Annotated in this window: 108 protein-coding genes, 1 tRNA gene, 1 other RNA gene and 1 pseudogene (2 of these 111 cut by a window edge); 70 read left to right on the forward strand and 41 right to left on the reverse strand. The window is 63.1% G+C overall.

The features are described 5' to 3' along the window. Window positions 1–2,786, forward strand: partial view of an NAD-glutamate dehydrogenase gene (locus tag NKJ12_RS03895; protein WP_352701302.1) — the 3' portion only. Its footprint begins 2,011 nt before the window's first position; only the last 2,786 of its 4,797 coding nucleotides appear in the window; its start codon lies beyond the left edge, outside the window; the stop codon is at window positions 2,784–2,786. A gap of 188 nt (window positions 2,787–2,974) precedes the next feature. After that, window positions 2,975–4,351, forward strand: coding sequence for an MFS transporter (locus tag NKJ12_RS03900; protein ID WP_254820428.1), 1,377 nt, complete (start codon window positions 2,975–2,977; stop codon window positions 4,349–4,351). 39 nt (window positions 4,352–4,390) lie between these two features. On the opposite strand, the gene purH is transcribed toward NKJ12_RS03900, so the two are convergent. From purH to htpX, 4 genes are all read right to left on the reverse strand, one after another. Then, a complete protein-coding gene (gene purH, locus NKJ12_RS03905) occupies window positions 4,391–6,007 on the reverse strand; it encodes a bifunctional phosphoribosylaminoimidazolecarboxamide formyltransferase/IMP cyclohydrolase (protein WP_352701303.1) in 1,617 nt (538 codons plus the stop codon). A gap of 84 nt (window positions 6,008–6,091) precedes the next feature. After that, window positions 6,092–7,840 (reverse strand): heparinase II/III family protein, encoded by a 1,749-nt coding sequence (locus NKJ12_RS03910; RefSeq protein WP_352701304.1) that lies wholly within the window; start codon window positions 7,838–7,840, stop codon window positions 6,092–6,094. 145 nt (window positions 7,841–7,985) lie between these two features. Further along, complete coding sequence (locus NKJ12_RS03915; RefSeq protein ID WP_352701305.1) at window positions 7,986–9,374, reverse strand: RsmB/NOP family class I SAM-dependent RNA methyltransferase; 1,389 nt, start codon at window positions 9,372–9,374, stop codon at window positions 7,986–7,988. Next, entirely contained in the window at window positions 9,365–10,381 is a 1,017-nt protein-coding gene (gene htpX, locus NKJ12_RS03920) for a zinc metalloprotease HtpX (RefSeq protein ID WP_352504870.1), read from the reverse strand. The genes NKJ12_RS03915 and htpX overlap by 10 nt, the downstream gene beginning before the upstream one ends. 117 nt (window positions 10,382–10,498) lie before the next feature. Here htpX and NKJ12_RS03925 point away from each other — a divergent pair, with 117 nt between their 5' ends. Beyond that, a complete protein-coding gene (locus NKJ12_RS03925; protein WP_352504871.1) occupies window positions 10,499–10,711 on the forward strand; it encodes a DUF1674 domain-containing protein in 213 nt (70 codons plus the stop codon). An 18-nt stretch (window positions 10,712–10,729) separates the two neighbouring features. On the opposite strand, the gene NKJ12_RS03930 is transcribed toward NKJ12_RS03925, so the two are convergent. Beyond that, on the reverse strand, window positions 10,730–11,401 hold the full coding sequence (locus tag NKJ12_RS03930; protein ID WP_352687068.1) for an HAD-IA family hydrolase: 672 nt from the start codon (window positions 11,399–11,401) through the stop codon (window positions 10,730–10,732). Between the two features lie 179 nt (window positions 11,402–11,580). On the opposite strand from NKJ12_RS03930, the gene NKJ12_RS03935 reads away from it, so the two are divergent. From NKJ12_RS03935 to NKJ12_RS03945, 3 genes are all read left to right on the forward strand, one after another. Then, window positions 11,581–12,450, forward strand: a complete 870-nt coding sequence (locus NKJ12_RS03935; protein ID WP_352504873.1) for a transglutaminase-like domain-containing protein — start codon at window positions 11,581–11,583, stop codon at window positions 12,448–12,450. A 328-nt stretch (window positions 12,451–12,778) separates the two neighbouring features. Next, window positions 12,779–14,140, forward strand: a complete 1,362-nt coding sequence (locus tag NKJ12_RS03940) for a pilus assembly protein TadG-related protein (RefSeq protein WP_352701306.1) — start codon at window positions 12,779–12,781, stop codon at window positions 14,138–14,140. Window positions 14,141–14,528: 388 nt separating this feature from the next. Then, window positions 14,529–15,797: a class I SAM-dependent methyltransferase gene (locus NKJ12_RS03945; protein ID WP_352701307.1), complete on the forward strand. Its 1,269-nt coding sequence runs from the start codon at window positions 14,529–14,531 to the stop codon at window positions 15,795–15,797. Here NKJ12_RS03945 and NKJ12_RS03950 read toward each other — a convergent pair whose 3' ends face one another. Continuing rightward, complete coding sequence (locus NKJ12_RS03950) at window positions 15,798–16,541, reverse strand: MOSC domain-containing protein (protein ID WP_352701308.1); 744 nt, start codon at window positions 16,539–16,541, stop codon at window positions 15,798–15,800. Further along, entirely contained in the window at window positions 16,541–18,496 is a 1,956-nt protein-coding gene (acs, locus tag NKJ12_RS03955) for an acetate--CoA ligase (RefSeq protein WP_352701309.1), read from the reverse strand. The genes NKJ12_RS03950 and acs overlap by 1 nt, the downstream gene beginning before the upstream one ends. 306 nt (window positions 18,497–18,802) lie before the next feature. On the opposite strand from acs, the gene NKJ12_RS03960 reads away from it, so the two are divergent. Continuing rightward, the gene (locus NKJ12_RS03960) at window positions 18,803–19,075 is read left to right on the forward strand and encodes an usg protein (RefSeq protein WP_254820441.1); all 273 of its coding nucleotides are present in this window, start codon (window positions 18,803–18,805) and stop codon (window positions 19,073–19,075) included. Window positions 19,076–19,117: 42 nt separating this feature from the next. On the opposite strand, the gene NKJ12_RS03965 is transcribed toward NKJ12_RS03960, so the two are convergent. Together NKJ12_RS03965 and NKJ12_RS03970 are read right to left on the reverse strand one after the other, a co-directional pair. After that, window positions 19,118–20,152 (reverse strand): aldo/keto reductase, encoded by a 1,035-nt coding sequence (locus NKJ12_RS03965; RefSeq protein ID WP_352701310.1) that lies wholly within the window; start codon window positions 20,150–20,152, stop codon window positions 19,118–19,120. Window positions 20,153–20,208: 56 nt separating this feature from the next. Further along, a complete protein-coding gene (locus NKJ12_RS03970; RefSeq protein ID WP_352701311.1) occupies window positions 20,209–21,390 on the reverse strand; it encodes an MFS transporter in 1,182 nt (393 codons plus the stop codon). A gap of 138 nt (window positions 21,391–21,528) precedes the next feature. Between NKJ12_RS03970 and NKJ12_RS03975 the strand changes: the two genes are divergently transcribed. Next, complete coding sequence (locus NKJ12_RS03975; protein WP_352648907.1) at window positions 21,529–22,437, forward strand: LysR family transcriptional regulator; 909 nt, start codon at window positions 21,529–21,531, stop codon at window positions 22,435–22,437. A 62-nt stretch (window positions 22,438–22,499) separates the two neighbouring features. Here the strand turns inward: NKJ12_RS03975 and NKJ12_RS03980 are convergent, their stop codons facing one another. Both NKJ12_RS03980 and NKJ12_RS03985 read right to left on the reverse strand, forming a co-directional pair. Beyond that, a complete protein-coding gene (locus NKJ12_RS03980; RefSeq protein ID WP_352701312.1) occupies window positions 22,500–23,549 on the reverse strand; it encodes an aldo/keto reductase in 1,050 nt (349 codons plus the stop codon). Window positions 23,550–23,658: 109 nt separating this feature from the next. Further along, the gene (locus NKJ12_RS03985; protein WP_352701313.1) at window positions 23,659–24,321 is read right to left on the reverse strand and encodes a YggS family pyridoxal phosphate-dependent enzyme; all 663 of its coding nucleotides are present in this window, start codon (window positions 24,319–24,321) and stop codon (window positions 23,659–23,661) included. Between the two features lie 146 nt (window positions 24,322–24,467). On the opposite strand from NKJ12_RS03985, the gene leuS reads away from it, so the two are divergent. Both leuS and NKJ12_RS03995 read left to right on the forward strand, forming a co-directional pair. After that, window positions 24,468–27,092, forward strand: a complete 2,625-nt coding sequence (leuS, locus tag NKJ12_RS03990; protein ID WP_352701314.1) for a leucine--tRNA ligase — start codon at window positions 24,468–24,470, stop codon at window positions 27,090–27,092. Beyond that, window positions 27,079–27,660 (forward strand): LPS assembly lipoprotein LptE, encoded by a 582-nt coding sequence (locus NKJ12_RS03995; RefSeq protein ID WP_352701315.1) that lies wholly within the window; start codon window positions 27,079–27,081, stop codon window positions 27,658–27,660. Before leuS ends, NKJ12_RS03995 begins: the two co-directional genes overlap by 14 nt. Window positions 27,661–27,730: 70 nt before the next feature. On the opposite strand, the gene fsa is transcribed toward NKJ12_RS03995, so the two are convergent. Further along, window positions 27,731–28,384, reverse strand: a complete 654-nt coding sequence (gene fsa / locus NKJ12_RS04000) for a fructose-6-phosphate aldolase (protein WP_023678103.1) — start codon at window positions 28,382–28,384, stop codon at window positions 27,731–27,733. A 90-nt stretch (window positions 28,385–28,474) separates the two neighbouring features. Here fsa and NKJ12_RS04005 point away from each other — a divergent pair, with 90 nt between their 5' ends. Continuing rightward, a complete protein-coding gene (locus NKJ12_RS04005) occupies window positions 28,475–30,658 on the forward strand; it encodes a primosomal protein N' (protein WP_352701316.1) in 2,184 nt (727 codons plus the stop codon). A gap of 9 nt (window positions 30,659–30,667) precedes the next feature. Here the strand turns inward: NKJ12_RS04005 and NKJ12_RS04010 are convergent, their stop codons facing one another. Both NKJ12_RS04010 and NKJ12_RS04015 read right to left on the reverse strand, forming a co-directional pair. Next, on the reverse strand, window positions 30,668–30,994 hold the full coding sequence (locus NKJ12_RS04010; RefSeq protein ID WP_352701318.1) for a PIN domain-containing protein: 327 nt from the start codon (window positions 30,992–30,994) through the stop codon (window positions 30,668–30,670). Window positions 30,995–31,112: 118 nt separating this feature from the next. Then, window positions 31,113–31,346, reverse strand: a complete 234-nt coding sequence (locus NKJ12_RS04015; protein ID WP_254820451.1) for a type II toxin-antitoxin system Phd/YefM family antitoxin — start codon at window positions 31,344–31,346, stop codon at window positions 31,113–31,115. 209 nt (window positions 31,347–31,555) lie between these two features. Here NKJ12_RS04015 and NKJ12_RS04020 point away from each other — a divergent pair, with 209 nt between their 5' ends. The 6 genes from NKJ12_RS04020 to NKJ12_RS04045 all read left to right on the forward strand — a co-directional run bounded on the left by NKJ12_RS04020 (window position 31,556) and on the right by NKJ12_RS04045 (window position 37,355). Then, window positions 31,556–31,951: an AGROH133_08824 family phage infection protein gene (locus NKJ12_RS04020; protein ID WP_352701319.1), complete on the forward strand. Its 396-nt coding sequence runs from the start codon at window positions 31,556–31,558 to the stop codon at window positions 31,949–31,951. Between the two features lie 246 nt (window positions 31,952–32,197). After that, complete coding sequence (locus NKJ12_RS04025) at window positions 32,198–32,758, forward strand: F0F1 ATP synthase subunit delta (RefSeq protein ID WP_352648921.1); 561 nt, start codon at window positions 32,198–32,200, stop codon at window positions 32,756–32,758. Further along, on the forward strand, window positions 32,758–34,287 hold the full coding sequence (atpA, locus tag NKJ12_RS04030; RefSeq protein WP_352648923.1) for a F0F1 ATP synthase subunit alpha: 1,530 nt from the start codon (window positions 32,758–32,760) through the stop codon (window positions 34,285–34,287). The genes NKJ12_RS04025 and atpA overlap by 1 nt, the downstream gene beginning before the upstream one ends. Before the next feature lie 28 nt (window positions 34,288–34,315). Further along, window positions 34,316–35,200, forward strand: coding sequence for a F0F1 ATP synthase subunit gamma (locus tag NKJ12_RS04035; RefSeq protein ID WP_352701321.1), 885 nt, complete (start codon window positions 34,316–34,318; stop codon window positions 35,198–35,200). 67 nt (window positions 35,201–35,267) lie between these two features. Then, window positions 35,268–36,833 carry a F0F1 ATP synthase subunit beta gene (gene atpD, locus NKJ12_RS04040; protein ID WP_352479582.1) on the forward strand — a complete coding sequence of 522 codons (1,566 nt, stop codon included), beginning with the start codon at window positions 35,268–35,270 and terminating at the stop codon, window positions 36,831–36,833. A gap of 114 nt (window positions 36,834–36,947) precedes the next feature. After that, entirely contained in the window at window positions 36,948–37,355 is a 408-nt protein-coding gene (locus NKJ12_RS04045; RefSeq protein ID WP_352701322.1) for a F0F1 ATP synthase subunit epsilon, read from the forward strand. A gap of 60 nt (window positions 37,356–37,415) precedes the next feature. Here NKJ12_RS04045 and uxuA read toward each other — a convergent pair whose 3' ends face one another. Together uxuA and NKJ12_RS04055 are read right to left on the reverse strand one after the other, a co-directional pair. Then, window positions 37,416–38,591, reverse strand: coding sequence for a mannonate dehydratase (uxuA, locus tag NKJ12_RS04050; RefSeq protein ID WP_352701323.1), 1,176 nt, complete (start codon window positions 38,589–38,591; stop codon window positions 37,416–37,418). Next, window positions 38,588–40,066: a mannitol dehydrogenase family protein gene (locus NKJ12_RS04055; protein WP_352701324.1), complete on the reverse strand. Its 1,479-nt coding sequence runs from the start codon at window positions 40,064–40,066 to the stop codon at window positions 38,588–38,590. The genes uxuA and NKJ12_RS04055 overlap by 4 nt, the downstream gene beginning before the upstream one ends. 175 nt (window positions 40,067–40,241) lie before the next feature. On the opposite strand from NKJ12_RS04055, the gene uxaC reads away from it, so the two are divergent. The 9 genes from uxaC to recQ all read left to right on the forward strand — a co-directional run bounded on the left by uxaC (window position 40,242) and on the right by recQ (window position 49,581). Further along, entirely contained in the window at window positions 40,242–41,651 is a 1,410-nt protein-coding gene (gene uxaC, locus NKJ12_RS04060) for a glucuronate isomerase (RefSeq protein ID WP_352504893.1), read from the forward strand. A gap of 40 nt (window positions 41,652–41,691) precedes the next feature. Next, a complete protein-coding gene (locus NKJ12_RS04065; RefSeq protein WP_352479586.1) occupies window positions 41,692–42,669 on the forward strand; it encodes a TRAP transporter substrate-binding protein in 978 nt (325 codons plus the stop codon). Window positions 42,670–42,772: 103 nt separating this feature from the next. Beyond that, on the forward strand, window positions 42,773–43,300 hold the full coding sequence (locus tag NKJ12_RS04070) for a TRAP transporter small permease (protein ID WP_352505148.1): 528 nt from the start codon (window positions 42,773–42,775) through the stop codon (window positions 43,298–43,300). A 4-nt stretch (window positions 43,301–43,304) separates the two neighbouring features. Continuing rightward, complete coding sequence (locus tag NKJ12_RS04075; RefSeq protein ID WP_254820461.1) at window positions 43,305–44,585, forward strand: TRAP transporter large permease; 1,281 nt, start codon at window positions 43,305–43,307, stop codon at window positions 44,583–44,585. A gap of 10 nt (window positions 44,586–44,595) precedes the next feature. Then, window positions 44,596–45,372: a FadR/GntR family transcriptional regulator gene (locus NKJ12_RS04080; RefSeq protein WP_254820462.1), complete on the forward strand. Its 777-nt coding sequence runs from the start codon at window positions 44,596–44,598 to the stop codon at window positions 45,370–45,372. Window positions 45,373–45,400: 28 nt separating this feature from the next. Further along, window positions 45,401–46,258: a 5-dehydro-4-deoxy-D-glucuronate isomerase gene (gene kduI / locus NKJ12_RS04085; RefSeq protein WP_352504894.1), complete on the forward strand. Its 858-nt coding sequence runs from the start codon at window positions 45,401–45,403 to the stop codon at window positions 46,256–46,258. Further along, window positions 46,255–47,022 carry a 2-dehydro-3-deoxy-D-gluconate 5-dehydrogenase KduD gene (gene kduD, locus NKJ12_RS04090; RefSeq protein ID WP_352504895.1) on the forward strand — a complete coding sequence of 256 codons (768 nt, stop codon included), beginning with the start codon at window positions 46,255–46,257 and terminating at the stop codon, window positions 47,020–47,022. The genes kduI and kduD overlap by 4 nt, the downstream gene beginning before the upstream one ends. Before the next feature lie 24 nt (window positions 47,023–47,046). Further along, window positions 47,047–47,385, forward strand: a complete 339-nt coding sequence (locus NKJ12_RS04095; RefSeq protein WP_254820465.1) for a cupin domain-containing protein — start codon at window positions 47,047–47,049, stop codon at window positions 47,383–47,385. 363 nt (window positions 47,386–47,748) lie between these two features. Then, window positions 47,749–49,581 (forward strand): DNA helicase RecQ, encoded by a 1,833-nt coding sequence (gene recQ, locus NKJ12_RS04100; protein WP_352701325.1) that lies wholly within the window; start codon window positions 47,749–47,751, stop codon window positions 49,579–49,581. A 21-nt stretch (window positions 49,582–49,602) separates the two neighbouring features. Here recQ and NKJ12_RS04105 read toward each other — a convergent pair whose 3' ends face one another. Together NKJ12_RS04105 and NKJ12_RS04110 are read right to left on the reverse strand one after the other, a co-directional pair. Continuing rightward, window positions 49,603–49,926, reverse strand: a complete 324-nt coding sequence (locus tag NKJ12_RS04105; protein ID WP_352701326.1) for a hypothetical protein — start codon at window positions 49,924–49,926, stop codon at window positions 49,603–49,605. A gap of 104 nt (window positions 49,927–50,030) precedes the next feature. Further along, window positions 50,031–50,948, reverse strand: coding sequence for an alpha/beta fold hydrolase (locus tag NKJ12_RS04110; protein ID WP_352701327.1), 918 nt, complete (start codon window positions 50,946–50,948; stop codon window positions 50,031–50,033). Between the two features lie 723 nt (window positions 50,949–51,671). Here NKJ12_RS04110 and NKJ12_RS04115 point away from each other — a divergent pair. Together NKJ12_RS04115 and NKJ12_RS04120 are read left to right on the forward strand one after the other, a co-directional pair. Next, window positions 51,672–52,271 (forward strand): TetR/AcrR family transcriptional regulator, encoded by a 600-nt coding sequence (locus NKJ12_RS04115; protein ID WP_352701328.1) that lies wholly within the window; start codon window positions 51,672–51,674, stop codon window positions 52,269–52,271. Between the two features lie 77 nt (window positions 52,272–52,348). Further along, window positions 52,349–52,924: a DUF308 domain-containing protein gene (locus tag NKJ12_RS04120; RefSeq protein WP_352701330.1), complete on the forward strand. Its 576-nt coding sequence runs from the start codon at window positions 52,349–52,351 to the stop codon at window positions 52,922–52,924. Window positions 52,925–52,997: 73 nt separating this feature from the next. Here NKJ12_RS04120 and NKJ12_RS04125 read toward each other — a convergent pair. After that, window positions 52,998–53,087, reverse strand: a tRNA-Ser gene (locus NKJ12_RS04125). 337 nt (window positions 53,088–53,424) lie between these two features. Between NKJ12_RS04125 and NKJ12_RS04130 the strand changes: the two genes are divergently transcribed. The 3 genes from NKJ12_RS04130 (at window position 53,425) to NKJ12_RS04140 (ending at window position 55,149) form a co-directional block, all read left to right on the forward strand. Then, the gene (locus NKJ12_RS04130) at window positions 53,425–54,078 is read left to right on the forward strand and encodes a 50S ribosomal protein L21 (protein WP_352701331.1); all 654 of its coding nucleotides are present in this window, start codon (window positions 53,425–53,427) and stop codon (window positions 54,076–54,078) included. A gap of 98 nt (window positions 54,079–54,176) precedes the next feature. Then, window positions 54,177–54,446, forward strand: a complete 270-nt coding sequence (rpmA, locus tag NKJ12_RS04135; RefSeq protein WP_023678077.1) for a 50S ribosomal protein L27 — start codon at window positions 54,177–54,179, stop codon at window positions 54,444–54,446. Between the two features lie 115 nt (window positions 54,447–54,561). After that, complete coding sequence (locus NKJ12_RS04140; RefSeq protein ID WP_254820471.1) at window positions 54,562–55,149, forward strand: GNAT family N-acetyltransferase; 588 nt, start codon at window positions 54,562–54,564, stop codon at window positions 55,147–55,149. A gap of 172 nt (window positions 55,150–55,321) precedes the next feature. Here the strand turns inward: NKJ12_RS04140 and NKJ12_RS04145 are convergent. Next, a pseudogene (locus NKJ12_RS04145) lies at window positions 55,322–56,190 on the reverse strand (endonuclease/exonuclease/phosphatase family protein). A 171-nt stretch (window positions 56,191–56,361) separates the two neighbouring features. Between NKJ12_RS04145 and obgE the strand changes: the two are divergent. Then, window positions 56,362–57,393 carry a GTPase ObgE gene (obgE, locus tag NKJ12_RS04150; RefSeq protein ID WP_352701332.1) on the forward strand — a complete coding sequence of 344 codons (1,032 nt, stop codon included), beginning with the start codon at window positions 56,362–56,364 and terminating at the stop codon, window positions 57,391–57,393. 2 nt (window positions 57,394–57,395) lie between these two features. After that, window positions 57,396–58,541 carry a glutamate 5-kinase gene (proB, locus tag NKJ12_RS04155; protein WP_352701333.1) on the forward strand — a complete coding sequence of 382 codons (1,146 nt, stop codon included), beginning with the start codon at window positions 57,396–57,398 and terminating at the stop codon, window positions 58,539–58,541. Window positions 58,542–58,548: 7 nt separating this feature from the next. On the opposite strand, the gene NKJ12_RS04160 is transcribed toward proB, so the two are convergent. Beyond that, on the reverse strand, window positions 58,549–59,034 hold the full coding sequence (locus NKJ12_RS04160) for a hypothetical protein (protein WP_352648958.1): 486 nt from the start codon (window positions 59,032–59,034) through the stop codon (window positions 58,549–58,551). 77 nt (window positions 59,035–59,111) lie between these two features. Between NKJ12_RS04160 and NKJ12_RS04165 the strand changes: the two genes are divergently transcribed. The 3 genes from NKJ12_RS04165 (at window position 59,112) to NKJ12_RS04175 (ending at window position 62,479) form a co-directional block, all read left to right on the forward strand. Continuing rightward, window positions 59,112–60,392, forward strand: coding sequence for a glutamate-5-semialdehyde dehydrogenase (locus NKJ12_RS04165; RefSeq protein WP_352701334.1), 1,281 nt, complete (start codon window positions 59,112–59,114; stop codon window positions 60,390–60,392). Window positions 60,393–60,527: 135 nt separating this feature from the next. Further along, window positions 60,528–61,115, forward strand: coding sequence for a nicotinate-nucleotide adenylyltransferase (locus NKJ12_RS04170; RefSeq protein ID WP_352701428.1), 588 nt, complete (start codon window positions 60,528–60,530; stop codon window positions 61,113–61,115). Window positions 61,116–61,189: 74 nt separating this feature from the next. Further along, on the forward strand, window positions 61,190–62,479 hold the full coding sequence (locus NKJ12_RS04175) for an MFS transporter (RefSeq protein WP_352701335.1): 1,290 nt from the start codon (window positions 61,190–61,192) through the stop codon (window positions 62,477–62,479). Window positions 62,480–62,506: 27 nt separating this feature from the next. Here the strand turns inward: NKJ12_RS04175 and NKJ12_RS04180 are convergent, their stop codons facing one another. Beyond that, the gene (locus NKJ12_RS04180; RefSeq protein ID WP_352701336.1) at window positions 62,507–63,364 is read right to left on the reverse strand and encodes a mechanosensitive ion channel family protein; all 858 of its coding nucleotides are present in this window, start codon (window positions 63,362–63,364) and stop codon (window positions 62,507–62,509) included. 238 nt (window positions 63,365–63,602) lie between these two features. On the opposite strand from NKJ12_RS04180, the gene rsfS reads away from it, so the two are divergent. From rsfS to NKJ12_RS04220, 8 genes are all read left to right on the forward strand, one after another. Further along, window positions 63,603–63,980 (forward strand): ribosome silencing factor, encoded by a 378-nt coding sequence (rsfS, locus tag NKJ12_RS04185; protein ID WP_352701337.1) that lies wholly within the window; start codon window positions 63,603–63,605, stop codon window positions 63,978–63,980. A gap of 61 nt (window positions 63,981–64,041) precedes the next feature. Beyond that, a complete protein-coding gene (gene rlmH / locus NKJ12_RS04190) occupies window positions 64,042–64,524 on the forward strand; it encodes a 23S rRNA (pseudouridine(1915)-N(3))-methyltransferase RlmH (RefSeq protein ID WP_352701338.1) in 483 nt (160 codons plus the stop codon). A gap of 150 nt (window positions 64,525–64,674) precedes the next feature. Continuing rightward, the gene (locus NKJ12_RS04195; RefSeq protein WP_352701339.1) at window positions 64,675–66,018 is read left to right on the forward strand and encodes a murein hydrolase activator EnvC family protein; all 1,344 of its coding nucleotides are present in this window, start codon (window positions 64,675–64,677) and stop codon (window positions 66,016–66,018) included. Next, window positions 66,019–67,344 (forward strand): S41 family peptidase, encoded by a 1,326-nt coding sequence (locus NKJ12_RS04200; protein WP_023719673.1) that lies wholly within the window; start codon window positions 66,019–66,021, stop codon window positions 67,342–67,344. A gap of 202 nt (window positions 67,345–67,546) precedes the next feature. Then, window positions 67,547–68,746, forward strand: coding sequence for a divergent polysaccharide deacetylase family protein (locus NKJ12_RS04205; RefSeq protein ID WP_352701340.1), 1,200 nt, complete (start codon window positions 67,547–67,549; stop codon window positions 68,744–68,746). A 1-nt stretch (window position 68,747) separates the two neighbouring features. Continuing rightward, window positions 68,748–69,269: an RNA pyrophosphohydrolase gene (locus NKJ12_RS04210; protein WP_352701341.1), complete on the forward strand. Its 522-nt coding sequence runs from the start codon at window positions 68,748–68,750 to the stop codon at window positions 69,267–69,269. 29 nt (window positions 69,270–69,298) lie between these two features. Further along, window positions 69,299–70,468, forward strand: coding sequence for an alanine racemase (alr, locus tag NKJ12_RS04215; RefSeq protein WP_352701342.1), 1,170 nt, complete (start codon window positions 69,299–69,301; stop codon window positions 70,466–70,468). A 66-nt stretch (window positions 70,469–70,534) separates the two neighbouring features. Next, a complete protein-coding gene (locus tag NKJ12_RS04220; protein WP_352701429.1) occupies window positions 70,535–71,863 on the forward strand; it encodes a D-amino acid dehydrogenase in 1,329 nt (442 codons plus the stop codon). Window positions 71,864–71,902: 39 nt separating this feature from the next. On the opposite strand, the gene NKJ12_RS04225 is transcribed toward NKJ12_RS04220, so the two are convergent. Continuing rightward, complete coding sequence (locus tag NKJ12_RS04225; protein ID WP_352701430.1) at window positions 71,903–72,784, reverse strand: LysR family transcriptional regulator; 882 nt, start codon at window positions 72,782–72,784, stop codon at window positions 71,903–71,905. A gap of 375 nt (window positions 72,785–73,159) precedes the next feature. Between NKJ12_RS04225 and NKJ12_RS04230 the strand changes: the two genes are divergently transcribed. From NKJ12_RS04230 to NKJ12_RS04240, 3 genes are all read left to right on the forward strand, one after another. Continuing rightward, window positions 73,160–74,656, forward strand: a complete 1,497-nt coding sequence (locus tag NKJ12_RS04230) for a CoA-acylating methylmalonate-semialdehyde dehydrogenase (protein ID WP_352701343.1) — start codon at window positions 73,160–73,162, stop codon at window positions 74,654–74,656. Window positions 74,657–75,155: 499 nt separating this feature from the next. Then, window positions 75,156–75,452, forward strand: coding sequence for a hypothetical protein (locus tag NKJ12_RS04235; protein ID WP_352701345.1), 297 nt, complete (start codon window positions 75,156–75,158; stop codon window positions 75,450–75,452). A gap of 309 nt (window positions 75,453–75,761) precedes the next feature. Beyond that, complete coding sequence (locus NKJ12_RS04240) at window positions 75,762–76,076, forward strand: hypothetical protein (RefSeq protein WP_352701346.1); 315 nt, start codon at window positions 75,762–75,764, stop codon at window positions 76,074–76,076. Between the two features lie 13 nt (window positions 76,077–76,089). Here the strand turns inward: NKJ12_RS04240 and NKJ12_RS04245 are convergent, their stop codons facing one another. Then, window positions 76,090–76,680, reverse strand: a complete 591-nt coding sequence (locus NKJ12_RS04245) for a GntR family transcriptional regulator (protein ID WP_502895519.1) — start codon at window positions 76,678–76,680, stop codon at window positions 76,090–76,092. A 166-nt stretch (window positions 76,681–76,846) separates the two neighbouring features. On the opposite strand from NKJ12_RS04245, the gene NKJ12_RS04250 reads away from it, so the two are divergent. The 13 genes from NKJ12_RS04250 (at window position 76,847) to NKJ12_RS04310 (ending at window position 91,685) form a co-directional block, all read left to right on the forward strand. Beyond that, the gene (locus tag NKJ12_RS04250; protein ID WP_352701347.1) at window positions 76,847–77,740 is read left to right on the forward strand and encodes a dihydrodipicolinate synthase family protein; all 894 of its coding nucleotides are present in this window, start codon (window positions 76,847–76,849) and stop codon (window positions 77,738–77,740) included. A 48-nt stretch (window positions 77,741–77,788) separates the two neighbouring features. Further along, window positions 77,789–79,039: an NAD(P)/FAD-dependent oxidoreductase gene (locus NKJ12_RS04255; RefSeq protein ID WP_352687137.1), complete on the forward strand. Its 1,251-nt coding sequence runs from the start codon at window positions 77,789–77,791 to the stop codon at window positions 79,037–79,039. Between the two features lie 28 nt (window positions 79,040–79,067). Beyond that, window positions 79,068–80,069, forward strand: a complete 1,002-nt coding sequence (locus NKJ12_RS04260) for a 4-hydroxyproline epimerase (RefSeq protein ID WP_352701348.1) — start codon at window positions 79,068–79,070, stop codon at window positions 80,067–80,069. A 335-nt stretch (window positions 80,070–80,404) separates the two neighbouring features. Then, window positions 80,405–81,307, forward strand: a complete 903-nt coding sequence (locus NKJ12_RS04265; RefSeq protein ID WP_254816418.1) for a branched-chain amino acid ABC transporter permease — start codon at window positions 80,405–80,407, stop codon at window positions 81,305–81,307. A 4-nt stretch (window positions 81,308–81,311) separates the two neighbouring features. Beyond that, on the forward strand, window positions 81,312–82,940 hold the full coding sequence (gene livM, locus NKJ12_RS04270; RefSeq protein ID WP_352504918.1) for a high-affinity branched-chain amino acid ABC transporter permease LivM: 1,629 nt from the start codon (window positions 81,312–81,314) through the stop codon (window positions 82,938–82,940). After that, window positions 82,940–84,091, forward strand: coding sequence for an ABC transporter ATP-binding protein (locus tag NKJ12_RS04275; protein ID WP_352504919.1), 1,152 nt, complete (start codon window positions 82,940–82,942; stop codon window positions 84,089–84,091). The genes livM and NKJ12_RS04275 overlap by 1 nt, the downstream gene beginning before the upstream one ends. After that, a complete protein-coding gene (locus tag NKJ12_RS04280) occupies window positions 84,091–84,819 on the forward strand; it encodes an ABC transporter ATP-binding protein (RefSeq protein WP_352504920.1) in 729 nt (242 codons plus the stop codon). Before NKJ12_RS04275 ends, NKJ12_RS04280 begins: the two co-directional genes overlap by 1 nt. A gap of 18 nt (window positions 84,820–84,837) precedes the next feature. Continuing rightward, complete coding sequence (locus NKJ12_RS04285; RefSeq protein WP_254816421.1) at window positions 84,838–85,185, forward strand: DUF6867 family protein; 348 nt, start codon at window positions 84,838–84,840, stop codon at window positions 85,183–85,185. 138 nt (window positions 85,186–85,323) lie between these two features. Further along, the gene (locus NKJ12_RS04290; RefSeq protein WP_254816422.1) at window positions 85,324–86,454 is read left to right on the forward strand and encodes a branched-chain amino acid ABC transporter substrate-binding protein; all 1,131 of its coding nucleotides are present in this window, start codon (window positions 85,324–85,326) and stop codon (window positions 86,452–86,454) included. A 232-nt stretch (window positions 86,455–86,686) separates the two neighbouring features. Continuing rightward, window positions 86,687–90,145, forward strand: coding sequence for a pyruvate carboxylase (gene pyc / locus NKJ12_RS04295; RefSeq protein ID WP_352504921.1), 3,459 nt, complete (start codon window positions 86,687–86,689; stop codon window positions 90,143–90,145). A gap of 274 nt (window positions 90,146–90,419) precedes the next feature. Next, window positions 90,420–90,680 (forward strand): DUF2312 domain-containing protein, encoded by a 261-nt coding sequence (locus NKJ12_RS04300; protein WP_023719653.1) that lies wholly within the window; start codon window positions 90,420–90,422, stop codon window positions 90,678–90,680. Between the two features lie 183 nt (window positions 90,681–90,863). Next, window positions 90,864–91,304: a DUF4268 domain-containing protein gene (locus NKJ12_RS04305; protein WP_254816424.1), complete on the forward strand. Its 441-nt coding sequence runs from the start codon at window positions 90,864–90,866 to the stop codon at window positions 91,302–91,304. 66 nt (window positions 91,305–91,370) lie between these two features. Further along, window positions 91,371–91,685 (forward strand): hypothetical protein, encoded by a 315-nt coding sequence (locus tag NKJ12_RS04310; RefSeq protein ID WP_254816425.1) that lies wholly within the window; start codon window positions 91,371–91,373, stop codon window positions 91,683–91,685. A gap of 3 nt (window positions 91,686–91,688) precedes the next feature. Here NKJ12_RS04310 and msrB read toward each other — a convergent pair whose 3' ends face one another. The 7 genes from msrB to NKJ12_RS04345 form a co-directional block, all read right to left on the reverse strand. Continuing rightward, window positions 91,689–92,093: a peptide-methionine (R)-S-oxide reductase MsrB gene (gene msrB / locus NKJ12_RS04315; protein WP_352504922.1), complete on the reverse strand. Its 405-nt coding sequence runs from the start codon at window positions 92,091–92,093 to the stop codon at window positions 91,689–91,691. 109 nt (window positions 92,094–92,202) lie between these two features. Beyond that, window positions 92,203–93,024, reverse strand: coding sequence for an MBL fold metallo-hydrolase (locus tag NKJ12_RS04320; RefSeq protein WP_352687150.1), 822 nt, complete (start codon window positions 93,022–93,024; stop codon window positions 92,203–92,205). Then, window positions 93,025–94,215 carry a vWA domain-containing protein gene (locus NKJ12_RS04325; protein ID WP_352701349.1) on the reverse strand — a complete coding sequence of 397 codons (1,191 nt, stop codon included), beginning with the start codon at window positions 94,213–94,215 and terminating at the stop codon, window positions 93,025–93,027. Window positions 94,216–94,224: 9 nt separating this feature from the next. Continuing rightward, on the reverse strand, window positions 94,225–94,629 hold the full coding sequence (locus NKJ12_RS04330; RefSeq protein WP_254816428.1) for a type II toxin-antitoxin system HicB family antitoxin: 405 nt from the start codon (window positions 94,627–94,629) through the stop codon (window positions 94,225–94,227). A gap of 9 nt (window positions 94,630–94,638) precedes the next feature. Then, the gene (locus NKJ12_RS04335; RefSeq protein WP_126104508.1) at window positions 94,639–94,833 is read right to left on the reverse strand and encodes a type II toxin-antitoxin system HicA family toxin; all 195 of its coding nucleotides are present in this window, start codon (window positions 94,831–94,833) and stop codon (window positions 94,639–94,641) included. A gap of 61 nt (window positions 94,834–94,894) precedes the next feature. Continuing rightward, entirely contained in the window at window positions 94,895–95,341 is a 447-nt protein-coding gene (locus NKJ12_RS04340; protein ID WP_352504924.1) for a GNAT family N-acetyltransferase, read from the reverse strand. 105 nt (window positions 95,342–95,446) lie between these two features. Further along, complete coding sequence (locus NKJ12_RS04345; protein WP_352504925.1) at window positions 95,447–96,286, reverse strand: AAA family ATPase; 840 nt, start codon at window positions 96,284–96,286, stop codon at window positions 95,447–95,449. A gap of 176 nt (window positions 96,287–96,462) precedes the next feature. Here NKJ12_RS04345 and ssrS point away from each other — a divergent pair. The 4 genes from ssrS to NKJ12_RS04365 all read left to right on the forward strand — a co-directional run bounded on the left by ssrS (window position 96,463) and on the right by NKJ12_RS04365 (window position 99,084). After that, window positions 96,463–96,618: non-coding RNA, 6S RNA (gene ssrS / locus NKJ12_RS04350), on the forward strand. A gap of 137 nt (window positions 96,619–96,755) precedes the next feature. Continuing rightward, entirely contained in the window at window positions 96,756–97,343 is a 588-nt protein-coding gene (locus NKJ12_RS04355; protein WP_352701350.1) for a 5-formyltetrahydrofolate cyclo-ligase, read from the forward strand. A gap of 81 nt (window positions 97,344–97,424) precedes the next feature. Next, window positions 97,425–98,249 carry a TIGR00282 family metallophosphoesterase gene (locus NKJ12_RS04360; RefSeq protein WP_023678036.1) on the forward strand — a complete coding sequence of 275 codons (825 nt, stop codon included), beginning with the start codon at window positions 97,425–97,427 and terminating at the stop codon, window positions 98,247–98,249. 70 nt (window positions 98,250–98,319) lie between these two features. Continuing rightward, on the forward strand, window positions 98,320–99,084 hold the full coding sequence (locus NKJ12_RS04365; protein WP_254816433.1) for a TerC family protein: 765 nt from the start codon (window positions 98,320–98,322) through the stop codon (window positions 99,082–99,084). A 21-nt stretch (window positions 99,085–99,105) separates the two neighbouring features. On the opposite strand, the gene NKJ12_RS04370 is transcribed toward NKJ12_RS04365, so the two are convergent. The 3 genes from NKJ12_RS04370 to NKJ12_RS04380 are packed head-to-tail and all read right to left on the reverse strand — an operon-like array spanning window position 99,106 to window position 100,465. After that, on the reverse strand, window positions 99,106–99,573 hold the full coding sequence (locus tag NKJ12_RS04370) for an SRPBCC family protein (RefSeq protein ID WP_352479625.1): 468 nt from the start codon (window positions 99,571–99,573) through the stop codon (window positions 99,106–99,108). A 29-nt stretch (window positions 99,574–99,602) separates the two neighbouring features. Further along, entirely contained in the window at window positions 99,603–99,965 is a 363-nt protein-coding gene (locus tag NKJ12_RS04375) for a VOC family protein (protein ID WP_352479626.1), read from the reverse strand. 17 nt (window positions 99,966–99,982) lie between these two features. Beyond that, the gene (locus NKJ12_RS04380) at window positions 99,983–100,465 is read right to left on the reverse strand and encodes an SRPBCC domain-containing protein (protein WP_254816435.1); all 483 of its coding nucleotides are present in this window, start codon (window positions 100,463–100,465) and stop codon (window positions 99,983–99,985) included. A gap of 51 nt (window positions 100,466–100,516) precedes the next feature. On the opposite strand from NKJ12_RS04380, the gene NKJ12_RS04385 reads away from it, so the two are divergent. The 4 genes from NKJ12_RS04385 to NKJ12_RS04400 all read left to right on the forward strand — a co-directional run bounded on the left by NKJ12_RS04385 (window position 100,517) and on the right by NKJ12_RS04400 (window position 102,993). Then, complete coding sequence (locus tag NKJ12_RS04385) at window positions 100,517–100,840, forward strand: ArsR/SmtB family transcription factor (protein ID WP_352504927.1); 324 nt, start codon at window positions 100,517–100,519, stop codon at window positions 100,838–100,840. Between the two features lie 234 nt (window positions 100,841–101,074). After that, a complete protein-coding gene (locus tag NKJ12_RS04390; protein ID WP_254816437.1) occupies window positions 101,075–101,824 on the forward strand; it encodes a YebC/PmpR family DNA-binding transcriptional regulator in 750 nt (249 codons plus the stop codon). Between the two features lie 66 nt (window positions 101,825–101,890). Further along, a complete protein-coding gene (locus NKJ12_RS04395) occupies window positions 101,891–102,685 on the forward strand; it encodes an RDD family protein (RefSeq protein WP_352504928.1) in 795 nt (264 codons plus the stop codon). Continuing rightward, a complete protein-coding gene (locus NKJ12_RS04400; RefSeq protein WP_352479629.1) occupies window positions 102,682–102,993 on the forward strand; it encodes an Rdx family protein in 312 nt (103 codons plus the stop codon). The genes NKJ12_RS04395 and NKJ12_RS04400 overlap by 4 nt, the downstream gene beginning before the upstream one ends. A 25-nt stretch (window positions 102,994–103,018) precedes the next feature. Here the strand turns inward: NKJ12_RS04400 and NKJ12_RS04405 are convergent, their stop codons facing one another. Together NKJ12_RS04405 and NKJ12_RS04410 are read right to left on the reverse strand one after the other, a co-directional pair. Then, a complete protein-coding gene (locus tag NKJ12_RS04405) occupies window positions 103,019–103,498 on the reverse strand; it encodes an anthrone oxygenase family protein (protein ID WP_254816440.1) in 480 nt (159 codons plus the stop codon). A 1-nt stretch (window position 103,499) separates the two neighbouring features. Then, window positions 103,500–104,333, reverse strand: a complete 834-nt coding sequence (locus NKJ12_RS04410; protein ID WP_352504929.1) for an NAD(P)H-binding protein — start codon at window positions 104,331–104,333, stop codon at window positions 103,500–103,502. Between the two features lie 111 nt (window positions 104,334–104,444). Between NKJ12_RS04410 and NKJ12_RS04415 the strand changes: the two genes are divergently transcribed. Next, complete coding sequence (locus NKJ12_RS04415; protein ID WP_352504930.1) at window positions 104,445–105,086, forward strand: TetR/AcrR family transcriptional regulator; 642 nt, start codon at window positions 104,445–104,447, stop codon at window positions 105,084–105,086. Window positions 105,087–105,353: 267 nt separating this feature from the next. Here NKJ12_RS04415 and rpmE read toward each other — a convergent pair whose 3' ends face one another. Beyond that, window positions 105,354–105,575, reverse strand: coding sequence for a 50S ribosomal protein L31 (rpmE, locus tag NKJ12_RS04420; RefSeq protein ID WP_006327661.1), 222 nt, complete (start codon window positions 105,573–105,575; stop codon window positions 105,354–105,356). A 205-nt stretch (window positions 105,576–105,780) separates the two neighbouring features. On the opposite strand from rpmE, the gene NKJ12_RS04425 reads away from it, so the two are divergent. Continuing rightward, window positions 105,781–107,583 carry an ABC transporter transmembrane domain-containing protein gene (locus tag NKJ12_RS04425; protein ID WP_352504931.1) on the forward strand — a complete coding sequence of 601 codons (1,803 nt, stop codon included), beginning with the start codon at window positions 105,781–105,783 and terminating at the stop codon, window positions 107,581–107,583. 25 nt (window positions 107,584–107,608) lie between these two features. Here NKJ12_RS04425 and NKJ12_RS04430 read toward each other — a convergent pair whose 3' ends face one another. The 4 genes from NKJ12_RS04430 to NKJ12_RS04445 form a co-directional block, all read right to left on the reverse strand. Further along, entirely contained in the window at window positions 107,609–109,636 is a 2,028-nt protein-coding gene (locus NKJ12_RS04430; protein ID WP_352701351.1) for a DUF3857 domain-containing protein, read from the reverse strand. 206 nt (window positions 109,637–109,842) lie between these two features. Continuing rightward, a complete protein-coding gene (locus tag NKJ12_RS04435; RefSeq protein WP_352504934.1) occupies window positions 109,843–111,327 on the reverse strand; it encodes a carboxypeptidase M32 in 1,485 nt (494 codons plus the stop codon). Window positions 111,328–111,533: 206 nt separating this feature from the next. Then, window positions 111,534–111,929: a hypothetical protein gene (locus tag NKJ12_RS04440; RefSeq protein ID WP_352504935.1), complete on the reverse strand. Its 396-nt coding sequence runs from the start codon at window positions 111,927–111,929 to the stop codon at window positions 111,534–111,536. Between the two features lie 264 nt (window positions 111,930–112,193). Beyond that, window positions 112,194–112,477: the 3' end of a peptidoglycan -binding protein gene (locus NKJ12_RS04445; protein WP_352465687.1), read on the reverse strand. It continues 748 nt past the right edge of the window; only the last 284 of its 1,032 coding nucleotides appear in the window; its start codon lies off the right edge, out of view; it ends in the stop codon at window positions 112,194–112,196.

Consider the following 112,477-nt stretch of genomic DNA (forward strand, 5'->3'; position numbering starts at 1 on the left):
CCGGTATCCCGCAGAGCCAGGATTTCATCGCCGCCGCGCTCAATCGCTATCCCGAGATCGCCCGCGGCCTGCATGCGCTGTTCGTCGCCCGCCTCGGCCCGACGGCGGAAACGGAAGGTGTCGTCCAGGCCAAACATTTGAAGGCCAAGATCACGGATGCGCTGGAAGACGTTCCCAACATCGATGACGACACCATCATCCGCCGTTATCTGAATCTGATCGAGGCCTCGCTGCGCACCAATCATTTCGTTGCCGATACGAAAGAGAAAGGCCAATCGCTGGCCATCAAGCTCGATTCGCAATCGGTCGACGGGCTGCCGGCGCCGCGGCCATGGCGGGAGATCTTCGTCTACGGCTCCGAGGTCGAGGGTGTGCATCTGCGCTTCGGCCCGGTCGCGCGCGGCGGCCTGCGCTGGTCGGACCGTGCGCAGGACTATCGCACCGAGGTGCTCGGCCTGGTCAAGGCACAGCAGGTCAAGAATGCGGTGATCGTGCCGGTTGGCGCCAAGGGCGGCTTCTACCCGAAAAAGCTGCCGATGAGCGCCGGGCGCGACGCAATTTTCGAGGCCGGCACGGCCGCCTACAAGAATTACGTTTCCAGCCTGTTGTCGATCACCGACAATATCGGCCTGGACGGCGTCATCCCGCCGGCCGGCGTGGTGCGGCGCGACCAGGACGATCCCTATTTCGTCGTCGCTGCCGACAAGGGCACGGCGACCTTCTCGGACATTGCCAACGCCATCAGTGAAAAGCACGGCTTCTGGCTCGACGACGCTTTCGCCAGCGGCGGTTCGGCCGGTTACGACCACAAGAAGATGGGCATCACCGCCAAGGGCGCCTGGGAAGCGGTCAAGCGGCATTTTCGCGAGATGAACCGCGACATCCAAACCACTCCGTTCACCGTCGTCGGCGTTGGCGACATGTCGGGCGACGTGTTCGGCAACGGCATGCTGCTGTCGGAGCAGACCCGGCTGATCGCCGCCTTCGATCATCGCGACATCTTCATCGATCCCGATCCCGACATGGCGGCTTCGATGGCCGAGCGCCGGCGTATGTTCGCTCTCGCCCGCTCAAGCTGGCAGGATTACGACAAGACGAAGCTGTCCGAAGGTGGCATCATCGTCTCGCGCAGCCAGAAGTCGATCACCTTGCCGGCCGCCGCGGCTGCAGCGATCGGCCTCGGCAAGACAACGGCCACGCCGGTCGAGATCATGAGTGCCATCCTCAAGGCGCCGGCAGATCTTTTGTGGTTCGGCGGCATCGGCACCTATGTCAGGGCATCGGGCGAGACCAACCAGGACGTCGGCGACCGTGCCAATGACGCGATCCGCATCACCGCGCTCGACCTGCGCGCCAAGGTGATCGGCGAGGGCGCCAATCTCGGCGTCACGCAGCGGGCGCGCATCGAATTCGGATTGAATGGCGGACGCTGCAACTCAGATGCGATCGACAATTCGGGCGGCGTGAACTGTTCCGACGTCGAGGTCAACATCAAGATCGCGCTGGCTTCCGCGATGCGCAAGGGATCGTTGACCCGGCCGGCGCGCAACAAATTGCTGGCCGAGATGACCGATGAGGTCAGCGCCCTGGTGCTGTCCAACAATTACCAGCAGACGCTGGCGCTGTCGCTTGCCCGCAAGCGCGGCCTCGCCGACATCGCCCATCAGAGCCGCTTCATGGCGGCGCTGGAGGCGCGCGGACTGCTCGACCGTGCCGTCGAGGCGCTGCCGTCGCCGGCGGCCCTTGTCGAGCGCGAGACCCGCGGCGAGCCGCTGACCAGGGCCGAGCTCGGCGTGCTGCTTGCCTATGCCAAGATCGTGCTGTTTTCCGATATCGTCGCCAGCGACGTCCCGGACGATCCGCATTTCGACCGCGACCTGATGGGTTACTTTCCCGAGCGCATGGCAAAGAAATATGCTGCGGAAATCCACGGCCATCGGCTGCGCCGCGAGATCATCGCCCGTGTCGTCGCCAATGATCTGGTCAATCGCGGCGGTCCGTCCTTCGTCAACCGGCTGCAGGAAACAACCGGCCGCAGTGCCGCCGATGTCGTGCGCACCTTCGCCGTGGTTCGGGATGGATTTGCGCTGCCGGCGCTCTATCGCCAGATCGACGCGCTCGACAACCAGATCGACGGGCAGATCCAGCTCGACCTTTATCAGGCGGTCAGCCGGCTGATCTATGTGACGAGCGGCTGGTACCTGAAGAACGATGCCGGCACCGCGCCGCTAGGGCAGCGGATCGCCGAGTTGCAGGACGCGCGCAAGGCGCTGGAGCCGAAGCTGGTTTCGCTGCTGCCGGCCTTCTCGCGCGAGCGGATCGAAGAGCGGCGGCACAATCTGTCGAAGGGCGGCGCGCCGGGGAGCCTTGCCGAACAACTGGCGTTGACCGATGTGGCGGAACTCATCCCCGACATTGCCCTGACGGCGCGGACGGCGAATGCTGGCATCGTCGCTGCCGCCAAGGCGTTTTTCGCGGTCAGCGATGTCTTCCGCATCCCGCGCGTCGAAGATGCGGCGCGCTCGATCACCCCGTCGGATTATTACGATCAATTGGCGCTTTCCCGTGCCACCGACACGATCGGCGCGGCCAGGCGCGGTATCGCCGTGGCGGCACTCACCAGCCATGCCGAGGCGGCGGATCCGGTGACGGCATGGCTGGAGGCCGGCGGCGAACGGGTCGGACGCATCCGCGAGCGGCTGCAGGCGCTGACCGAGGGCGGCGACATCACCGTGTCGCGGCTATCGGTGGCGTCCGGCCTGATGAGCGATCTGACGGGGCTGTGAGACGTCTTCCATATCGCGCGGGATTGCCGGGAAGAACTGCGCAATAGAGCGAACGGCGCGCTGCTTTGGGGAGCGCCGGAGCATGATGCCGAACCTAACGATCGGCTTTTGGACAAGATCGTGCTCAACAACAAGACGGAGCGTCATTCCGATTCGATCGGCATTGAGCAAGCTCCAGCGGAGGGGACATGGCTGAGATGGCAGTGCAGCGGGCGTCGGGACGCGGCATCTGGGGATGGATGCTGTTCGACTGGGCGGCACAGCCGTTTTTCACGGTCGTCACTACCTTCATCTTTGGTCCGTATTTCGTTTCGCGCATGGCCAGCAATCCCGAGACCGGGCAAGCGGCCTGGGGCTACGGCATTGCCGCCGCCGGCCTCGTCATCGCTGTTTTGTCGCCGGTCCTCGGTTCGATCGCCGACCAGACAGGACCGCGAAAGCCGTGGATAGCCTTCTTCGCCGCGGTCAAGATCACCTGCCTCACCCTGCTGTGGTTCGCCGCGCCCGGCTCTGATCTTTTTCTGGTCGTGGCGTTGTTCTCGCTGGCGTCGGTCGCGGCGGAATTCTCGACCGTGTTCAATGATTCGATGATGCCCCGCCTGGTGCCGAAGAGCGACATCGGCAGGATCTCGAACATGGCCTGGGGGCTCGGCTATCTCGGCGGCATGATCGCACTGATCTTCGTCGTTACCGTTATGGCCGGCTCGCCTGAAACCGGCAAGACCGTTGTTGGGCTGGACCCGATCTTCGGCCTCGATCCCAGGCTCGGCGAGGACGCGCGCGCCACCGGACCGTTGTCGGCGGCCTGGTATTTCCTGTTCATCCTGCCGATGTTCTTCTTCACGCCGGATGCAATCAAAGGCATTCCAATCGGGCCGGCGGTGCGCGAGGGACTGTCGGAACTGAAGTCGACGCTGGCCGAGGTGCGCAAGCGCAGCGGCATTTTTCGCTTTCTCGTCGCCCGCATGATCTATCAGGACGGCGTCAACGCGCTGCTGGCGTTGGGCGGAACGTTTGCGGCGGCAATGTTCCATTGGTCGATTACCGAGATCGGCCTGTTCGGCATCATCCTCAACGTCGTCGCCATAGTCGGATGCCTGGTCGCCGCACGCCTCGACACGGCGCTGGGTTCCAAGTCCATAGTGATGATTTCGCTGGTCATGCTGAGCATCGCCACGCTGGGCATCGTCTCGACCGGCCCGGGCTATACGCTGTTCGGCGCCTGGGTGATGCCCGGACTGGACGGCGGCGGATTGTTCGGCACGGCGGCGGAAAAAGCCTACATTTTCTACGGCCTGCTGATCGGGCTTGCTTTCGGGCCGGTGCAGGCTTCGTCGCGCTCCTACATGGCGCGCAGCGTCTCCGCGGCTGAATCGGGCCGCTATTTCGGCATCTATGCACTGGCCGGCCGAGCAACCAGTTTTGCCGCACCCTTCATGGTGGCCACGATCACCCTGGCCAGCGGCTCGGCGCGGCTCGGCATGGCGGCGATCGTGCTGTTCCTCGGAGCGGGCATGGCGATCCTGATCGGCACGCCCTATCCGGCGGATCGGCCGGCGGAGTGATCTGCTCGTCCCTTCTCCCACAGAGGGAAGGGAGGGAGTTCAATGCCTGAAATGCCTCACGCCGGTAAACACCATGGCGATGCCGTGAGCATCGGCGGCGGCGATGACATCGTCGTCGCGCATCGAGCCGCCGGGCTGAATGACGGCGGTGGCGCCGGCTTCGATTGCCGACAAAAGCCCATCCGCGAACGGGAAAAAGGCATCCGAGGCGACGACCGAGCCCTTGGTCAAAGGCTCCGTCAGACCGGCAGCCTCGGCCGCGTCGAGCGCCTTGTGCGCGGCGATGCGCGAGGAATCGACCCGGCTCATCTGGCCGGCGCCGATGCCGACTGTAGCGCCATCCCTGGCATAGACTATGGCGTTCGACTTGACGTGCTTTGCCACGCGAAAGGCGAATTTCAGATCGGCCAATTCGGCCGGCGTCGGAGCGCGGCTGGTCACCACTTTCAGGTCGAGGTCATCAATCACCGCATTGTCGCGGCCCTGGACCAGCAAGCCGCCGGCAACCGATTTCAAGCCAAAGCCCGCCGCGCGCGGGTCGGGCAGGCCGCCGGTAACCAGCAGGCGTAGATTCTTCTTGGCGGCAATGATGCGGACTGCTTCCTCGGACGCCTCCGGTGCGATGATCACTTCGGTAAAGGTCTTGACGATCTCTTCGGCGGTTCCGGCGTCGAGGATGCGGTTCATGGCGACGATGCCGCCGAAGGCAGAGACCGGATCGCAGGCCAGCGCCTTGGCATAGGCCGCGTGCAGCGAAGCGGCTTCGGCGACGCCGCACGGGTTGGCGTGCTTGATGATGGCAATTGCGGCGGAGCGGGTCGGATCGAATTCGCCGACCAGCTCGAAGGCGGCGTCGGTGTCGTTGATGTTGTTGTAGGAAAGCTGCTTGCCCTGAAGCTGGCGCGCCGTAGCGACGCCCGGCCGCCTGTCGCCATTGACATAGAAGCCGGCGCCCTGATGTGGGTTTTCGCCATAGCGCATCACCGATTGCAGCTTGCCGCCGAAGGCGCGCCATGTCGGATGCTCGATCTCGAGCGCCTCGGCGAACCATCCCGAGATCGCCGCGTCGTAGGTGGCAGTACGGGCAAAGGCCTTGGCTGCCAGCTTCTTGCGGAAATCCAGCGACAGCGAGCCGAAATTCATCTCCAGCGCGTTGAGCACCGAGGCATAGTCGTCAGGGTCGGTGACGATACCGACATAGGCGTGGTTCTTGGCCGAGGCACGGATCATCGCCGGGCCGCCAATATCGATGTTCTCGACGATCGCCGCGTAGTCGGCGCCGGAGCGGCGCACCTCTTCGAATGGATAGAGATTGGAGACGACGAGATCTATAGGCTCGATGCCGTGGTCGCGCATCGCAGCGGCGTGCTCGGGATCGTCGCGCACGCCGAGCAGTGCGCCATGCACCGACGGGTGCAGCGTCTTGACGCGGCCGTCCATGATCTCGGGAAAGCCGGTGAGCTCGGATACGTCGCGCACGGCCATGCCGGCCTCGGCGATCGCCTTTGCGGTGCCGCCGGTCGAAACCAGCTCGACGCCGGCCGAAGCCAGCGCCTTGGCGAAGTCGATCAGGCCGGTCTTGTCGAAGACGGAGAGCAGCGCGCGACGGATCGGAACAAGGTCGGGCGCGGGAATGTTCTTGGCGGCGACGGCCATGGGCTGGCGGCCTTTCCAGTTCTGGTTGGAGAGCGTCCGCGGGCCGTAGCACATGAGGCCCGGAAATCAAGCAGCAAGGCTTGATCAGTGTTTGCCGTTGCCGCTGGCTTCGGCTTTTTCCGGATGACCACCGATAGTAGTCCGCGTGAATTGCCAGTGGACCTCGAAAATCTCCGAGGCTTTGAACGCAAGCACGATCTGCCGGCTGCGGCGCGGGCCGCCGAGCCCGGCGAAATAGATCGATTCCTCGACCTCGGGTGCCACTTCGGTGGAGGTAAACACCCAGGTGTCGGCATGGTCGGCGGCCAGCACCAGACGGTCATGCTCATCCTGGAGCAGGTTTATGTCGGGATGGACATGGAAACGCACCGTGACGAAATCACGGCCATTGTTGCGGATAGAGGCGCCGCCCGGCCGCAGGAAGCGGTCCTTGCCGGCAAGCACATTGCCTTCGGTCGATAATTTCAGCTCGCGCTCATGCAGGAAGCCGAAGCGCGCGACATAGCCGTCATGGCGGGCGATGAAGCCCTGGCTGCCCTTCTGGTCGGTGCGCTTGCAAGGCACATGCTGCGGTCCGCCGATCAAAGGCGTGCCGAGCAGGTCGTTGACGCGCAGGGAGTGGTTGAAGCGCGCCGACGACGTGTCGTTGATGGTGGCGGTCGAGTGGGCGGCGGTGGCGCGGGCAAGCGGCCGGAACTCGGCGGCGCCATAGGTGTCTATGCCGGCGTTGACGATATAGTGCTGGCGGCCCGACGACAATTCGAAGGCGAGGCACCCGGCGTGAGCGGCATTGGACACGTCGACGGGCGGCGGCGGTCCGGTATCGGCGATCACGGTGACACCCCCCATCGACAGGCGCTCATAACCCGAATGCGGCGCGTGCAGCAATGGTGCGCCGGCGGTGTCGTCGTGATGCAGGATGCTGGCGATACGGTCGTGGATGGTGGCGCCCATGCCGTTGAAGCGGGCAAGGCTGCCATCCTGATGGCGAAAGAAGCGCAGCGCCGGCAGCATCCGGTCGATGGCGCCGATCAGGGCGGCCGGCGGTGTCTCGGCCTGATTGGCGTATGTCTGGCGCAACGGCAGAAGGTCGGCGAGGATTTCAAGCACGGCCATCGGATTGCGCGAGATATGGCCGCCGTCAGGCAGGATCTGGCGGTCGATCTCGTCGGCGAGACTGCGGGTGGCACCGCGCAGCGCCGAGGCCGGCGCCGGCAGCGACAAAGCGGCAAAGGCCAGCGCAATGCGCGCGCGCAGCCTGTCCTTGCCGTCCGGCATCTCGCGCGCCATGGCGCGCAGATAGCGGATCTGGACGGCAAGCGATTTCAGGAAGGCGCGGTAGAACGGAAATTCGGCGCCCTGCAACACGATCGAGGAATGCTGCAGCCAGGCAATGACGCGCTTGGCCGTCGTGCCGGGCTCCCAGGCGACGCCGGAAATATGGCTGCCATGGATTGCAATCCAGTCGGAAACCAACGCCCGCGCGTTGGCGGCGGCGAGCTCGGTACCCGCGGCACGCATGTGGCGCAGCCAGCGAAAGCCATGCAGCGTCTTTTGCCAGCCGGGATTGGGCACGTCGATCTGGAAGGGCGATTTGCCGCCGGTCTCGACCAGATGCCCCGAAAGCGGATAGCGGCCGTAATAGATCTCGAGCGCGATCTGAGGATCGGCGAGGCGCAGGTCCGGCGGGGCGATCAGGACGCGCTCCGGCGTGCGGCCTGAGTAGCGCCAGCGATAGAGTGGTCCGGCACGCAAGCGCCGGCGCGCCTTGCGCCAGAACTCCCTCGCGACAAGCGTCCACAGACGCGTCGTGTTACCGGCAGCGATTGCCAAAATCTCTCCTGATCGTCCTCACCCAGGCACAAGTTTATATGATTCAAGAACTTGTGCGAAGGCGAATTCCGCGGCAGCGTGGCCGTTCAGCCTGTTTTCCGTGCCTCCTCGCTCCAAAAGGCCGGACGCGCTTCGATATCTGCCCTTAGCCGGCTCTGCGCATGCGGGCGGCGAAGAAGCCGTCCAGCCCGGAACGGGCAGGGGAGCCAAGCTCCAGGTCGGCAGGCGTGGTGCGCAACGTGCCTTGCGGCGTCAGGAACGGGTCGATGCCGGCGATCTCACCCGGCCGAAGCGGGTCGTCGATGATTTCCGCATTGCCGGCGAGAAAGCCGCGATAAAGCTCTTCGCCTTCGAGCGAATCGAGCGAACAGTTGGAAAGGACGATGCGTCCGCCAGGCTTGACCAGGGTGACGGCCCGGGCAAGCAGCCGGCGTTGCAGGTCGGCCAGTTTTTCGACGTCGGCCGCCGTCTTCGTCCAGGGAACGTCGGGATGCCGCCGTACCGTGCCTGTCGAAGAGCAAGGTGCGTCGAGGAGCACGCCGTCGAAGAGCTCCTTCGGCTCGTATTTGAGCAGATCGACGTGGGCGATCTCCGCGGACAGGCCGAGCCGTTCGAGATTCTGCGTCAGCCGCGCCAGCCGTGTTCTGGACATGTCGAGTGCGGTGACGTGGGCGCCGGCGAGGATCAGCTGGGCGGTCTTGCCGCCCGGCGCGGCACAGAGGTCGGCGATTCGCAAACCATTGATGTCGCCGAACAGCCGGGCCGGCAGGCTGGCCGCTGCATCCTGAACCCACCAGGCGCCTTCCCCAAAGCCGGGCAGTTCGGTCACGGAAGCGCTGAGCTTTTCCACGCGCACCGTGCCGGTCGGCAGGACGAAGCCGCCGAGCCGTTCGGCCCACAGCGCCGGGTCCGACTTGACGGTGAAATCGACCGGCGCCTCATGGCGATGGGCGAGCAGTATCTGCCTGGTCTTGTCGAGGCCGTAGACGGTTTTCAAACGGTCGGAAAACCATTTTGGCGCCTCGTCGGTGGCCGCAACCGCCGCCGCGAGCTCATCCTGCTTGGCCCGCGCCAACGTACGCAGTACGCCGTTGACGAGGCCGGAAAAGCGCGCCGTGCGCGGATCGGACTTGGCGTGGGTCACGGCGAGGTCGACGGCGGCGCTGTCGGGAACATCGAGGAACAGGATCTGCGCCGCCGCCACATGCAAGATGTGCGAAAGCGCCGTGGCGTTGGGCGGCAGCGGCTTTTCCAGGCGGCGGGCCAACAGGCCTGATATGGTCATGCGGTAGCGCAGGGCGGTGACCAGAATGGCGCGCACCAGGGCGCGGTCGCGCAGGTCGAGCGCCTTGTATTGCGGATGGCCGTTTTCATGGTCGGTCAGCCCGTCGAGCGGCGTTCTCGCGTCGATGACGGCGGCAAGCAGCCGCGCGGCTGCCTTGCGCGCGGCGAGGCCAGCAACGGCCTCGCTGCCCGAATTGTGTTGACGATCGCCTGGAATTGCGTGCCGGCGTTGCCCGACGCTCACGACCACGGACCTTTGGGCCCGGTCGGATTGCGTCCCCAGGGATTGGGTTTCGGCCTGGCCGGCTCGGCCGGCCTTTCGGGCCGGGCGGCCCTTTCCCACGGACCCGACGGCTGCTGCCCGATCCCGTCCGGCGCCGGGCTTGGCGTCGCGGCCGCTTCGGGTGCGCCGGCCATCTGTTGCGCCATCCGCTGCAGGGCGGCGATGCGGTTTTCGGTGCTCGGGTGGGTGGAGAACAAATTGTCCATGCGCTCGCCGGAAAGAGGATTGATGATGAAGAGATGGGCGGTTGCCGGATTGCGCTCGGCATCCGGGTTGCGGATGCGTTCGGCGCCACGGGCGATCTTGTCAAGCGCCGAGGCGAGCCACAGCGGGTGTCCACAGATTTCGGCACCGCGCCGGTCGGCCTCGTATTCGCGAGTGCGGCTCACCGCCATCTGCACGATCATGGCGGCCAAAGGCGCGACGATCATTGCCACCAGCACGCCGACGATGCCGAAGGAATTGTTGTTGTCGCGGTTACCGCCGAAGAAGAAGGCGAAATTGCCGAGCATCGAAATTGCGCCGGCGAAGGTGGCGACGATCGTCATGGTCAGCGTATCGCGGTGCTGCACATGGGCGAGCTCGTGCGCCATCACCGCCGCGACTTCTTCATGCGATAGCCGCTCGAGCAGGCCAGTGCTGGCGGCGACAGCGGCATTTTGCGGATTGCGGCCGGTGGCGAAGGCATTGGGCTGCGGATTGTCGATGAGATAGGTCCTCGGCATCGGCAGACCGGCGCGTCGGGCTAGGCCCTGCACGATGGCGTAATATTCAGGCGCGTTGCTTTCGTCGACCTCGATCGCTCGGTGCATCGCCAGCACCATCTTGTCGGCGTTCCAATAGCTGAACAGATTGGTGCCGGCAGCGATCAGCAAGGCGATCATCATGCCGCCGGATCCGCCGACCAGATAACCGACGCCCATGAACAGGGCCGTCATTGCGGCCAAAAGCATGGCGGTGCGAAGGGTGTTCATTGTCTGCTCCGTTCTGCCCAACAAAGGGGTCGATCCCTTGTGGACCCATCGCTATATGATGGGAAACAGCGGTTCTCGTTTCAATCGGGGGCCCGTTTCAATCTACCGGAAGATCGCATGATCGACGAATCCAACAAAACACAGGCTCACCACGCGCCGCAAAAGGCGCTGACGCCGGCAGCCCGGCGCGCTTTGGCGGAGGCCGAGGCCCGGCGGCAAAAATATCGCGAGACGGAAGCCACGCTGCCGAGGGAGATCGGCGGGCGCGGCGGCAAGGAGCCTGGCCGCTACGGCGACTGGGAGATCAAGGGCCTGACCAGCGACTTTTAGCCCAGGCAGGGCGCCAAACTACGCAGGCTGCGCCGTCCGCTCCGCTTCGATGGCAATCCAGCCGCTGGCATCGACGGCGATGCCGATCGCGTCATAGCCGGCGATAGCGGCATGCGGCGTCTGCAAAGGATGCCGGTGCGTGGCGCTGATCACCACGATTGCGGCGCCCGCGGCTTCGGCTGCCGCTATGCCGGCCGGCGCGTCCTCGAAGACAAGGCAGTCGCGCACATCGACGCCGAGCCGTTCGGCCGCCAGCCGGAAGCAGTCGGGCGCCGGCTTGCCGCGGGCCACGTCCTCCGCCGCAACGATGACGGCGGGAGCCGGAATGCCGGCGGCCTGCAGGCGCAGCAGGGCGAGTTCGCGCGGCGCGGAGGTGGCGATGGCCCAACTCCCAGGCGGCAGCGATGCGAGGAACGCCGCGGCGCCGGCGATCGGGCGAATGCCCTCGACATCGGCTGCCTCGGCCTGCAAAAGCGCATCGGCTTCGCGGGCAGGATCGACGCCTGGCAGCGCCAGCCGGCCGATGGTCTCGATCGCCCGCACGCCGTGGATGGTCGGCAGGAATGCGGCGACGTCAAGACCTTGCCGACGCGCCCAAGCTGCCCAGACCCTTTCCGCCGCGGCAATCGAATTGAGAATCGTGCCGTCCATATCGAACAGGAAGGCCGCAAATTTTCTGCCTGCAAACATCGGTTTTCCCGGGTCATCCTGGAGGGATTATTTTCGAAGGACGCGTGTCGATCGACCGTAACGTTGCCGCGTCCGTATGGGAAGCCGCGAGGCGTCGTTTTCGACGTTCGCAAGGAACCGCCGCGCACTCTCCTGCGTTGACCAGCACTATCTTCCATGACGATCGTAGGGGGACGGCGATGCTGATCAGGCTCGGCTATGAAATTGGCATTGAATGCGCTGCAGCCACGCCGATTGTTTCGCTGCTCGAGATCCACAGGGATCGCCAGGTCGACATCAAGCGGCAGACGCGCGTGCTGACCTCGCCGTCGGTCCCGACCAGGGTCTACCACGATCTTTTCGGCAATAGCTGCCGCCGCTTCACGGCGCCGGCCGGAAGCTTTCGCATCCTCTATGACGCGGTGGTCGAGGACAGCGGTGAGGCGGACGAAGTCAACACGCTGGCCAGGGAAGTTCCGGTCGCCGAATTGCCGGACGAGGTGCTCGGCTATCTGCTCGGCAGCCGTTACTGCGAGACCGACCATCTCGGCGACCTGGCCTGGCAACTGTTCGGCCAGCTTCCGCCGGGCTGGGCGCGGGTGCAGGCGATCGTCGACTATGTCCACAACCGCCTGTCCTTCGGCTACGGTTATGCGCGCTCGACCCGCACGGCGGCGCAGGCGCATGAGGAACGCGTCGGCGTCTGCCGCGACTTTGCCCATCTGGCGATCACGCTCTGCCGCTGCATGAATATCCCGGCCCGCTACGTGAACGGCTATCTCGGCGATATCGGCGTGCCCGCGGATCCGGCGCCGATGGACTTCTCGGCCTGGATGGAAGTGTTCCTCGACGGCAAGTGGTACACGTTCGATCCCCGCCACAACGTGCCGAGAATCGGCCGTGTCGTCATTGCGCGTGGCCGCGACGCCACCGATGTGCCGCTGTTGCACAGTTTCGGCCCGCACCGGCTCAGCCTGTTCAAGGTCTGGACCTACGAGCAGGAAGGCAACCTGTTCAGGCCGCCCTATCGCGGCCTCGACAGGACCGTCACCGCACGGGTGCTGGCCTAATCCTCCCGGAGACATCCACAGCCGTGTTTCCACGTCCCGCCATCGCGGTCGTGCTGATCCGGTTCGAGACATCTCTTCTGTACCGGATCGGGACGCAGTCCGGCCGTTCCGAATTGCGAGCCGGATCGTGGTAAGCGCTTTGTGAACAAAGCTGCGCCGACGCGGCTTTCGTTTACCGGCTGTTTACCTTGTCTCTGCTCGAAACCGTTTGGAAACAATGGCCTGAGCGGGGGGCGCTCGCTTTCCCGCGCCCGGCGGCGCGATCCGGCCGGATTCCTGCAATGCGCGTTCGGACAGCTGCAGGCTGTAGCGAATGGAGGCGGAAGGAATGCGGCGTTTCGGGGGTCTTGTTCAGGCGATCGGCGGGTTTGCCGGGGATCGCAGCGGAAATTTCGCGGTGCTGTTTGGTATACTCGGCTCAGTGCTGGCGCTGAGTGTCGGCTTTGCCGTCAATGTCTCCCAACTCTACAATGTGAAATCGAGCCTGCAAGGCGTCGTCGATGCTGCGGTCACCTCGACGGCCCGCGACCTGACGACCAGCGTCATCAGCGAGGCTGACGCCAGCAAATCGGTGCAGGCCTTTCTCGATGCCAACAGCACGGCGGGTATCCTGCAGGACAATCAGATCGTTCTCGACAAACTGACTGTCGACCGAATCGCCAAGACCGTTCAGGCGGACGTTCATGTCAATGTCAGCTATTATTTCCCGCTTTTCAGCACGGGTAGCATGCAGCGCGTTCCCGCATCGACGACGGCTCTCTATTCGGACAAGCAGATCGAAGTCGCGATGATGCTCGATGTTACCGGCTCGATGGCAGGCCAGAAAATCATCGATCTGCGGACGGCTGCGGCGAATGCTGTCGACAGCTTCCTGGGCGGTCAGGACCCGTCCAAACCGCGCGTGCGGGTTGCCATCGTGCCTTATGCCAATTCGGTGAATGCCGGTACACTTGCCACCAGCAGCGTCTATGTGGAAACCACCGCCAGCCAACGCAAACAGGCGCCGGCCAATGACGGCGTGCAGTATGTCTCGGGCTTCATCCGTCCCGATAATTGCGCCACAGAACGCAAGGGGATCTACCAGTATTCGGACACAGGCCCCGACGCCAGCATGGTCAACCGCGACTACCTGCTGTCGTCCTTCGCCTGGCAAACCGGCACCGCCGCCTGCCCGGCCGCCACGCTGATGCCGCTGACGGCCGATGCGACGGCGCTCAAGACGGTCATCAAGAATTTCGTCGCCTCCGGCGGCACTGCCGGCCATATCGGCGTGCAGTGGACCTGGTACATGCTCTCGGAGAGCTGGGGGAGCATAATGAGGACTTCGCAGCGGCCGGCCAAGATGGATCCAAAAAAGGTCGCCAAAATCGCGATCCTGATGACCGACGGCGAATTCAACCTGTCCTACTTCGATGCGAGCACGGTGAGCGACGTTTACAATGACGCCGGCAAGGAGCCGACCCGCACGGCAGCCAAGAAACTTTGCGCTGCCATGCGCGACAAGGGCATCGAGATCTTCACTATTGGGTTTGACCTAAACGAAACGAATGCCAAGGCGACGCTCCAGGATTGCGCGAGCCCGGACACCGCCAAGATCAAGCACTTCTACCAAGCTGCCAATGGAACCGAACTCAACCAGGCTTTCCAGGACATAGCGCGCAACGTCGAGATGTTGAGCGTAACCAAATAAGGGACAACAGCCCAAAAAAGGAAAAGGCCGCCGCTTCTTGCGAAGTCGGCGGCCTTCCGTGTTTCCGTCCATGGCGCGGCTCCTGGCGGCGACGGTTGGTCGCCAGCCGCGCATCTCGCGCCTTAACGGGAAGACTGCTTCCCGAAAGTGCGATCCGCTGAGGCCACGTTCTGGAAAACGAAATCACTCGACATCGGATCACCTCCTTTCGATTTGTTGAACACTTGCTCATGATGGGGTGTCATCCGGCAAATGGCAAGGCGGGGCACTCGAAAATCCTGAACAAGTATGCTTGTGCACTCGGACGGCTTGCGGCCGGCCGATCGGGCAGGCAAGATCGAGCCGCGATTGTTCCGGGCCGCTATTTGCCGGGTAAGGGAGGACGGGGATGGAGGCAGCCGAGAGAGCGGCCCGGATTGTTCGGACGGTCATCGAAACGCTGAAACCGGGTTTCGCGGTGAGGCTGTGGACAGGCGAGCGGATCGGCCCGGCTACCGGCCCGGTGCTCACTATCAACGACCAGGACATCGTCTGGCAGATCGTACGTCGGCCCTCTTTATCGACGCTGATCGAGATGTGGATTGCCAAGGCGGTCGACGTCGAAGACGGATCTCTGTTCGATTTCTACGCCTTGCCCACGCACGGCAAGCTCAGGACGAAGCTCAAGACATTGCCGAAGCTGGCGATCCTGCGCGACCTGCCGGCCGTGCTGTTTTCGCGAAAACAGATGACGGCGCGAACCGATCTTTCCGGCCGCAATCCTTTCGTCAGCGGTTCGAGCCAGGAGGCAATCCAGCATCACTACGATATTTCCAACGCATTCTACCGGCTCTTCCTCGACGAGCGCATGGTCTATAGCTGCGGCTACTTCAAGGATTTCGCCAACGATATCGATCAGGCCCAAAGAGACAAGCTAGACCATATCTGCCGCAAGCTTCGATTGAAGCCCGGCGAAAAACTGCTCGACATCGGCTGCGGCTGGGGAGCGATGCTCATCCATGCGGTGAAGAATTATGGCGTCGTCGGCCACGGCGTTTCACTGTCGGAGGCACAGACCGAGCTCGCCCGCGAACGCATCCGCGCCGCGGGGCTGGAGGACCGCATCACCATCGAGATCAAGTCCTATGCCGAGCTGTCCGGCTCCTTCGACAAGATCTCGTCGATCGGCATGTTCGAGCATCTGGGGCTTGCCAACCATGCGGCCTATTTCTCGAGGATCCATCGCCTGCTCAAGCCCGGCGGCATCTATCTGCATCACGCCATCACCCGGCGCGACAAGGGCAACATGAAGAAGACGCTGCGCAAGGGGCCGGAATTCAAGGCGCTGATCAAATACATTTTTCCGGGCGGCGAACTCGATACGATCGGTATGACGCTCGGCAATCTCGAGGCGCACGGCTTCCTCGTCTACGACGTCGAAAACTTGCGCGAGCACTATGCGCGCACCTGCAGGCTATGGGCAGAGCGTCTCCACGCACGCTTTGACGAAGCCATCGCTGAGGTCGGCGAAGCCAAGGCGCGGCTCTGGCTGCTTTATCTCACCGGCTGCTCGATTACCTTCGAACGTGCATCGGCCCAGGTTTTCCAGACCGTCGCCACAAGGCGCGCGCGTGGGCCGAGCGGCCTGCCGCCGACGCGGGCGGATTTGTACCGATAGCTACAGGAGGCGCATCGTGGCGCCGATCTCGACGCGGGCCGATCGGTCGACGGTGCAGTAGACGCCGAGGTTATGGGCGTTGTGGCGGACCAGGCTGCGCAGGATTGCCGGGTCGTGGTCGAACCCGTCCTGGCCAATGATGGTGAAGCCGCAGCGGCGGCACGGCTCGGAGATGGTCAGGAGCAGGTCGCCGATTGCCAGCTTGCGCCCGATCCATTCCGTCTCGGGGAACGACCCCTCGACCTCCGGCATATCGACGACGATGTTGGGGCGGAAGCGGCGCGCGTCGGCGGTGCCCTCTGGATGCAGCACTTTCAAACGCGCCAGTGAGGCGGTGGTCAGCAGATGAATAGGGGCTTTGACGTAGCGTTCCGTCAGCAGAGGGCCGGCATAATCCGGAGCCGCATTTTCCCGGCGGAACGGCCGGATGGAAGCCGCAAAGCCGAGATACGCGGAAACCGCGCGATCACTTTGCGCGCCAGGTGCCGAAAGCCAGCGTCCGTCGGGGATGGCGACCTCCAGCCTGCCGGACTGCGACAGCCGGGTGCGGATGCGGGGCACCTTGTGCCATTTCGCTTCGCGGTCGGGCCGTGCGATTTCATCGGTCGAGGTATCGACAAGACCAAACAGGCGGTCGCCTTCGACGGTATACCAGTCGACGGAGATCGCCTCCTGAAACTCGCCGGCGAGCGAGCTCGCGGGATAGCGCCAAAGCTCGGTGACGGCGCCCAATGCGGGTTGCATCAGCCCTTCTTGTTTTGCCGGTTGGCGATCAGGTCGTCGACGACTGCCGGATCGGCGAGCGTCGAGGTGTCGCCAAGCGCGGCAAAATCATCCTCGGCGATCTTGCGCAGGATGCGCCGCATGATCTTGCCGGAACGGGTCTTCGGCAGGCCGGGCGCGAACTGGATCTTGTCGGGCGAAGCGATGGCGCCGATCTCCTTGCGGACATGGACGACGAGCTCCTGGCGCAAGTCCTCGCTTGGCGTCTCGCCGGCCATCAGCGTGACATAGCAGTAGATGCCCTGGCCCTTGATGTCGTGCGGGTAGCCGACGACGGCGGCCTCCGAGACCTTCTCATGCGAAACCAGCGCCGATTCGACCTCGGCGGTGCCCATGCGATGGCCGGAGACGTTGATGACGTCGTCGACGCGGCCGGTGATCCAATAGTAGCCGTCAGCATCGCGGCGGCAGCCGTCGCCGGTGAAGTACCTGCCCTTGTAGGTCGAGAAATAGGTCTGCACGAAGCGGTCGTGATCGCCATAGACGGTGCGCATCTGGCCCGGCCATGAGTCGGCAATGCAAAGATTGCCGCTGGCTTCGCCTTCCAGTACCTTGCCGTCGGCATCGACCAGCTGTGGCTTAATGCCAAAGAAGGGCCGCGTCGCCGAACCCGCCTTGAGGTGGGTGGCGCCCGGAAGCGGCGTGATCATGATGCCGCCGGTCTCGGTCTGCCACCAGGTGTCGACGATCGGCACCTTGCCGTTGCCGACGACCTTGAAATACCACTCCCAGGCTTCCGGATTGATTGGCTCGCCGACGGTGCCGAGCACGCGCAGCGACTTGCGCGACGTTTTGGTGACATGGGCATCGCCGGCGCCCATCAGCGCGCGCAGCGCCGTCGGCGCCGTGTAGAAGATGTTGACCTTGTGCTTGTCGATCACGTCCCAGAAACGCGACTGCGACGGGTAGTTCGGCACGCCTTCGAACATCAGCGTGGTGGCGCCGTTGGCGAGCGGCCCGTAGACGATATAGCTGTGACCGGTGACCCAGCCGACATCGGCGGTGCACCAGTAGATGTCGCCGTCATGATAGTCGAAGACATATTGGTGGGTCATCGAGACATAGACGAGATAGCCGGCGGTGGTGTGCAGCACCCCCTTCGGCTTGCCGGTCGAGCCGGATGTGTAGAGGATGAACAGCGGGTCCTCGGCGTTCATCTTCTCGGGCTTGCATTCGGCCTTAACCGTGGCGACCTCGTCATGGTACCAGACGTCGCGCCCGGCGGCCCAGCCGGTCTTGCCGCCGGTGCGGCGCACGACCAAGACCTTTTCGACTTTCGTTCCGGCCTTGGCGGCGATCTCGATCGCCTTGTCGGTGTTGTCCTTCAGCGGGATAGTCTTGCCGCCGCGCAGGCCTTCGTCGGCGGTGATGACGAAGGTCGACTTGCAGTCGTCGATGCGTCCGGCCAGCGCGTCCGGCGAAAAGCCGCCGAAGACGACCGAATGAATGGCGCCGATGCGCGTGCAGGCGAGCATCGCATAGGCGGCCTCCGGGATCATCGGCATGTAGATGGTGACGCGGTCGCCCTTCTTGACCCCGTGCTTCTTCATCACATTGGCGAGGCGGCAGACATGTGTGTGAAGTTCGTTATAGGTGATCTTCCTGTCGTCGTAGGGATTGTCGCCTTCCCAGATGATGGCGGTCTGTTCGCCGCGCTTCTTCAGATGCCGGTCGATGCAGTTCCAGGAAACGTTTGTCTGGCCATCCTCGAACCATTTGATCGAAACCTTGCCGTCGAAGGACGTGTTCTTGACCTTGCTGTAGGGCTTTAACCAGTCGATGCGCTTGCCGTGCTTGCCCCAGAACTTGTCCGGGTTCTTGACGCTGTCGGCGTACCATTGCAGGTAGGTGTCATTGTCAATCAGCGCGTTCTTCTTCCACGCCGGCTGGACGCGATGGACATGAACATCGGACATTTCTTCGCCTTCCTCCCCAAAACCAAACCGCCGGCTTGACCGCCGGCAGGATCGCAGCGATGCGGCCGCGAATTCGCGCGCATTATTAACAGTTCGGCGGTGACGGCAACATTAGACGTTGGATTCGCGCGGCGGGATGCCGCAGGTACCTTGCCGGGCGGTGTCAGCACTCTCGTGAGGCGGCTGCTAAGCGCATGTTTTTGCGGGAAGAATCTGGTTTGATCGCAGAAATATCAATAGACGAATAAGCAAATGGGGTGCACAATTTCAGGCTGGGAGGAAGGAGAATCAACCAGGGGGACCGCAATGCGCGACCATTCAGAAATGGACCTGATGCTCAAGGGCTATGGCTTGACCACGGCCAAGATTCTTTATCACTTTCCCGATCATCCGCATCTGCTGCAGAGCTTCATCTGGCAGGACTACGACATCGCCCCGAAATTTCCGGTGCTGATCCGCTTCATCGAGTTCTGGAAGGCCGAGCTCGAAGGCCCGCTGCATTCGGTGAGCTACACGCACCAGAAGCTGATCGCGCCGAACGAATGGCGCAAGGTCGACGGCGAGTTCGTGCTGCATTAGCCGGGGGCGGCAGCCCGGGAGCCGCCGCCAGCTTTTGGAGCGTCAGACTGCGGGCGCGTTCAGCCGGGCAAACCCCTCCTGCCGACGATAGGGAAAATACGGATAGGGTGCGGTGACCTCACTTGCCGTGTCGAGCTTTTTCATCTGCTCGGCTGTCAAGGACCAGCCGACGGCGCCGAGATTCTGGCGCAACTGCTCCTCGTTGCGCGCGCCAATGATGACGGAGGCGACGGTCGGCCGCTGCAGCAGCCAATTGATGGCGATCTGCGGTATGGTCTTGCCGGTTTCCTCGGCGACAACATCAAGCGCGTCGACGACCCGATGGAGATGCTCATCCTCGACGGGCGGTCCGAAGCTTGCCGTGTCGTGCAGCCGGCTTTTCTCAGGCAGCTTCTGGCCACGGCGGATTTTGCCGGTCAGGCGGCCCCAGCCGAGTGGGCTCCACACCAGCGCACCGACACCCTGGTCGAGGCCGAGCGGCATCAACTCCCATTCATAATCGCGTCCGACCAGCGAGTAATAGACCTGCTGGGCGACGTATCGGGGATAGCCATATCTATCCGCCAGGCCGAGCGACTTCATCACTTGCCAGCCGGAAAAATTGGAGACGCCGACATAACGCAGCTTGCCGGCGCGCACGAGACCGTCCAGCGTCGACAGCACCTCCTCGATCGGTGTTGCGGCATCAAAGGCGTGCAGTTGCAGCAGGTCGATGTAATCGGTGCCAAGACGCTTCAGCGCGTCTTCGACGGCCCTGATCAGGCGTGAACGTGACGAGCCGGCATCGTTGGGACCGTCGCCCATCGGCAGCGAGGTCTTGGTCGAGATCAGCACGGCGTCGCGGCGGCCCCTGATGGCAGCGCCGAGCACTTGTTCGGAAGCGCCATTCGAATAGACATCGGCGGTGTCGAACAGGTTGACGCCGGCCGCCAGGCAGATGTCGACCAGCCGCCGTGCTTCCGTCGCATCGCTGTTGCCCCAGGCGCCGAACAGCGGGCCTGAACCGCCGAAGGTTCCAGCGCCGAACGAGAGTGCCGGGACCTTCAGGCCTGATGCGCCAAGATTTCGATAATCCATGGGTTTGCTCCGTGTGGAAGGATGGCTGTTTCAAAGATTGGTTGAGGTTTGCCGTTCTATGACGGCGCGATTTCCGGTGTGGCGAGGGCAGGGTCTCGGTCGAGGCGCAGAGCAAACGCCGCCACGGCAAGCGCTGAAAGCGGCAACAGGGCCGCGACCCAGGTGACGGCGCCGAGGCCGGGACCGTGCGCGATGACCACGCCGCCGAGCCAGGCGCCGGCCGCGTTGCCGAGGTTGAAGGCGGCGATGTTGAAGGACGAGGCGAGGCTCTGGCCGGCGCCTTGTGCCTTTTCCAGCACCCACATCTGCAGTGGCGCCACGGTGGCGAAGGCGGCGGCGCCGAGCAGGCCGACATAGATAACGGCCATGACCTTGCTGTGCAGGGCGAAGGTCATGGTGCCGAGCACCAGCGCCAGGACGACGAGACTGCCGAGAACGGAAGGTAGCAGCCGGCGGTCGGCGAACTTGCCGCCGGCGATGTTGCCGGCGATAAGGCCGCCGCCGAAGACCAGCAGGATAGGCGACACCGCTGCTTCCTCAAAACCGGTGATCTCGGTCAGCAACGGGGCGATGTAGGTGAAGACGGCAAAGACGCCGGCATAGCCAAGCACGGTGGTGGCAAAGCCAAGCAGGACGGGCGTGCGGCCGAGCACGGCGAGATCGGCGCGCAAATTGCTCTTCTCAGGTTCTGTTCGGCTGCGCGGCACCACCAGGAGAATGATGGCGAAGGCGGCGATGCCGACCAGGGTCACCGCCCAGAACGTCGCCCGCCAGCCGAAGGCCTGGCCGAGCCATGTGCCGAAGGGCACGCCGAGGATGTTGGCGATGGTCAGGCCGGTGAACATCAGAGCGATCGCCGAAGCTTTCTTGTTGGGCGCCACCAGCCCGGTCGCCACGACCGAGCCAACGCCGAAGAAGGTGCCGTGGGCGAAGGCGGTCAGGACGCGCGCCCCCATCAGCGTCCAGTAGTCTGGGGCAAGCGCACAGGCGAGGTTGCCCAGCGTGAAGATCGCCATCAGCGACAGAAGCACGGTCTTGCGCGGCCAACGGCCGGTTGCGATCGTCAGCAGCGGCGCGCCGATGACAACGCCGAGCGCATAGCCGGAAATAAGCTGGCCGGCGGCTGAGATCGAGACGTCGAGATCGGTGCTGACGTCGAGCAGCAGGCCCATGATGACGAATTCGGTGACGCCGATGCCGAACGCACCGGCGGCAAGAGCGTAAAGAGCAAACGGCATGGCGGTTCCCACTTCGATGACGACCAGTTTTGACGACGGGCGCCGTGTTCCTCCCACGCCCCAATTCGGAAGATCGTGTCGCGATGTGCTGTGAACCAGCCTTGCATCGGGCACATCGTCTGTGAAATAGATTCACCAATGGCCAGACCCGACATCAACCGCTCCGGCGAGATCGAAGTGTTCGTCCGCGTGGTCGAGGCGGGCAGCTTTTCGGCCGCTGCCCGTGCGTTGCGGATGACCCCGTCGGCGGTGAGCAAGCTGATTGCGCGGCTGGAGGCACGGCTCGGCGCGCGGCTGGTCAGCCGTTCGACGCGCAAGCTGCAACTGACGCCGGAGGGGGCGGCCTTCTTCGACAGCGGGGTGCGTATCCTGGCCGATATGGCAGCGGCCGAGCGCGAGGCGGCGGCGGGTGCCGCGCCGCGTGGCCGGCTGCGGATCAACAGCTACGTGCCTTTCGGGCAGCATCGGCTGATCCCGATTTTGCCGCGTTTTCTAGAGCGCTACCCCGAAATCTCGGTCGATCTGGTGTTGACCGACGATGTCATCGACCTGATGGAGGAGCGCGCTGACGTCGCCATCCGGGCCGGGCCGCTCGGCGAATCACGGCTGGTGGCGCGCAAGCTCGGGCAGAGCCGGGTGGTCGTCGTTGCGGCGCCGTCGTATCTCGAAGCGCGTGGCACGCCCATGACGCCCGCCGATCTCGATCGTCACAACCGGATGGGCTTCCGTTTCGTACGCCACCTCGAGGGCTGGCCTTTTATCGATGCGGCCGGCAAGCCGATCACCCTGTCGATCGCCGGAAATACGCTGGTCAGCGACGGCGAGGCGATGCGGCTGATGGCGCTCTCGGGGGCGGGCATCGCCCGGCTGGCAAGCTGGCATGTGGAGGCCGACATTGCCGCCGGTCGGCTCCTGCCGCTGCTGGAAGAGTTCAACCCCGGCGACGAGGAACTCACCCACGCCGTCTATGTCGGCCAAGGCAAGCATCTGCCGGCGCGGGTGCGGGCATTTTTGGACTTTTTGGTCGAGACTGTCCGGCTGAACTGAGCCCAAACGATCGGGAGCCTGCCGGCTCCCGAAGCAACGAAGGTAAGGAAGGCAAGATTGAGTTACTTTTTCGGCACAAAGGGCGCCGGCCGTCGGCCGGCCGCCTGACGCTCCAGCATCCAGCCCGGGTATTCGGCGGGCAGGGCACTGACTTCGTCGAGGCGAACAAGATCATCGGCATCGAGCTGCAACTCGGTGGCTGCAAGGTTCTGTTCCAGCTGCTCCATGCGGCTGGCGCCGATGATGACGCTCATCACGAATGGCTTGGCCAGGACATAGCCTAGCGCCACTGTAGCGACGCTGACGCCGTGCTTGGCGGCGATCTCGCGCATGACGGCGACTGCTGCCCAGGCACGGTCCTCATTGACCGGCGGGAAATCGAAGCTGGCGCGGCGGCCCTCGCCATTGCCGGGGGCGCCCGGTCCGTATTTGCCGGAGAGCAGGCCGCCAGCCATCGGCGACCAGACCATCAGCCCGAGCTTCTCCTCGTTGAGCAGCGGCACGATTTCGCGCTCGAGATCGCGGCCGGCGATCGAATAATACGACTGCACGGTCTCGAAGCGGGCAAAGCCTTTGCGCTCGGCAATACCCAGCGCCTTGGCGATGCGCCAGGCCTGCCAGTTCGAGACGCCGACATAGCGGACCTTGCCGGCGGCAACCAGGTCGTCTAGCGCCCGCAGCGTTTCGTCGATCGGCGTCACCGTGTCGGTGCCGTGCAGCTGGTAGAGATCGATATGATCCAGCTGCAGCCGTTGGAGGCTGCCTTCGACCGAATCCATGATGTGGCCGCGCGAGGAACCACGCTGGTTCGGGCCTCCGCCCATGGCCCCATGAACCTTGGTGGCGATGATCACGTCCTGCCGGTTGACGCCAAGGTTCCTGAGCGACTGGCCGAGAAGCCGTTCCGAGGCACCAAAGGAATAGACATCCGCCGTGTCGAAGAAATTGACGCCGGCGGCGAGCGAGCGGGCAACGATCTCGTCAACGCCCTTCTGGTCGAGGCTGGCGATCAGGCCCCATTGGGCGTTCTCGCCGGCCGCGCCGAACGTCATCGTGCCGAGGCAAAGTTCGGACACGAACATCCCCGTATTTCCAAGTTGATTGTAACGCATGGTGGCTCCAGACGGGTTGAGAATAACTCGACCCATATAGGAACGAAACGTTCCGTTTCTATACCCTGGCTTAGTCGATGTCAGCCTGTGGCCTAAGGCCGGCTGCGCCTCATCTGGCGCCGAAAATCGCCGATCCAACCCTGACACTGGTCGCGCCGAAGGCGATCGCGGTTTCGTAGTCGCCGGACATGCCCATGGAGAACTTGTCGACGCCGGCCTCAAGCCCAAGCTTTTCCAGCAGCGCGAAATGCGGACCGGGGTTCTCGCCGGCCGGCGGAATGCACATCAGCCCTGCGATGGCGAGGCCGTGAACCGAGCGGCAGCGGGCCACGAAGGCGACAGCCCCGCGCGGCTCGATGCCGGCCTTTTGCGGCTCGGAGCCGGTGTTGACCTGGACATACAGCCTTGGTGACCGGCCTTGCCTGGCGATCTCCTTGGCGAGTTCGGCGGCGATCTTTTCACGGTCGACGGTTTCGATGACGTCGAACAGCGCGACAGCTTCCTTCGCCTTATTCGATTGCAGAGGACCGATCAGATGCAGCTCGATGTCGGGGAAGTCATGTTTCAGCACCGGCCATTTGGCTTGTGCTTCCTGGACCCGGTTTTCGCCGAAGACGCGCTGGCCGGCCTCGATGACGGGGCGGATATCGGCGGCGTCGAAGGTTTTCGAGACCGCGACCAGCGTCACCGCACCGGCGTCGCGTCCTGCCTCGCGCTCGGCGGCAGCGATCCTTGCCTTGACCGTGAAAAGCTGTTCGACGGCGCTCGCCATGCCTATATCCTGCCTGTGTTTGGCTTTTCGCCGGATCGCCGCAGTTGACGGGTCCGGCAATCCATGGTGAACACCGCGACGACATTTCCTGAGCCGCCCGGGCATTGTCCGGCGGCTCGCGCATGCTTTTAAGTGAAAAACACCCGATGGCAACCGAACGATACAATCCGCGCGCGTCAGAGCCCAAATGGCAGAAGGCCTGGGACGCCAAGAAGCTGTTCGAAGCCGACAATGACGACCCGCGCCCGAAATATTACGTGCTGGAGATGTTCCCCTATCCGTCGGGGCGCATCCATATCGGCCATACGCGGAACTATACGATGGGCGACGTGGTGGCGCGCTACAAGCGGGCCAAGGGTTTCAACGTGCTGCACCCGATGGGCTGGGACGCCTTTGGCATGCCAGCCGAAAACGCGGCGATGCAGAACAAGGTCCATCCCAAGGACTGGACCTATCAGAACATCGCCGCCATGCGCGAGCAACTCAAGGTCATGGGCCTGTCGCTCGATTGGGCGCGCGAGTTCGCCACCTGCGATGTCGATTACTATCACCGCCAGCAGATGCTGTTCCTCGATTTCGTCGAGAAGGGGCTGGTGACGCGCAAATCCTCCAAGGTCAACTGGGATCCGGAGGACATGACGGTGCTTGCCAACGAGCAGGTCATCGACGGACGCGGCTGGCGCTCGGGGGCCTTGGTGGAGCAGCGCGAGCTGACGCAGTGGTTCTTCAAGATCACCGACTATGCGCAGGACCTGCTGGATTCGCTCGATCAGCTCGACGACTGGCCGGAAAAAGTGAAGCTGATGCAGGCGAACTGGATCGGCCGTTCGGAAGGTCTGCTGATCCGCTGGCCGCTGGCCAAGCCGGCAGCCGGCGAGCATGAGCTCGAAATCTATACGACAAGGCCGGACACCATCTTCGGCGCCTCCTTCATGGCGATTGCCGCCGACCATCCGCTAGCCAAAAAGGCCGCCGAAGACAATCCGGCGCTGGCAAAGTTCATCGACGAGGTCCGCCATATGGGCACCTCGGTGGCGGCCCTGGAGACGGCCGAGAAGAAGGGCTTCGATACCGGCATTCGCGTCGTCCATCCGTTCGACGAGAAGTGGACGCTGCCCGTCTACGTCGCCAATTTCGTGCTGATGGACTACGGCACCGGCGCCATCTTCGGCTGCCCGTCCGGTGACCAGCGCGACCTCGACTTCGCCAACAGATACGGCCTGCCGGTCATTCCGGTGGTGATGCCGGAAGGCGAGAATCAAGGAAGCTTCCAGGTCATCGATGAGGCCTATGTCGGCGACGGCGTGATGATCAATTCGCGCTTCCTCGACGGCATGAAGCCTGATCAGGCGTTCGACGAGGTGGCGAAGCTGCTGGAACAAAAGACTATCGGCAACCGGCCAATGGCCGAGCGCAAGGTGAACTTCCGCCTGCGCGACTGGGGCATTTCGCGCCAGCGATATTGGGGCTGCCCTATCCCGATGATCCATTGCGAGGATTGCGGCGTGGTGCCGGTGCCGAAAGCCGACCTGCCGGTCAGGCTGCCGGATGATATCGAGTTCGACCGGCCGGGCAATCCGCTCGATCGCCATCCGACATGGCGGCACGTCAAATGCCCGCGTTGCGGCAAGGACGCGCGGCGCGAAACCGACACGATGGACACGTTCGTCGATTCTTCGTGGTATTTCGCGCGCTTCACGGCGCCCTGGGCAAACGATCCGACCGATCCCAAGGCCGCGACTGAATGGCTGCCGGTCGACCAGTATATTGGCGGCATTGAGCATGCGATCCTGCATTTGCTCTATTCGCGCTTTTTCACCCGCGCCATGCGCGAGACCGGCCATGTCGATCTGGCCGAGCCGTTCAGGGGCCTGTTCACGCAAGGCATGGTGGTGCACGAGACCTATCGGGTTGGCGGCGCCTCGAACGGCCGCTGGCTTGCGCCCAGCGAGGTCAGGCTGGAAGACGCCGACGGCAAGCGCCGCGCCTTCGAAATCGCCACCGGTGAAGAGGCGGTGATCGGTCCGCTCGAAAAAATGTCGAAGTCGAAGAAGAATACGGTGAGCCCGGAAGAAATCACCGACGGCTACGGCGCCGATACGGCGCGCTGGTTCATGCTGTCGGACTCGCCGCCCGAGCGCGATGTCGAATGGACCGACGAGGGTGCGGCCGGCGCCCATCGCTTCATCCAGCGCATCTGGCGGCTGGTGTCGACGGCTGCCGAATCGCTCGCCGGAGTCCGGCCAGAGGCGGCGAAGGACGGCGAGGCCGGGACAGTGTCCAAGGCCGCGCACAAGATCTTGAAGTCGGTCGGCGAGGACATCGAAAAGCTCGCCTTCAACCGCGCCATCGCCCGCATCTATGAGCTCGCCAATGCCTTGACCGTACCGCTCAATGAGACGGCAGAGGGCAAAGCCGGTCCGGCGCTGCAAGCGGCCTGCCGTGAGGCCGTCGAGATCCTGGTGCACCTGATCGCGCCGGTCATGCCGCATCTGGCAGAGGAGTGCTGGCAGACGCTCGGCGGCACCGACCTTGTCGCCGAACGGCCCTGGCCGGACTACGATCCCTCGCTTGTCGTCGACGCCGAGATCGTGCTGCCGGTGCAGGTCAACGGCAAGAAACGCGGCGATTTGACAATTGCCCGCGACGCGGATCAAGGTGCGGTCGAAAAGGCGGTTCTGGCTCTCGACTTCGTTCAGAAAGCGCTCGAAGGTAAGGCGCCGCGCAAGGTGATCATCGTGCCGCAGAGGATCGTCAATGTCGTTGCCTAAGCCGCGAAAGACAGAGCTGACGGTGCGCCGTATCGTGCTTTGCGGGCTGCTCGCCTCGGTGGCGCTGGTTTCCGCCTGCACGGTGCGGCCGCTCTATTCGAGCGCGCCGCTGGTCGCCGGCTCGCAGGTCGGCGCTGCTGCCGAGCTGGCATCGATCTCGGTCAAGCCGGTCAAGACCCGCTACGCCCAGCAGGTCCGCAACAATTTGATCTTCGCACTCGGCCAGGGCGCCGGCGAGCCAGCTTCGCCGGTCTATTCGCTTGATCTGGGCGTCTCCGAACTCGTCGAATCGGCGGCAATCGAGCAGGTCACGACCGACGAGGACGAGCCGACCGCCGGCACCGTGACGCTGACCGCCAACTATGTGCTCAGCGATGCCAAGACGGGCACGGTCATAGCGAGGGGCAAGCGCTCGATTCCGTCGTCATACGACAGGCCCCGCCAGGAATTCGCGTCATACCGAGCCCAGATCAACGCCGAGAACCGTGCGGCGCGCGAACTGGCGGATGTGCTGCGGCTGTCGATCGCCCAGGATCTGATCAAGCACGGCAAGCCGGCGGCAAGCTAGGTGTTTCCAGAGTGCGCAATCTGCAAAAAAGGCCGATTGCTCGGCCTTTTTTGTTCGCAGGATAGTCGCTTCAGCCGATCTTCTGCCCGGTCTTTGCCCAGTCGGCGAGGAACAGCTCCAGGCCCTTGTCGGTCAGCGGGTGCTTGACCAGTGCCTTGAGCGTTGCCGGCGGCGCAGTGATGACGTCGGCGCCGATCAGCGCCGCCTGCTTGACATGGTTCACGGTGCGCACCGAAGCGGTCAGGATTTCAGTCTGGAAGTCATAATTGTCATAGATGGTGCGAATATCGGCAATCAGCTCCATGCCGTCCCAGCCGCTGTCGTCGATGCGGCCGACGAAGGGCGAGATAAAGGAGGCGCCGGCCTTGGCGGCGAGCAGCGCCTGGGTGGCCGAGAAGCACAGCGTGACGTTGACCATGCGGCCGTCCGACCGGATGTCCTTGCAGGCTCTCAGGCCGTCGAGCGTCAGCGGCACCTTGATGCAGACATTGTCGGCGATCCTGGCCAGGATCTTGGCCTCCGCCATCATGTCCTTGTATTCGGTGGCGACGACTTCGGCCGAGACCGGGCCCTTGACGATCTCGCAGATCTCTCTTGTGACGTCGGCGATCTTGCCGCCGGATTTGAGGATCAGCGACGGATTGGTGGTTACGCCGTCGAGTAGCCCCAGATCGTTCAGCTCGCGGATTTCCTTGACATCGGCGGTGTCGACAAAAAATTTCATGGCGGTCTCCTGAAGATTTTTCATGTGCACGTCATGCACATTTGGGGTCGGACTTTGATCTAGACCAAAGTCGGGGCAAGGTCACGCCTCATGATCGAAGATTCGCCCTTTGTCGCGGCCGCACCGGTGCTGGTGCCGATGCCCGCCGAGCGCCCCTACACCTATGCCGTGCCGGCTGGCATGCGCGTGGTGCCGGGCTCGATCGTGCGCGTTCCGCTTGGGCCCCGCCAGGTCGCCGGCATCGTCTGGGACGGCGCCGTCGAAAAGGTCGACGCGAAGAAATTGCGGCCGATCGAGCAGGTTTTCGACTGCCCGCCGATCGACCGCGCGATGCGGCATTTTGTCGATTGGGTGGCGCAGTACACGCTGTCGCCGCCCGGCATGGTGGCGCGCATGCTGCTCAGGGCGCCAGAAGCGTTCGATCCGGAGCCGTGGATCGAAGGGCTGCAGCGCACCTTCGCCAGACCCGACCGGATGACGGAGGCGAGGACGCGCGTGTTGGAGACAGCCGAAGGCGGACTGGCCTGGACGCGGTCCGGCCTGGCGCATGCGGCAGGCGTGTCGTCGACGGTGGTGGACGGGCTGCGGGCGCAGGGGGTATTCGAGACGGTGATGATCCCGCCGCGGCCGGTAGTCGCAGCACCCGACCCGGGCTACGCCCAGCCTTCACTGATGCCGGACCAGAGCGATGCCGCCGAGACGCTGCGCGCCAATATCGCGACCGGCACATTCGGTGTCACCCTGCTCGACGGTGTAACCGGATCCGGCAAGACGGAGGTCTATTTCGAGGCGGTCGCGGCCGCGCTCGATCGTGGCAAGCAGGTGCTGATCCTGCTGCCGGAAATTGCGCTGACCCACGCTTTTCTCGAACGCTTCCAGGAGCGGTTCGGCGCCAAGCCGGCGGAGTGGCACTCGGACCTGCCGCCAAGAATGCGCGAAAAGGTCTGGCGACAGGTGGCGGAAGGCGGCGTGCGGGTCGTCGCCGGCGCGCGCTCGGCGCTGTTCCTGCCGTTCAGGGAGCTTGGACTGATCGTCGTCGACGAAGAGCACGATCCCGCCTACAAGCAGGAGGATCGCGTCTTCTACAACGCGCGCGACATGGCTGTGGTGCGCGGCCATATCGGCGGCTTTCCAGTCGTGCTCGCTTCGGCGACACCGTCGGTCGAAAGCCGGGTCAATGCCAGCCAGGGCCGCTATAGCAGGGCGGTGCTTTCGGCGCGCTTTGCCGAGGCGGCACTTCCCGATCTCAAGACGGTCGACATGCGCCGCGCGCCGCCGGCACGCGGCGGCTTCCTGTCGCCGGTGCTGCTCGGCCATATGCGGCAGACGCTGGAGAGAAAGGAACAGTCGCTGCTGTTCCTCAACAGGCGCGGCTATGCGCCGCTGACGCTCTGCCGAGTCTGCGGCCACCGCTTTGGCTGTCCGGTCTGCTCGGCCTGGCTGGTCGAGCATCGCTTTCGCGGCCTGCTCGTCTGCCACCACTGCGGGCACAATGAACGCCGGCCCGAAGCCTGCCCGGAATGCGGCACGCTCGACCATCTGGTCGCCTGCGGGCCGGGCGTCGAGCGCATCGCCGAGGAGGTCGTCGCGCATTTCCCCGATGCCCGCACCATCGTCTTGTCGTCCGACCTGATGGGCGGCGTGCGACGGCTGCGACTCGAGCTTGAAGCCATCGCCAATGGCGAGGCCGACATCGTCATCGGCACGCAACTCGTCGCCAAGGGCCATAATTTCCCCAACATGACGCTGGTCGGTGTGGTCGATGCCGATCTCGGCCTTGCCAATGGCGACCCGCGCGCCGCCGAGCGCACCTTCCAGCTGCTCAGCCAGGTGACCGGCCGCGCCGGCCGCACCGGCAAGAAAAGCCTCGGCCTGCTGCAGACCTTCCAACCCGACCACCCGGTGATGCGCGCGATCGTCTCCGGCGACGCCGAGGCCTTCTATGAGCGCGAGATCGCGGAGCGTGAGCGGGCGGGGTTGCCGCCCTTCGGCAGGCTCGCCGGCGTCATCGTCAGCGCGGCGACACGCGCCGAAGCCGAAGGGCACGCCCGTGGCCTGCGTCGCGCCGCGCCGCAAGCCACCGACCTGTTCGTGCTCGGCCCGGCCGAGGCGCCGCTGTCATTGATCGGCGGCCGCCATCGCTTTCGCCTGCTGATCCAGGGCGAGCGGCGCGCCGACATGCAAGGGTTCATTCGCACCATGCTGGCCGAGGGACCGAAGATAAGGGGCTCGGTGCGAGTCCAGGTCGACATCGACCCGCAGAGCTTCTTGTAAGCTGTCGAATTACCCTTTCGAGACGCCTTCGGTGAATGGGTTCAGGTAAGGCACGTCGAGAATCGCAAAATGCCGGGTGTTGGCCGTCAAAACTGACAGGCCGTGCAAACGGGCAGCAGCTGCGATCAGAACGTCCGCCAGACCCGGATTGGCGCCTCTGGCGATCGTGGCATCTTCGAGTTTTCCAGCTTCTCGCGCGATAGCTAAGTCGATGGGAAGGATGCGCTGGTTGAACTCCAGAAGCAACCTTTCGAACCACTCATTGATGCGCTCTGCCTTCATATGTCCGCCCGCCCGCTTCAGTTTCGCAAGATAACTATCGACGAGAGCTGCCAAGAGCCGCGTTCTCTTTGTTCGGCAAGCCAGTTCTGCACGTGTGACGGAAGCAGAGGCCGACCAGGTGCAAATGCCGAGAGAAAAGACTTATCAAGCAGATAGCCGGTCAAAACTCCACTTACCGCGACGGCGATTCGTTTCGCTCAAGCTCGATGCCGCCTGGATACCGAAGCAGGAAATCCACGAAGTCTTTTTGGCTGTTCTGCGGATAAAGTTTCCGTCCCTCACCGATTGACACCACCATGACTGCGGGCTTGCCGTGCTTGGTGATAACCGTGGGCTCACCGTTCTCAGCAGCCTCCACGAGCGCGGAAAGGCTGGCCTTTGCCTCTCGTAGTTGCATCGTCTTCATGCGCGGAACCCCTTGTGGTCTCATGTAGCCACAAATAGGAATTGTGCAGAAAAAAACAGCCGGTCGTGTAACATCCTGTTAGCCCGGTCGAGACAACGGCGCGCGCGTTGGGCTGACGCGCCCTGCATATTGCCGACGGCCATCTGGCGCATGTCAGTTGCTTCGCTAGAATGTCCGAAATTTCGACTATGCATTTACGAGGGGACAAGATGGAATTTGCGTTTCCGTGGCCGATGAGCCAGGGCGAGTGGCTGGCATGGTCGAGCGCGGTCGCGACCTTGTTGCTCGGCCTATTGCTATTCCTGGCGCCACAGCTGGCATTCCGCATCCTGCGGCTGCAGGTCAAGCCGGAGAAGGCGGCGGCGATCGCCGAGGGGCGCGGCAGGATGTCGGGCTTCTATCTCGGCGTCAGCCTATGTTGCATTCTGCTGGCACAACCATGGCTCTACATGGCGCTCGGCTTCTCCTGGCTGTTCACCGCCTTCGGCCGGCTGCTGTCGATGATGTCGGATGGCGCCAACACACCTTTCAACTGGGGTTCCATCGTCGTCGAACTGGTGCTGGCCGCCTTGCCGCTCGCCTTCGTCTTCGGCTTTTTGCCCTGAATCAGGGATCAATCCGGGGTTGGTTGCTGAACTCGGCCAGCGGATGCGACAATAGTGCCTGAAAACCATGCCGGACGACGCATTGCGGTCTGAAAATCCCTGTGCTAGACGGCAATCGACTTTCGACCGGGGATAGCGGAAGCCGCGCCTCCGTGCTTGGAAAAATGCAGTAAGGTCAAAGATTTAGCCAGAGTTTTTGCTCGCGCCAACAATCTGCGGCCTGTCAGACAAGAGAAAAGACGGTCCGTGGCCCAATCGTCATCGCCAATCTCAGGTGTCGCAGAACGCTATGCGGGTTCGCTGTTCGAACTCGCGCTGCAGGCCAATTCGGTCGCGAGCGTCGAGGCCGACCTCAACAGGTTCGAAGCCATGCTCGAAGGCAGCGCTGACCTTTCGCGGCTGATCAGGAGCCCGGTCTTCTCCAGCGAGGACCAGGCCAAGGCGATCGCCGCGATCGCCGACAAAGCAGGGATTGCCGGCCTCACCGGCAATTTCCTGCGCGTCGTTGCCCAGAATCGCCGGCTGTTTGCCGTGCCCGGCATGATCAAGGCGTTCCGCCAGATCGCCGCCGAACACCGTGGCGAGACCGCTGCCGAGGTCACCTCGGCGCATGCGCTGACGCCTGCCCAGGAAACCGAGCTGAAAGCGGCGCTGAAAAGCGTCGCCGGCAAGGACGTGGCGATCACGGTCACCGTCGATCCGTCGCTGCTCGGCGGACTGGTGGTCAAGATCGGGTCGCGCCAGATCGATACGTCGCTCAAAACCAAACTCAATTCGCTCAAGCTTGCACTGAAAGAGGTCGGCTGATGGACATCCGCGCCGCGGAAATTTCCGCAATTCTGAAAGACCAGATCAAGAATTTCGGCAAGGAGGCCGAGGTCTCCGAAGTCGGCCAGGTGCTGTCTGTCGGTGACGGTATCGCCCGCGTCTACGGTCTCGACAATGTCCAGGCCGGCGAGATGGTCGAGTTCCCCGGCGGCATCCGCGGCATGGCGCTCAACCTCGAAGCCGACAATGTCGGCGTCGTCATCTTCGGCGCTGACCGCGACATCAAGGAAGGCGACACCGTCAAGCGCACCGGCGCCATCGTCGATACGCCCGTCGGCATGGGCTTGCTCGGCCGCGTCGTCGACGCGCTCGGCAACCCGATCGACGGCAAAGGCCCGATCCAGGCCACCGAGCGCAAGCGCGTCGACGTCAAGGCGCCCGGCATCATCCCGCGCAAATCGGTGAACGAGCCAATGTCGACCGGCCTCAAGGCCATCGACGCGCTGATCCCGGTCGGCCGCGGCCAGCGCGAACTGGTCATCGGCGACCGCCAGACCGGCAAGACCGCGATCATCCTTGACACCATGCTCAACCAGAAATCGGTGCACGACCACGGCCCTGAGAAGGAAAAGCTGTACTGCGTCTATGTCGCCGTCGGCCAGAAGCGCTCGACGGTGGCGCAGTTCGTCAAGGTCCTGGAAGAGCGCGGCGCGCTCGACTATTCGATCATCATCGCCGCGACTGCCTCCGATCCGGCGCCGATGCAGTTCCTGGCGCCGTTCACCGCCTGCACCATGGGCGAATATTTCCGCGACAACGGCATGCACGCGCTGATCAGCTACGACGATCTGTCGAAGCAAGCCGTCGCCTATCGCCAGATGTCGCTGCTGCTGCGCCGTCCGCCGGGCCGCGAGGCCTATCCGGGTGACGTCTTCTACCTGCACTCGCGCCTGCTTGAGCGCGCCGCCAAGCTCAATGACGAAAATGGCGGCGGTTCGCTGACGGCGCTGCCGATCATCGAGACGCAGGCCAACGACGTTTCGGCCTACATCCCGACCAACGTGATCTCGATCACCGACGGCCAGATCTTCCTGGAAACCAATCTGTTCTTCCAGGGCGTCCGTCCGGCGGTCAATGTCGGCCTGTCGGTGTCGCGGGTCGGCTCCTCGGCGCAAATCAAGGCGATGAAGCAGGTTGCCGGATCGATCAAGGGCGAGCTTGCGCAGTACCGCGAAATGGCTGCTTTCGCGCAGTTCGGCTCCGACCTCGATGCCGCCACGCAACGCCTGCTCAACCGCGGCTCGCGCCTGACCGAGCTGCTGAAGCAGCCGCAATTCTCGCCGCTCAAAGTCGAGGAGCAGGTCGCGGTGATCTTCGCCGGCGTCAACGGCTATCTCGACAAGCTTGCGATCAACCAGGTCGGCAAGTTCGAGCATGGCCTGTTGTCGCATATGCGCTCGGCCGGCAAGGACGTGCTCGACGGCATCCGCAAGGAGAAGGCGCTGTCCGACGATCTGCGCGCCAGGCTGAAGGCAGAAATCGACGCCTTCGCCAAGACCTTTGCTTGAGCAGGACGGACGGGATCAGGTTTGAAGCATGCCTTCGTTAAAAGACCTTCGTAACCGAATCGCCTCGGTCAAGGCGACGCAGAAGATCACCAAGGCGATGCAGATGGTCGCCGCGGCGAAGCTGCGTCGCGCGCAGGAAGCGGCGGAAGCGGCGCGTCCCTATTCGGAGCGCATGGGCGCGGTGCTGGCCAACATCACCCAGGCGATCGGCGACGGCGGCGATGCCCCGGCGCTGATGACCGGCACCGGCAAGGACGACGTGCATCTGCTTGTCGTCTGCACGGCCGAACGCGGTCTGTGCGGCGGTTTCAATTCGCAGATCGCCCGCTTTGCCCGCGACCACATCCGCAAGCTTCTGGCCGACGGCAAGCAGGTCAAGATCATCTGCGTCGGCAAGAAGGGGTTCGACATATTGCGCCGCGACTACGGGGCATTGATCATCGAGCGTGTCGATCTGCGCGAGGTCAAGACGCTGGGCTTCGTCAATGCCGATGCCATCGCCAAGAAGGTGATCCACCTGTTCAACGAAGGCGGCTTCGACATCTGCACGCTGTTCTATTCGCAGTTCAAGTCGGTGATCAGCCAGATCCCGACGGCGCAGCAAATTATCCCGGCGGGCACGCCTTCGGCTGCCGCGGAAGTGAAGGATGGCGGCAGCGCCGTCTATGAATACGAGCCGGAGCCGGGCGAAATCCTCTCCGATCTCATCCCGCGCAACATTTCCGTGCAGGTTTTTCGCGCGCTGCTCGAGAATGCTGCCGGCGAGATGGGCGCCAAGATGAGCGCCATGGACAATGCGACGCGCAACGCCGGCGACATGATCAACAAATTGTCGATCACCTACAACCGCCAGCGGCAGGCGCAGATCACCAAGGAATTGATCGAAATCATTTCGGGCGCCGAGGCGCTCTAGGCACGCTCACAAGGAGGTCATCGACCTCAAGCGTGTGAGAAACAAAGAGACGAAAAGGGTAAAGACGATGGCGAAAGCAGCGACCCCGAAGACGGCAGCCCCTAAGGCCGCGGCACCAGCAAAGGCTGCGGCGGCAACCAAGGCCGCTCCGGCCAAGAAGGCGGCAGCAACCAAGGCCGCCGCTGTGAATACGCCGGCCGCCACCATCAAGAAAACCGGCCTGGCCGGCAAGGTTCGGCAGGTCATCGGCGCCGTTGTCGACGTCCAGTTCGGCGAACATCTGCCGGCGATCCTGAACGCGCTTGAGACGATCAACGTCGGCAATCGCCTGGTGCTCGAGGTTGCCCAGCATCTGGGCGAGAACACCGTGCGCTGCATCGCCATGGACTCGACCGAAGGGCTGGTCCGCGGCCAGGACGTCTATGACACCGGTGCACCGATTACCGTGCCGGTCGGCCCGGGCATGCTCGGCCGCATCATCAACGTCATCGGCGAGCCGGTCGACGAGGCAGGCCCAGTCGACGGCATCGAGATGCGCTCGATCCACCAGCCGGCGCCGACCTATGTCGAGCAGTCGACGGAAGCGCAGATCCTGGTCACCGGCATCAAGGTGCTCGACCTGCTGGCCCCCTATGCCCGCGGCGGCAAGATCGGCCTGTTCGGCGGCGCCGGCGTCGGCAAGACGGTGCTGATCCAGGAACTGATCAACAACGTCGCCAAGGCGCATGGCGGCTTCTCGGTGTTCGCCGGCGTCGGCGAGCGCACCCGCGAAGGCAACGACCTCTATCACGAGTTCATCGAGTCCGGCGTCAACAAGAAGGGCGGCGGCGAAGGATCCAAGGCGGCGCTCGTCTATGGCCAGATGAACGAGCCGCCGGGCGCCCGCGCCCGCGTCGGCCTGACCGGCTTGACGGTTGCCGAATATTTCCGCGACCAGGGCCAGGACGTGCTGTTCTTCGTCGACAACATCTTCCGCTTCACGCAGGCGGGTTCGGAAGTGTCGGCGCTGCTCGGCCGCATTCCTTCGGCCGTGGGCTACCAGCCGACGCTGGCCACCGACATGGGCGCGCTGCAGGAGCGTATTACCACGACGACCAAGGGCTCGATCACCTCGGTGCAGGCGATCTATGTGCCGGCCGACGACCTGACCGACCCGGCACCGGCGACCTCGTTCGCCCACCTCGACGCGACGACCGTGCTCAACCGCGCGATTTCGGAAAAGGGCATCTATCCCGCCGTCGATCCGCTCGATTCGACCTCGCGCATGCTCGACCCGATGGTCGTCGGCGAAGAGCATTACCAGGTCGCCCGCCAGGTGCAGTCGATTCTTCAGCGCTACAAGTCGCTGCAGGATATCATCGCCATCCTGGGCATGGACGAGCTGTCGGAAGAGGACAAGCAGACGGTTGCCCGCGCCCGCAAGATCGAGCGCTTCCTGTCGCAGCCCTTCTTCGTCGCCGAAGTGTTCACCGGCGCACCGGGCAAGCTGGTCGACCTCGCCGACACCATCAAGGGCTTCAAGGGCCTTTGCAACGGCGACTACGACCATCTGCCGGAGGCGGCCTTCTACATGGTCGGCGGCATCGAGGAAGCGGTCGAGAAGGCACAGCGCCTGGCCGCCGAAGCGGCTTAATTTAGGGAATAGGGAGTAGTCAGTAGTGGTTAGGAAATAGCAGTTGCGTGATGTGGGCCGGTTAGGGCCAGTTGCTACTGCCTAGTTTCCTATTCCCTACTCGCTAAATTGATCATGCCTGAAGCTTTCAAATTCGAACTGGTCTCGCCGGAGCGCCTCTTGGTTTCCGAGCAAGTCGAATCCGTCGTCATCCCGGGCGCCGAAGGCGAGATGACTGTCATGGCGCATCACGCCCCGGTCATGACCACAATCAAGCCGGGCGTCGTTACGCTGAAGACCGCGCAAGGCAAGGAAGAGCGCTATGTGGTGTTCGGCGGCTTTGCCGACATCGTTCCGGCCGGCTGCACGCTGCTGGCGGAATCGGCTGTGGCCGTCGGCGACATCGACCGCGCCGACCTTGCCCGCCGCATCCAAGAAGCAAAAGAAGACGCCGCCGACGCCAAGGACGATCAGACCCGCAGCAAGGCCGAGCAGTTCCTTAGCCAACTCACCACGCTCGAAGGCGCGCTGTTGCCGGCGTAAAGCGAACGTCATTCACGGGTTTTTGAAAGCCGGGCCTCGTCCGGCTTTTTGCTTACCTGCTTAGGTCAACATTTCCACTGCGCGCATGACGCCGCGCAGTTCGGCGAGGCCCTTCAGGCGGCCGATGCAGGAATAACCGGGGTTCACCTTCTTGCCGATGTCGTCGACGATGGCGTGGCCATGGTCGGGACGCATCGGGATCTGCCAGTCCGCCCTGCCTGCCGCCTTGCGCCGCCGCTCTTCGCCAATCAGCGCCGACACGACCGCCACCATGTCGGTGTCGCCGTCGAGGTGCTCGGCTTCGTGGAAGGAGCCGTCTGGCTCCTTGGTGACGTTGCGCAGATGGGCGAAATGGATGTTTTCGGCGAAGGCCTTGGCCATTGCCGGCAGATCGTTCTGCGCGCCCGCGCCGTAGGAGCCGGTGCACAGCGTCAACCCGTTGGCCGGCGAAGCGACGGCGTCGAGCAGCGCGCGGGCATCATTGGCATTGGAAACGATGCGCGGCAGGCCGAACAGCGAAAAAGGTGGATCGTCGGGATGGATCGCCATCCTTACGCCGGCCTCTTCGGCCACCGGCACGATCTCGCGCAGGAAGGCAAACAGGTTTTCGCGCAGGCCTTCGGTGGAGACGTCCTTGTAGAGGTCGAGGGCGCGGCGGAAGCTTGCCCGATCGAAGATGAATTCGCGCGCCGGGACCCAGCCGATCAGGTTGCGCTCCAGCCTTGCCTTGTCGCTATCGCTCATCCCTTGCAGTCGCACACGCGCGGCCTCGACGCGGGCCGGCGGGTGATCGGCCTCCGCCCCTTCTCGCTCAAGGATGAAGACGTCATAGGCGCAGAGCTCGACGACATCGAAGCGCAGCGCCGTGCCGCCATGCGGCATGGGATAATCGAGGTCTGTGCGCGTCCAGTCGGTGATCGCCATGAAATTATAGCAGACGGTATTGATCCCGGCGGCGGCGACGGAGCGGACCGACGCTTTGTAATTGTCGATCAGGGTGCGCCAGTTGCCGCTGCGGGTCTTGATGTCCTCATGGACGACGATGCTCTCGACCACATCCCAGGTCAGGCCCGCTGCCTCGATGTCGGCCTTGCGCCTGGCGATCTCGTCCGCCGGCCAGGCGCGGCCGTCATTGAGGTGATGCAGCGCGCTGACGATGCCTACGGCGCCGGCTTGACGGACATGGGCAAGCGTCACCGGATCGTCTGGCCCGAACCAGCGCCAGGTTTGTCTCATGGCTTCTCACTCCGTATGCCAAGCGCCGCGAAGGCAGCGGCAGCTCCGCCCCGCCGCAGGCGCTCGAGATTGGCTGCCGTCAGATCGATCAGTGTCATGCGGTGGGAATGGTCTTTGGCGAAGCCGGCGAGATCGAATATCGCTGTCACCGTTTCATCAGCCGGCCGGCTGCCGAGCGCCGTAAGCGGAGTGTCGATCGGGTCGGTAAAATGGGCTTCCGGCAAGGTTTTGCCGCGCGCCTCGCAAGCGGCGATCCAGGCCGCCACCACCAGCATGAGATGCGCGGGCGGGTCACCGGCGCTCAGTCGATCGAGGGCCGAGGCGACTATGCGCTGCGGCAGCTTCTGGCTGCCGTCATTGGCGATCTGCGCCGTGCGATGGGCGAGCGCGGTGTTCGAATAGCGCTCGGCGAGCTGGGCCGTGTAGCCGGCCGTATCGAGCCCGGCGTCCTGCGGCAGTGTCGGGATGGCCTCGGCCCAAAGTCCGTCGACGAATTGCCGGATCGCCGGATCGGCAAAGGCGCGGTCGACCGTGTCGTAGCCGCTGAGCAGGCCGAGATAGGCGATTGCCGAATGCGAACCGTTGAGCAGCCGCAGCTTCATGTCCTCGAAGGGCCCGACGTCGCCGACCATGGTGACGCCGAACTTTTCCCAGACCGGCCTGCCTGCCGGGAAATCATCCTCGACCACCCATTGGCAGAACGGCTCGGTCATCACCGGCCAGGCATCCTCGACGCCGAGCTCGACGGCGATACGCGCCCGGTCGGCATCGGTGGTCGCCGGCACGATGCGGTCGACCATGCTTGACGGGAAGGCGACGCCGTCGGCGATGTGCCCGGCAAGGCCGGGATCGCGCAGTGCTGCGAATTCGACCAGCAGGCGGTGCAGCGTAGCGCCATTGGCCGGAAGGTTGTCGCAGCAGAGCACGGTGAAGGGCTTGATGCCGGCGAAACGGCGGCGCGACAGCGCTTCGGTGAGAAAACCATGCGCCGTCCGTGGCATTTGCGGGTTAGCCAAATCATGGACGATGTCCGGATGGGTGCTGTCCAGACCGCCGCCGGCTGCTCTCAGATAAGCCTTTTCGGTGATCGTGAGCGTAACGATGCGGGTGCGCTGACCCGTCAGAGCGGCGAGCACCGCAGCCGGATCTTCCGGCGCCACCAGCAGCGACAGGATCGAACCGATGACGCGCAGCTCTTCGCCGATGCTGCTCCTGATCGCCAGCGTGTAGAGACCATCCTGCGGCGCCAGTGCGTCGCGCGTGTCTGGACTGCGCAAGGACACGCCGACAATGCCCCAGTCCGCCTCTCCCGCCGCCAGGCAGTCGTCGACATAGGCCGCCTGATGGGCGCGATGGAACGCACCGACGCCGAGATGGACGATGCCCGGTGCGACGCCGCCGCGGGCGTAGCGCGGAACCGCGACCGAAGCCGGCAGTGCCTTCAGCGTGCTGTTGGAAAGGCGTCTATTGGTCATTGCGCCACGTGTCTGATCGAGATTGTTGGGTCCCTGCTGGCAGGCGGCGTAACACCCGATGCCGTCACGCACAATGGGCAATGGCCGACGAAAAGTCATCATACAACAACCCAGTTTTTGTATGTTGACATTATTTCTTTCCGACCCTACCGATGTCCGGGTTGGGAGGATTTACGTGGCCGCATTGACGGATCCGGATTTGCTGTTTGCCGCCGAGGCGCGCCCGCTTTCGCTGGCCCGCGATCTCTACGCCGCCGTCAAGGATCTGCCGATCGTCAGCCCGCACGGCCACACCGATCCGCGCTGGTATGCGCTCAACGAGGCGTTTCCCGATCCGGCGCAATTGCTGATCGTGCCGGACCACTACATTTTCCGCATGCTGTTCAGCCAGGGCGTTCGGCTTGAGGAGCTTGGGGTGCCGACGCTTGACGGCTCGCCGGTGGAGACCGACGGCAGAACGATCTGGCGGCGCTTCGCCGAGCATTATTACCTGTTTCGGGGTACGCCGACCCGGCTGTGGTTCGACCATGTGCTCGCCCATCTGTTCGGCATCGGCGAGCCGCTGAATGCCAGGACAGCCGACCGCCACTACGACACGATCGCGACGCTGCTGCAGCGTGAAGACTATCGCCCTCGGGCGCTGTTCGAGCGCTTCAACATCGAGGTCATCGCGACGACCGAAGGTGCGCTCGACGATCTCAGATGGCACCAGATGATCCGCGAGAGCGGCTGGCAGGGCCGCGTCGTCACCGCCTACCGGCCCGATGCGGTCGTCGATCCCGATTTCGAAGGCTTCTCAGCCAATCTCGACCGGCTTGGCGAGATCACCGGCCGCGACACCGGTACTTGGACCGGCTATCTCGATGCGCATCGCCAGCGGCGCGCCTTCTTCAAGAGTTTCGGTGCGACGTCCTCCGATCACGGCCATCCGACGGCCGACACCGCCAATCTTTCGGATGCCGCCGCCGCGGAGCTGTTCAACCGTATCCGCCGGGGCTCGGACGACGAGCGCGAGCGAAAACTGTTTCGCGCCCAGATGCTGACCGAGATGGCCAAGATGAGCCGCGACGACGGGCTGGTCCTGCAGATACATCCCGGCTCCTGGCGCAATCATTCGCCTTCTATCTTTCAGAAGTTCGGCAGGGACAAAGGCTTCGACATCCCGACCCGAACCGATTATGTGACGGCGCTGAAGCCGCTGCTCGACTGCGTCGGGCTGGAGCGCGACCTCACCGTCATCCTCTTCACCCTCGACGAGACCAGCTATGCGCGCGAGCTGGCGCCGCTCGCCGGCGTCTACCCGGCATTGAAGCTCGGGCCGGCTTGGTGGTTCCACGACAGCCCCGAAGGCATACGCAGGTTCCGTGAGATGACCACCGAAACCGCCGGTTTCTACAACACCGTCGGTTTCAACGACGACACCCGCGCCTTCCCATCCATACCGGCTCGCCATGATGTGGCGCGCCGGGTCGATTGCGCTTTTCTGGCGCGTCTCGTCACCGAGCATCGGCTCGGCGAAGACGAGGCGCACGAGCTGGCGCAGGAACTTGCCTATACGCTCGCGAAAAAGGCGTACCGGCTCTAACGGCGCTTGCCGCCATCGTTTCAAAAACGGGAGGAAACCAATGCTGCATTTTTCTAGACTGGCGGGAGCTACGCTAGTTGCCGCCGCACTGCTGGCCGGATCGGCAAGCGCCCAGACGGTCCTGCGCTCGTCCGACACCCACCCGGATGGCTATCCGACGGTCGAGGCGGTCAAATATTTCGGCGAGCTGGTGAAGGAGCGCACGGCCGGCCGCTATGTGGTCGAGATCTATCCTTCCGCGCAACTTGGCGAGGAAAAGGACACGATCGAGCAGGTGCGCACCGGCGTGATCGATCTCAATCGTGTTTCGATGGCGCCGTTCAACGGGCTCATCCCCGAGACCACCGTGCCCTCGCTGCCCTACATCTTCCGTTCGGAAGAGCATATGCACAAGGTCATGGACGGGGCGATCGGCGACCAGATCGCGGCGGCGTTCGACCAGGTCGGGCTGGTGTTGCTCGCCTTTTACGACGGCGGTGCGCGCTCCTTCTACAATTCGAAGAAGCCGATCAACACTGTAGCCGATATGGCCGGCATGAAGTTCCGCGTCATCCAGTCCGACATCTTCGTCGACATGGTGGCGGCACTCGGCGCCAACGCGACACCGATGCCTTATGGCGAAGTGTATTCGGCGATCGAGACCGGGGTCATCGACGGCGCGGAGAATAATTTTCCGAGCTACGACACTGCCAAGCACGCGGAAGTCGCCAAGTATTATTCGCTCGACGAGCACACGATGGTGCCGGAAGCCTTCGTCATGGCGAAGTCGAGCTGGGACAAGCTGACGCCGGAAGACCAGGCGATATTCAAGGCGGCCGCCAAAGAAAGCGTCGCCAAGCAGCGCGAGCTGTGGACCGCCAAGGTCAAGGAATCGCGCGCCAAGGTCGAGGCGGCAGGTTCGCAGATCACGACGCCGGACAAGCAGCCCTTCATCGACGCGATGGGGCCGGTCTACGAGAAGCACGTCAAGGACGACAAGCTGAAGGCCATGGTCGAAGCCATCAAGGCCGTGCAGTGATCAAGCGGCGGCGCGGACATTCCGCGCCGCCATCCTCTTGCGGAGAAAACCGGTGACTTCCAGCCCAAAACCAAGACCGCTTCTGTCCGGCGTCGCGCAAGTGATGTCGCGCGTCAGCACGGCGGCGCTGTCGATCGCCGGCATCGGGCTGGTGCTGATGACCGCCTTCGTCGCATGGCAGGTGTTCGGCCGCTATGTTCTGAACCGCTCGCCCAGCTGGACCGAGCCGGGCTCGGTGATGCTGATGAGCTGGTTCATTTTCCTCGGCGCTGCCGTCGGTGTGCGCGAGAACTACCATCTTGGCTTCGACGTCCTGCTCTACGTGCTGCCGAAAGGCGGCAAGCGTTGGCTGCGGATGATTTCGGACCTCGTCGCGCTCGCCTTCGGCATCGGCATGATCTGGTATGGCAGCCAGCTGGTCGCATTGACCTGGGGCTCTACCTTGCCGTCACTCGGCATATCGGGGGGCTGGGATTACGTCCCGCTTGTCGCGGGAGGAGCGCTCATCGTGCTCTTCACGCTGGAGCGCATCGTGCTTCGCCTCTCCGGCGCACCGATCGACGATACCCTCGATGAACTGCCGCCGGCCGAAGTCGCGGCCGAACTCGACACCGCGAACGTGAAGGTCTGACGCCATGGAACTGTGGATTCTGTTCGGCGTCTTCACCCTGCTGATGCTTATCGGCACGCCGATCGCTTTCTGCCTCGGCGTCGCAAGCCTTGCCACCGTCCTCTATATGGGTCTGCCCCCGCTCATCGTATTCCAGCGACTGAATTCCGGCATGAGCGTCTTTTCGCTGCTGGCCATTCCGTTTTTCATCTACGCCGGCGACTTGATGGTGCGCGGCGGCATCGCCAGCAAGATCGTTGCCTTCGCCGGCTCGCTCGTCGGTCATTTGCGCGGCGGCCTCGGGCAGGTCAACATCGCCACCGCTACACTGTTCGGCGGCATTTCGGGCTCCGCGGTGGCGGAGGCAGCGGCGGTAGGCGGCCTGATGATCCCGCAGATGAAGGCGCGCGGCTATGGAGCGGACTACGCCGTCAACGTTACATCGATGGCGGCGCTGATCGCGCTGCTGCTGCCGCCGTCGCACAACATGATCATCTATTCGATCTCGGCAGGCGGAAAGATCTCCATCGCCGATCTGTTCACGGCCGGCATCATCCCGGGCCTGCTGTTGGCCCTGTCACTGATGATCACCGCCTATTTCGTGGCGCGCTCCCGCGGCTACCCGACCGAGCCGTTTCCGGGCTTCACCGCCGTTGCGCATCTCTTCGCCGTCGCGGTGCCCGGCCTGCTGCTGATCGCGATCATCTTCGGCGGCGTACGATCGGGCGTGTTCACGGCTACCGAGAGTTCCTGTATCGCCGTCATCTATGCGTTGTTCGTAACCGTCTTCGTTTACCGGCAGATGACCTGGGAAGGTTTCGTTCATGCCACCTACGGCGCCGTGCGCACCACGGCCATGGTGCTGCTCATCATCGGCATGGCGGCGGCGTTCTCCTGGTTGATGGCCTTCCTGAAAGTGCCGGCAGCGCTGATCGCCTCCATGAACGCGATCTCGGACGATCCGCTGGTCGTGCTTCTCCTGCTCAACCTCCTGATGCTGTTCCTCGGCACCTTCATGGACATGGGGCCGACCATCATCATTTGCACGCCGATCTTCCTGCCCGTGGCGCAGGCCTACGGCGTCGATCCGGTGCATTTCGGCGTCATCATGATCCTCAATTTCGGCATCGGGCTGAACACGCCGCCGGTGGGCGCGGTGCAGTTCGTCGCGTGCGCAGTGGGCAAGATATCCGTCTGGGAATCGATGCGCTCGATCTGGCCGTTCTATGGCGCAGGCCTCGTGGTGCTGGGGCTCGTCACTTACATTCCGGCCATTTCGCTGTGGCTGCCGAGCGTCTTCAAATAGGAGGTGCGACATGGCCTCAGACACCGCAGCCGGCCTCCGCGTCGAACGAAGACCGAAACTTTCGGAAACCGTCGTTGCGGCGATCCGCAAGCAACTGCAGGCGGGCGAGATCCAGCCAGGGCAGAAGCTGCCGACCGAGGGCCAGTTGACCGAGACCTTCGGGGTCAGCCGCACGGTGATACGTGAAGCGCTGGCCAAACTTGCCGCGGACGGCCTGGTCGAGCCGCGCCAAGGCGCCGGGGTCTTCGTCACCGAGCATATCTCGACAGCATTCGGTGCTCTTGCGGCGGAGATGGGCAGCAAGGATTCGATCGCCCTCAACGTGCTCGAAGTCAGGTTGGCGATCGAGATCGAATCCGCCGGGCTCGCTGCCATCCGCCGCAACGCCGCGCAGGAAGCGGCGATCCAGGAAGCCTTCTTCGAATTCGAACGGCTGCTCCTCAACAGCGAGCCGACGGGACCGGCCGACCTTGCTTTCCACCGCGCAATCGCCAGCGCCACCAACAATCCGTTCTATGTCGAGATGCTCGACGTGCTCGGCCGGCGCGCCATTCCTTGCGACGTCACCTCGCCATGGTCGACCGAGATCGCCCAGTCGGACGCCTACCAGCGCGGCCTGCAACGTGAGCATCTGGTGATCCTCAAGGCCATCTCGGCAGGCGATGCGGAGGCGGCCCGGGAGGCGATGCGCGCGCATCTCGGTGCCAGCCAGCAGCGCTATCGCGAGCGCCTGCACGCGCGCCAGGTTTTTTATGCCGACTCGGTCAAGGCCGCGGGAACTGAATAAGCAATTGAGGCAGCCCCATGGGACAGCAATGAATCACACTGACAATCATACGGATTTCACCTCCCGCTTCGCCATCGATCCCGTTTCTGCCGCTGCCATGGGAACGGACGAGCTGCGACACAATTTCCTGATCGAGGACTTGTTCCGGCCCGGCCGCATCGGCCTGACCTACACCCACTACGACCGCATGATCGTCGGCGGCGCCATGCCCGCCGGTACGCCGCTGCCGCTGCAGGCGATCAAGCCGACCGGGACCAAGAATTTTCTCGACCGCCGTGAGATGATCATTGTCAACATCGCCGGTGCCGGCATCGTGAAGGCCGGCGGTCAATCCTACGAGCTGCAGGCGCGCGACATGCTCTATCTCGGCATGGGCACGGATGAGGTATCGTTCGCTGCGACCAATCCGGCAGCGCCGGCTAAATTCTACCTGCTCAGCGCGCCGGCGCATCAGGGCCATCCCAACCGGCTGATCCGCATCGGCGATGCCAAGCGGCTCGATCTCGGCAGCCAGGCAACCTCCAACGAGCGCTCGATCTTCCAGTTCATCCATGCCGATGGGGTAAAGACCTGTCAGCTTGTCGTCGGCATGACGCAGCTTGCCTCCGGTTCGGTCTGGAACACCATGCCATGCCATGTGCATGATCGGCGCATGGAAGCCTATCTCTATTTCGATCTGCCGGAGGCGGCGCGGGTGTTTCATTTCATGGGCGAGCCGGACGAAACGCGCCATCTCGTCATGCGAAACGAGGAGGCGGTGCTGTCGCCGGGATGGTCGATCCATTCGGGCGCCGGCACCTCGAACTACGCATTCATCTGGGCGATGGCCGGCGACAATGTCGACTATACCGACGTTGACCTGGTAATGATGGAGGAGCTCAGGTGAGCGACCTCTCTGCGTTCAGCCTTGCCGGCAAGCGCATCCTCGTTACCGGCGCCAATACCGGCATCGGCCAGGGCATCGCCGTGTCGATCGCGCGCGCCGGTGGCGCGGTGGTCGGCGTTGGCCGGTCGGCGATGGACGAGACGGCGGAGAAGATTGCGGCGGCCGGCGGCCGCTTCGAGGCAGTCCGCTGCGACCTTGGCGACGATGCCGCTGCCCAGGCGATGCTCGACCGCGTCTGGGATGATACGGGGCCGCTCGATGGCTTGGTCAACAATGCCGGCATCATCCGGCGTGCCGATGCGGTCGACTTGACCAAAGCCGACTGGGACGACGTCATCGGCGTCAATCTCAAGACGGTGTTCTTCCTCGGCCAGCGCTTTGCCAGGCGCGTCCTTGCCGAGCCGGGGCGGCGTGGCAAGATCGTCAACATCGCCTCGGTACTGAGCTTTCAGGGCGGCATTCGTGTCGCCTCCTACACCGCCTCCAAACACGGCGTGCTCGGCATCACCCGGCTGCTGGCATGCGAATGGGCGGCAAAAGGCATCAATGTCAACGGCATTGCGCCGGGCTATATCGAGACCAACAACACCGAGGCGCTGCGCGCCGATCCCGACCGCAGCGCGTCGATCCTGGCGCGCATTCCGGCCGGGCGCTGGGGCGCGCCGGAAGACATCGGCGACGCAGCCGTCTTCCTGCTGGCGCCGGCGTCGAACTATATGCATGGCGCGGTGATGCCGGTGGACGGCGGCTGGCTGGCGCGATGAACAACCAAAGATGAGAGTTTGGCGATGACCGGAACCAAAATCTTCTCGCATGCCGGTGAGGGCGCATGGACGCCGACGCCGGATGGCAACCGCAGACGCGTGCTCCTGCACACGGACGAGCTGATGATGGTCGAGTTCGGTTTCGACAAGGGTGGCGTCGGCGCGCTGCACTCGCACCCGCACGTCCAGGCGAGCTACGTCGCCGAAGGGCGCTTCGAGGTCACCATCGACGGCAGGACCGAGATCCTGGAAGCCGGAAGCAGCTTCATCGTTCCTTCCAACCTTGTCCATGGCGTCAAGGCGCTGCAGGCGGGACGACTGGTCGACAGCTTTACGCCGCACCGCGCCGATTTCCTCGACTGAGCTGCGGGCCCGAAGATCAGGCAGCCGGTTCTCAGAACGAAAAAACCCGCGCCTCCGGAGAGACGCGGGCGTGTTGCCTGGGCGCTTGTGGCGCCGCGGTACTCAAAACATCACCGCAGAACCTGAACCTGCCGAATGATGGTGAAGATAGGATTAACCGCTCCGAGGCGGTGCGATATTCACAGCCAAAGCGAATAGGGGCTGGAACGACGGTCTGATATCGGCCAATGAGAGAGAAGTTCGCCTCAGACGGTGCCGCGGACAGGACCAGAGGGGTCGATAAATGTTCGAATCTGCTGTCCAGGCAATCACCTGGCGATTCGCCGGCGAATTTCGGCAGGTCGTATCCCCGAAAGTTCCCTAATGCAGATAGCGGCGAGCGTCCCGGTGGAGGATTCCAAGCGGCGCGTCCTGAAGGATGTATTCGGCTTCGATGATTTTCGTCTCGGCCAATCGGCCGTGATGGAGGCGCTTCTGGCCGGGCATCATGTGCTGGCTGTCATGCCGACCGGCGCCGGCAAGTCGCTCTGCTACCAGGTCCCGGCGCTGGTGCTGGGCGGGCTCACCATTGTCGTTTCGCCGCTGGTGGCCCTGATGCAGGATCAGGTCGCCGCATTGCGGCTTGCCGGCGTGGCGGCCGATACGATCAATTCCTCGCTCGACCGCGATGCCAATGTCGCTGCATGGCGCCGTGTCGCGGCAGGCCAGACGCGCCTGCTCTATCTTGCACCGGAGCGGTTGATGACCGTGCGAATGCTCGAGGCGTTGACCAAGCTCGATGTCCGGCTGATCGGCATCGACGAGGCACATTGCATCTCGCAATGGGGACCGGCGTTCCGGCGCGAATACGAAGAATTGTCGAGACTACGTGATATCTTCCCGAAAGTGCCGATCATTGCGCTGACGGCGACGGCGGATGAGACGACGCGCACCGACATTGCCGCGCAACTGTTCGACGGGCGCGTCGATACGGTGGTGCTCGGCTTCGACCGACCGAACATCAAGCTAGGCATTGAGCCCAAGCAGGACAGCAAGCGCCAATTGCTAAACTTCGTGCAGCGCCATGCAGGCCGCAGCGGGATCGTCTATTGCCTGTCGCGCAAAAAGACCGAAGAGATGGCGGCGTTCCTCGAGCGGAACGGCGTACGCGCGCTCGCCTATCATGCCGGAATGAGCAAGGACGCGCGTGAAGCGAATCAAAACGCTTTCATGACCTTGTCCGGTGTGGTGATGGTGGCGACCATCGCCTTTGGCATGGGGATCGACAAGCCGGACGTCGCCTATGTCTTCCACACCGACCTGCCGGGCAGCTTGGAGGCCTATTATCAGGAAATCGGGCGGGCGGGCCGCGACGGGCGGGCGGCCGAGGCACATATGCTCTTCGGTCTCGGCGATATCCGCATGCGCCGGCTTTTCATCGAAGACGAGGACGCGCCGGCTGAGCACAAAAGGCGCGCGCATGGCCGACTCGATACGCTGATCGGTTATTGCGAGACGACGCAGTGCCGCCGTCAGATCCTGCTTGGCTATTTCGGCGAGAGTGCTTCGCCTTGCGGCAATTGCGACAACTGCCTCGACCAGGCGCCGCATGCGGATGGCGAGGCGGAGGCGCGGATCATCCTGGCGGCGATCGCACAGACCGGCGAGCGCTTTGGCGCCGGCCATGTCGTCGATGTTCTGCTCGGCCATGAGACCGAGAAGGTCCTGGACAGGAACCACCACAGGCTTGCCAGCTTCGGCACCGGTGTCGCGCACAAGAAAAATGTGTGGCTGTCGCTGGTGCGCCAGCTCGTCGCGGGAGGGTTTCTGACATTGGACTCAACCGGCCATGGCGGCGTCGCCATTGCCGAGAAGGGCCGTGCGCTGGCTCGGGGCGAGGCCTCGTTCCGGTATCGCGTGGACGCGCGCCAGCCATCGCGAGGCAAGATACGGACCGATACCGCAGCAGGGACGGAAGGTCTGGATTCGGCGCTGCTGGCCGCGCTCAAGGCTGTACGGCTGCGTCTTGCCCGGGAACGCCAGGTGCCGGCCTTCGTGATCTTTTCGGATCGTACACTGATCGATATGGCCGAACGCTGCCCGCGTGATCTGGACGCCTTCGCCGCGGTCAACGGTGTCGGCGCCGCCAAGCTCAAGGATTTCGGCGAGATATTCCTCGGCGCGATCGCTGCGCATCAATCTGGTGTGGCGGGCTGAAGACCCACTTCAGTGACGTAATCAGCACCTGCTTCGCCTCGCCGCCGCAATCGCAGCCTCCTGCTGCCGCAAGCGCTCGATCTTCGCACTCTGGCGGGCAGCCACGGTCGAGGCGACACGCTGCCCTCCCAACAGCCAGCCCGGAATGTTGGTGTGGACGACTTTGCCACGAGCGATGGCTGTCGCCGACATTTCGTCGGCGACAGCGCCCATCGCCACGTTGAGCTCGACGCAACTCATCTTGTCGTATTTCGCAGCATCGAAGGATGCAGGCAAAGGCGATGCGCAACTTCCGACAAACATCAGGCTGCATATCAGAGGCGCGGCCGTGGAGATCGCCTTCATTTTCTTTTCAAGCACGTTGACGCCGGCCGAGCGAATTTCGGAGGGTTCTCGATCTCAGGCCGCGAAGCACTCCCGAGGTTCGGCGTAACTGAAGCATGTGACCTCTACAATACTCTGTGCTGACCGTCCTGTTTATCCTCGAAGAATTCCGAGAGTGCCGCTGCCGTTTTGTCGGGGTGCTCTTCCGGGAAAAAGTGCCCGCCTTGAACAGCGCGTCCTTCCACTCTGTCGGCCCATTTCCTCCAAATGGCCAGCGGCCCGCCCTGTTGCGCATACCAGTTCTCCAGGGCGCCTTCGCCACTCCATAGCGCCACTAGCGGACACTCGATGCGACTACCGTTTACCTGGTCCAGCGCGTCATGTTCACGATCGATCGTCGCAGCGGCGCGATACTCTTCGCAGATGGCGTGAATATGCGCGGGATCGCGAAGCGCATCAACATAGGCGTCCCTGACCTCTTTGGAGACCATTTTCGCCGACGATCCCCACTGCGTTATTGCATCGTCGACGACGGCATCGGGAGCCGCGCCTATCAGACGCTCCGGCAGGGGCTCCGGCTGGGCAAGAAGGCTCCAGGGCCAGAAGCCGAGCGCCAGTCTGGCATCCGCCCGATCCCATGTTGCGGCGGTGGGGATGATGTCGAGGACGGCGATTTTGAGCACTTTGTCGGGATGGTCGAGCGCCAGGCGATAGGCAACCCGCCCGCCACGGTCATGCCCGGCAACCATGAACCGCTCAAACCCCAGTTGCTTCATGGCCTGAACCATGTCGCCGGCCATGGCGCGCTTGGCGTATGGGCTATGATCGGCAGATGAAACCGGGCATCCGCTTTGCCCATAGCCTCGAAGGTCGGCGGCGACCACCGTGAAGCGGGGCGCCAAGGCTGCGGCGATATCCCTCCACATCAGATGCGTTTCTGGAAAACCGTGAAGAAGCAGCAGCGGCGGACCGGTGCCGCCGACCCTTGCGAAAATGGTCGTATCGTCCAGTCGCAAGCTGGTGGCTCTGAAACCTGCAAACACCGTCAGCCTCCTCGGGCGCCCTTAGACAAGCTCTCCAAGGGCGCTAACGGCCGCCTGAGGCGAACCCCGGCCGCGATGGCCAGGGTTCAAGCCGGCCAGTTGCTAGAATCGAAACCAGACCCACACGCGCCTGCGGAAGCACCGCCTGCGCCGATAGCCATTTCGCCAGTAAACGCGACAGACCCTTCTCCAAGCACGCCGGCGGCGGCGACGCGGCCGGTGCCACCGGCGATGATAGACTGGTTGCAACTCGGCTTGAGTTTCGTCGTCGTCGAAGGTCTCGACATCCGGCGCCTCGAGTTCATCGAGAATGCCGCTTCTGGCAGTTGGAACGCCGGCCACTGCGTTGATTGGCCGAACTGTGCTTGCAAGGGCCGCGGCCCCGGCAATGCCAAACATTCCTGTCAAAAATAGTCGCCGATCCATGGAAACCTCCCAGTCTTCAACCAGCGATAGAACAAGCTAACGATGGGGAGATAGCGCAGTCGGTGCAAACGCCTAGTGCCGCCCGGCGATCGCAATGATCCGGTCGGCCGGAGGGCGTTGCCCTCCTCCCCGAAGTGGGATGGCTACCTCGATCGACAAACACCCGGCGCTTTCTGAATTTATGGCGAGCCGACATCAATGAAGATCGAACGACGTCTACGCCAAAGCCACCCAATTTCACGCTACTCGCTTTGCAAGTAGGCTTGACGGCCATCCTACCAGAAGGTAGGTACGGGCATGAGCAACTTGTCTACCACCTCTGACGACATCCTGGCTTGTGCGCGTTCTCTGATCGTCGCTGGCGGCTACAACGGTTTCAGTTATGCCGACATCGCTGATGTGGTCGGGATCCGTAAGGCGAGCATCCATCACCATTTCCCAAGCAAAGTCGATCTGGTTCGGACGCTGGTTGCGGGGTATCGGGAAGAAGCTGAAGCGGGGATGGCAAATGTCGAACTTCACGAATCCGATCCGCTCGAACAGTTGCGGATCTATGCCGGGTATTGGGAAGCCTGCATTGCGGACGCCAGCGCCCCGTTTTGTATCTGCGCGCTGTTGGCAAGCGAGCTCCCCGTTCTGCCCGAGGAAGTCAGCCTTGAGGTCCGGGCGCATTTCCGCTCCCTGTCGGCTTGGCTTACATCCGTGCTGGAGCGCGGCGCGCGGCGCGGCCAATTTCAACTGATGAGTACCCCTCGTGCCGAGGCTGAAGCGTTCATGGCGACTGTCCACGGCGCGATGCTTTCGGCACGGGCCTATGGCGACCCGACGATATTCGGCGTCATAACAGGCCCGCTCCTGGAGCGGCTCGCTCCGCGTTCCCTCCAGATACGACACTAAGATCTCAACCAACTATAGCCGTAACGGCTCCGCGACGTTCGTCAAGACTCTCTACCTACTAGTCGAAAGGACATCCAATGACGGTTCACAGTAGCGATCTTTCCCGTGCCAGCCAGGAACAATGGCTCAAGCTCTATTACTTCGCTCGGACGGCGTTCTCGGCTGCCTGGGTGGCGGCTGCCTTTACGGTGGGACAGAATTCCGGGGAGATCGCGGCGGTGTTACTCGTGGCTTATCCTGCATGGGATGCCCTGGCCAATTTTGTCGACGCATCGCGCAGCGGAGGATTGGGACAGAATCGCACGCAGACCATCAACGTCGTGGTCAGTATGGCGACAACGCTCGCGGTCGTTCTCGCGCTGGAGATGAGCATGAATTGGGTGCTCGGGGTGTTCGGCGTATGGGCGATCCTGTCTGGCCTGCTTCAACTCGGCACCGCAGTCCGCCGTTGGAAGAGCTATGGTGCACAGTGGGCGATGATCCTGAGCGGAGGGCAATCAGCGCTGGCAGGCACGTTTTTCATCCTGCAGGCGCGGATGCCGATGCCGCCATCCATCAGCAACGTGGCCGGCTATGCCGCAGTAGGCGCCCTCTACTTTCTGGTTTCGGCGGTGTGGCTAAGTGTGAGCCAATTGCGGCGGAAGGCTGCATAGGCCGCGATCTTAAGCCATTACCGGCGCGATGAGAGATGCAGTTATCTATGGCTCGGGTCGTACCATTCCGAAGTGGCGGAGAGGGAGGGATTCGAACCCCCGATGGGCTTGCACCCATGCCGCATTTCGAGTGCGGTGCATTCGACCACTCTGCCACCTCTCCGCGGTCATGGTCCGCCGTTGCCGGCGCGGCGCACTAGATAACGGCTGGACAGGCAGGTTACAAGGGCCAATCTGCCCCGTCGCCGCAGCTTCTGTCCCTGCTTCCTTCGAGCTCCGGCAGCCGCTGCTCGATATTTGCAAGGACTGGGCTCAACCCGTTTGCAGCTTGCCCGCGGCGCTTGCCTTGACTCAAACCGAACCTTCGGTTAGGGACAGCGCGCAATCGGCGTGGAGGGATCTTCCGCGCCGCTTGTTTTTTGAACCCGCAGACTGACAAAAAGACGGCCGAACCGCCTAAGGCGGATCATTAAGGCCGACCGAACAGCGAAAGGCAAAAAATGTTCGCAGTCATCAAAACGGGCGGCAAGCAGTATCGCGTTGCCGCCAACGATCTCCTGAAGATCGAAAAACTCGAAGCCAATGTCGGCGATATCGTCGAGATCGGCCAGGTGCTCGCGCATGGCGAGGGCGAGAACGTCACGTTCGGTGCGCCGTTCGTCGACGGCGCCTTGGTCACCGCCGAAGTCGTCGAACAGGGCAAGAACCGCACGGTCATCGCCTTCAAGAAGCGCCGCCGGCAGAATTCGCGCCGCAAGATCGGCCATCGTCAGCTTTTGACCACCGTCAGGATCGCCGAGATCCTGCTGGATGGCGCCAAGCCGGCGAAGAAGGCCGCCGCCAAGACTGAGGTAAAGGCTGCTCCCAAGACGGAAGCCAACGCAGAGGCTGCGCCGAAGGAAACCGAGGCCAAGGCAACCGAAACCGCCGCTCCGCTGTTCAAGGCACCGAAGGGCGAACCGGACGATCTGACCGTGATCAAGGGCATCGGCCCGGTTGCAGCCGGCCAGCTCAACGAACAGGGCATCACGACCTTCGCACAGATCGCCAAACTGTCCGACAAGGATGTCGCCAAGATCGACGAGCACATGCCGTTCAGCGCCGACCAGATCAAGGACTGGCGCGAGCAGGCCAAGGAATTGGCGAAAAAGTAGAACGAACCGGCGCAATCGTCGCCGGATCGGACTTGAAACGGAACGCGAACGCGTTCATAAGATCGTTTAGGCGCCTCACGGCGCATCGGAGTAGTTAGATGGCACACAAGAAAGCTGGCGGATCGTCGCGCAATGGTCGCGACTCCCATTCCAAGCGACTCGGCGTGAAGAAGTTTGGCGGCGAAGCCGTGATTCCGGGCAACATCATCATTCGTCAGCGTGGCACGACGTGGCATCCCGGCACCAATGTCGGCATTGGCACGGACCACACGCTGTTTGCGCTCGAAGCTGGCGCAGTCACCTTCAACAAAAAAGCCAATGGCCGAACCTACGTATCGGTGAACCCGATGACGAAGGCAGCGGAGTAGCCGGTTCCGCACGAGAACACCGGCACCCATCTCGGGACCGGTGTCTGGCCAAGCCAGGAAAAGGATCAGGGGAGATGGGTTTCCATCTCCCTTTTTTCTTGCCTGGAGGACTGACATGGTTGCCGAAGCGGAAGACTCAGACGACGAAAGTTACACGATAGATTGCCCGGTGCTCGCGACCGAGCGGCTGGTCATGCGTGCCCCGCGTGAAAGCGACATCGAGCAATTGGTGGCGCTCGCCGACAACCGCCATGTCGCGGAAATGCTGGCTCGCATGCCGCATCCCTATGGCGAGGCGGAGGCACGCGCTTTCCTGGCTATGACGGCATCGCGCCGGGCTGGAATCGCCTATGCGTTGACGCTGGCCGGCACCGAGACCTTCGTCGGCTGTGCCGGACTCAACACAACGGATCGCGGGCTGGAGCTCGGCTACTGGATCGGCGAGCCGTACTGGAAACGCGGCTACGCGACGGAGGCAGCGCACGCACTGGTCGACCTTGCCTTCCAGAGAACCACGATTCAGGTGCTGCACGCCTCGACGCGGGTTATCAATCCGGCCTCGCGCCGTGTCATCCATAAATGCGGCTTCCAGTATGCCGGCCAGGGCATGCTGAATTCGATCGTTGCCGGCCAGGTGCCGGTCGAGCGCTATCGCCTCGATCGAAAAACCTGGACCAGCCTGCGGAACTGGGTGCATTTTTGAGGCATGTCGAGATTCAGGTGATGCCGGCCTGCGAATGGCGGCTTCCTGCGCTTCCGGTGCTCACGTACTCTAAGTACGCTCCGCTCCGGTTCTCGGAAGCCACCACTCTCGGCACGGCCTGACCTGAATCTCGACACACCTCGGCGCGAAAGATTGCGGACCAACGTTGACATCACGCCATCTCGACCCAGACCGGCAAGTGGTCCGAACCGGCCGCTTGCCGGTCGACCCACAGGCGCCTGAGCGATTTGGCAAGCGAAGCGCTGGTGAAGATGTAGTCGATGCGCTTGTAGCGGCTGGTATCGCCCGGCCGCTTGGGGTCGACCCAGGTGACGAGATCGGCGCCGGCAGCGCCAAGACGCACGGCGGCATCAACGGCAGGTCGGCGGTCACCGGCATGCCGAATTCATGGTCGGGTTGGCCGGCGAGTTCGACGTGCTCCGGCGATCCGGCGAGCATGTTGAAGTCGCCCATGACGACGAAGGCTTCAGGACAAGGCAGGTCCGGCAAGCCGATCTCGGCGACGCCGGAGAGCCCGCCGCCCTCGAGCGGGTAGTTTAATAGGCGTTCGCGCAGAAAGCGGATTTGGCTCAGGCGTTCAACCGGGCTGCGGTGGTCGAGATGGGTGGAATAGACGCGGATCGGACCAAGCGGCGTTTCGATCAGCGCCTCCAGCGCGCCGCGCTGGAAGTTCATTGCTTCGAAACTGCGGCTGCGCGGCAAAAGGAGATTGCGCGACAGATGGATCGGCGTCCTCGACAGCACCATGTTGCCGAGCTGGAAGGTGGTCGTGATGGCGCGGCCGTTCTCCAAGCGCGAGCCAGCGTCGGCTTCGAAATTGCTGCCGTAAACGGCAAAATAGTCGGGCAGCGCCTCGCCGAGTTCAGCCACCATGTCGCGGCCGCCATTCTTCGGGTTGGCGCGGGAGACCTCCTGCAGCGCGATCACGTCGGCACCGCGCACGGCGTCGGCGATACGGCCGACATCGTACCGGCCGTCGAGACCGACGCCGTAGTGGATATTGTAAGTTACCAGCTTCATTCCGACATCTCGCGCGTGGAAAGCCGAAGATCGATTTTCGGCAAGGGTCAACCAAAGGCTACGCGTCCAGAGATACGCGCGACGTTACAGCAGTAAAAACGGCCCTCGCCCTTCGACCCGCCTTGGTCTAGAGCAATCCCGCAAAGCCAATAACAGAAACCATACAATCCGATGAAATTTCTCGATCAAGCCAAGGTCTACATCCGCTCCGGCGACGGCGGCGCCGGTTCGGTGTCGTTCCGGCGCGAAAAGTTTATCGAGTTCGGCGGTCCGGACGGTGGCGACGGTGGCCGCGGCGGCGATGTCTGGGTGGAGGCGGTCGACGGACTAAACACGCTGATCGACTATCGCTATCAGCAGCATTTCAAAGCCAAGACCGGGACGCACGGTATGGGCCGCAACATGACCGGCGCCAAGGGGGCCGACGTAACGCTGAAAGTGCCGGCCGGAACACAGGTCTTTGCCGAGGACAATGAGACGCTGATCTGTGATCTGACGGTCGTCGGCCAGCGCTTTCTGTTGGCCAAGGGCGGCAATGGCGGTTTCGGCAACCAGCACTTCAAGACCTCGACCAACCAGGCGCCGCGCCGCGCCAATCCCGGACTGCCAGGCGACGAGCTCAACATCTGGCTCAGGCTGAAGCTGATCGCCGATGCCGCCCTTGTCGGGCTGCCCAACGCCGGCAAGTCGACCTTCCTGGCGGCGGTCACCGCGGCCAAGCCGAAGATCGCCGACTATCCCTTCACCACCCTGCATCCGGGCCTTGGCGTGGCCCGCATCGACGGGCGCGAATTCGTCATCGCCGACATTCCCGGCCTGATCGAAGGCGCGCATGAAGGGGTCGGCATCGGCGACCGCTTCCTAGGCCATGTCGAACGCACGCGCGTCCTTCTGCATCTTGTCTCGGCACAGGAAGAAAATCCGGCCCAGGCCTACAAGACCGTGCGCGCCGAACTCGACGCCTACGGCAACGGGCTGACCGACAAGATCGAAATCGTCGCGCTTTCCCAGGTCGACATACTCGATGCCGACGCACGCAAGAAAAAGACCGCCTCGCTGAAACGTGCCGCCGGCCGCGCGCCGATGCTGCTTTCTGCTGTCACCGGCGAAGGCGTCGAGGCGGTGTTGCGCGCGCTGATGGCTGTGGTGGCGGAGGCCCGCGAAGCTGTCGCTGCGCCGGTCGAGACGCGCTGGAACACATAGCCATGGCCGCGCAATCGCTGAAAAATTATCGGCGCATTGCCGTCAAGATCGGCTCGGCGCTGCTTGTCGACCGCACGACGGGCCTGAAGCGCGACTGGCTGGCCTCGCTTGCCGACGACATCACCGTGCTGGCCAATGGCGGCGCCGAAATTCTCGTCGTGTCTTCCGGGGCGATTGCGCTCGGCCGCACCATCCTCGGCCTCGGCAAGCGAGCGCTGAAGCTCGAGGAGAGCCAGGCCGCTGCTGCCGTCGGGCAGATCGCCTTGGCCGGCGCCTGGTCGGATGCGCTCGGCAAGAATGGCTTGAAATCGGGCCAGATCCTGCTGACGCTCGGCGACACCGAAGAGCGCCGCCGCTACCTCAACGCGCGGGCGACGATCTCGACGCTGCTCAAGATGACGGCAGTGCCGGTCATCAACGAGAACGACACGGTGGCGACATCGGAAATCCGCTATGGCGACAACGACCGGCTGGCGGCGCGCGTCGCCACTATGATGGGCGCCGACCTTTTGGTGCTGCTTTCCGACATTGACGGGCTCTACACGGCACCGCCTGCGCGTGACCCGCAAGCTCGGTTCATTCCCGTCGTCGACCGCATCACTCCCGACATCGAGGCAATGGCGGGTGCTGCCGCTTCGGAATTGTCGCGCGGCGGCATGCGCACCAAGCTCGACGCCGGCAAGATCGCCACCGCCGCCGGCGCCGCCATGATCATCACATCGGGCACGCGGCTGTCGCCGCTGCTGGCAATCGAGCGCGGCGAGCGCGCCACCTTCTTCCGGCCGAGTGCCAATCCGGTCAAGGGCTACAAGACCTGGATCGCCGGGCAGCTCGAACCTGCAGGACGGCTGACCGTCGATGCCGGCGCCATCGGCGCGCTGCTCTCCGGCAAGTCGCTGCTGCCGGCCGGCGTCAAATTGGTCAGCGGCAATTTTGCGCGTGGCGATACGGTGGCGATCCTGTCGCCCGAGGGCCGCGAGATAGCGCGCGGGCTGGTTGCCTATGATGCCGCCGATGCCGTAAGGATCGCTGGCCTGAAGACGACCGAGATCGAAACCGTGCTCGGCTACGAGGCGCGTTCGGCGATGATCCACCGCGACGACCTCGTGGTGAGCGGCGCGGCCGACGGAGATGCAGCCCGCCATTGACGGCGCGCTACTGGTCAGGCTCATGCGGCCATTTGGGTGGGTTGCGATATCGATCCTGAAAGTCCTGGTATATCTTCAGAAGTTCGCTGCAACCTCCCAACTCCGCTTCGATGCCAGCCTTGGCACGTCGATCCACTTCGGCTTGGGGAACATCCTTGTCGTCTTCGACGACGAGATCGCGGATGAGCGCGTCAGTCGTCATTGCTTCTGCCCCTTTTTCCTCTTCCATCCTTTTTTTGAATTCCGCCTCAAGCCGAGCGCGCGGCCCACATCCATGCAACTCTTCAACAACGACGTTGATCTGGGAAAGCGGTGTCGGTGGCGCGCCGCAATAGCGCTCAGCGAGTGCGAGGGACATCATCGAGCTTACCATAAGCATGGCCTTGCCGTCGGGGCTCTCTCCAGGTTCAAATTTGTCGTCGCAGTAGTCCGCGGCACGGAGGCTTGTCGGTATGAGCATCGCGCCGAGAGCAACGAGGATAACTGTCTTCATTCTGCTTCCTCAAATTTGCGGCCATTGCCGCGAAGGCTGCCCGCGTGTAAATCCACCAGCTTCACTGGATCGGTCAAATGCTGAACAAACACCAAGGCGATGATGTAGCCAGTTTGATGACACGGATAGGCCGCAAGGCGCGCGCTGCCGCCCGACCGCTGGCCATTGCGAACACTGCTGCCAAGAATGCCGCGCTCCTCGCCATGGCCGACGCCATCATCGCCCGTGAGCAGGACATTCTCGATGCTAACGCCATCGATGTTTCGAATGGTCACGAATCCGGGCTTTCCGCCTCCTTCATGGATCGGCTGAAGCTCGATCCCGCCCGCATCCGCGCCATGGCAGACGGTATCAATGAAATCGCCGGGTTGCGCGATCCGGTCGGCGATGTCATTGCCGCTTGGGAGCGGCCGAACGGGTTGCATATCGAACGGGTGCGCACGCCGCTTGGCGTCGTCGGCGTCATCTATGAGAGCCGGCCGAACGTGACCGCCGATGCCGGCGCGCTCTGCCTCAAGGCGGGCAATCCGGTGATCCTGCGCGGCGGCTCGGATTCGGCGAATTCTTCCGCCGCGATCCATGCCTGCCTGGTCGAGGGGCTGAAGACAGCCGGGCTGCCGGAGGATGCCATACAATTGGTGCCGACCACCGATCGCGCCGCCGTCGGCGAAATGCTGAAAGGGCTTTCCGGCAATCTCGAGGTCATCATTCCGCGCGGCGGCCGCAGCCTGGTCGAGCGTGTGCAGAACGAGGCACGGGTGCCGGTCTTCGCGCATCTCGAGGGCATCTGCCATCTCTATATCGACCGATCGGCTGACCTCGACATGGCGGTCGAGATCGCGGTCAATGCCAAGATGCGGCGCACCGGGGTGTGCGGTGCTGCCGAGACGCTGCTGGTCGACCGTGCCGTCGCCGGCACGCACCTGGTGCCGATCCTCGAGGCTTTGCGGGCGGCAGGCTGCGAGATCCACGCCGATGCCGAGGTGCTAAGGCTTTATGCCGATGCCCAGCCCGCGACCGATGCAGACTGGGTGACCGAATATCTCGATGCCATCATTGCGGTGAAGCTGGTCGACGGCGTTGCCGGCGCGATCGAGCATATCGAGAATTTTTCATCGCATCATACTGAGGCGATCATCGCGGAGGAGGCAAAGGCCGTCGAACGGTTCTTCAGCGAGATCGATTCGGCGATCCTTCTGCACAATGCCTCGACCCAGTTTGCCGATGGCGGCGAGTTCGGTATGGGCGCCGAAATCGGCATTGCCACCGGCAAGATGCATGCGCGCGGGCCGGTCGGCGTCGAGCAACTGACGTCGTTCAAATACCGCGTACGCGGGTCGGGACAGGTGAGGCCTTGACCTTTTTCGCCGCTAGGGCTTGAAGTTTGCGCCCAGCCACCCCCCTCTGTCCTGCCGGACATCTCCTCCGCAAGGGGGGTGCTTAGCACGATGCTATCCCCTTCCGAGCATCCCGTCCCTCCGCGCTACCTCAAGATGCCGCATGCCGGGAAAGGCGTGGCGGTCGGGCTGTTCGGCGGTTCGTTCAACCCGCCGCACGCCGGCCATGCGCTGGTCGCCGAGATCGCGCTCAGACGCCTTGCGCTCGATCAGCTGTGGTGGATGGTGACGCCCGGCAACCCGCTCAAGAATGCCGGTGACCTGGCGCCGCTGGCCGAGCGGCTGGAGCTATCCGAAAAGATCGCTAAGAACCCGAAGATCAAGGTCACCGCTTTCGAGGCGGCCCACCGCGTCCGCTTCACCGCCGATACGCTGGCGCTGGTCAAGGCGCGTAACCCCGGCGTCGATTTCGTCTGGATCATGGGGGCCGACTCGCTTCGCGACTTCCACCGCTGGCAGCGCTGGCGCCGCATCGTCATGACGTTCCCGATCGCGGTGGTCGACCGGCCGGGCGCGACACTGTCGTTCCTGTCGTCGGTGGTCGCCAAGACGTTCGACTATGCCCGCGTCGACGAGGGCGACGCGCCGCGGCTCGCCCGCATGGACGCGCCGGCCTGGACCTTCATCCACGGCCCTCGTTCGTCGCTGTCGTCGAGCGCGATCCGCAAGGTGGCAAGGGGCTGAGTCAACACGGAAGGCAAGACCGCTGATGTCGCTTTTGCCGCTGCCTTGACCAGCTTGATGGGCGATCCTCGGTCATGACGATTCTCGAGCGCGACCAGGACAAGAACGGTCTAGGGCAGCCGGCCCCGTCGATCGCCATTGCCAGTATCCTCTTGTCGATGGCGCTGATCGCCGTCGGCAATGGCCTCATGTTCGCCTATATCCCAGTCCGGCTCGGCGCCGCGGGCTTCGATCCGACTTGGGCGGGGCTGATCGTCACCGGCCTTTCGGCTGGCGGCCTCGCCGGCTGCATCCTGACCGGGCCGCTGGTGCGGCGTGTCGGCCATGCCCGCGTGTTCATGGTGCTGTCGGCACTCATCGTGCTGTCCAACGCCGCGGTCGGCGCCGGGCCGCATCCCTTGCCGTGGATCGCTGCACGGGCGCTCTACGGCTTTGCCATTTGCGGCCTGTTCATCGTCGCGCAGAGCTGGCTGAACGATGTCGTTGCCAACGCCATCCGCGGCCGGGTCATGGCTATCTTCTACGTTGCCTATGTCGCCGGACTCGGCGTCGGCTATTCGACGTTGGCGTTGATCGATATCCGCGCGGCCGACGCGCCGCTGATCGGCATTGCCTTCACCGCACTGTCGATCCTTCCCGTCGGGCTGACGCGGCTCGCGCAGCCACCGGCGCCGCAAGCGGCGTCCGTGGCGCTCGGCCGCGCCTGGCGGATCTCGCCGGTCGGCGTTGCCGGCATGCTTGCCGTCGGCGGCCTGTCGATGACGATCTCGGGCTTTGCGCCGATCCATGCCACGGCCAAGGGCTACAGCCAGGCCGACGTCGCCTTGCTGCTTTCGGCAATGCCGGTCGGCACGCTGATCCTGCAGATCCCGCTCGGCTGGATTTCCGACCGCACCGACCGGCGCTTCGTGCTGATCGCGGCGTCGGCGCTTGCCGCCGCGGCGGGCCTGTTTGCCCTCGGTTTCGACGGCGGCGCGCTGGTGGCGCTGCTCGTCATCTACGTGGTCTGGGACGGCGCCTCGGAATCGATCTACTCTCTGGCCAGCGCCCATGCCGGCGATCGCGCCGGCAAGGACGACATGGTGGCGCTGTCGAGCTCGCTTTTGTTCGCCTGGTCGCTGTCCGGCTTCGTCGTGCCCGGCATCGTGACCGGGCTTTCCGCCGTATACGGCACGCAGGCCTTCATCTATGTGGCAATCGTCATTGCCGCCGCCTACTGCCTGTTCGTTCTTTGGCGAGTCCTCATGGTGCGGCCCGTGCCCGCCACCGAGACCGGCAGTTTCGCGCCGATGACGGCGCAGGCGCCGCTGCCCGTTGATCTCGCCTTCGCGCCCGAAGGTCAACGCGGGCGCGAAGAACTTTGAACACCCTCCCAGCTGGTTTCAAATGCTCTATTGCCGTGTGGCTGAGGCATCCGGCTGCGGCGTTTTCGGTGCCGGCGCCGGGACCGAAAGGCCCTCGGCATCGAACGCCTGCTTGACACTCTTGGTGAGGTCGATCTGGGTGGCGAAGAAGTCGGCAGCCGCCGTCCAATAGCGCAAGGTGATGGCGACGGTGCTGTCGCCGACGGTCGCGACAAAGGCGATCGGCGCAGGCTGCCGCCTGACACGCCGGTCGGCGGCGGCAACGCCAAGCATGGTCTTTTGCGCGAAATCGATGTCGTTCCACGAGCCGATGCCGAGCGTGATGTCGCCGCGACGCACACCGTTGCGGGTGAAGTTGCGGACCGGCTGGTTCCACAGGGTCGAGTTGGGTGCAAGCACGTAGACGCCTTCGACCGTCCTCAGCGTTGTAGCGAACAGCCCGATCTCCTCGACGGTGCCGGATATGGCGCCGACTTCGACATACTCCCCGATGCGGAACGGCCGCAGCGCCAGCAGCATGATGCCGGCGGCGATGTTCTGCAGCGTGCCTTGCAGCGCCAAGCCGATGGCCAGGCCGGCGGCACCGATGGCGGCAATGATCGAAGCGGTCTGCACGCCGAACTGGCCGAGAACCATGATCACGACCAGCCCGAGGATGGCGTATCGGACGACCTGCGAGAAGAAATGGCGGAGCGTTTCGTCGAAGCCATGGATATGGCCGAGGCCGGCATAGATCGAACGCTCGGCGAGGCCGGCGACGATGTAGCCGATGACCAGCAGGATGACGGCGCCGACCGCCGAAAGCGAGTAGGAGACGATCAGCGTGCTGAGTTGCGCCAGGCCGGATTGCACGGTGAGGAGGGCGTTCTGGGGATCGATCGGCATGTCGGGATTCCGGTTCGTGGATGAGCCGATAACCGCTGCGGGGCGAGGCGGTTCCGATTTTCTCGCTCGAAAGCCTCATATTCGGCCGCTGCCGGGCGCCTGCTTGCGAACCATGTCTTGAAACTGCAACCTAACTCTGCCTATCTAAGCAATGTCACCTGATTTTAGAGGTGATTTGGTTGTTCTTGCTGCGAAAGGAAATACACTGAGAACAGCACTTCGGAAGAAGGCCGACATCGTGCCTTCGCCGGCCGGGATCAGCGTACACGACGCCGTGTCCCGCGCCATCAAGACAGTCCTTGCCAGTCTGGAAGACTCCAAGGCCGAAAACATCGTCTCAATCGACATTCAGGGGAAATCGAGCCTCGGCGACTACATGGTCGTCGCATCGGGCCGATCCCACCGTCATGTCTCGGCTGTCGCCGATCATCTCCTCAAGGCGCTCAAGGATGCCGGGCTTGGCACGGCGCGCGTCGAGGGGCTGGCTGGCGCCGACTGGGTTCTGATCGATTCGGGCGACATCATCGTCCATGTCTTCCGTCCCGAGGTCCGCGACTTCTACAATCTCGAAAAGATGTGGCAGGCGCCCGATCTCGAGGAGGAGACCCTCCACTGAGCCGTACTCGTCTTGATGCATGTCGTTGTCAGACATGCATCAGCGGCTCTTCGAGGCAGGGATGAAGATTACCGTTCATGCCGTGGGCCGAATGAAAGCCGGCCCCGAGAAGCAGTTGGCCGATCGCTATTTCGAGCGTTTTGCCAAGAGCGGTCCTGCCGTAGGCCTCGAATTCGCCGGGATCGTCGAGATTGCTGAAGGCCGCGCGCAGACGGCCAATGAGCGCCGGCGCGAGGAAGGCCAGAAGCTGCAGACGCACTTGCAACCGGGCACGGCGCTGGTGCTGCTGGATGAGCGCGGCAAGAACCTTTCCTCCGAGGATTTCGCCGGCCGCATAGGCTCGCTGCGCGATGGCGGGCGCAAGGCGCTGGTGATCGCCATTGGCGGCGCCGACGGCCATGACCAGTCGCTGCGCGACCTGGCTGATCTGACGGTGTCGCTCGGTGCGTTGACCTGGCCGCATCAGCTGGTCCGCGTAATGCTGGGCGAGCAGCTTTACCGGGCGGCCACGATCCTTTCCGGCCACCCCTACCATCGTTCATGAAGTCGGCTCGGTCGGCGAATTGATGCCAGCCGCCCGGATTTTTGCCCCAATGCTCATCGACAGTTTGGGCTCATGGGGTTTGCGGATCGCGGCCGGGCTCGAACATGGTTGATGGTTCGTTAACGAAGCCGCGCATAGAGTTAGGCTTCAATGTCTGAAGACTGGAAATCACGAACGGGCTCCTGGCGCGTGCGCTACGGCATCGCCGTGGCGGCGATCGCGCTTTCGCTCGGCGTCGCGCGGGCTGAGAACACGCTCGACCTGGCGCCCGACCCGGACCAGAGCCGCGCCGAATACGAGAAAGTATCGAAAGAGATCACGCTGTCGTCCGAGCGGCTGGCCAAGCTCGCCGCCGATATCGCGGCGGTCAAGAAGGACCACGCCTCGATCACCGCGGCGCTGATCCAGTCGGCGATGACCGAGCAGAAGCTCGGCCAGGACATCGAGGACATTGGCGGCAAGCTGGAAGGGCTTAAGGCGCAGGAGCAGAAGATCCGCGCCTCACTGGCCGCCAGACGCGACGTTCTGGCCGAAGTGCTCGGCGCGCTGCAGCGCATGGGGCTCAACCCGCCCCCGGCGATCCTGGTCAAGCCGGAGGACGCATTGTCGTCGGTGCGCAGCGCCATCCTGCTCGGTGCCGTGGTGCCGGAACTGCGCCAGCAGACCGACATGTTGCTGACCGACCTCAAGGAGCAGTCGCGGGTGACGGCCTCGATCGAGGCCGAGCGGGCGCGGCTGACGGCAGCGATCGGCGAGCAGGCGGCGGAAAAAAAGCGGCTCGGCATGCTGCTCGAAGCCAAGCAGAAGCTCGCCGCCGATACGCAAACCGCGCTGGCCGCCGAAAAGCAGCGGTCCGCGACGTTGGCGGCCAAGGCCGGCAGCCTGAAAGAACTGATCGCCTCGCTCGAGGCCGATAGGGCCCGCAAGGCGGCGGATGCGGCCAAGGCAGCCGAGCAAAAGACGGCCGACGCCGACAAGGGCCCGGCATCGGCTGCGGCGTCGACGGAATTGGCCTCGCTGCCGGTGCCGGAGAGCAACAGGCTCACCGCTGCCGCGCCGTTTTCCGCGCTGCAAGGGCAGATCGCGCTGCCGGTCACCGGCAGGATCAAGCGGCGCTTCGGCGCCGAGGACGGTAACGGCGCGGTGATGCTCGGTGACATGGTTGCGACACAATCCGGAGCCATCGTCACAGCACCGGCGGATGGAAATGTGCTTTATGCGGGGCCTTTCCGCTCTTACGGTCAACTCTTGATCCTGAATGCGGGTGACGGCTATCATGTCGTCCTGGCGGGGATGAGCAGAATCAGCGTCGCGTCTGGCCAGTCGGTGCTCGCAGGTGAGCCGGTCGGCGCGATGGGAGAGGCCCGGGTGGCGAGCACCTCGGCATCGAAGAATGGAAATGCCACGCCGGAGCTCTATGTCGAGTTCCGCAAGGATGGAAAACCCGTCGATCCGGCCCCATGGTGGGCGGACCGTTTTTCTGGAAGGACGTGAATGATGCGGAAACTGTCGCTTCTGTTTGCCGGTGCGCTGATGGGTGCATCGGCGATGAGCCTGGTCTATGGCGCGCCCGGCTCGACGGCGAAGGCTGCGGGCTCCGAGACCTATAAGCAACTGGCGATCTTCGGCGATATCTTCGAACGGGTGCGGGCGAATTATGTGACGCCGCCCGACGACAAGTCGCTGGTTGAAAATGCCATCAACGGTATGCTGTCGTCGCTCGACCCGCACTCCTCATACATGAACGCCGAAGAAGCGCAGGACATGCGCGTTCAAACCAAGGGCGAGTTCGGCGGCCTCGGCATCGAGGTCACCATGGAGAACGACCTGGTCAAGGTGATCACGCCGATCGACGATACTCCGGCCGCCAAGGCTGGTGTGCTCGCCGGCGACTATATCGCCAAGATCGACGGCGAGGAGGTTCGCGGCCTGACGCTCAACGACGCCGTCGAGAAGATGCGCGGGCTGGTCAATACTCCGATCAAGCTCACCATCCTGCGCCAGGGCGCCGACAAGCCGATCGAACTGACCGTCGTGCGCGACATCATCAAGGTCAAGGCGGTCAAGTTCCGGGTCGAAAACGACATCGGCTACATGAAGATCACCTCCTTTACCGAAAAGACCTATGACGACCTCGAGAATGCCATCGACACCATCAAGAAGCAGGTGCCGAACGACAAGCTCAAGGGCTACGTGCTCGACCTGCGCCTCAATCCGGGCGGTTTGCTCGACCAGGCGGTGAGCGTGTCGGATGCCTTCCTCGACCGTGGCGAGATCGTCTCGACGCGCGGTCGCGATCCGAAGGACGTCACCCGCTTCGACGCGCGGGCCGGCGACGACATCGGCGGCAAGCCGCTGATCGTGCTCGTCAATGGCGGCTCGGCCAGCGCATCGGAAATCGTTGCCGGCGCGCTGCAGGATCTGCGCCGCGCCACGGTGGTCGGCACGCAGTCCTTCGGCAAGGGTTCGGTGCAGACCATCATCCCGCTTGGCGAAAACGGGGCGCTGCGGCTGACGACGGCGCTCTATTACACGCCGTCCGGCAAGTCGATCCAGGGCAAGGGCATCACGCCCGACATCAAGGTCGACCAGCCGCTGCCGGCGGAACTGCAGGGCAGGGATCTGACGCGCGGCGAATCCGACCTCAAGGGCCATATCAAGGGCGCCGACGAAGGCACGACCGGTTCGGGCTCGGCGGCCTATGTGCCGCCGGAGCCGAAGGACGATTTGCAGCTCATCTATGCCGAGCAGCTGCTGCGCGGCCAGAAGACCGATCCGGCGTTCCCGCCGAATCCGCAAAAGGCCGTGTTGAACCAGTAAGGGCGGGCAAGCCGGGCCAAACGGGTCTGGCTGCCTGAGCGAAGCGATGCGATGCTGCCGGGGCCGCGAGGCTCCGGCAGTTTGATTCGGGGCTGCGGCCGGCATGCTGCGCGTCCAGTGAAGCAAGAGGACGCGCCGACATTTTGGATCTTGCGCCTCCGGAGAAGGTTTTACTTCGGGGGCGCACGCCGGGGGTGCGGGCTTGGCTGATATCGGCAAGGACATAGAACGACCTCTCGGACAGGCGATCCGGCCGTCGCGCTCGGGCAGCGGGATCAGCGCCGGTGCGGTCGCGGCCGCGCTTGTCGTGCTGTCGGTGGTCGGCGTCTCCAGCGCGATCGCCTTGCGCGACAAGCCGTTCCGGAAGCTGCAGGAAGTAGCCGTTTCGACGCCGAAGACGCCGGCGGCGGCGGATACCGCCGCGGCGCCCGCCAAGGCGACGCCCGAAACGGCAGCGCCAAGCAACGCAAGCGGGGCCAACATAAGCGGGCCGAAGACGGGCGGTCCGCAGATCATCCATGTCCAGACCGAAGAGGGCGATGGTCCACCCGAGGCGACCATCGTCATCCGCGACCCTTCGACGATCGGCCAGAACCTCAGGATCGCGCACATTCCCGACAAGGCACTGATCGAGGCCAGCGAGACCGGTCCGCTGCCGATCCGCGCCGCCGACGGCCGGCGCCCGTTCGATGTCTATGCGCGGCCGTGGTCCGGCGCACGCGGTGCACGCGTGGCGCTCGTCATCGGCGGTCTTGCCGTGTCGCAGACCGGCACGCAGGCAGCCATCGCCAAGCTGCCGCCGGAGGTGACGCTGGCCTTCGCGCCGCAAGGCAACAGCATCGGCCGCTGGATGCAGGTGGCGCGGCAGGGCGGCCATGAGGTCATCATGCAGGTGCCGCTCGAGCCGGTCGACTATCCGAACGTCAATCCCGGCCGCAACACGCTGACCGTGGCTGCGACGCCGGACGAGAATTTGAAGAATTTACGCTGGGCGCTGTCGCGAACGACCAACTACACCGGCGTCATGAACTATATGGGCGCCCGCTTTTCGGCCGACGCGACGGCAATGGGGCCATTAATGGCCGAGCTTGGCAAGCGTGGCCTCGCCTATGTCGATGACGGTTCCTCAGCGCGCAGCCTGGCACCCGAATTGGCGCTGAAGGACGGCGTGCCGTTCGTCGGCGGCGATACGGCGATCGACGCGGTGCAGGACCGCGGCGCCATATTGAAGAAACTGGATGGGCTGGAAGCGACGGCGCGGGCGAAAGGGTTTGCCGTCGGCATCGGCTCGGCTTTCGACCTGACGGTGGATACCGTGTCTTCCTGGGTGACCGAGGCCAAGAAGCGCGGCATCGAGATCGTGCCGATTTCGGCGGTGGCCATAGATCCGGAAAAAGGCTGAGATGGCAAAGAACAAGCTCGTTGACGCCGAGACACTGCCCTACCGGCCCTGCGTAGGGGTGATGGTCCTCAATGGCGACGGCCTGGTCTGGGTCGGCCGTCGCATTGCCGAGCCGGACAGCGAATTCGCTGGAACGACGCAGCTCTGGCAGATGCCGCAGGGCGGCATCGACGATGGCGAGGAGCCGCTGCCCGCGGCGGCGCGCGAACTCTACGAAGAGACCGGCATGCGCTCGGTGTCGCTGCTGGCCGAGGCGCCGCACTGGATCAACTACGACCTGCCGGCGCATCTGGTCGGCGTCGCCTTCAAGGGACGGTATCGCGGCCAGACGCAGAAATGGTTTGCCTTCCGCTTCCACGGTGACGAAAGCGAGATCGCGATCAATCCGCCACCGGGTGGCCACAAGGCCGAGTTCGACCGGTGGGCGTGGCGGCCGATGCTGGAATTGCCGAGCCTGATCGTGCCGTTCAAGCGCAAGGTCTACGAAGACGTGGTGGCAGCGTTCCGGCATTTGGTGGCGTAGCCACTGGCCTTCCGCTAAAACAGGTCGGCATGAACGACATCTCCAGCAAATCTCTTCCGCAGGCCGTTGCTCCACGGCAGGCTGGCGCCCCGAGCGAGCCGATCAGCGAAGCGGCGGCGGGGGCAATCCTGACCATCGATCTCGGCGCCATCCGTGAGAATTACCGGCGGCTGAAGGCGCGGCTGGGCGGCGTCAGCTGTGCTGGAGTGGTCAAGGCCGACGGTTACGGGATTGGCGCGGCGCCGGTGGCGGCGGCACTGATGGCTGAGGGCTGTAATACCTTCTTTGTTGCGCATTTGGCCGGCGGCATCTTGCTGCGCAAGGCGCTCGGCTCAGACCCGGCCATTTATGTGCTGAACGGCATTCCGCCGGGTGCGGAAAGGGAAGCGGTTGCAGCAGGGCTTTGCACCGTACTCAACAGCGCCAGCCAACTCGCGGCATGGCGCGAAATGGCCGGACGGGTGGGCCGTAAGCTGCCGGCCGCCCTCCAGGTTGACAGCGGCATGTCGCGGCTCGGCATGACGCCGTCCGAGGTGAAGGCAGTCGCGCGGGATCCACAGGCCTTCGACGGTGTCGAACTGACCTTCGTGATGAGCCATCTCGCCTGCGCCGACGAACCCGAGCAACCGGCCAACGAACAGCAACGGCTGGAATTCGAACGGCTGCGCCGGATGCTGCCGGAAGCGTCGGCTTCGCTTGCCAATTCATCGGGCATTTTTCTCGGGCAGCGCTATCACTACGACCTCGTTCGTCCGGGTGCCGCTCTCTATGGCATCAATCCGACGCCGGCGAAGGACAATCCGATGCTGCCGGTGGTGCGATTGCAGGCCAAGGTCATCCAGACGCGGATATTGGAGGCCGGCGCCGGTGTCGGCTACGGCCACACTTTTCATGCCAAGGCCCCGCTTGCCGCGGCGACGATTTCGCTCGGCTACGGCGATGGCTGGCATCGTCGCGCCGCTTCCGCTGCCTGGTTCGAAAATGTGCGGCTGCCCTTCGTCGGCCGGATTTCGATGGATACGATCATCCTCGACATTTCCGCACTGCCGCCCGGCAAGCTGAAGGCCGGCGACCTCGTTGAACTGATCGGGCCGTCGTCGCAGACGGTGGACCAGGTAGCCGGCCAGGCCGGCACTATCGGCTACGAGGTCTTGACCAGCCTCGGCCACCGTTTCCACTGGCGCTATGTGAATCGCTAGGACGCAAGCTTGTTGTCCTCACGCATGTCTTTTCCCTGAGCATCGGCACTTGGCTGACGCCACAGAATCCGGCAGACAGAAGGCGGCGATGATCCCGGTCTCGAATCCCGACGAGATGCCGCCGCGGAGAACCAAACGATGAAGATCTTCGTGCTGGGCGGCGGCGTGATCGGGGTCACCACCGCCTATTTTCTTGCCGAGGCCGGCCATCAGGTGACTGTGATCGATCGCCAGAAAGGCCCGGCGCTGGAAACCAGCTTTGCCAATGCCGGCGAGATCTCGCCCGGCTATGCCTCGCCCTGGGCCGGGCCCGGCGTTCCGCTGAAGGCCATCAAATGGCTTTTGATGAAGCACGGCCCACTGGTGGTGCGACCGGCCCTCGATCCGCATATGTGGATATGGCTGGTCAAGATGCTGCGCAATTGCACGGCTGAACGCTACGCGCTGAGCAAGGCGCGCATGGTGCCGCTGGCCGAGTACAGCCGCGACACGCTGAAGGCGCTGCGCGAGGCGACCGGCATCGCCTATGACGAGCGCGCCAAGGGCACGCTGCAGCTTTTCCGAACGCAAAAGCAGCTCGACGGCGTCGGCGGCGATGTCGAGGTGCTGAAGACCTATGGCGTCCCCTACGAGGTCCTCGACCCCGACGGCTGCATTGCGGCCGAACCCGCGCTGGCTGGCGTGCGCGAAAAATTCGTCGGTGGCCTGCGGTTGCCCGGCGACGAAACCGGCGACTGCAAGATGTTTACCGACAGGCTTGCCGAGCTTTGCGCGGCACGCGGCGTCACCTTCGAATACGACACGGAGATACGACGCGTCGTCAAGAAGCGCGATCGCATCACCAACATCAGCACCAGCAAGGGCTGGATGGTCGCTGATGCCTATGTGATGGCGATGGGCAGCTATTCGGCGCGGTTCATGCGCATGCTGAAGCGGCCCATCCCGGTCTACCCGGTCAAGGGCTATTCGATCACCCTGCCGATCAAGGACGCCACCGCCGCACCGGTCTCGACCGTGATGGACGAGAGCTACAAAGTAGCGATCACCCGGCTCGGCGACCGTATCCGGGTCGGCGGCACGGCGGAGATTTCCGGCTTCGATCTGCGGCTGCACGAATCGCGGCGCCGCACGCTCGAACATTCGGTCGGCGACCTGTTTCCGGGCAGCGGCGACATGCGATCGGCGACCTTCTGGTGCGGGCTGCGGCCGATGACACCGGACGGGCCGCCGCTGATCGGCCGCACCGATTTCTCCAATCTCTATCTCAATACCGGCCATGGCACACTCGGTTGGACCATGGCCTGCGGCTCGGCTAAGGTTCTAGCCGACATCATCTCCAGCCGGGTGCCGGACATCGACGTCGGCGATCTCGGGCCGGGACGATACACCAAGTAAGACCCCCGGCAGCTCAAGACAGCCGCCGGCCGATAGGCTTCACGCGAACAAACTCCTGTCCCGTTCGACGGCCTTGGTGATGAAGCTCGAGACGACCTGGACGCGGCGCAGCGGCCTGACCGATTCGTGATAGACCAGCCAGTAGGCGCGGCGGATGGGTGCGACGATATCGAGGGGCACCAACTCCGGCATCGAGCGGGCAACGAAGGTGTGCAGTATGCCGATTCCGGCGCCGGAACGCACCGCTTCGGCCTGGCCGAGCGCGGAGGAAATGGCGAAGCTGGTGCGCCAGTCGGCGCTGAATTCGGCCGCGTAGTCGAGCGAGGGACTGACGATCAGATCCGGCACGTAGCCGATCAGCGTATGCTGACCTAGCTCGGCGGCGCTTCCGGGCAAGCCATGGGTGTCGGCGTAGGCACGCGACGCGAACAGGCCGAGCGTGTAGTCGACCAGCTTTCCCGCCACCAGGCGGCCTTCCGTCGGCCGCTCGACGGTGATGGCAATGTCGGCCTCGCGGCGTGACAAAGAGAAGGAGCGTGGTACCGGCACCAACTGGATGGTGAGTTCACGGTGCAGAGCGGTCAGCACGCCGAGGCGCCTGGCCAGGAAGGCGACGCCAAAACCGTCCGGCGCGCCGATCCGCACGGTGCCCGACACGTCGTCGCCTTCGCCTGAAACAGTCGAGCGCGCGGCGATCATGTCGCCCTCCATGCGTTCGGCGATCTCGAGGAAACGCTCGCCCGCCGGCGTCAGCTCACTGCCGGTGGTAAGCCGGCGAAACAGTTTTGTCCTGAGCGCATCCTCGAGGGCGGCGATGCGGCGCGAGACGGTCGCGTGATTAAGCTCCAGCCGCCTGGCGGCGCCGAGGATCTGGCCGGCCCGCGCCACGGCAAGGAAGATACGGGCGTCATCCCAGTTCATCGGAATGGTCCGGATGATGATGGTCAAAGCCGTGTTCTTTCGCGCCCCCCTCTGTCCTGCCGGACATCTCCCCCTCAAGGGGGGAGATTGGCAGTTTCGCCGTAGGCGTCTCTCTTGCTGCGATGAGGATTTGCGAAGGCGAGCGTGACAGCCAATCTCCCCTCTTGAGGGGGAGATGTCCGGCAGGACAGAGGGGGGCGGTGAAGGAACTCAATCTCAATCCGTATGGTGGCAATCGCACCCTGCTATTTGCGAGAATTGATGCTCTGCCGTCAACCGCTATCTATTTTCTGCACAACGGTTGCGTTTTCGCTCGCGTTGCCATCGCTCGCGCAAAGGCGGACAATGCCTCATCACGAACCAGGGAGAGAGACCATGATCGAATACGGTCATTTCATCGGCGGCAAGCGCGTCGCCGGAACCAGCGGCCGCAAGCAGGACGTCATGCAGCCGATGGACGGCACGGTGCGCGGCACGGTGGCGCTGGCTTCGCAGGCGGAATTGCGCGCGGCGGTCGAAAACGCCAAGGCGGCACAGCCCGGCTGGGCGGCGACCAACCCGCAGCGGCGCGTGCGCGTCCTGATGCGGTTCCTCGAGCTGATCGCCAAGGAGTATGACGCGCTGGCCGAGATATTGGCGCGCGAACACGGCAAGACCATCGCCGACGCCAAGGGCGACATCCAGCGCGGCCTCGAAGTGGTCGAGGTCTGCATCGGTGCGCCGCACATGATGAAGGGCGAGTTCACCGATGGCGCAGGCCCTGGTATCGATGTCTATTCGATGCGCCAGCCGCTCGGCGTCGTCGCCGGCATCACGCCGTTCAATTTTCCGGCGATGATCCCGCTGTGGAAGATCGCGCCGGCCATTGCCTGCGGCAATGCCTTCATCCTCAAGCCGTCCGAGCGCGACCCGGGTGTGCCGATGCGCATTGCCGAACTGTTCATCGAGGCCGGTCTGCCGGCGGGCATCCTCAATGTCGTCAACGGCGACAAGGAAGTGGTCGACGCCATCCTCGACGATCCCGACATCAAGGCCATCGGTTTCGTCGGCTCGACGCCGATCGCCCAGTACATCTACTCGCGCGGCTGCGCGGCCGGCAAGCGCGTGCAGTGCTTCGGCGGCGCCAAGAACCACATGATCATCATGCCGGATGCCGACATGGACCAGACCGTCGACGCGCTGATCGGCGCCGGCTACGGCTCGGCCGGCGAGCGCTGCATGGCGATATCGGTGGCCGTTCCGGTCGGCAACGACACCGCCAACCGGCTGATGGAAAGACTGGTGCCGCGGGTCGAGAGTCTGAAGGTCGGTCCGTCGACCGATTCTTCCGCCGATTTCGGCCCGCTGGTCACGGCACAGGCGCTGGAGCGGGTCAAGTCCTATGTCGACACCGGCGTCAAGGAAGGCGCCAAGCTGGTCGTCGACGGACGCGGCTTTTCCATGCAAGGCTACGAGAACGGCTACTATATGGGCGGCTGCCTGTTCGACAACGTGACCGCCGATATGCGCATCTACAAGGAAGAGATCTTTGGGCCGGTGCTCTCGGTGGTGCGCACACCGACCTACGAGAACGCCATCAAGCTCGCCAACGAGCACGAGATGGGCAATGGCGTCGCTATCTTCACCCGCGACGGCGACGCGGCGCGCGACTTCGCCTCGCGAGTCCAGGTCGGCATGGTCGGCATCAACGTGCCGATCCCGGTGCCGATCGCCTACTATACGTTTGGCGGCTGGAAGGCGTCCTCCTTTGGCGACCTCAACCAGCACGGGCCGGACGCGTTCCGCTTCTACACCAAGACCAAGACGGTGACGTCGCGCTGGCCGTCCGGCGTGAAGGATGGCGCCGAGTTCGTCATTCCGACGATGAATTAGCCGGACGGTTTTCTGTCTGCGCGTCCTCGCCTTCGGCTTCGGGCGCGCGGGCCGGCGTGAAGAACGGCGCCGAATTCGTCATTCCGACGATGAATTAGCCGGACGGTTTTCTGTCTGCGCGTCCTCGCCTTCGGCTTCGGGGGCGCGGGCCGGCGTGAAGGATGGCGCCGAGTTCGTCATTCCGACGATGAATTAGCCGGACGGTTTTCTGTCTGCGCGTCCTCGCCTTCGGTTTCGGGCGCGCCGGCCGGCGTGAAGGATGGCGCCGAGTTCATCATTCCGACGATGAACTGATCCAGATCGCGGAAAAAGAAGGCCTGGGCTCGACCCGGGCCTTTTTTTCGTCGCGGTCTTCATCGGCATGAACACTAATGTGATGGAACCAAGAAGGCAGCAATCTTCTTAGGTTGCAGTCCTGCCGCGAAGCAGACGCTGGCAGATCAACCAACGGCGCTGGTGACGGCTCCGGGGATATCGTCCGGCGCAAAGGAGGTGTCAGATGACACGTCTCATGGCGACTGCAGCTTGCGCTGCGATGGCCCTTTTCGCCGTCCCGGCAATGGCTGCCGAGCAATGTGCGGCACGCGCCGATATGGTGAAGGCGCTCGGCGAGAAGTTTCATGAAAACCCGAGCGCGGTCGGCGTCGTCAATCCGAATGTGGTGCTTGAAGTCTTCGTTTCCGACAAGGGCACATGGACCATCCTCGCCAGCGACACAAAAGGCCAAAGCTGCGTGATTTCAGTCGGCGAAGGCTGGGAGAGCGCGATGACGACAGCGGCGCTGCCAGGCACCTGATGAGGTTCCACGCTCGCGCGTAGCAGCGGCCTCGCATGGCCGCGCAGCCTGGTGGCCCATTCTTTCGGCGACAACCGTAAAACGGATCTGTAGGCGCCCGCTTGGGCGCCTGCTTGCGCTTTTCCGTTGCCGATACCATATATCGGGAACATAATGGGAACATCTAGAATCGTTCCCACCGATGGCAGACCGGAACACAGAAAGGAACGACGCGATGATGATGACGTCGGAACCGGCCTGGATCGCTCCGGCAAAGTGAGGCTGTCAAACCCCTCCTTTGCCGGAACGTGATGGCAAAGGAGGTGCCCTATGGCACACAAAGCACTGTTGGGATGGGTGAAAACCCTGGTTCTTGCTGGCGCATTGGCGGTGGGTACGAACACCGCAAGCGCGCAATATCAATACTGCGTTGAACATGGCGAGCTCGTCGCCCATTTGAGCGAGAAGTTCCAGGAAAGGCAGTTTGCTTTGGGGCTGATCGGTCATGAGGCGGTCATGGAAGTCTTTGTCGCCGAGACCGGAACCTGGAGTATCGTCGTCACCGATGTCGCCGGCAGAAGCTGCATCGTCGCGGCCGGCGACAATTGGGAAAACGTGATGGCCCTGCCCGGCCAGGGCGCATGACGAAATGACAGGCTCAGCGTGTGGCAGCTGCCTCGGCATGGCCGCGCAATAGTGCCATCAGGCGCTTGGCGTCCTTGGCCGCGGCCTCCTCGTCGCCTGCTAGGATCGAGCGGATCAGCGCGACATGATGCTCGGCGGATTCGGCCAAGCCGGTATCGGCCTTGTAGCGGAACCAGAAACGGCGGCTGTGGGTTTGCAAGGGCGCCGCCAGGCGCGCGGCGAACGGGTTGTCGGCAGCCAGCGCCAGCGCCTCGTCGAGCGCCTTGTCGGCCTGGATGAAGTAAAACACATTTTCCGAAATCACCGCCTTTTGCATGGCAAGGGCAGCGTCATGGAACAGGTCGGCGGCCTCGCGGGTGACGAAGCGAGCGGCTGAGCGGGCAAGCACCACCTCGACGCCACGGCGGGCGTCGAGGACACGCAGCCAGTCGCCGGGGTGCAGCGGGGCAATGGCAATGCCGGCGCGCGGCCGGACCTCGAGCAGCCCCTCCCAAGCCAGCCGCTGGATCGCTTCGCGAACCGGGGTGCGGCCGAGGCCCAGCCTGTCGATCAGCGCCCCCTCGGTGATGAAGCTCGCCGGCGCCAGCTCGAGAGTTACGATCATGTGCTCGAGCCTGCGGTAGGCCTTCGCAGTTGCCGGCTCGGAGCCCGGGCTGTCATATACCAATGCGGCTTCTCCTGATATATTGTTGATATATCATATCAGATTCAACGTTGACAGTCGGCTTCTTAAGAAATATACGACTGATATATCAGATGGAGCGATCGACATGTGGGCCGGAGTCTTCCCCGCCGTTACGACCAAATTCACCGAGGACGACGGCCTCGACCATGCCGAGATGGAGCGCTGCTTTGCGCTGCAGATGGAGGCCGGCTGTGACGGCATCATCGTCTGCGGGTCGCTCGGCGAAGGCCCGATGCTGTCGCATGACGAGAAGATCGCGGTGCTGAAGACCGCCCAGAAGATCGCCGGCAAAAAACCGGTGCTGTTGACGGTCAACGAGGCCGGTACACGCGAGGCGGCGGCGATCGCACGCCGCGCCGCCAAGGAAGGCGCCAACGGTTTGATGGTGGTGCCGAGCCCGATCTACCATACCAATGCCGAGGAGACGGTCGCGGCACTCAGCGCCGTCGCCGCGGCCGGCGACCTGCCGGTGATGATCTACTCCAACCGGCTTGCCTATCGCGTCGACGTCACCGTCAACCAGATGGAGGAGTTGGCCAAGGACCAGCGCTTCGTCGCCATAAAAGAGTCCTCCGACGACATCCGCCGCTCGACCGAGATCATCAACCGCCTCGGCGACCGCTACGACCTGTTCACCGGCGTCGACAATCTCGCCTTTGAGGCACTGTCGGTCGGCGCCATCGGCTGGGTGGCGGGCTTGGTCACCGCGTTCCCGCGCGAGACCGTCGCCATCTACCAGCTGATGAGACAGGGCCGCCGCGAGGAGGCGTTGAAGATCTACCGCTGGTTCCGGCCGCTGCTCGACCTCGACGTCTCGACCTATCTGGTGCAGAACATCAAGCTCGCCGAAGTTTTGGCGATCAACACCAACGACCGCGTGCGCATGCCGCGCCAGCCATTGTCGGGCGAGCGGCGCAAGGCAGTCGAAAAGGTCGTCAGGGATGCGCTGGCCGTGCGGCCGCAACTGCCGGCATTCTGATCCAGTGCCTTCGAGGGTGTTTGCAGATGTGCAGCGCGGCGCATGCCAATGAATGACAATGCTACGCTCGATGTCGCCATCATTGGTGGCGGCATTATCGGCATCTGCGCTGCCGCATTTCTGGCCGAGGCGGGGCGAAACGTCACGATCTTCGATCGGACGGGGATCTGCGAGGAGACCAGTTCCGGCAATGCCGCCGCCTTTGCCTTCTCCGACGTGCTGCCGCTCGCCCACAAGGGCATGATCAGGCAGCTGCCGAAATGGCTCGCCGACCCGCTCGGCCCGCTCAGCATCCCACCAGCCTATCTGCTGAAGCTGCTGCCCTGGCTGGTCCGCTTCTGGCGCGCCGGCCGAAGCGACCGCTATGAAGCCGGCCTTGCCGCACAGGCCGGGATGATGAAGCTCGCCGAGGCGGAATGGATGGGTTTGCTCGACCGTTCCGGCACACGGCCGATGCTGCACGAGGACGGCTCGCTCGAACTCTACGAAAGCGAAGCCGAGTTCAAGGCCTCACTGCCCGGCTGGGCGGCAAGGCAGCGCTTCGGCATCGGCTTCAGCCATGTCGAGGGGAGCGCTCTCGCCGCCTTGCAGCCCGGTCTGTCGCCGCGCTTCGTCAAGGGAACTTTCGTTCCGGGGTGGAAAACCGTCGCCGACCCCAAGCGGCTTGGAAAGGCGTTATGGGCCTATGCCGAGAGGTTGGGCGCCGGGTTCGAAAGGGCCCGGATCGAGCGTGTCGAGGCAGGACAGGACGGCGCGATCCTGACCATGGCCGACGGCACGAGGCGACGGGCGAAGCATCTCGTCATCGCTGCCGGGGCCTGGTCGCACCTGTTGGCGAGACATCTCGGCGACAGAATCCCGCTGGAGACCGAGCGTGGCTACAACACGACGCTGCCGAAGACTGCCTTCGACGTAAGGCGGCAATTGATCTTTTCCGGGCATGGCTTCGTCATCACGCCGCTCGAGACGGGCCTGCGCGTCGGTGGTGCGGTCGAACTCGGCGGCCTTGAGAGGCCGCCCAATTATGCGCGCTCGAAAGCGCTGCTCGAAAAGGCCCAGAAATTCCTGCCGGGACTGGATCCGGCCAATGGGCGCGAATGGATAGGGTTCCGGCCGTCGCTGCCGGATTCGCTGCCGGTGATCGGGCAATCGCAAAAAACGCCGTCGGTGGTGTACGGTTTCGGCCATGGTCACCTCGGCCTGACCCAGGCCGCGGCGACCGGACGCTTGATCCGCGAGCTCGTTCTCGGGCAGAGTCCATCGCTTGATCTCGGTCCGTTCAGCCCGCAACGATTTTGAGATCGAAGACATTCAGTTGGGAGCCGGCATGGCCAAGCATTCCTTCTTCTGCATAGACGGCCACACCTGCGGCAATCCGGTGCGGCTGGTTGCCGGCGGCGGACCGCTGCTCAACGGCTCGACGATGATGGAGCGGCGAGCGCATTTCCTGGCCGAATACGACTGGATCCGCACCGGCCTGATGTTCGAGCCGCGCGGCCATGACGTGATGTCCGGCTCGATCCTCTATCCACCGACGCGCGAGGATTGCGACATCGCCATCCTGTTCATCGAAACCTCGGGCTGCCTGCCGATGTGCGGCCACGGCACCATCGGCACGGTGACCTTTGCCGTCGAAAATGGATTGATCAAGCCGAAGACGCCGGGCGTGCTCAGGCTGGATACGCCGGCGGGCGTGGTCGTCGCCGAGTACAGCCAAGTCGGCGATTATGTCGAGGAGGTGCGCATCACCAATGTGCCTTCCTTCCTCTATGCCGAGGGACTGACGGTCGAATGCCCCGGGCTCGGCGAGGTCAGCGTCGATGTCGCCTACGGCGGCAATTTCTACGCCATCGTCGAACCGCAAAAGAACTATCGCGACATGGCCGACCATTCGGCCGGCGAGCTGATCGCCTGGAGCCCGGTGGTGCGGCAGCGGCTCAACGAGAAATATTCCTTCGTCCACCCGGAGAATCCCGGCATCGACAAGCTGTCGCACATATTGTGGACCGGCGCGCCGGCCAACCCGCAAGCCGATGCCCGCAACGCCGTCTTCTACGGCGACAAGGCAATCGACCGCTCGCCCTGCGGCACCGGCACCTCGGCGCGGATGGCGCAGCTTCACGCCAAGGGCAAGCTTGGGGTCGGCGACGACTTCGTCCATGAATCGATCATCGGGTCGCTGTTCAAGGGCAGGGTGGAGAAAGAGGTCACCGTCGCCGGCAAGCCGGCAATCATTCCGTCGATCGGCGGGTGGGCGCGGATGACTGGATTGAACACGATCTTCATCGACGACCGCGACCCGTTTGCAGACGGCTTCGTCGTCAAATAGAGAAAACGCTGACGTTAGGGAAAGACAGAGAGCGCAAACGGATTGCCTTTGACGGCGCAACGATCCCGCCCATCAACTTATTTTGACGGCGATTTCTTCGACATGGGGCGCATAGAGCGATTGAATCGTCAAAGCCATTGCGTTAGGCCAATGGTAGGGTCCGCGATGGTCCAGGGGGCGGACGGGAACAAAACGGGCAATCGGACGGCGTGCGGCGAAAACACGCGTAATGATCGAAAAATCACGTTGCAATCCGGGCTCGAAACTTTACGACTAGGGAAAATACGAAAAGGAATGCGTCTGCATGGGCGACATTCCAGGGGAGCCACGACAGCATGCAGTATTTTGTCCAGCAGCTTATCAACGGGCTGACGCTGGGATCGATCTATGGGCTGATAGCGATCGGCTATACGATGGTCTACGGCATCATCGGCATGATCAATTTCGCCCATGGCGACATTTTCATGATCGGCGCTTTCACCGCACTCATCGTTTTCCTTATCCTCGGTGCGTTGTTCTATTCGCTGCCGATCGTCGTTGCGCTGCTGATCATGATGATCGTCGCGATGCTGCTGACCAGCCTGTATAATTGGACGATCGAGAAGGTGGCCTACCGGCCTTTGCGTGGTTCATTCCGGCTGGCGCCGCTGATCACTGCGATCGGCATGTCGATTGCGCTGTCCAATTTCGTCCAGGTGACGCAAGGGCCGCGCAACAAGCCGGTCCCGCCAATGGTGTCCACGGTCTACAACATCGAAGGCATCAGCGTCTCGCTGAAGCAGATCATCATCGTCCTGGTCACCATAGTCCTGCTCGCGGTGTTCTGGTACCTGGTCAACAAGACCTCGCTCGGCCGGGCGCAGCGCGCCTGCGAGCAGGATCGCAAGATGGCCGCACTGCTCGGCGTCGACGTCGATCGCACCATCTCGATCACCTTCATCATGGGCGCCGCCCTCGCCGCCGTCGCCGGCACGTTGTTCCTGATGTATTACGGCGTGGTGGTGTTTTCCGACGGTTTTACGCCGGGTGTGAAGGCGTTTACTGCCGCGGTGCTCGGCGGTATCGGCTCACTGCCCGGCGCCGTGCTCGGCGGCCTGATGATTGGCTTCATCGAAAGCATGTGGTCGGCTTATTTCTCGATCGACTACAAGGACGTCGCCGCCTTCTCCATCCTGGCGATCGTGCTGATCTTCCTGCCTTCCGGCATTCTCGGCCGGCCAGAAGTCGAAAAGGTCTGAGATCATGGCGGTTACCGTGTCTCCGGAAAGCACCGTCGTCGCCACCCCGGTCCAGCGCGCTTTTCGCGAAGCGCTCTATGCCGGCGCCATCTCGCTTGGCCTGTTCGTGCTGTTCATCGGCCTGAAGACCGACCAGAACATCTCCAACGAACTGATCCTGGTGCAGCGCTGGGGCTTGCTCGCCGGCGTCGTGATCGCCACCATGGCCGGACGCTTCCTTTATGTCGCCTATGGCCAGCCCTTCCTGGCGAACCAGAAGATCGTCGACGTCGCTACCGGCCTGCTGCCGGTCAGCCTGGCTTCGCGATTCTTCCGCCTTCCCGCGTTCATCGTGGCGCTCGCCGTCGCCGTTATTCTGCTCGCGCTCAGGGGCTTCCTGACCGAGGCTTTAGGGCCGGAACTTTCCGATTTTGTGCGGTTCCTGCGGGCACTTGCAATCATCTATGCGCTAGCCTGGCTGATATATCGGTTCCGGGCCTTCATTCATTCTCATTTCTCTGCATTGGGCATAACCGCACTGGCGCTCTACCCGATTATCGTGGTGTTGGTGCTGGCGCTATATGCCGGGTCCATGGCGGCCGGTTTCCAGGGTTCGCTGAAGTATGTCGACAATTTCGGCATCCAGATCCTGATCTACGTGATGCTGGCCTGGGGGTTGAATATCGTTATTGGCTTGGCCGGCCTGCTGGACCTAGGCTATGTCGCCTTCTACGCCGTCGGTGCCTATGCCTATGCGCTGCTCGGCACGCATTACGGCCTTTCCTTCTGGATCCTGCTGCCCGCCGCCGGCCTGATGGCTGCATTCTGGGGCGTGATGCTGGGCTTCCCTGTGCTGCGCCTGCGCGGTGACTATCTGGCGATCGTGACGCTCGCTTTCGGCGAGATCATACGGCTGGTGATCATCAACTGGCGCGAAGTGACCAACGGCTCGGCCGGGATTTCCGGCATCCCGAAGGTCTCGTTCTTCGGCCTGATGTCGTTCAACGTCTCCGACCCGAACTATATCTCCAAGGTGCTCGGCATCGCGCAGTCCGGTGCCTACTACAAGATCTTCCTCTACTACCTGATCCTTGGACTCTGCCTGCTGACCGCCTTCGTCACGGTGAGGCTCAGGCGCCTGCCGGTCGGCCGCGCCTGGGAAGCGCTGCGCGAGGACGAGATCGCCTGCCGCTCGCTCGGCATCAACACCACCACCACCAAGCTCACGGCCTTTGCCACGGGGGCGATGTTCGGCGGCTTTGCCGGCTCGTTCTTCGCCGCGCGGCAAGGCTTCGTCAGCCCGGAATCCTTCGTCTTCCTGGAATCGGCGATCATCCTTGCCATCGTCGTGCTTGGCGGCATGGGCTCGCTGGTCGGTATTGCCGTCGCCGCCATGGTGATGATCGGCGGCACCGAAATCCTGCGCGAACTGGATTTCCTCAAGACCGGCCTGAGTTGGGGCAACATCAAGGTCATACCCGGGTTCGGCCCCGACTTCACGCCGGAGCTTTATCGCATGCTGTTGTTCGGCATGGCCATGGTCATCGTCATGCTGTGGAAGCCGCGTGGCTTCGTCGGCAGCCGCGAGCCGACAGCCTTCCTCAAGGTGCGCAGGGCGGTGTCCGGGTCCTTCACCAAGGAGGGACACGGCTGATGAACGCGAGCCCCTCCGTGAACGATGCCATCCTGCAGGTCGAGCATCTGTCGATGAAGTTCGGCGGTCTCATCGCCATCGGCGATTTGTCATTCCAGGCCAAACGTGGCGAGATCACCGCGCTGATCGGCCCCAACGGCGCCGGCAAGACCACCGTGTTCAATTGCATCACCGGTTTCTACAAGCCGTCGGAAGGCATGATCACGCTCAACCGGCGCGACGGCTCGACCTTCCTGCTCGAACGCCTGCCGAACCATGAGATCCCGGCGCGGGCCAAGGTGGCGCGCACCTTCCAGAACATCCGCCTGTTCTCGGGCATGACGCTGCTGGAGAACCTGCTGGTGGCCCAGCACAACAAACTGATGAAGGCGTCCGGCTATACCGTTCTCGGCCTGTTCGGTTATAGCGGATACAGACAGGCTTCGGCGGAATCCGTTGAACTCGCCGAGCACTGGCTGGAGAAGGCCGATCTCGTCGACCGCGCCGACGATCCTGCCGGCGATCTGCCATATGGCGCGCAGCGACGGCTCGAAATTGCTCGCGCCATGTGCACCGGCCCTGAGCTTCTGTGCCTAGACGAGCCGGCCGCCGGCCTTAATCCGAAGGAATCGGCGGCGCTCAATGCGCTGCTGATGGACATCAAGGACAACACCGGCACCTCGATCCTTTTGATCGAGCACGACATGGCGGTGGTCATGCAGATTTCAGACCATGTCGTCGTCCTCGAATACGGGCGCAAGATCTCCGACGGCAACCCGCAATCGGTACGAACCGACCCGCGCGTCATTGCCGCCTATCTCGGCGTCGAAGACGAGGACGTCGAGACGGTACTGACCGAAGTCGGCGACGAGGACGTCATCGAGCAACTGGATACGGGTCCGGATGCCGCGCATGGACCGGGCACATCGTCTTCCTATCTTGCCGGACCGGTGGCCGACACGGTCGGCCATAGCGAGGGCGAACGCGTCACAGTGTCAAAGGGCGCTTCGAAGGCCGGGCAGATCGATGCAAGGTCGAGCGCTGCTGCTGCAAAGTCCGGATCGCCGGCCAAAGCCAAATCGGCCGCGAAATCTTCCACGGCAAAGCCGGGCAAGGCTCCGGCGAAGTCGAAAACTCCCGGCACCTCTAATCGGCGTGGGGGGCGGAAATAATGGCCGGCACAACGCTGCTCGATATCAAGGGCGTCCAGACCTACTACGGCAACATCAGGGCGCTGAACGGCGTCGACGTCACCGTCAAACAGGGCGAGATCGTGGCGCTGATCGGCGCCAACGGCGCCGGCAAATCGACACTGATGATGACCATCTTCGGTGCTCCGCGCGCTCGTGCCGGCACTATCACCTTCGCCGGCACCGATATCACCCAGATGCCAACCCACGAGATCGCGCGCATGCGTATCGCGCAGTCGCCGGAGGGCCGGCGCATCTTTCCGCGCATGACGGTGATGGAAAACCTGCAGATGGGCGCCAGCCTCGACGGTCTCAAGCATTACGACGAGGATGTCGAAAGGGTCTTTACGCTGTTCCCGCGGCTCAAGGAACGCGTCAGCCAACGTGGCGGCACGCTTTCGGGCGGCGAGCAGCAGATGCTGTCGATCGGCCGCGCGCTGATGGCAAGGCCGAAGCTGCTCTTGCTGGATGAGCCGTCGCTAGGCCTGGCGCCGCTGATCGTCAAGCAGATATTCGACGCCATTCGCGAGCTGAACCGCACGCAGGGACTGACCGTGTTCCTGGTCGAGCAGAACGCCTTCGGCGCACTGAAGCTCGCCACGCGCGGCTATGTCATGGTCAACGGCAATGTGACGATGAGCGGCACCGGCAAGGAACTGCTCGCCAATCCGGAAGTGCGCGCCGCCTATCTCGAGGGCGGCCATCACTGAGTTTCAGGAGTCTTCATCATGCAGGGCATTCTTTATGAGGAACCCTCGATTTGGCAGTTCTTTTTCGTCACCTGCCTGCTCGGCGGCTGGGCGGCCTGGATGACGGGCAAGGCGTGTGCCCAGACATGGCGCAGCTTCGCCCAGCTATTCGCCTATATGCTGGGGCTCGGCATCGGCGTAAGATTCATCCATCATGCGCTGTTCGGCGGAACGATGTTTTCGCTGCATTACTACGTGGTCGATACCATCGTGCTGATGATATTGGGCTTCATTGGCTACCAATACACGCGCACGAACCAGATGGTAACGCAGTATAATTGGCTTTACGAAAGAGCCTCTCTTTTGAGCTGGAAACCGAAAGGTTGACATTTATCATTAATGGCGTTTCAGGGATGAATCGGCGTGACAAGTGCCTGAAAATCGGCAAAGTACTCTTTCTGCGAGCAAGAGTGGGCATCGCATGAAAGCAACATCCACGCCCACTCGGTAAATGGGAGCGTTTCAATGAAAAAGTCACTTTTGTCCGCCGTCGCACTGACCGCGCTTGTCGCGTTCAGCGGCAACGCGTGGGCTGACATCCTGATCGGCGTTGCCGGTCCGATCACCGGTCCGAACGCAGCGTTCGGTGCCCAGCTTCAGAAGGGTGCCGAACAGGCAGTCGCCGATATCAATGCGGCGGGCGGCGTTCTTGGCCAGCAGCTCAAGCTTGAAGTCGGCGACGACGTCTCCGATCCCAAGCAAGGCATCTCGGTCGCCAACAAGTTCGTCGCCGACGGCGTCAAGTACGTCGATGGCCACTTCAACTCCGGCGTCTCGATCCCGGCGTCGGAAGTCTACGCCGAGAACGGCATCCTCGAGATCACGCCGGCCGCGACCAATCCGAAGTTCACCGAACGTGGCATGTGGAACACCTTCCGCACCTGCGGACGCGACGATCAGCAGGGCAAGGTCGCTGGCGACTATCTCGCGGCGAACTTCAAGGATGCCAAGATCGCTGTCATCCATGACAAGACGCCTTATGGCCAGGGCCTCGCCGACGAAACCAAGAAGGCGCTCGCAGCCAACGGCGTGACTGAGGCCATGTATGAAGGCATCAATGTCGGCGACAAGGATTTCTCGGCCCTCATCGCCAAGATGAAGGATGCGGGCGTCTCGGTCGTCTACTATGGCGGCCTGCACACCGAAGCCGGCCTGATCATACGCCAGCTCGCCGACCAGGGCCTCAAGGCAACCTTCATGTCCGGCGACGGCATCGTGTCGAACGAATTGGCCTCCATCGCCGGCGACGCCGTCGAGGGCACGCTGATGACGTTCGCTCCGGATCCGCGCAAGAATCCGAACGCCAAGGAACTCGTCGAGAAGTTCCGTGCGGCCGGCTTCGAGCCTGAGGCTTATACGCTCTACTCCTACGCAGCGATGGAAATCATCGCGGCCGCCATCACCAAGACCGGCTCAGCCGATGACGCTCAGAAGGTAGCCGAGACCATCAAGTCGGCCGGCCCCTGGAAGACTGCGATCGGCGAGATCGGCTACGACGCAAAGGGCGATATCACCCGTCCGGACTACGTCATGTACACCTGGAAGAAGGGTGACGACGGCAAGTACACCTATGTCGAGAACGAACCCGGCAAATAACCGGACGTTGCTACATGAGAATGTCCGGCGCCTCGCGCCGGGCATTTTTTATGAGAGTTCCCGAAAGCCTGGATCGGAACTGCCCAGGCGTTGTCCGGATCGACACGCAATGCGTCAACGCGATTAGATCAAACTAAATCGGTTTAATGCTCTTTTCGATTTTGTTTGCACTGCAGCATTTTCGCGCTAATCATGTCCGGCAGTTCCCTTCCCGGCGTCCGGAGCCCTGTCCTTGGCAATCTCGAAGATCCTTGTCGCCAACCGCTCCGAAATAGCCATCCGCGTCTTCCGCGCGGCCAATGAGCTCGGCCTTAAAACCGTGGCGATCTGGGCAGAGGAGGACAAATATTCCCTGCATCGCTTCAAGGCCGACGAAAGTTACCAGGTCGGGCGCGGGCCGCATCTGGCCAGGGATATGGGGCCGATCGAAAGCTATCTTTCGATCGAGGAGGTTATCCGCGTCGCCAGGCTTTCGGGCGCCGACGCCATCCATCCGGGTTACGGGCTGCTGTCGGAGAGCCCGGAATTCGCCGAGGCCTGCGCCAAGGCCGGCATCATCTTCATCGGGCCAAAGCCCGATACGATGCGCAGGCTGGGCAACAAGGTCGCCGCGCGCAATCTCGCGATCGAAGTCGGCGTGCCGGTAATTCCCGCTACCGATCCCTTGCCGGACGACATGGCGGCGGTAAGGGAACTCGCCAGGACGATCGGCTACCCGGTGATGCTCAAGGCATCCTGGGGCGGCGGCGGCCGCGGCATGCGCGCCATCCGCTCCGAGGCCGATCTCGCCCGCGAGGTCATGGAGGGCAAGCGTGAGGCGAAGGCGGCTTTCGGCAAGGACGAGGTCTATCTCGAGAAGCTGATCGAGCGCGCCCGCCATGTCGAGGTGCAGGTGCTGGGCGACCGCCAAGGCAACGCCGTGCACCTGTTCGAGCGCGACTGTTCGATCCAGCGCCGCAACCAGAAGGTCGTCGAGCGGGCGCCGGCGCCGTATCTCGAAATGTCACAACGCGAAGAGCTTTGCGGCTACGCGCTGAGAATTGCGCGCCAAACCAGCTATATCGGCGCCGGCACGGTCGAGTTCCTGCAGGATGCCGACACCGGAAAATTCTATTTCATCGAGGTCAATCCGCGCATCCAGGTCGAGCACACCGTCACCGAACAGGTGACCGGCATCGACATCGTCAAGGCGCAGATCCATATCCTCGACGGCTTTGCCATCGGCACGGCGGAATCGGGCGTGCCGGCGCAAAAGGACATCAGGCTCAACGGTCACGCCCTGCAGTGCCGCATCACCACGGAAGATCCCGAACATAATTTCATCCCCGATTATGGCCGCATCACCGCCTATCGCGGTGCCACCGGCTTCGGCATCCGCCTTGATGGGGGCACCGCCTATTCGGGCGCGGTGATCACCCGCTTCTACGATCCGCTGCTGGAAAAGGTGACGGCGTGGGCGCCGACGCCGGCCGAGACCATTGCCCGCATGAACCGGGCGCTGCGCGAATTCCGTATCCGCGGCGTGGCGACCAATCTCACCTTCCTCGAGGCGATCATCAATCACCGGAGCTTCGCCGACAATTCCTATACCACCAAGTTCATCGACACGACGCCGGAACTGTTCGCCAGTGTGAAGCGGCAGGACCGCGCGACCAAGCTGCTCAACTATCTTGCCGATGTTTCGGTCAATGGCCATCCCGAGACGCGCGGCCGGCCGCAGCCAAAGGCCGATGCGGCGCCGCCGGTGGTGCCATATCTCAACGGCAATGTGCCTCAAGGCAGCAAGCAGAAGTTCGACGTGCTCGGGCCCGAGAAATTCGCCGCCTGGATGCGCGAGCAAAAAGAGGTGCTGGTCACCGACACGACAATGCGCGACGGGCATCAATCCTTGCTCGCGACGCGTGTGCGCACCTATGACATCGCCGGAATTGCCGGCACCTATGCGCGTGCTCTGCCGCAGCTGTTGTCGCTCGAATGCTGGGGCGGCGCCACATTCGACGTCGCCATGCGCTTTCTCACCGAGGACCCATGGGAGCGGCTGAGCAAAGTGCGCGAGGCGGCACCCAACCTTCTTCTGCAGATGCTTCTGCGCGGCGCCAATGGCGTTGGCTATACCAACTATCCCGACAACGTCGTCCAGCATTTCGTCCGCCAGGCCGCTGCCGGCGGCATCGACCTGTTTCGCGTCTTCGACTGCCTGAACTGGGTCGAGAACATGCGCGTCGCCATGGATGCGGTCGGCGCCGAGGGCAAGCTGATCGAAGCGGCGATCTGTTATACCGGCGACATACTCGATCCGGCGCGGGCCAAATACGATCTGAAATATTATGTCGGCCTGGCCAGGGAACTGCAGTCGGCAGGCGCCCATATCATCGCCGTCAAGGATATGGCCGGGCTTTTGAAACCGGCGGCGGCCCGCGTGCTGTTCAAGGCGCTGCGTGAGGCGACGGACCTGCCGATCCACTTCCACACCCACGACACATCCGGCCTGTCGGCGGCAACCGTGCTGGCGGCGGTGGAGAGCGGCGTCGACGCCATCGACGCGGCGATGGATTCGCTATCGGGCAACACCTCGCAGCCGTGCCTGGGTTCGATCGTCGAGGCGCTGAAAGGCACCGAGCGCGACCCGGGCCTCGACCCGCAATGGATCAGGAACATCTCGTTCTACTGGGAGGCGGTGCGCAACCAGTACGCCGCCTTTGAAAGCGACCTGAAGGGGCCGGCATCGGAGGTCTATCTGCATGAAATGCCGGGCGGGCAGTTCACCAACCTCAAGGAACAGGCGCGCTCGCTCGGGCTGGAGACACGTTGGCATGAAGTGGCGCAGACCTATCACGACGTCAATCTGATGTTCGGCGACATCGTCAAGGTGACCCCGTCGTCCAAGGTCGTCGGCGACATGGCGCTGATGATGGTGAGCCAGGACTTGACCGTCGCCGACGTCGAGAATCCGGCGCGGGACATCGCCTTCCCGGATTCGGTGGTGTCGATGTTGCGCGGCGATCTCGGCCAGTCGCCGGGCGGCTGGCCAAAGTCATTGCAGAAGAAGGTGCTGAAGAGCGAAAAGCCGATCACGGTGCGGCCAGGTTCGCTGCTCAAACCGGCGGACCTCAAGGCCAGTCGCACGGAGGTCGAGGAAAAACTCGAGCGCAAGCTCAGTGAGTTCGAGTTCGCGTCGTGGCTGATGTATCCGAAGGTGTTTTCCGATTTTGCCGCCGCGCAGGAGACCTACGGGCCGGTCAGCGTGCTGCCAACGCCGACCTATTTCTACGGCATGAAGCCGGAAGACGAGATTTTCGTCGATATCGAAAAAGGCAAAACGCTGGTGGTGCGCTGCCTTGCCATGGGCGATGTCGACGAAAAGGGCATGGTCACCGTGTTCTTCGAACTCAACGGGCAGCCGCGCCGGGTGAAGGTGCCGGACCGGGCGCATGGCGCCTCCGCTGCCAAGGTACGGCGCAAGGCGGAGCCGGGCAATGAGGCGCATGTCGGCGCGCCGATGCCTGGCGTCGTCTCGGCGCTTGCGGTCGTTGCCGGCCAGGCGGTAAAGGCCGGCGACGTGCTGCTGTCGATCGAAGCGATGAAAATGGAAACGGCGTTGCATGCCGAACGCGACGGCACCATAGCCGAGGTGCTGGTCAAGGCCGGCGACCAGATCGATGCAAAGGATCTGCTGATCGCATTCGGGTAAGGTGTGCTGATATTCAGGTGATGCCGGCCTGCAAACGCCGGCTTCCTGCGCTTCCGGTGCTCACGTACTCGGGTACGCTCCCGCTCCGGTTCTCGGCAGCCATCGTTTTCGGCTCGGCCTGACCTGAATCTCAACACACCTTAAGGCGTGCCCAACCCCTTCATGCCGCATCGATAGCACCTTGACCCGCCGCGCCCGGTCGGGCATCGAACCGCTGCAATTCGCCGCTCGGGTTACCCCGAGTCGCGGCGAGAAACGACGCGGAGAGAAGAATATGGCCGACGACATCACCGAGACCAGCCAGACTGTTGCCGCCGGCCAGCTGCGCGCCTTCATCGAACGCATCGAGCGGCTCGAGGAAGAGAAGAAGACGATTGCCGACGACATCAAGGAAGTGTTTGCAGAGGCCAAGGGCACCGGCTTCGACACCAAGGCGATGCGGTCGATCATCCGGCTGCGCAAGAAAGACCAGGCCGAGCGGCAGGAAGAGGAATCCATTCTCGACCTCTACAAGGCCGCGCTTGGAATGGTGTAGAGACTGTCTGGAAATTCTACTCCGGCGGCAATCCGATGGTGTTTTCGGCGGTTCCAGCGCTCACGGACCTAAAGTCCGCCGCGCTCCGGTTTTCGAAACCACCACCATACGACCCGCCAGAGCGAATTTTCGAAACCGTCTCGGCAACAGTTCTCGGCCTGATGCCGGAGCGAGCATCGAACCATGAGCGAATTCGATTTTGGCGCCCGCCGCGCCTCTGAATTCCGCCAACGCAGCTTCTGGACGCTGTTCGCGGAACGGCATCCGGATGAAAGGGCTCTGCTGGCGAGGCGCGGACCGTGGTTCTGGCAGCGTGGGCTGCCCGATTTCGCATTGGTCATTTCCATGTATGTCGCGCCTGCGCACAATCATGTCGGCGTCTTCTTCGGCCGCAACGAGAAGCTCGGTGCCACGCAAGCCTGGTCACGGTTGAAGCCGTTCCAGCCGGCCATCGAAGACAGGCTGAAGCTCAGGCCAGAACAAAGTTGCGACGGCCTCGGCATCAATTCGATGTGGCGGGTGAATTGTTTTGCCGAAGACAATTGGCCGGCGATGACCGACTGGCTGGTGACGGAAGCCTCACGTTTCGAGCGCGCGATTGCCGAAGTTCTGGGTCAGGAATAAAGCAGAATTTCCAGACGCAATCCTTAGAATCGCTCTGGTGAGCAGAGCAAGGGAGCCGGTCGATCGATGACGATCATGTCGCGCGTTGCCGCCTTCTTCCGCTCACGCTGGCTGGGCGGCGTGCCGCTCGATCGGCTGTTCTGGCGCGATATGGTCGTTGTCGGCACAGCGATCAACGTCGCGTTGTCGGTGGCGGCGCTCATTCTGCTTGGGCTGAAGCTGCCGCTTGCGCTAGTCCTGGCGGTGCATTTCGCGCCGGTGCCCTATAATATCTTCCTGACCTTTGCCGTTTGGCGAACTGCCGGAAAATCGAGTGGCGCCAAGGCCTCGCTGATGACGCTTGGCGCCACGTTGTGGCTGATCCTGGTGGTTGTGGCCTGACGGTCAGGCGGCCGGCTCGAATTTGAGCGCCACGCCGTTGATGCAATAGCGCAGGCCGGTCGGCGGCGGGCCGTCGTCGAAGACATGGCCGAGATGGCTGCCGCAGCGGGCGCAATGGCACTCGGTACGGACCATGCCGTAGCTGCGGTCGACGGTGGTCTCGACCGAGCCCGGCACGGGATCGTTGAAGCTCGGCCAGCCGGTGCCGCTCTCGAATTTCAGCTTGGATTCAAACAAGCGCTGGTCGCAGCCGACGCAGGAGAAGGTGCCGGCGCGCTTCTCGTGCAGCAGGGCGCAGCTTCCCGGCCGTTCGGTGCCGTGGTTGCGCATCACCGCATATTGCTCGGGCGTCAGCCGGGCGCGCCATTCGGCATCGGTGCGGGTAACGGGGTAGGTGTGGCTGTCCATTTTTTCCTCTTAGCTTATGTCGCTATTTGGGTTGCCTTCCCAACTTCGCCTGAAATAGGCATTTGTTACGGCGTTTGCTCGTATTTCCTATCCTGCTGCGACGAATTCCTCAGGCGATGGCCGCGAGATAGCGCCCAACCGATGCTGAAAATGCCGCCTTTGCGTCTCCGATGACATTCTGGTTCCACCATGCGCCGTAGATATGGTCGAACGTGAAAGGCTCCAGCGCGGCCTTGATGCCGAGCACTTTCGTCGCGTTGAGCGGGATATAGTTCGGGTAGCTGTACATGAAGCTGACATGACGGCGCGTAGGCGTCACCTGCAGGATGTCGCCGGCCAGCATGGCATTGCCGCCGTCGCGCTTCCAGTGCAGCACCTGGCCACCGGCAAAGTGGCCGCCGCAGCGGATGAGCGTCAGCGACGGGTTTATGGCGCGCGTTTCGCCTTCCCAGCTGATGATCGCCGGATGCGGCCGCATGATCCACTGACGATCATCGGCATGCAGATAAATCGGCACGCCGCCAAACGCCTCGCTCCACTCGACCATTGCCGAATAATAATGGCAATGCGAAATGGCGATGGCGGCCAGGCCGCCCCGGCGGTTGATCTCGGCCACCGCCTCGTCGCTGACCATCGAGATGCAGTCCCACAGCATGTTGCCGTGCGGCGTTTGCGCCAGCAACGCCCGCTGGCCGATGGCGAAGCGCGGCTCTATGCCGAAGGCGAGCACGCCGGCGTCGTCCCTCACCACGACCCGATGCCCGGCCGCGAGCTCTTCCGGCGTGGTCCAGGCCTGGCCCTCCCAGCGCACATATTGCCGCTCGTCTTCGCAGATCGGGCAATGTTGCGGCGGCGTCGCTGTCGCCGCGAACTGGACACCGCATTGCAGGCAAAGGAAACAGGTCGACCCTCCTGTTTTGCGCGCATCCATTCAGTGCTTCCTTGAAAGTTGCTTCGTCGCGGCTTCGAGGCCGGCGAGCGTCAGCGGAAACATGCGGCCGCCAAAGATATCGCGGATCATGGCAATGGAATGGGTATAGCCCCAGTTCTTCGCGTCTTCCGGATTGAGCCAAATGGCGTTCGGCCATTGCTGCAGCAGCCTGCCGAGCCAGACGGCGCCGGCCTCCTTGTTCCAATGCTCGACCGAGCCGCCGGGATGGGCGATCTCATAGGGGCTCATCGAGGCGTCGCCGACGACGATCACCTTGTAGTCGGGGCCATATTTATGGAGGAGGTCGGACGTCGGAATCACCTCGGCATGGCGGCGGCGATTATCCTTCCACACGCCTTCGTAGAGGCAGTTGTGGAAGTAGAAATATTCGAGCTGGCGGAACTCGGCGCGGGCGGCCGAAAACAGCTCCTCGACACTCCTGATATGGTCGTCCATCGAGCCGCCGACATCGAAGAACATCAGCAGCTTCACGGCATTGCGACGTTCGGGTTGTGTCTTGATGTCAAGATAGCCGCGCTCGGCGGTGGCGTGGATGGTGCCGGGCAGGTCGAACTCCTCTTCGGCGCCTTCGCGCACCCAGCGGCGCAACCGCTTCAGCGCGACCTTGATGTTGCGGGTGCCGAGCTCGACGGCATCGTCGAAATTCCTGAACTCGCGCGTGTCCCAGACTTTTACCGCGCGGCGGTTGCGGCTTCCGTGCTGGCCGATGCGCACGCCTTCGGGATTGTAGCCATAGGCGCCGAAGAGCGAGGTGCCGGCGGTGCCGATCCATTTCGAACCGCCCTGATGCCGGCCCTTTTGTTCCTCCAGTCGTTTCTTCAGCGTCTCCATCAGCTTTTCGAAGCCACCCAGCGCCTCGACCAGTTTTTTCTCCTCGTCCGACAGGTGCTTTTCAGCAAGCCTCCGCAGCCATTCCTCCGGGATGTTTGCGACATCGACCTGGGTTTCGCCAGCCAGCGCCTCGACACCTCTGAAGACGTGCGAAAAGACCTGGTCGAAGCGGTCGATGTGTCGCTCGTCCTTCACCAGCGCGGCGCGGGCGAGATAGTAAAAGCCCTCGACATCATAGTCGACCAGCCCGGCCTCCAACCCCTCCAGCAGCGACAGATATTCGCGGAGCGAGACCGGAACCCGCGCTGCCTTCAGTTCGAGGAAGAAGGGGATGAACATGGTCCGACTTTATCTGTGTCCCTCGATCTTCTCCCGTGCGGCGCTGGCGATAAAGGCGGAACGCGTCAGACCACGCCGACCCGCTTCTTCGTCGATTGCCGCCAAAAGACCTGCGTCGAGCGACAGATTGGCCCGGACAGGCCGTCCGGAATCGATCAGCACAGGGATCATCACGGCGGATTCACCGGCAGCGCTATCGACTTCGCCCAGTCGGAGCAGATCTGCCACAGTGCGCGCGGCGGGCAAGGGCAAGTTCTTCGCCATTCGTGTCTCTGCCCATTCGCGAACGGCAGAAGTCGCATCGGCTATCGCCTCTTCGGGACTTGCGCCACCGCCGTGACATCCGGGAAGATCAGGCACCCGCACTCCCCAGACTTCATCTGCGCCGTCAAGAATTCCGACATAGTGCGTCATGATTCGTCCTTAAATCCATCCAGCAAGCCGGGCGATCGACCGCGCAACACCCAGAGATTGTTCGCGATGCCGCGGCACAATGATCATGATCTCCGGCCTTTCCGGATGCTCGTACTTCTCGTGTTTGCCGCCGCCTACGTTCACCCAGCCGTCACGTAAAAGCCTCGTGACAATCTTGCGCGTGTTGGTCTCGATCAGCGGCACTGTCGCCCCTGATCATGCGCAATATATTGCGCACAGGTGATTATTTCAATCGTAGGCTTCATCATAGCAGATCATATTCGATAAAGCCGGTCCTGCGCGCCACGTGGTCGTAGAGCTTGCGTGCGGTGGTGTTGGTCTCGTGGGTCATCCAGTAGACGTTCTTGACGCCGATCTTGCCGGCTTCCTGCTTGACCGCTTCGATCAGGGCGGCGCCGACGCCTTTGCCGCGCACATCGGGGTCGGCGAACAGGTCCTGCAGGTAACAGTTGTTTATCTGCGACCAGCAGGAGCGATGGTAGAGATAGTGCGTCAGGCCGACGGCCTTGCCGTCGAGGGTGGCGATGAAGCCTTTCGGCTCGAACTCGCCCGCCGTGAACAGCCGCTTCCAGGTGACGGCGTAAACGTCTTCCGGCAGCTTGGTTTCGTAGAAGGTGAGATAGGCGGTCCACAGACGCCGCCAGTCGGCATGGTCGGGTTGCGCAAGCGGGCGGACGGTGATCTCGGTCATTTCATTTCCTCTGAATTCGGCAACACGAAGCTGCCTTCACGCCTCGCTGGCGGCAACGGTCCAGCGACGGGAAAGCGCTGTCCGGCGGCTTTCGTCGACCGCCCCTCACCCTTGCCGTCTCGCCATGAAGGCCAGGCGCTCGAACAGATGCACGTCCTGTTCGTTCTTCAGCAAGGCTCCGTGCAGCTTGGGCAGCGCGTTCCTCGCGTCGGCGCGCAGGTCTTCGGGCGCGATGTCGTCGGCAACAAGCAGGCGGATCCAGTCGAGTGCCTCGGAGGTCGACGGCTTCTTCTTGAGGCCGGGCACGTCACGGATTTCATAGAATTGCGTGAGTGCGGCGCGCACCAGGTTCTGCTTGATGCCGGGATAGTGCACGTCGACAATTTTGTGCAGCGTCTCGACGTCGGGAAAGCGGATGTAGTGGAAGAAGCAGCGGCGCAGGAAGGCGTCCGGCAGCTCTTTTTCGTTGTTGGATGTGATGACGGCGATCGGCCGGACGGTGGCGCGGATGGTCTCGCCGGTCTCGTAGACAAAGAACTCCATCCTATCCAGTTCCTGCAACAGATCGTTGGGGAATTCGATATCGGCCTTGTCGATCTCGTCGATCAGAAGCACCACCTTCTTGCCGGCGGCGAAGGCGTCCCACAGCTTGCCGCGCTTGATGTAATTGCGGATGTCGTTGAAGCGCTCGTCGCCGAGCTGGCTGTCGCGCAGCCGCGAGACGGCATCATATTCATAGAGGCCCTGCTGCGCCCGCGTGGTCGATTTGACGTGCCACTCGATCAGATCCAGGCCGAGCGCTGCCGCCACCTGACGGGCAAGTTCGGTCTTGCCGGTGCCGGGCTCGCCCTTGACCAGCAATGGCCGCTCAAGCGCGATCGCCGCGTTGACCGCCACCATCAGATCCTTGTCGGCAACGTAGGCCGCCGTGCCTTCGAAACGCATTTTTGCTCCCGGGTCCATCGCGCGACCCTAAGGACGCGGCCTTCGCTGTGCAAGGCGCCGCTGGCGAAGCGAAGATCTTGCCGGCGCGGCCCTCGCCGAGGGGTTCTGCGTCGAATTACGCCTCGAAACATGTCGCCTCTCTGGCGCTTGGTCTGGCGTCAGCCTATATTGGGCATGACGGTCTGCGCTTCCCGGCAGGAGAACATTTTCCCCGGGGCCTTAATGATCCCTAGGGAGCTGTCCCTGGGAAGACCCGTGGGTTTTCTCATACGGCGCCCACCTACTTTGTAGGTTCCCGGGATCGCTCTCTCCACCGGTTGTGTGGATCGTCACCTATCGAAAAGGCCATCTGGCGGATCTTGTCGTCGCGCCGCTTTTTGCGGTGCTCTCGAACGACAAGTTCGCCCCGCTCTTCCAAAACGTCGCTCGTAAAACTCCATCCAAATCGGACCTTTGCTACCGTCGGCGCATGACATCCCCAAAAGACCTGAAAAAAAATCTCCGCAACCAAGCCCTCGGGCGCCGCGATGCGCTCGATCCTTTCTGGCGTGTGGAGGCAGCACTCGAAATGGCCGAGACGGCGCGCGACCGGATCACGGTCGAGCCGGGCCAAATCGTCTCCGGTTTCTGGCCGATGCGCTCGGAAGTCGACGTCCGGCCGCTGATGTTTGCCCTGCGCGAGAAGGGCGCAAGGCTCTGCCTGCCGGCCATCCTCGACAAGACCACCATCGTTTTTCGCGAACTGGTGCGCGGCGCGCCGATGATCGACATGGGTTTCGGCACAGTCGGGCCGCATGAGGAAGCCGAGGTGCTCGATCCGCAGCTTATGCTGGTGCCGCTTGCCGCCTTCGATGCGCGCGGGCACCGAATCGGGTACGGCGCAGGCTATTACGATCGGGCGATCGGGCGGCTGGCCGACAAGGGCCAGCAGCCGCGGCTGATCGGCGTTGCCTTCGACTGCCAGGAGGTGGCCCTGGTGCCGGACGAGCCGCATGACGTGATCATTCCCGAAATACTCACCGAGAGCGGGTTGCGCCGGTTCGCGCCGAAATTGTAGATAAGTTCCTGGACGCATGGTCTTTTCCGAAAGTCATGCAGCTTTTTGCTTCGCTGACCTTCGGTTCGGGATCGCGCTTATATGAGACTTCTCTTCCTCGGCGACATGGTCGGCAAGACAGGACGTACGGCGGTGTGGGAACAACTGCCCGGCCTGATCTCGGATTTCAAACTCGACTTCGTCATCGTCAATGGCGAGAACGCCGCCGGAGGCTTCGGCATCACCGAGGAGATTTTTCGCGAGACGATCTCGGCCGGCGCCGATGTCGTCACCACCGGCAACCATGTCTGGGACCAGCGCGATGCGCTGATTTTCGCGCCGCGCGAAGAGCGCTTCCTGCGCCCGTCCAATTTCCCCAAGGGTACGCCGGGGCGCGGCTCAGGCGTCTATATCGCCAGGAACGGCGCGCGCGTGCTGGTCGCCAACATCATGGGTCGGGTGTTCATGCATCCCGAGCTCGACGATCCGTTCCAGGCCGGCGAGCGCGAACTTGCCGCTTGTCCGCTTGGCGAGCAGGCCGATGCAATCGTCATCGATTTCCATGCCGAGGCGACCTCGGAAAAAATGTGCTTCGCTCATTTCGTCGACGGCCGTGCCAGTCTTGTTGTCGGCACCCACACGCATCAGCCGACCGGCGATCACCAGATTCTCAATGGCGGCACCGGTTATATTTCCGATGCCGGTATGTGCGGTGATTACGATTCCTCGCTCGGCATGGACAAGGAGGAGCCGCTCAACCGGTTCTTGTCCAAGGTGCCGAAAGGCCGCTTCGAGGCGTCGACCGGACCGGCGACATTGTGCGGCGTCGGCGTCGACATTTCCGACCGTAGCGGCCTGACCGAACGGATCGCGCCGTTTCGCCGCGGCCCGCGGCTCGAGGAAACGGCTCCATCCTTCTGGTCGTGACATTGATATAGACGCTTGCAATACCCAATTGCCGGCGAAACTGCTCTAGATCGTAGAGGGGACGACCTCCATGCAGCTAGTCGAATTCCTGGCGCCGCATTTCGCCTTTGTCTCCGACCCGACTGCGTGGGTCGCGCTGCTGACGCTGATCGTGCTGGAGGTCGTGCTCGGCATCGACAATCTGATCTTCATCTCGATCCTGACCAACAAATTGCCGGTAGCGCAGCGAGCCCGCGCCCGGCGGCTCGGCATCTCCGCCGCGCTGGTGATGCGGCTGATCCTGCTGGCCACCATTTCGATCATCGTCCAACTGACGACGCCTATATTCACCGCCTTCGGCCACGGGTTTTCATGGCGCGACCTGATCCTGATCGCCGGCGGCCTGTTTCTCGTCTGGAAGGCGACCAAGGAGATCCACCACACGGTCGATCTCGATGATCACCAGGACACGATGATGGGCGAGACGCTGCAGCTTTCGCTGGCCGGCGCGATTTTCCAGATATTGCTGCTCGACCTCGTCTTCTCGATTGACTCGATCATCACCGCCGTCGGCATGACCGACGAAATCGCGATCATGTACATCGCGGTGATCGTGGCGGTGAGCGTGATGATGCTGGCGGCCGGGCCGCTGGCCGATTTCATCGCCAAGAACCCCAGCATCGTCATGCTAGCGCTGGGCTTCCTGCTGATGATCGGCATGACCCTGATCGCCGACGGCATGGGTTATCATGTGCCGAAAGGCTATATCTACGCCGCCATGGGTTTTTCGGCCCTGGTCGAAGGGCTCAACATGCTGGCGCGGCGGCGGAAGAAGGCAAAGGGCGGCGGGCACTGAGGATGACCCACCGCGGCTGACCTAATGCCCCGGCACGCCTTTCGGATGGCGGTCGCCGATCAGGCCTAGCATCACGCCTTGCTCCAGCCACGCCTTGGCGCCGGCGAGCACCAGCGCAAAACCGCCGGTCGAATCGATCGCCTGCTTGACCTGCTCATCGAGGCTGCCGGCAAAGCCGAAATTGCGGACCTCGACAAAGGTCGTGGCGCCCGGCATCTCGGTAAAGGTCCACACGACCGTGGTCGGCGGATCGCTCCATTGCATCAAGATCTTCTTGTTTTCGACGATTTCACGGACATTGACCGTCGTCGAGACGCCATACATGCGCCATTCCCAATGGATTTCCTTGCCGCTGTCCAACCTGTCGCTGCCATGGGTGAACCAGAACTTCGTCGTGATCGCCGGATCGACGAAGGCTTCGAATACGTCGGCGACCGGCCGCCTTATCAGCATGCCGGCTTCGGCGGTCGGTGTTTCGCGGATTTCCATATCGTCCTCCTTTCCACGGTGCCGCCTGTTCACCAGGCATCGGGTTCGCGCACCAGGTGAATGATGTCGGCCGGGTTGGTGATCCAGCCGCCGCGAAAGCCTTCACCCAGTGCCTCGATGGCGTCGCAGCGCACGACACCGGCCTTGGCGAGATGCTCCGCTGCGGCCGGAAAATCATCGGTGAACAGTTCCAGCCAGATCTCGGCCTGGCTCATCATCGGCGCCTCGTCGATCCACAGTCGATTGGGACCGAGTTCGAAGCCGACGGCCGGCGGTTTGGCCGTGAATGGCTTCAGGCCGATGACGTCGCGATAGAAGGCGATCGTTGCCTGGTATTGATGCGGCGGGACTTTCATCGCGATGTTGATGCCGCCGGTGATCTTCGCGGTCATTCTTACTCCATTTGCTCTCAGATGTTGTTCTCGTTGGCCGGCTCGCCCTTCATCTCGCTGCGGTAATAGCCGTCGCGCAGATTGATGCCGTATTCGACATAGGCCTTCATGCAGGCCAGCATCTGCGACCAGCCCTCGCAATTGAGGTAGGATTTCTTTAGGCCGACCGCGTCCTCGTGCCAGCCGGTTTCGGCGATGGTGACGAAGGTGCCGCCGTCGTCGAGCGGCTCGAAATTCATCTCGATGCGGGTCTTGTAGGCGGGCTCGCCGTCGGCGTCGGTCGCATCCCAGCGCAGCACGATGCGGCTGTCTTTCTCCACCTTGTCGACCTCCACGGGAACCTTGCCCCACCAGATGACGGTGGCGCCCGCCAGCAGCGGTGCGCTGGCGCCGCCGATCGTGGTGAAGTAGCCGCTGAGCTTCTTCGGATTGACGACCGCATCGAAGACTTCGGCGACGGGTTTGCCGATGCGGCCAGAAACCCTGAATCCAAGAGACATATCCACAGCTCCTTCCTTGAATGCAACGGCATTATGTTATAAAAACATAACATGTCAAGCACGGCGCAGGACGACAATGTTTTCAAGGCGCTGGCGCATCCGCGCCGGCGTGCGTTGCTGGACCGGCTGAAGGATGCGCCGCAGACCACCGGCATGCTGTGCGATGCCTTCCCAGACATGGACCGCTGCACGGTCATGCTGCATCTGAAGGTGCTGGAGGAGGCCGACCTGGTCGTGGTGCGCCGGCAGGGGCGCGAACGCTGGAACCATCTCAACGCGCTGCCGATCAAGCACATCCACGACCGCTGGATCAGTCAATATGCCACGCACGCGATCAGCATCCTCGACCGGCTGAAATCCGATCTTGAGGGATGAAAGGTTGCCGAAGCCTGCCACTTTCGGGCCTTGAGACCCTTGCGTGTCCGACGCAATGGCGCGGCTGGACGAATTGAGCCGATTTATCTATAAGCCGGCCATTCCGACAGAGAGCGCCGTACGTCCGTCCGGACGCAGCAGGACGTTCTGAAGTTTTGAATTCGAGCATTTTGCAAGGCGCCGGGTGGTTCACCAGGCCGCAGATGCTCTAGCCGAGAAAACGACAGGGGTGCCATGGCTGGCCATTCACAGTTCAAGAACATCATGCATCGCAAGGGCCGCCAGGATGCGGTGCGATCGAAAATGTTTTCCAAGCTGGCGCGCGAAATCACCGTCGCCGCCAAGAGCGGCACGCCCGATCCATCGATGAACCCGCGCCTGCGCCTTGCGGTGCAGAACGCCAAGGCGGTGTCGATGCCGAAGGACAACATCCAGCGCGCCATCAACAAGGCGTCGATGGGCGATGCCGAGACCTACGAAGCCGTTCGCTACGAGGGTTACGGGCCAGGCGGCGTCGCGCTGATCGTCGAGGTGCTGACCGACAACCGCAACCGCTCGGCGTCGAATGTGCGCGCTGCCTTCACCAAAGCCGGCGGGGCGATGGGCGAGACCGGCTCGGTTTCGTTCATGTGGGACCGCGTCGGCGAGATCTACTATCCGGCATCGGCCGGCAGCGCCGAGAAGGTGATGGACGCAGCGATCGAGGCCGGCGCCGACGATGTCCAGTCGGACGAGGAAGGCCACACGATCTATTGCGCCTTCGAGAATCTCGGCGAAGTGTCGAAGGCGCTGGAAGGCGCACTCGGCGAGGCCGAATCGGTGAAGCCGATCTGGAAGCCGCAGACCAATATCGCGGTCGACGAGGAGCGGGCACAATCGCTGATGAAGCTGGTCGCGACGCTCGAAGACGACGACGACGTGCAGAGCGTCTACGCCAATTTCGAGGTCGACGAGGAGACCTTGGCGAAGCTCAGCGCGGCGTAAGTTGAGAACGCCGCGCATCGACCACGTATCTTTCTTCTAGAGCTGTCAGTTACTGATGGGGGACGGATGACTGACACTGACGAGGCTCGTTTTTCTGACGCGATGTCCTGGCCTCGCCGGGGTGGCATATGGCGCCGGCTGTTCGCTTCGATCATCGACTATCTTATCGTCCTGATACCTCTTTACGGACTTGTAGCGGGTTTGTTTCTGCTAACTGACGGCGGAGTCAAAGGCAGCTTTTGGTTGAACTGGAGACTATGTCAGGCGGCTACGTTAAACGGAGCAAGTGATCCATCATTTGCCCGTTACGATTGGCAGATATGCAGAACGTCGCTGTTCGGTTTGACGGTCGCCGAATGGGCCCTGGGAACGGCTTCGGGCTCACAGTCTGAAGGAAATCCCTCCATCTCATTTGATTTGGATTCGCAGGGCAATATCCGACCGGCAGCATTGGATCTGGGTTTCCTCGAACTGGTCGTTCTCGCGTCTTATCTCCTTGTCATGGAGTTGACCTCTGGCCAGCCAATCGGCAAGCGGTTCGCGGCGCTCATAGTGCATGACCAGGATGACAAAAATAGAATCGGACTGCCCGTACGAAAGGCTGTTCGGCGGCAGGGAATGAAATTTCTCGGCGCTTTGCCCATAATGTTCATGGGAGGGTGGTACACTGTTCAGGCTTGGGGCAGCGCTCCTGGGGTCGCGCAGGACTTCTCCCGGCTGGAGATTGTCGGTGCATACGCCGCGTTGGTCTTGGTTATGGTCTGGCCGATCTGGATCGCAATATCCATAGCTCTTGGCAACGACCCGATACACGATCGATTTGCCGTAACCACAGTTCGCGCAGATGAGACCGAGACATGAACGTGTCAGACAGAGCCCGCGTCCGCATCACCTATTGCACCCAGTGCCTGTGGCTGCTCAGGGCCAGCTGGATGGCGCAGGAGCTGCTGTCGACCTTCGGCACCGATCTGGGCGAAGTGACGCTGGTGCCCGGCACCGGCGGCATCTTCACCATTTCCTGCAATGACACGCTGGTCTGGGACCGCAAGCGGGACGGCGGTTTCCCCGACGCCGCAAAGCTCAAGCAACTGGTTCGCGACGTCATCGATCCGGATCGCGATCTGGGCCATGCCGACCGCAAGGGCGATAAGTCAAAAGACCCTGCCTGAGGCCTTTTACACTTCCGTCCTGCATTCACCGCCAGGCGAAGATGAAGCAGCCCAGCGCCACGATGGCGGTGATGGTGCGGACATGGTTCCACATCACCCAGTCCCTGAGATAAGTGGCCCATACTGCAGCGCCGTTGGCGCTTGTCGGATCGACGGCGGCCAGGGCGTTGTTGAGCGGCACGTTGAACATCATCGTCACGATCGGGTTGCCGACGAGGTAGATCAGGGCGCCGGCGAGGAGCCAGAATGCACCCGGTTGGCTCCAGCCGATAAGAGCGCCGGCGGCAAGGACAAGACAGACCAGCCCGGTGCCGAAAAGCGCGGTCATGAATGCCGGCGTAATCACGGTGATGTTGATCGAATTCATGGCGGCGATGCCGCCTCCGGCAGGCAAGCGGCCGAGCGCCGGCATGATAAAGTTGGAGAAGGCGAAGAAAACGCCGCCGACAACGCCTGAGCCAATGGCAGCGACGAAAGTGAGGGTGGGAAGCAGTTTCATGATCATGTCAGTTGCTCCAGATGCCGGTTGAGGCGGTTTCGGTTGCGTAGGCGGAAAAGTCCTTTGGGGCGCGGCCGAGCACGCGCTCGACGCCGTCTGTCAGCGACTCGTTGCGGCCGTCGAGGACTTCGGTGAACAGCTCGTTGAGCAGCCACGCGAACTCGGCCGGCAACTCATGCTCGGCGATGGCGGCGGTGAACTCGGCGTGTGAAATCCGCTTGAAACGAATGTCGCGGCCGACGGCCCTGCCGATTTCGGCGACCGCGTCGGCGAAGCTCAGCAGCCGCGGCCCGGCCAACTCGTAGAGCTGGCCGATATGGCCCTGCCGGGTTAGTACGGCAAAGGCGGCGTCCGCGATATCGTCGGCATCGACGAATGGCTCACCGACATTGCCGACCGGCAACGCCACCTCGCCCTCGCGCAGGGCATCCACGAGAAACCCCTCACTGAAGTTCTGGGAAAACCAGGCGCAGCGCAGGATCGTCCAATCGGCGCCTGAGGCTTTCAGCATCTCTTCGGCACGTTGCGCTTCCGTTTCGCCGCGCCCCGACAGCAGCACCAGCCGGCGCACACCACACTGCACGGCAAGGCGAGAGAAGACGCCGACCGTGTCGGCCGCGCCGGGCACCGCAAGATCAGGATAGTAGCTGATGTAGACGGCGCCGACACCATCAAGGGCGGGTTCCCAAGTGGCTTTGTTTTCCCAGTCGAAGGGTGGCGTGCCCGAGCGCGAGCCTATCCGTACCGGTAGGCCCCGCGCCGTCAGCCGCTCGGCGAGGCGACGGCCGGTCTTGCCGGTGCCGCCGAGGATCAAAGTTGGTCTCGTTACAGTAGGGTTCATGTCGATTTTCCTCAGTTTGAAATGTGAGTAATCCTCACATTTGCAAAACGTGATAAACCCTCGTATTTTGCGAGTCAAGCCAATTTGTTGATTCTTCGTCGGGAGACAGTGATGGAAGGCTCTGCCGTATCGGATTCACAGGACGGCCAGATCGCATCGCCGCGCCGGGCACCGAGCCAGCAGCGCAGCCGCGAGCGGGTCGAGCGCATGCTGGCCGCCGCCTCGGCGCTGATCGCCGAGCAAGGCAGCGACGCCATGCGCATGGGAGTGGTGGCCGAGAGGGCTGGCGTGTCGATCGGCTCGCTCTACCAGTTCTTCCCGGACAAGCGGGCAATCATCTGGGCGCTGGCCGAGCGCTACACCGCGGAAAGCCAGGCCTGCATTGCCACGGCATTGGCGGAGGTCAGGGACGCCGAAGGCCTGTGGAAGGCGTTTTCGGAACTGGTGGATACCTACTACGGAATGTTCCTGGCGGAGCCGGTGATGCGCGATATCTGGTCGGGCACGCAGGCCGACAAGGCGCTGCGCGAGCTTGAGCTTGCCGACAGCCGGGCCAACGCCGAATTCCTCACTGCGGTGCTGAAAAGGCTGCGGCCGTCTGCCGATCCGGCGGCGCTGGAAGCGACGGCATTTCTCATCTGGCAGCTGGGCGAAGCCGCCATGCGGCTGGCGATCTCGGTCGGGCGAGAAGAAGGCGACAGGCTGGTTGCCGCTTACAAGCGAATGGCGCTGCGCGAGCTGGTGGACGGGTAGGCCGCCGTGCTCGTAGGGACAGGCCGTTAGGTGGTGGCGATCAACTGCGGAAGCGGGGCGCTGGCCCTCATCTGCCTGCCGGCACCTTCTCCTCGTTAGAGACGGGAAGAAGGGGGAACTCCAGCGCCGGCGACCCCTCGCCCCGTTCTTCACGAGGAGAGGGTAAGGGTGAGGGGCAGCGCCAAACCTGAGATGATTGCCGCTGAGGCCCAATCAATAAAAAACCCGCCACGAGGGCGGGTTTCTCGATCAGCGAAACGCCAGTGCTTAGAGGCCGAAACCTTCGAAACGCTTCTTGAACTTCGACAGGCGGCCACCGCGGTCGAGCAGGGTCTGCTGGCCGCCGGTCCAGGCCGGATGAGTGGTCGGGTCGATATCGAGGTTCATCGTATCGCCTTCCTTGCCCCAGGTCGAACGGGTCATGTATTCGGTGCCGTCGGTCATGACGACCTTGATGGTGTGATAGTCGGGATGGATGTCGGTCTTCATGGGTCTGTTCCTGGCTTGCCGGGTGCTGCCGACGGGCTGAAGCCTGCGTCGATGCGCCCCTTTTTAAAACTCGAAGCCGCAGCTATTGAGGAGCCACGGCTTCTAAAACGGTCGGCGAGCCTATACATCAGCCGGAATTGAATCACAAGGCCGCGGCAAGCGCATATTGATGGCGCAAACCTCAAAGGGCCAAAGGAAACGGGTCATGGCGAACATCAGCGGCGATGCAGACGAGCGCAAGCGCTCGCTGAGGCCGCTGCAGCGCCTGTTTCCCTATATCATGCATTACCGCAAAATGGTCATCGGCGCGATCGCCTCGCTGGCCGTCGCGGCGGCGACGACACTGGCGCTGCCGCTGGCCGTGCGGCGGATGATAGATCACGGCTTTTCCGCTTCCGATTCCAGCTTCATTGCCGAATATTTCGCCATGCTGGTGGTGATGGCCGCCGTGCTGGCGGCGGCGTCTGCCAGCCGCTACTATTTCGTCATCACGCTTGGCGAGCGCGTCGTTGCCGATATCCGCCGCGATGTCTTTGCCCACGTCACTACGCTGTCGCCCTCCTTCTTCGATACGGCCCAGTCGGGCGAGATCGTCTCGCGGCTCGCCGCCGACACGACGCAGGTCAAATCGGCCGTCGGTGCCACCGCCTCGGTGGCTTTGCGCAACGTCATCCTTGGCCTCGGCGCCGTGGCGATGATGGTCTTCACCAGCCCAAAACTGTCCGGCCTGGTTATCGCGGCCATTCCGCTAATCGTGCTGCCGCTGGTCGCCTTCGGCCGCTCGGTGCGGCGCAAGTCACGGCTGGCGCAGGATACTCTGGCCAATGCCACCGCCTACGCCAGCGAGCAGATCGGCGCGGTGCGCACCCTGCAGGCCTTCACCAACGAGAAGCTTGTAACCGGGTATTTTTCATCCGCCGTGGAAGCAGCGTTCGAAGCGGCGCGGGCCTCGATCTTTGCCCGCTCCTTTCTCACCTTCTTCGCCATCTTCATGATCTTTTCGTCGGTCGTGGCGGTGCTGTGGTTCGGTTCGCGCGACGTGCTCGACGGCACGCTGTCGCCGGGCACGCTTGGCCAATTCCTGCTCTATTCGGTGTTCGCCGCCGGCGCGCTCGGCGCCCTGTCGGAAGTCTGGGGCGAACTGTCCCAGGCAGCGGGCGCCGCCGAACGGCTGACCGAGATCCTGGCCGAGAAACCCGCGATCCAGGCGCCCGCCGATCCGACGCCGCTGCCGGCAAAGGCGAGAGGCGCGGTCAGCTTCGACGATGTCTCCTTCTCCTATCCGGCCCGGCCCGACCGCGCCGCCGTCCATGGCCTGAGCTTTCAGGTCAAACCCGGTGAGACGGTGGCGATCGTCGGGCCATCCGGCGCCGGCAAGAGCACGGTGTTTTCGCTGCTTCTGCGCTTCTACGATCCGGAGGCCGGCAGGATCGTCATCGACGGGGTCGATCTGCGCGAGGCCGATCCGGCCGCGATCCGCGCGCGCATCGCCATCGTGCCGCAGGACGTCACCATTTTTGCGGCGAGCGCGCGCGACAATATCGGCTTTGGCCGGCCCGGTGCTAGCCAGGCCGAGATCGAGGCGGCGGCGAAGGACGCGCTTGCCGACGAGTTCATCCTGAAGCTCGAAAAAGGCTATGACAGCCAGGTCGGCGAGCGCGGCGTGACGCTGTCGGGCGGCCAGCGCCAGCGCGTGGCGATCGCCCGTGCCATTCTGCGCGATGCGCCGATCCTTCTGCTCGACGAGGCGACCTCGGCACTCGATGCCGAAAGCGAGACGCTGGTGCAGACGGCGCTGGACCGGCTGATGCAGGGCCGCACCACGATCGTCATCGCCCATCGGCTGGCAACCGTGCTGAAGGCCGATCGCATCCTGGTTATGGATGGCGGCCGCATCGTCGAGGAAGGCACGCATCAGAGCCTGGTCGCCAAGGGCGGCATCTATGCGCGGCTGGCCAAGCTGCAGTTCGATACCGGTGCGAATGCTTTCAGGGGCGCGGCCGAGTAGGTCTGCCCGCGACGGCCGGGATTCTTCAGCTACCGAAAGCTCGGCGTTTGCCGCGTCGATAGGCGATGAACAGGGGAACGCCGACAAGCAACGACAACAAAAGCATGCTGGCGACGGTCTGTCGCTGCTCCTTTGCCGGATCGCTGAGCTGCACATCGGCAGGCGGCTCTTCATAGGTAAAATCGTACTGCCAGCGAATTTGGTCTGCGACGTCATCGACGGTTTTCAGATAATCGGCAATCGCCTTGGCCGGCACTTCACTTGCCAGCGTCTGAAAGTTCCATTCAACTTGAAATTCGGTGGGCGTGTTGGACCAGGACGCCTTGAGAGACAGGTAGGGCGTCACGACGTTTTTCATCGATTCGCCGGAAAACCTCGCCTTGAGGTTGCGCACGGTCACCTTGTGGCGGCGGTAGAACTGGGAGCCGAGGGAGACGGGCCCGGTTCGGTCGACGATTGTCGGGGTTGGAAGAGAGTTGTTGCCGAGATCGGCCGCGCGGATCGGGAAATTCTTTGCCAGATCGTTGGCCGCCAGCGCCTCCGCCGGCAAGCGATAACTTTCCTTCACGCTCACTATGTTGCCGTCGCGGCGATCCACGATTTCCGGCTTGGCGATGGTTTGGATGCCCGGATATTGCTTGTTGTAGTATTTCAGGTAGGCGTCCGAAACCTCGCTCAGCGACCGGCTGGCGAAATTGCCGCGCATCCAATCGGCATCGGCGTCCTCATATGTCGAGAAGACCGTCAGCACCAAGGGATCGCCCGGTTTGCGCGGAAAGTCGAATTCCTCGGCGATCTGGATCGATGGGCTGGTGAGCACAGGGCTCGGCATCTTCTCCAACCCGCCGGTGCTGGAAAGCGGCAGCGCGAAGCCGTAGTCCGGCTGTGCGAGATTGTGCGCCCTGCCGCCCTGAAGATAGTTCGTGGCGTCCAGCCAATATGTCTTTGCTCCGATCCTTGCCTTGACTATGGCATGGTCGAAATCGCGGAGCGCCGGCAGATGCTGGTCCAGGGCCCGTCCCTCGTCGAGATCGGCCAAGGCGACCTCGGCAGCAATGCCAAGCCGCACAAGCGACGAAACCAGCAGCAGGGCCTTGTCCTTGCAGTCACCGAACCCGCTCAGGATGACCGTCGCGGGATCACGCGGAACGTAGGAACCGGCACCCATCGACAGGCTTACATAGCGGATCTGGTCCTGCACCAACCGCGTTGCCTCGACCATTCGGTCCTCCGGCGCCGGATGCCGCAGAGCGATGTCATCGAGCTTTGCGGCAAAAGCCGGGGGGAAAACGGTCGCTGGCTTGTAATAGGGCGCAACGGCATCGACCACACTTTGCCAATTCGCGGTAGACGCGACATCGATGGAGCCCCAGCCTGGATAGGTCACGGGCAGGTTGTCCTCGACATTGACCGGTTTCGGGTTTGGAATTTCCCATAGATAAGTGGTGTCCGGCCCAGTCGGGGAGATTGAGGGCTTAAGTCGGGTTCCCCTTGTCTTGATCTGGAGCGGCTGGCCCGAAGGCCAAATGATGCTTGTGCGGAGAAGCGCTACCGGCTCTTCCCATTCGGTGGAGAAATTCTTGAAGAAAAGGTCCTTGCCGACCAGCGGTGTTACTTCGTAGGTCGACCCGTAATCGACGATGTCGCCGGCACGCACGTCATCGATGTTGACATGTGCAGTCAGCCAGCCGTCGAAGACGCCTTTCTCGGCGTCTCTTTCCCTGCGGAAGATGTCGAATTCGACGCCTTCCAGCCGGTCCAGAACGGCGCCATCGCGGATGATGTGAAGATGGTTGAGCGTGACCTTGTGCCGGGACGGATCGAACTGCAGATCGATACTCGCGCCACGATCCAGGCCGGGACGGTCGACGATCTTATAGACGGTGCGCGAGTACTCGACATAGCCGCCGGCGCGATGCTTGATCTGGTCGTCCGAGAGCAGCCATGAAACGCCATTCTTGATTTGATCCGATCGGGCGGGATCGGCAGCCGGAATATCAAGCTGCTTTACCCAGCTTTCTGCCGGACCCTTGAAAACCATGTCGTCGGACATGGCCGGAGAACTCAGACCGATCAATAAGATGAAAAATACCAATGGGGGCCAGAAAGACTTCACCCTATGAAAACTGTAACAGGCAGACATCTACGCTCGCCCAACTTGGAAGAACTCCTTTTTCAGAGGCTTTCCCACCAAAGTAAAGGCCAGTTTCGCGGATTTCCGCGGTCACCGCGGCAAGAGCCGGGAATAGACGGAGCGGCTCACTTCCCGTACCGCTTCTTCAGGTGATTGGTGAAATGCACGGCATTGAGCTTTTCGCCGGTGGCGCGTTGGAGCAGTTCCGGCGTCGACCAGCGCGAGCCTTGCGACCAGATCCTTTTGCGGCGCCAGTCGTTGATCGCGGCGAAATCGCCCTTGGCGAGGTCTTCGTCGGCTGAAGGATGATCTCTGGTCAACGCCGCCCATTGCTGTGCCGCCATCATGGCGCCGAGCGTGTAGGAGGGGAAATAGCCGAAGGCGGCACCCGGCCAGTGGACGTCCTGCATCGGACCATCAGCCGGATTGTCTGATGTCGACAGGCCGAGATAATCGCGCATTTTGGCATCCCAGGCCTCGGGCAGGTCTGCTGCTTCCAGCCGTCCCGAGACAAGCTCCTGCTCCAGCTCGTAGCGCAGGATGACGTGCAGCGGATAGGTGACCTCGTCGGCATCGACACGGATCAGGCCGCGCTCGACCCGGTGCACATGCGGCAGGATGTCGTCGATCGTCCAGATCTCACCAAGGTGTCTTTCGAGCACCGGCAGCGCCCAGCGCCAGAATTCTGGATTGCGGCCGATCTGCTTTTCGACGAACAGGCTCTGGCTTTCATGCACCGCCATGCCGCGCGCTTTGCCAAGCGGCCAGTGCGCCCACGCCTTCGGCAGGTTCTGCTCGTACAGCGCATGGCCGGTCTCGTGCAGCACGCCCATCAGCGCCGACAGGAAATCCGAGGTCTTGTAGCGGGTGGTGATGCGCACGTCGCTCGGCACCCCGCCGCAGAAAGGATGGTGCGAAACCGACAGCGAGCCGTGGGTGAGGTCGAAGCCGACTGCCGCCATCATGGCGAGGCCGAGCTCGCGCTGCTTGTCCAAGGGGTAGCTGCCGGAAAGTGGCTTCAGCGGATGTTTCGCCAGCCGCTCTTCCTGCACGGCCAGTGCCTCCGGTACGAAGCCTTTCAGGAAGGCTTTCAACTCGGCAAACACAGGCGTGATGTCGGCGGTGCGATTGCCCGGGTCATATTGCTCCATCAGCGCGTCGTAAGGCTCGAGCCCGAGTACCTCGGCGCGAAGTGCCGCCTCCTCGCGGACTAGCGCCACGACGCCTTCCAGCGCCGGCAGGAAGCCGGCCCAGTCGTTCTTGGCGCGCAGGTCGCGCCAGAGCTGCTCGGAGCGCATGCGCGCGGTCGTCTGGCGCTCGACGAACTCGACCGGCAGGCAGGTCAGGTTGGTGTATTGCCGGCGGAATTCCCTGACCGCGGCCTGCTGCTCTTCGTTCAGCGCTTCCTGCTCGGCCGCCGCGATCCAATCGGCAATCTCCGGCGCAGTCGCCCGGGCATGGTGCATGCCGGCAAGCGCCGACATTGCCTCCGCGCGCTTCTCGCCGCCGCCGACCGCCATATGGGTCGCTTCATCGGCGCCGAGGATGGCAAGGGCGTGTTCCAGTGCTTCGAGCTTGTGGCCGAGGTCGTCGAGTTTTTGAAAGGACATTGTGGGTTCCGCTGATTTGACGGCGAGAAAAGATATCAATGCAAAACTGTTGGCAACCCCGAAAGCCGCCCGCGACCGACGCCGTGCCGGCAGTGCTGGCGCTGATTGCGCAGGCGTTGGGCTAGCGCATGATTCCCTGAACCGAAAGCTGGACAAGGATCATGCGCAAAAATCAATTGCCACAGCGCCGGGCGCTGCGGCCGGTTTCAGCCGCCTGGATAGGTTGGGCCATAGCCGTTCGGATAGTATCCGCCATCGGCGCCGTTGCCGATGAGGAAGGCACTGCCGGTATCAGCGCGCACCTTTTGGCTGACATCGTCGAGCTGCGCCAGCAACTGCTGATCTTGCGTGCTCGGCATCGTTCCCTCGCGTGCGGCCCACTCGGCGGCCCGGTCGAGTTGAGCGACCTGCGTGCGCAAGTCACGCGCCTCGCCCGGCTCGAGCTTGTTCGCCTGGATGGCGCCCTGGATACCTGTCTCCACGCTCTGGATCTGATTGATCAAGGCCGTCTCGCGTGGGCCGGCGTAAGCGCCGGCAAACGGAACGAGGAGAAGTGTGGCGAGCGCAGCGGTCCTAAAATTCCTGGGAGCGAAGAAGCGCATGGTTGCGTCTCCTTTACTGCGGAAGGCGGTGGTTGGGAGGGGCCCTGCCTTCCGGCCGCGGGCCGTCAGGTTCCGTCGCGTCGCGATGAGCGGTTCTACCGCCGGCGGTTCTCGGCCCATGACCAAGGCTAAAAGGCCACGGCGGCAAAATGTAATTAAAAAAGGTAATTTTTTCAGCTCTTGCCGCTGCCGCACCAGTGCACTAAATGCCGCCGACTTGAGCCGGCTCGCCCTGGCGCATGATATAAGCCAAAGGCTTGCAGATCACCGCTCGGTCAGCTTCAGCTCGATACGGCGGTTTTTGTTGCGCGCCTCTTCGGTATCGGCGGGGTCGAGCGGCTGGAATTCGCCGAAGCCGGCCGCGACCAGCCGGTTGGCCGGCACGCCGTTCTCGATCAGGAACTTGACCACCGAGGTCGAGCGCGCCGTCGACAATTCCCAATTGTCGCGGTAGCGGCCGGTGCCGGAGAGCGGCTTGTTGTCGGTGTGGCCATCGACGCGCAGCACCCAGTTGATCTCCGGCGGGATTTCCTTTTGCAATTCGATGA

Source organism: Mesorhizobium sp. M0195 (assembly GCF_040322115.1).
Lineage (GTDB): Bacteria > Pseudomonadota > Alphaproteobacteria > Rhizobiales > Rhizobiaceae > Mesorhizobium.

Bases quoted from the DNA above. Each gene is read 5' to 3' on its own strand.
- NKJ12_RS03900 (WP_254820428.1), top strand. From the start codon at position 2,975: ATGGCTGAGATGGCAGTGCAGCGGGCGTCGGGACGCGGCATCTGGGGA.
- purH (WP_352701303.1), bottom strand. From the start codon at position 6,007: ATGGCCGTCGCCGCCAAGAACATTCCCGCGCCCGACCTTGTTCCGATC.
- htpX (WP_352504870.1), bottom strand. From the start codon at position 10,381: ATGAACACCCTTCGCACCGCCATGCTTTTGGCCGCAATGACGGCCCTG.
- NKJ12_RS03925 (WP_352504871.1), top strand. From the start codon at position 10,499: ATGATCGACGAATCCAACAAAACACAGGCTCACCACGCGCCGCAAAAG.
- NKJ12_RS03930 (WP_352687068.1), bottom strand. From the start codon at position 11,401: ATGTTTGCAGGCAGAAAATTTGCGGCCTTCCTGTTCGATATGGACGGC.
- NKJ12_RS03935 (WP_352504873.1), top strand. From the start codon at position 11,581: ATGCTGATCAGGCTCGGCTATGAAATTGGCATTGAATGCGCTGCAGCC.
- NKJ12_RS03940 (WP_352701306.1), top strand. From the start codon at position 12,779: ATGCGGCGTTTCGGGGGTCTTGTTCAGGCGATCGGCGGGTTTGCCGGG.
- NKJ12_RS03945 (WP_352701307.1), top strand. From the start codon at position 14,529: ATGGAGGCAGCCGAGAGAGCGGCCCGGATTGTTCGGACGGTCATCGAA.
- NKJ12_RS03950 (WP_352701308.1), bottom strand. From the start codon at position 16,541: ATGCAACCCGCATTGGGCGCCGTCACCGAGCTTTGGCGCTATCCCGCG.
- acs (WP_352701309.1), bottom strand. From the start codon at position 18,496: ATGTCCGATGTTCATGTCCATCGCGTCCAGCCGGCGTGGAAGAAGAAC.
- NKJ12_RS03960 (WP_254820441.1), top strand. From the start codon at position 18,803: ATGCGCGACCATTCAGAAATGGACCTGATGCTCAAGGGCTATGGCTTG.
- NKJ12_RS03965 (WP_352701310.1), bottom strand. From the start codon at position 20,152: ATGGATTATCGAAATCTTGGCGCATCAGGCCTGAAGGTCCCGGCACTC.
- NKJ12_RS03970 (WP_352701311.1), bottom strand. From the start codon at position 21,390: ATGCCGTTTGCTCTTTACGCTCTTGCCGCCGGTGCGTTCGGCATCGGC.
- NKJ12_RS03975 (WP_352648907.1), top strand. From the start codon at position 21,529: ATGGCCAGACCCGACATCAACCGCTCCGGCGAGATCGAAGTGTTCGTC.
- NKJ12_RS03980 (WP_352701312.1), bottom strand. From the start codon at position 23,549: ATGCGTTACAATCAACTTGGAAATACGGGGATGTTCGTGTCCGAACTT.
- NKJ12_RS03985 (WP_352701313.1), bottom strand. From the start codon at position 24,321: ATGGCGAGCGCCGTCGAACAGCTTTTCACGGTCAAGGCAAGGATCGCT.
- leuS (WP_352701314.1), top strand. From the start codon at position 24,468: ATGGCAACCGAACGATACAATCCGCGCGCGTCAGAGCCCAAATGGCAG.
- NKJ12_RS03995 (WP_352701315.1), top strand. From the start codon at position 27,079: ATGTCGTTGCCTAAGCCGCGAAAGACAGAGCTGACGGTGCGCCGTATC.
- fsa (WP_023678103.1), bottom strand. From the start codon at position 28,384: ATGAAATTTTTTGTCGACACCGCCGATGTCAAGGAAATCCGCGAGCTG.
- NKJ12_RS04005 (WP_352701316.1), top strand. From the start codon at position 28,475: ATGATCGAAGATTCGCCCTTTGTCGCGGCCGCACCGGTGCTGGTGCCG.
- NKJ12_RS04015 (WP_254820451.1), bottom strand. From the start codon at position 31,346: ATGAAGACGATGCAACTACGAGAGGCAAAGGCCAGCCTTTCCGCGCTC.
- NKJ12_RS04020 (WP_352701319.1), top strand. From the start codon at position 31,556: ATGGAATTTGCGTTTCCGTGGCCGATGAGCCAGGGCGAGTGGCTGGCA.
- atpA (WP_352648923.1), top strand. From the start codon at position 32,758: ATGGACATCCGCGCCGCGGAAATTTCCGCAATTCTGAAAGACCAGATC.
- NKJ12_RS04035 (WP_352701321.1), top strand. From the start codon at position 34,316: ATGCCTTCGTTAAAAGACCTTCGTAACCGAATCGCCTCGGTCAAGGCG.
- atpD (WP_352479582.1), top strand. From the start codon at position 35,268: ATGGCGAAAGCAGCGACCCCGAAGACGGCAGCCCCTAAGGCCGCGGCA.
- NKJ12_RS04045 (WP_352701322.1), top strand. From the start codon at position 36,948: ATGCCTGAAGCTTTCAAATTCGAACTGGTCTCGCCGGAGCGCCTCTTG.
- uxuA (WP_352701323.1), bottom strand. From the start codon at position 38,591: ATGAGACAAACCTGGCGCTGGTTCGGGCCAGACGATCCGGTGACGCTT.
- NKJ12_RS04055 (WP_352701324.1), bottom strand. From the start codon at position 40,066: ATGACCAATAGACGCCTTTCCAACAGCACGCTGAAGGCACTGCCGGCT.
- NKJ12_RS04065 (WP_352479586.1), top strand. From the start codon at position 41,692: ATGCTGCATTTTTCTAGACTGGCGGGAGCTACGCTAGTTGCCGCCGCA.
- NKJ12_RS04070 (WP_352505148.1), top strand. From the start codon at position 42,773: ATGTCGCGCGTCAGCACGGCGGCGCTGTCGATCGCCGGCATCGGGCTG.
- NKJ12_RS04075 (WP_254820461.1), top strand. From the start codon at position 43,305: ATGGAACTGTGGATTCTGTTCGGCGTCTTCACCCTGCTGATGCTTATC.
- NKJ12_RS04080 (WP_254820462.1), top strand. From the start codon at position 44,596: ATGGCCTCAGACACCGCAGCCGGCCTCCGCGTCGAACGAAGACCGAAA.
- kduI (WP_352504894.1), top strand. From the start codon at position 45,401: ATGAATCACACTGACAATCATACGGATTTCACCTCCCGCTTCGCCATC.
- NKJ12_RS04095 (WP_254820465.1), top strand. From the start codon at position 47,047: ATGACCGGAACCAAAATCTTCTCGCATGCCGGTGAGGGCGCATGGACG.
- recQ (WP_352701325.1), top strand. From the start codon at position 47,749: ATGCAGATAGCGGCGAGCGTCCCGGTGGAGGATTCCAAGCGGCGCGTC.
- NKJ12_RS04105 (WP_352701326.1), bottom strand. From the start codon at position 49,926: ATGAAGGCGATCTCCACGGCCGCGCCTCTGATATGCAGCCTGATGTTT.
- NKJ12_RS04115 (WP_352701328.1), top strand. From the start codon at position 51,672: ATGAGCAACTTGTCTACCACCTCTGACGACATCCTGGCTTGTGCGCGT.
- NKJ12_RS04120 (WP_352701330.1), top strand. From the start codon at position 52,349: ATGACGGTTCACAGTAGCGATCTTTCCCGTGCCAGCCAGGAACAATGG.
- NKJ12_RS04130 (WP_352701331.1), top strand. From the start codon at position 53,425: ATGTTCGCAGTCATCAAAACGGGCGGCAAGCAGTATCGCGTTGCCGCC.
- rpmA (WP_023678077.1), top strand. From the start codon at position 54,177: ATGGCACACAAGAAAGCTGGCGGATCGTCGCGCAATGGTCGCGACTCC.
- NKJ12_RS04140 (WP_254820471.1), top strand. From the start codon at position 54,562: ATGGTTGCCGAAGCGGAAGACTCAGACGACGAAAGTTACACGATAGAT.
- obgE (WP_352701332.1), top strand. From the start codon at position 56,362: ATGAAATTTCTCGATCAAGCCAAGGTCTACATCCGCTCCGGCGACGGC.
- proB (WP_352701333.1), top strand. From the start codon at position 57,396: ATGGCCGCGCAATCGCTGAAAAATTATCGGCGCATTGCCGTCAAGATC.
- NKJ12_RS04160 (WP_352648958.1), bottom strand. From the start codon at position 59,034: ATGAAGACAGTTATCCTCGTTGCTCTCGGCGCGATGCTCATACCGACA.
- NKJ12_RS04165 (WP_352701334.1), top strand. From the start codon at position 59,112: ATGCTGAACAAACACCAAGGCGATGATGTAGCCAGTTTGATGACACGG.
- NKJ12_RS04170 (WP_352701428.1), top strand. From the start codon at position 60,528: ATGCCGCATGCCGGGAAAGGCGTGGCGGTCGGGCTGTTCGGCGGTTCG.
- NKJ12_RS04175 (WP_352701335.1), top strand. From the start codon at position 61,190: ATGACGATTCTCGAGCGCGACCAGGACAAGAACGGTCTAGGGCAGCCG.
- NKJ12_RS04180 (WP_352701336.1), bottom strand. From the start codon at position 63,364: ATGCCGATCGATCCCCAGAACGCCCTCCTCACCGTGCAATCCGGCCTG.
- rlmH (WP_352701338.1), top strand. From the start codon at position 64,042: ATGAAGATTACCGTTCATGCCGTGGGCCGAATGAAAGCCGGCCCCGAG.
- NKJ12_RS04195 (WP_352701339.1), top strand. From the start codon at position 64,675: ATGTCTGAAGACTGGAAATCACGAACGGGCTCCTGGCGCGTGCGCTAC.
- NKJ12_RS04200 (WP_023719673.1), top strand. From the start codon at position 66,019: ATGATGCGGAAACTGTCGCTTCTGTTTGCCGGTGCGCTGATGGGTGCA.
- NKJ12_RS04210 (WP_352701341.1), top strand. From the start codon at position 68,748: ATGGCAAAGAACAAGCTCGTTGACGCCGAGACACTGCCCTACCGGCCC.
- alr (WP_352701342.1), top strand. From the start codon at position 69,299: ATGAACGACATCTCCAGCAAATCTCTTCCGCAGGCCGTTGCTCCACGG.
- NKJ12_RS04225 (WP_352701430.1), bottom strand. From the start codon at position 72,784: ATGAACTGGGATGACGCCCGTATCTTCCTTGCCGTGGCGCGGGCCGGC.
- NKJ12_RS04230 (WP_352701343.1), top strand. From the start codon at position 73,160: ATGATCGAATACGGTCATTTCATCGGCGGCAAGCGCGTCGCCGGAACC.
- NKJ12_RS04235 (WP_352701345.1), top strand. From the start codon at position 75,156: ATGACACGTCTCATGGCGACTGCAGCTTGCGCTGCGATGGCCCTTTTC.
- NKJ12_RS04240 (WP_352701346.1), top strand. From the start codon at position 75,762: ATGGCACACAAAGCACTGTTGGGATGGGTGAAAACCCTGGTTCTTGCT.
- NKJ12_RS04245 (WP_502895519.1), bottom strand. From the start codon at position 76,680: ATGATCGTAACTCTCGAGCTGGCGCCGGCGAGCTTCATCACCGAGGGG.
- NKJ12_RS04250 (WP_352701347.1), top strand. From the start codon at position 76,847: ATGTGGGCCGGAGTCTTCCCCGCCGTTACGACCAAATTCACCGAGGAC.
- NKJ12_RS04255 (WP_352687137.1), top strand. From the start codon at position 77,789: ATGAATGACAATGCTACGCTCGATGTCGCCATCATTGGTGGCGGCATT.
- NKJ12_RS04260 (WP_352701348.1), top strand. From the start codon at position 79,068: ATGGCCAAGCATTCCTTCTTCTGCATAGACGGCCACACCTGCGGCAAT.
- NKJ12_RS04265 (WP_254816418.1), top strand. From the start codon at position 80,405: ATGCAGTATTTTGTCCAGCAGCTTATCAACGGGCTGACGCTGGGATCG.
- livM (WP_352504918.1), top strand. From the start codon at position 81,312: ATGGCGGTTACCGTGTCTCCGGAAAGCACCGTCGTCGCCACCCCGGTC.
- NKJ12_RS04275 (WP_352504919.1), top strand. From the start codon at position 82,940: ATGAACGCGAGCCCCTCCGTGAACGATGCCATCCTGCAGGTCGAGCAT.
- NKJ12_RS04280 (WP_352504920.1), top strand. From the start codon at position 84,091: ATGGCCGGCACAACGCTGCTCGATATCAAGGGCGTCCAGACCTACTAC.
- NKJ12_RS04285 (WP_254816421.1), top strand. From the start codon at position 84,838: ATGCAGGGCATTCTTTATGAGGAACCCTCGATTTGGCAGTTCTTTTTC.
- NKJ12_RS04290 (WP_254816422.1), top strand. From the start codon at position 85,324: ATGAAAAAGTCACTTTTGTCCGCCGTCGCACTGACCGCGCTTGTCGCG.
- NKJ12_RS04300 (WP_023719653.1), top strand. From the start codon at position 90,420: ATGGCCGACGACATCACCGAGACCAGCCAGACTGTTGCCGCCGGCCAG.
- NKJ12_RS04305 (WP_254816424.1), top strand. From the start codon at position 90,864: ATGAGCGAATTCGATTTTGGCGCCCGCCGCGCCTCTGAATTCCGCCAA.
- NKJ12_RS04310 (WP_254816425.1), top strand. From the start codon at position 91,371: ATGACGATCATGTCGCGCGTTGCCGCCTTCTTCCGCTCACGCTGGCTG.
- msrB (WP_352504922.1), bottom strand. From the start codon at position 92,093: ATGGACAGCCACACCTACCCCGTTACCCGCACCGATGCCGAATGGCGC.
- NKJ12_RS04320 (WP_352687150.1), bottom strand. From the start codon at position 93,024: ATGGATGCGCGCAAAACAGGAGGGTCGACCTGTTTCCTTTGCCTGCAA.
- NKJ12_RS04325 (WP_352701349.1), bottom strand. From the start codon at position 94,215: ATGTTCATCCCCTTCTTCCTCGAACTGAAGGCAGCGCGGGTTCCGGTC.
- NKJ12_RS04330 (WP_254816428.1), bottom strand. From the start codon at position 94,629: ATGACGCACTATGTCGGAATTCTTGACGGCGCAGATGAAGTCTGGGGA.
- NKJ12_RS04340 (WP_352504924.1), bottom strand. From the start codon at position 95,341: ATGACCGAGATCACCGTCCGCCCGCTTGCGCAACCCGACCATGCCGAC.
- NKJ12_RS04345 (WP_352504925.1), bottom strand. From the start codon at position 96,286: ATGCGTTTCGAAGGCACGGCGGCCTACGTTGCCGACAAGGATCTGATG.
- NKJ12_RS04355 (WP_352701350.1), top strand. From the start codon at position 96,756: ATGACATCCCCAAAAGACCTGAAAAAAAATCTCCGCAACCAAGCCCTC.
- NKJ12_RS04360 (WP_023678036.1), top strand. From the start codon at position 97,425: ATGAGACTTCTCTTCCTCGGCGACATGGTCGGCAAGACAGGACGTACG.
- NKJ12_RS04365 (WP_254816433.1), top strand. From the start codon at position 98,320: ATGCAGCTAGTCGAATTCCTGGCGCCGCATTTCGCCTTTGTCTCCGAC.
- NKJ12_RS04370 (WP_352479625.1), bottom strand. From the start codon at position 99,573: ATGGAAATCCGCGAAACACCGACCGCCGAAGCCGGCATGCTGATAAGG.
- NKJ12_RS04375 (WP_352479626.1), bottom strand. From the start codon at position 99,965: ATGACCGCGAAGATCACCGGCGGCATCAACATCGCGATGAAAGTCCCG.
- NKJ12_RS04380 (WP_254816435.1), bottom strand. From the start codon at position 100,465: ATGTCTCTTGGATTCAGGGTTTCTGGCCGCATCGGCAAACCCGTCGCC.
- NKJ12_RS04385 (WP_352504927.1), top strand. From the start codon at position 100,517: ATGTCAAGCACGGCGCAGGACGACAATGTTTTCAAGGCGCTGGCGCAT.
- NKJ12_RS04390 (WP_254816437.1), top strand. From the start codon at position 101,075: ATGGCTGGCCATTCACAGTTCAAGAACATCATGCATCGCAAGGGCCGC.
- NKJ12_RS04395 (WP_352504928.1), top strand. From the start codon at position 101,891: ATGACTGACACTGACGAGGCTCGTTTTTCTGACGCGATGTCCTGGCCT.
- NKJ12_RS04400 (WP_352479629.1), top strand. From the start codon at position 102,682: ATGAACGTGTCAGACAGAGCCCGCGTCCGCATCACCTATTGCACCCAG.
- NKJ12_RS04405 (WP_254816440.1), bottom strand. From the start codon at position 103,498: ATGATCATGAAACTGCTTCCCACCCTCACTTTCGTCGCTGCCATTGGC.
- NKJ12_RS04410 (WP_352504929.1), bottom strand. From the start codon at position 104,333: ATGAACCCTACTGTAACGAGACCAACTTTGATCCTCGGCGGCACCGGC.
- NKJ12_RS04415 (WP_352504930.1), top strand. From the start codon at position 104,445: ATGGAAGGCTCTGCCGTATCGGATTCACAGGACGGCCAGATCGCATCG.
- rpmE (WP_006327661.1), bottom strand. From the start codon at position 105,575: ATGAAGACCGACATCCATCCCGACTATCACACCATCAAGGTCGTCATG.
- NKJ12_RS04425 (WP_352504931.1), top strand. From the start codon at position 105,781: ATGGCGAACATCAGCGGCGATGCAGACGAGCGCAAGCGCTCGCTGAGG.
- NKJ12_RS04430 (WP_352701351.1), bottom strand. From the start codon at position 109,636: ATGTCCGACGACATGGTTTTCAAGGGTCCGGCAGAAAGCTGGGTAAAG.
- NKJ12_RS04435 (WP_352504934.1), bottom strand. From the start codon at position 111,327: ATGTCCTTTCAAAAACTCGACGACCTCGGCCACAAGCTCGAAGCACTG.
- NKJ12_RS04440 (WP_352504935.1), bottom strand. From the start codon at position 111,929: ATGCGCTTCTTCGCTCCCAGGAATTTTAGGACCGCTGCGCTCGCCACA.